96 protein-coding genes and 1 tRNA gene (2 of these 97 cut by a window edge) are annotated in these 115,343 nt (G+C 37.0%); 36 read left to right on the top strand and 61 right to left on the bottom strand.

Annotation, left to right across the window (positions count from 1 at the left end; all coding sequences use genetic code 11):
* Positions 1 to 1,275, bottom strand: partial view of a TonB-dependent siderophore receptor gene (locus AC3FI7_RS12595; protein ID WP_491460241.1) — the 5' portion only. Its footprint begins 918 nt before the window's first position; only the first 1,275 of its 2,193 coding nucleotides appear in the window; it begins with the start codon at positions 1,273 to 1,275; its stop codon lies off the left edge, out of view.
* 181 nt (positions 1,276 to 1,456) lie between these two features.
* Here AC3FI7_RS12595 and AC3FI7_RS12590 point away from each other — a divergent pair, with 181 nt between their 5' ends.
* Positions 1,457 to 2,512, top strand: coding sequence for a Gfo/Idh/MocA family oxidoreductase (locus AC3FI7_RS12590; RefSeq protein WP_491460240.1), 1,056 nt, complete (start codon positions 1,457 to 1,459; stop codon positions 2,510 to 2,512).
* A gap of 166 nt (positions 2,513 to 2,678) precedes the next feature.
* Here the strand turns inward: AC3FI7_RS12590 and AC3FI7_RS12585 are convergent, their stop codons facing one another.
* Positions 2,679 to 4,571, bottom strand: a complete 1,893-nt coding sequence (locus AC3FI7_RS12585; protein ID WP_343659748.1) for an ABC-F family ATP-binding cassette domain-containing protein — start codon at positions 4,569 to 4,571, stop codon at positions 2,679 to 2,681.
* Positions 4,572 to 4,944: 373 nt separating this feature from the next.
* On the opposite strand from AC3FI7_RS12585, the gene AC3FI7_RS12580 reads away from it, so the two are divergent.
* Positions 4,945 to 5,457 (top strand): 5' nucleotidase, NT5C type, encoded by a 513-nt coding sequence (locus AC3FI7_RS12580; protein WP_491460239.1) that lies wholly within the window; start codon positions 4,945 to 4,947, stop codon positions 5,455 to 5,457.
* 142 nt (positions 5,458 to 5,599) lie between these two features.
* On the top strand, positions 5,600 to 7,246 hold the full coding sequence (locus AC3FI7_RS12575) for an alpha/beta fold hydrolase (RefSeq protein WP_491460238.1): 1,647 nt from the start codon (positions 5,600 to 5,602) through the stop codon (positions 7,244 to 7,246).
* Between the two features lie 17 nt (positions 7,247 to 7,263).
* Here the strand turns inward: AC3FI7_RS12575 and AC3FI7_RS12570 are convergent, their stop codons facing one another.
* A complete protein-coding gene (locus AC3FI7_RS12570) occupies positions 7,264 to 8,127 on the bottom strand; it encodes a glycoside hydrolase family 25 protein (protein WP_491460237.1) in 864 nt (287 codons plus the stop codon).
* Between the two features lie 66 nt (positions 8,128 to 8,193).
* On the opposite strand from AC3FI7_RS12570, the gene AC3FI7_RS12565 reads away from it, so the two are divergent.
* The 5 genes from AC3FI7_RS12565 to deoC all read left to right on the top strand — a co-directional run bounded on the left by AC3FI7_RS12565 (position 8,194) and on the right by deoC (position 12,685).
* On the top strand, positions 8,194 to 9,456 hold the full coding sequence (locus AC3FI7_RS12565; RefSeq protein WP_142723875.1) for an NAD(P)/FAD-dependent oxidoreductase: 1,263 nt from the start codon (positions 8,194 to 8,196) through the stop codon (positions 9,454 to 9,456).
* Complete coding sequence (gene trmD, locus AC3FI7_RS12560) at positions 9,453 to 10,124, top strand: tRNA (guanosine(37)-N1)-methyltransferase TrmD (RefSeq protein WP_142723876.1); 672 nt, start codon at positions 9,453 to 9,455, stop codon at positions 10,122 to 10,124. The genes AC3FI7_RS12565 and trmD overlap by 4 nt, the downstream gene beginning before the upstream one ends.
* Positions 10,125 to 10,502: 378 nt before the next feature.
* Complete coding sequence (locus tag AC3FI7_RS12555; protein ID WP_291899625.1) at positions 10,503 to 11,438, top strand: endonuclease/exonuclease/phosphatase family protein; 936 nt, start codon at positions 10,503 to 10,505, stop codon at positions 11,436 to 11,438.
* Positions 11,439 to 11,465: 27 nt separating this feature from the next.
* Positions 11,466 to 11,936 carry an Lrp/AsnC ligand binding domain-containing protein gene (locus AC3FI7_RS12550; protein ID WP_047379047.1) on the top strand — a complete coding sequence of 157 codons (471 nt, stop codon included), beginning with the start codon at positions 11,466 to 11,468 and terminating at the stop codon, positions 11,934 to 11,936.
* Positions 11,937 to 11,941: 5 nt separating this feature from the next.
* Positions 11,942 to 12,685 (top strand): deoxyribose-phosphate aldolase, encoded by a 744-nt coding sequence (deoC, locus tag AC3FI7_RS12545; RefSeq protein ID WP_142723878.1) that lies wholly within the window; start codon positions 11,942 to 11,944, stop codon positions 12,683 to 12,685.
* A gap of 56 nt (positions 12,686 to 12,741) precedes the next feature.
* Here deoC and dusB read toward each other — a convergent pair whose 3' ends face one another.
* Positions 12,742 to 13,737 carry a tRNA dihydrouridine synthase DusB gene (gene dusB / locus AC3FI7_RS12540; protein WP_142723879.1) on the bottom strand — a complete coding sequence of 332 codons (996 nt, stop codon included), beginning with the start codon at positions 13,735 to 13,737 and terminating at the stop codon, positions 12,742 to 12,744.
* Between the two features lie 198 nt (positions 13,738 to 13,935).
* Between dusB and AC3FI7_RS12535 the strand changes: the two genes are divergently transcribed.
* Complete coding sequence (locus AC3FI7_RS12535) at positions 13,936 to 15,906, top strand: T9SS type A sorting domain-containing protein (protein ID WP_491460236.1); 1,971 nt, start codon at positions 13,936 to 13,938, stop codon at positions 15,904 to 15,906.
* 66 nt (positions 15,907 to 15,972) lie between these two features.
* Here the strand turns inward: AC3FI7_RS12535 and AC3FI7_RS12530 are convergent, their stop codons facing one another.
* The gene (locus AC3FI7_RS12530; RefSeq protein WP_343659735.1) at positions 15,973 to 19,200 is read right to left on the bottom strand and encodes a DUF8818 domain-containing protein; all 3,228 of its coding nucleotides are present in this window, start codon (positions 19,198 to 19,200) and stop codon (positions 15,973 to 15,975) included.
* A gap of 443 nt (positions 19,201 to 19,643) precedes the next feature.
* Here AC3FI7_RS12530 and AC3FI7_RS12525 point away from each other — a divergent pair, with 443 nt between their 5' ends.
* Both AC3FI7_RS12525 and AC3FI7_RS12520 read left to right on the top strand, forming a co-directional pair.
* The gene (locus tag AC3FI7_RS12525; RefSeq protein ID WP_142723882.1) at positions 19,644 to 20,480 is read left to right on the top strand and encodes a T9SS type A sorting domain-containing protein; all 837 of its coding nucleotides are present in this window, start codon (positions 19,644 to 19,646) and stop codon (positions 20,478 to 20,480) included.
* Between the two features lie 156 nt (positions 20,481 to 20,636).
* The gene (locus AC3FI7_RS12520) at positions 20,637 to 21,446 is read left to right on the top strand and encodes a lamin tail domain-containing protein (protein WP_491460235.1); all 810 of its coding nucleotides are present in this window, start codon (positions 20,637 to 20,639) and stop codon (positions 21,444 to 21,446) included.
* A gap of 170 nt (positions 21,447 to 21,616) precedes the next feature.
* Here AC3FI7_RS12520 and AC3FI7_RS12515 read toward each other — a convergent pair whose 3' ends face one another.
* From AC3FI7_RS12515 to AC3FI7_RS12480, 8 genes are all read right to left on the bottom strand, one after another.
* Entirely contained in the window at positions 21,617 to 24,439 is a 2,823-nt protein-coding gene (locus AC3FI7_RS12515) for a gluzincin family metallopeptidase (protein WP_491460234.1), read from the bottom strand.
* A gap of 53 nt (positions 24,440 to 24,492) precedes the next feature.
* Positions 24,493 to 25,872, bottom strand: a complete 1,380-nt coding sequence (gene pyrF, locus AC3FI7_RS12510) for an orotidine-5'-phosphate decarboxylase (protein WP_142723884.1) — start codon at positions 25,870 to 25,872, stop codon at positions 24,493 to 24,495.
* A 121-nt stretch (positions 25,873 to 25,993) separates the two neighbouring features.
* Positions 25,994 to 26,335: a YkvA family protein gene (locus AC3FI7_RS12505; RefSeq protein WP_142723885.1), complete on the bottom strand. Its 342-nt coding sequence runs from the start codon at positions 26,333 to 26,335 to the stop codon at positions 25,994 to 25,996.
* A gap of 83 nt (positions 26,336 to 26,418) precedes the next feature.
* Complete coding sequence (locus AC3FI7_RS12500; RefSeq protein ID WP_142723886.1) at positions 26,419 to 26,958, bottom strand: TlpA family protein disulfide reductase; 540 nt, start codon at positions 26,956 to 26,958, stop codon at positions 26,419 to 26,421.
* 9 nt (positions 26,959 to 26,967) lie between these two features.
* The gene (locus tag AC3FI7_RS12495; protein WP_142723887.1) at positions 26,968 to 27,531 is read right to left on the bottom strand and encodes a thioredoxin family protein; all 564 of its coding nucleotides are present in this window, start codon (positions 27,529 to 27,531) and stop codon (positions 26,968 to 26,970) included.
* 17 nt (positions 27,532 to 27,548) lie between these two features.
* Entirely contained in the window at positions 27,549 to 28,619 is a 1,071-nt protein-coding gene (gene aroC / locus AC3FI7_RS12490) for a chorismate synthase (protein WP_491460233.1), read from the bottom strand.
* A gap of 50 nt (positions 28,620 to 28,669) precedes the next feature.
* A complete protein-coding gene (locus tag AC3FI7_RS12485; protein WP_491460232.1) occupies positions 28,670 to 30,304 on the bottom strand; it encodes an LIC_10190 family membrane protein in 1,635 nt (544 codons plus the stop codon).
* A 60-nt stretch (positions 30,305 to 30,364) separates the two neighbouring features.
* On the bottom strand, positions 30,365 to 30,916 hold the full coding sequence (locus AC3FI7_RS12480) for a YMGG-like glycine zipper-containing protein (RefSeq protein WP_343659724.1): 552 nt from the start codon (positions 30,914 to 30,916) through the stop codon (positions 30,365 to 30,367).
* Positions 30,917 to 31,257: 341 nt separating this feature from the next.
* On the opposite strand from AC3FI7_RS12480, the gene AC3FI7_RS12475 reads away from it, so the two are divergent.
* Entirely contained in the window at positions 31,258 to 31,698 is a 441-nt protein-coding gene (locus AC3FI7_RS12475) for a hypothetical protein (RefSeq protein WP_491460231.1), read from the top strand.
* A 630-nt stretch (positions 31,699 to 32,328) separates the two neighbouring features.
* Here the strand turns inward: AC3FI7_RS12475 and AC3FI7_RS12470 are convergent.
* From AC3FI7_RS12470 to thrA, 8 genes are all read right to left on the bottom strand, one after another.
* On the bottom strand, positions 32,329 to 32,556 hold the full coding sequence (locus AC3FI7_RS12470) for a glutathione synthase (protein WP_142723891.1): 228 nt from the start codon (positions 32,554 to 32,556) through the stop codon (positions 32,329 to 32,331).
* A 1,119-nt stretch (positions 32,557 to 33,675) separates the two neighbouring features.
* Positions 33,676 to 33,746: transfer RNA gene (locus tag AC3FI7_RS12465), tRNA-Cys, on the bottom strand.
* A 58-nt stretch (positions 33,747 to 33,804) separates the two neighbouring features.
* Positions 33,805 to 34,314: an RDD family protein gene (locus tag AC3FI7_RS12460; protein WP_491460230.1), complete on the bottom strand. Its 510-nt coding sequence runs from the start codon at positions 34,312 to 34,314 to the stop codon at positions 33,805 to 33,807.
* 31 nt (positions 34,315 to 34,345) lie between these two features.
* Entirely contained in the window at positions 34,346 to 35,710 is a 1,365-nt protein-coding gene (locus AC3FI7_RS12455) for a DUF4403 family protein (protein WP_142723893.1), read from the bottom strand.
* Between the two features lie 34 nt (positions 35,711 to 35,744).
* Positions 35,745 to 36,113, bottom strand: coding sequence for a dihydroneopterin aldolase (gene folB / locus AC3FI7_RS12450; RefSeq protein WP_142723894.1), 369 nt, complete (start codon positions 36,111 to 36,113; stop codon positions 35,745 to 35,747).
* Between the two features lie 4 nt (positions 36,114 to 36,117).
* Entirely contained in the window at positions 36,118 to 37,422 is a 1,305-nt protein-coding gene (gene thrC / locus AC3FI7_RS12445) for a threonine synthase (RefSeq protein WP_491460229.1), read from the bottom strand.
* Between the two features lie 7 nt (positions 37,423 to 37,429).
* Positions 37,430 to 38,365: a homoserine kinase gene (locus AC3FI7_RS12440; RefSeq protein WP_491460228.1), complete on the bottom strand. Its 936-nt coding sequence runs from the start codon at positions 38,363 to 38,365 to the stop codon at positions 37,430 to 37,432.
* Between the two features lie 9 nt (positions 38,366 to 38,374).
* A complete protein-coding gene (thrA, locus tag AC3FI7_RS12435) occupies positions 38,375 to 40,822 on the bottom strand; it encodes a bifunctional aspartate kinase/homoserine dehydrogenase I (protein WP_491460227.1) in 2,448 nt (815 codons plus the stop codon).
* A 331-nt stretch (positions 40,823 to 41,153) separates the two neighbouring features.
* Here thrA and AC3FI7_RS12430 point away from each other — a divergent pair, with 331 nt between their 5' ends.
* The 3 genes from AC3FI7_RS12430 to AC3FI7_RS12420 all read left to right on the top strand — a co-directional run bounded on the left by AC3FI7_RS12430 (position 41,154) and on the right by AC3FI7_RS12420 (position 41,845).
* Positions 41,154 to 41,348: a hypothetical protein gene (locus tag AC3FI7_RS12430; protein ID WP_142723898.1), complete on the top strand. Its 195-nt coding sequence runs from the start codon at positions 41,154 to 41,156 to the stop codon at positions 41,346 to 41,348.
* Positions 41,349 to 41,405: 57 nt separating this feature from the next.
* The gene (locus AC3FI7_RS12425) at positions 41,406 to 41,573 is read left to right on the top strand and encodes a bacteriocin-like protein (RefSeq protein WP_343659717.1); all 168 of its coding nucleotides are present in this window, start codon (positions 41,406 to 41,408) and stop codon (positions 41,571 to 41,573) included.
* A 62-nt stretch (positions 41,574 to 41,635) separates the two neighbouring features.
* Positions 41,636 to 41,845 (top strand): hypothetical protein, encoded by a 210-nt coding sequence (locus tag AC3FI7_RS12420; protein ID WP_142723899.1) that lies wholly within the window; start codon positions 41,636 to 41,638, stop codon positions 41,843 to 41,845.
* Positions 41,846 to 41,904: 59 nt separating this feature from the next.
* Here AC3FI7_RS12420 and AC3FI7_RS12415 read toward each other — a convergent pair whose 3' ends face one another.
* The 4 genes from AC3FI7_RS12415 to AC3FI7_RS12400 form a co-directional block, all read right to left on the bottom strand.
* Positions 41,905 to 42,066 (bottom strand): bacteriocin-like protein, encoded by a 162-nt coding sequence (locus tag AC3FI7_RS12415; protein WP_491460226.1) that lies wholly within the window; start codon positions 42,064 to 42,066, stop codon positions 41,905 to 41,907.
* A gap of 50 nt (positions 42,067 to 42,116) precedes the next feature.
* Positions 42,117 to 43,136 carry a quinolinate synthase NadA gene (gene nadA, locus AC3FI7_RS12410; protein WP_142723900.1) on the bottom strand — a complete coding sequence of 340 codons (1,020 nt, stop codon included), beginning with the start codon at positions 43,134 to 43,136 and terminating at the stop codon, positions 42,117 to 42,119.
* A gap of 110 nt (positions 43,137 to 43,246) precedes the next feature.
* On the bottom strand, positions 43,247 to 43,813 hold the full coding sequence (gene gmk, locus AC3FI7_RS12405; RefSeq protein WP_142723901.1) for a guanylate kinase: 567 nt from the start codon (positions 43,811 to 43,813) through the stop codon (positions 43,247 to 43,249).
* A 93-nt stretch (positions 43,814 to 43,906) separates the two neighbouring features.
* Positions 43,907 to 44,764: a YicC family protein gene (locus AC3FI7_RS12400; protein ID WP_002976716.1), complete on the bottom strand. Its 858-nt coding sequence runs from the start codon at positions 44,762 to 44,764 to the stop codon at positions 43,907 to 43,909.
* A gap of 193 nt (positions 44,765 to 44,957) precedes the next feature.
* On the opposite strand from AC3FI7_RS12400, the gene miaA reads away from it, so the two are divergent.
* Positions 44,958 to 45,878 (top strand): tRNA (adenosine(37)-N6)-dimethylallyltransferase MiaA, encoded by a 921-nt coding sequence (gene miaA / locus AC3FI7_RS12395; protein WP_491460225.1) that lies wholly within the window; start codon positions 44,958 to 44,960, stop codon positions 45,876 to 45,878.
* 183 nt (positions 45,879 to 46,061) lie between these two features.
* Here the strand turns inward: miaA and AC3FI7_RS12390 are convergent, their stop codons facing one another.
* From AC3FI7_RS12390 to AC3FI7_RS12375, 4 genes are all read right to left on the bottom strand, one after another.
* The gene (locus AC3FI7_RS12390) at positions 46,062 to 47,474 is read right to left on the bottom strand and encodes an efflux transporter outer membrane subunit (RefSeq protein ID WP_491460224.1); all 1,413 of its coding nucleotides are present in this window, start codon (positions 47,472 to 47,474) and stop codon (positions 46,062 to 46,064) included.
* A gap of 168 nt (positions 47,475 to 47,642) precedes the next feature.
* Complete coding sequence (locus AC3FI7_RS12385) at positions 47,643 to 50,825, bottom strand: efflux RND transporter permease subunit (RefSeq protein ID WP_343659711.1); 3,183 nt, start codon at positions 50,823 to 50,825, stop codon at positions 47,643 to 47,645.
* Between the two features lie 40 nt (positions 50,826 to 50,865).
* Positions 50,866 to 52,026 (bottom strand): efflux RND transporter periplasmic adaptor subunit, encoded by a 1,161-nt coding sequence (locus AC3FI7_RS12380; RefSeq protein WP_343659709.1) that lies wholly within the window; start codon positions 52,024 to 52,026, stop codon positions 50,866 to 50,868.
* Between the two features lie 361 nt (positions 52,027 to 52,387).
* Positions 52,388 to 52,984, bottom strand: a complete 597-nt coding sequence (locus tag AC3FI7_RS12375; protein ID WP_034694942.1) for a TetR/AcrR family transcriptional regulator — start codon at positions 52,982 to 52,984, stop codon at positions 52,388 to 52,390.
* A gap of 316 nt (positions 52,985 to 53,300) precedes the next feature.
* On the opposite strand from AC3FI7_RS12375, the gene AC3FI7_RS12370 reads away from it, so the two are divergent.
* Complete coding sequence (locus tag AC3FI7_RS12370; protein ID WP_142723906.1) at positions 53,301 to 53,855, top strand: thioredoxin family protein; 555 nt, start codon at positions 53,301 to 53,303, stop codon at positions 53,853 to 53,855.
* Between the two features lie 305 nt (positions 53,856 to 54,160).
* Here AC3FI7_RS12370 and AC3FI7_RS12365 read toward each other — a convergent pair whose 3' ends face one another.
* Positions 54,161 to 55,066, bottom strand: a complete 906-nt coding sequence (locus AC3FI7_RS12365) for an AraC family transcriptional regulator (RefSeq protein ID WP_343659708.1) — start codon at positions 55,064 to 55,066, stop codon at positions 54,161 to 54,163.
* A 123-nt stretch (positions 55,067 to 55,189) separates the two neighbouring features.
* Here AC3FI7_RS12365 and AC3FI7_RS12360 point away from each other — a divergent pair, with 123 nt between their 5' ends.
* From AC3FI7_RS12360 to AC3FI7_RS12350, 3 genes are read left to right on the top strand one after another with little or no spacing between them, the layout of a single operon-like run.
* The gene (locus AC3FI7_RS12360) at positions 55,190 to 56,419 is read left to right on the top strand and encodes an MFS transporter (protein WP_291899511.1); all 1,230 of its coding nucleotides are present in this window, start codon (positions 55,190 to 55,192) and stop codon (positions 56,417 to 56,419) included.
* Between the two features lie 2 nt (positions 56,420 to 56,421).
* The gene (locus AC3FI7_RS12355) at positions 56,422 to 57,903 is read left to right on the top strand and encodes a trehalase family glycosidase (protein ID WP_343659705.1); all 1,482 of its coding nucleotides are present in this window, start codon (positions 56,422 to 56,424) and stop codon (positions 57,901 to 57,903) included.
* Between the two features lie 23 nt (positions 57,904 to 57,926).
* Positions 57,927 to 60,368, top strand: coding sequence for a TonB-dependent receptor (locus AC3FI7_RS12350; protein WP_491460223.1), 2,442 nt, complete (start codon positions 57,927 to 57,929; stop codon positions 60,366 to 60,368).
* 139 nt (positions 60,369 to 60,507) lie between these two features.
* Here the strand turns inward: AC3FI7_RS12350 and AC3FI7_RS12345 are convergent, their stop codons facing one another.
* Positions 60,508 to 61,146, bottom strand: coding sequence for an MBL fold metallo-hydrolase (locus tag AC3FI7_RS12345; RefSeq protein ID WP_142723999.1), 639 nt, complete (start codon positions 61,144 to 61,146; stop codon positions 60,508 to 60,510).
* A 70-nt stretch (positions 61,147 to 61,216) separates the two neighbouring features.
* On the opposite strand from AC3FI7_RS12345, the gene AC3FI7_RS12340 reads away from it, so the two are divergent.
* A complete protein-coding gene (locus AC3FI7_RS12340) occupies positions 61,217 to 62,437 on the top strand; it encodes a type IX secretion system plug protein (RefSeq protein ID WP_142723911.1) in 1,221 nt (406 codons plus the stop codon).
* A 353-nt stretch (positions 62,438 to 62,790) separates the two neighbouring features.
* Positions 62,791 to 64,743: a M4 family metallopeptidase gene (locus AC3FI7_RS12335; RefSeq protein WP_491460222.1), complete on the top strand. Its 1,953-nt coding sequence runs from the start codon at positions 62,791 to 62,793 to the stop codon at positions 64,741 to 64,743.
* 77 nt (positions 64,744 to 64,820) lie between these two features.
* Here the strand turns inward: AC3FI7_RS12335 and hemH are convergent, their stop codons facing one another.
* Genes hemH through AC3FI7_RS12320 form a run of 3 tightly spaced genes read right to left on the bottom strand, consistent with a single transcriptional unit; the run spans position 64,821 to position 67,281 of the window.
* A complete protein-coding gene (gene hemH, locus AC3FI7_RS12330) occupies positions 64,821 to 65,849 on the bottom strand; it encodes a ferrochelatase (protein WP_142723913.1) in 1,029 nt (342 codons plus the stop codon).
* A 15-nt stretch (positions 65,850 to 65,864) separates the two neighbouring features.
* Entirely contained in the window at positions 65,865 to 66,392 is a 528-nt protein-coding gene (locus AC3FI7_RS12325) for an NADPH-dependent FMN reductase (RefSeq protein ID WP_491460221.1), read from the bottom strand.
* 10 nt (positions 66,393 to 66,402) lie between these two features.
* Positions 66,403 to 67,281, bottom strand: a complete 879-nt coding sequence (locus AC3FI7_RS12320) for a NifU family protein (RefSeq protein WP_491460220.1) — start codon at positions 67,279 to 67,281, stop codon at positions 66,403 to 66,405.
* 164 nt (positions 67,282 to 67,445) lie between these two features.
* On the opposite strand from AC3FI7_RS12320, the gene AC3FI7_RS12315 reads away from it, so the two are divergent.
* A complete protein-coding gene (locus tag AC3FI7_RS12315; RefSeq protein ID WP_142723917.1) occupies positions 67,446 to 67,982 on the top strand; it encodes a gamma carbonic anhydrase family protein in 537 nt (178 codons plus the stop codon).
* A gap of 175 nt (positions 67,983 to 68,157) precedes the next feature.
* Here the strand turns inward: AC3FI7_RS12315 and AC3FI7_RS12310 are convergent, their stop codons facing one another.
* Positions 68,158 to 68,619 carry a hypothetical protein gene (locus AC3FI7_RS12310; protein WP_343659701.1) on the bottom strand — a complete coding sequence of 154 codons (462 nt, stop codon included), beginning with the start codon at positions 68,617 to 68,619 and terminating at the stop codon, positions 68,158 to 68,160.
* A gap of 73 nt (positions 68,620 to 68,692) precedes the next feature.
* Between AC3FI7_RS12310 and AC3FI7_RS12305 the strand changes: the two genes are divergently transcribed.
* Positions 68,693 to 70,819, top strand: coding sequence for a helix-turn-helix domain-containing protein (locus tag AC3FI7_RS12305; RefSeq protein WP_343659700.1), 2,127 nt, complete (start codon positions 68,693 to 68,695; stop codon positions 70,817 to 70,819).
* Between the two features lie 41 nt (positions 70,820 to 70,860).
* Here AC3FI7_RS12305 and AC3FI7_RS12300 read toward each other — a convergent pair whose 3' ends face one another.
* A complete protein-coding gene (locus AC3FI7_RS12300) occupies positions 70,861 to 71,709 on the bottom strand; it encodes a M12 family metallopeptidase (protein ID WP_491460219.1) in 849 nt (282 codons plus the stop codon).
* Positions 71,710 to 72,217: 508 nt separating this feature from the next.
* Entirely contained in the window at positions 72,218 to 72,676 is a 459-nt protein-coding gene (locus tag AC3FI7_RS12295; RefSeq protein WP_491460218.1) for a hypothetical protein, read from the bottom strand.
* Between the two features lie 187 nt (positions 72,677 to 72,863).
* On the opposite strand from AC3FI7_RS12295, the gene AC3FI7_RS12290 reads away from it, so the two are divergent.
* The 3 genes from AC3FI7_RS12290 to AC3FI7_RS12280 all read left to right on the top strand — a co-directional run bounded on the left by AC3FI7_RS12290 (position 72,864) and on the right by AC3FI7_RS12280 (position 75,741).
* Entirely contained in the window at positions 72,864 to 73,868 is a 1,005-nt protein-coding gene (locus tag AC3FI7_RS12290) for an LLM class flavin-dependent oxidoreductase (protein ID WP_491460217.1), read from the top strand.
* Positions 73,869 to 73,936: 68 nt separating this feature from the next.
* Positions 73,937 to 75,058 (top strand): 3,4-dihydroxy-2-butanone-4-phosphate synthase, encoded by a 1,122-nt coding sequence (gene ribB / locus AC3FI7_RS12285; RefSeq protein WP_291899468.1) that lies wholly within the window; start codon positions 73,937 to 73,939, stop codon positions 75,056 to 75,058.
* Positions 75,059 to 75,159: 101 nt separating this feature from the next.
* The gene (locus AC3FI7_RS12280) at positions 75,160 to 75,741 is read left to right on the top strand and encodes a Crp/Fnr family transcriptional regulator (RefSeq protein WP_491460216.1); all 582 of its coding nucleotides are present in this window, start codon (positions 75,160 to 75,162) and stop codon (positions 75,739 to 75,741) included.
* 89 nt (positions 75,742 to 75,830) lie between these two features.
* Here the strand turns inward: AC3FI7_RS12280 and fmt are convergent, their stop codons facing one another.
* The 6 genes from fmt to folK form a co-directional block, all read right to left on the bottom strand.
* Entirely contained in the window at positions 75,831 to 76,778 is a 948-nt protein-coding gene (gene fmt, locus AC3FI7_RS12275) for a methionyl-tRNA formyltransferase (protein ID WP_491460215.1), read from the bottom strand.
* Positions 76,779 to 76,906: 128 nt separating this feature from the next.
* Entirely contained in the window at positions 76,907 to 78,814 is a 1,908-nt protein-coding gene (locus AC3FI7_RS12270) for a RecQ family ATP-dependent DNA helicase (protein WP_491460214.1), read from the bottom strand.
* Positions 78,815 to 78,892: 78 nt separating this feature from the next.
* The gene (locus tag AC3FI7_RS12265) at positions 78,893 to 80,332 is read right to left on the bottom strand and encodes an OmpA family protein (protein WP_142723930.1); all 1,440 of its coding nucleotides are present in this window, start codon (positions 80,330 to 80,332) and stop codon (positions 78,893 to 78,895) included.
* Between the two features lie 213 nt (positions 80,333 to 80,545).
* The gene (locus AC3FI7_RS12260; RefSeq protein ID WP_491460213.1) at positions 80,546 to 82,075 is read right to left on the bottom strand and encodes an OmpA family protein; all 1,530 of its coding nucleotides are present in this window, start codon (positions 82,073 to 82,075) and stop codon (positions 80,546 to 80,548) included.
* Between the two features lie 43 nt (positions 82,076 to 82,118).
* Positions 82,119 to 83,234, bottom strand: coding sequence for an OmpA family protein (locus AC3FI7_RS12255; RefSeq protein WP_142723931.1), 1,116 nt, complete (start codon positions 83,232 to 83,234; stop codon positions 82,119 to 82,121).
* Between the two features lie 10 nt (positions 83,235 to 83,244).
* Positions 83,245 to 83,667 carry a 2-amino-4-hydroxy-6-hydroxymethyldihydropteridine diphosphokinase gene (gene folK / locus AC3FI7_RS12250; protein ID WP_491460212.1) on the bottom strand — a complete coding sequence of 141 codons (423 nt, stop codon included), beginning with the start codon at positions 83,665 to 83,667 and terminating at the stop codon, positions 83,245 to 83,247.
* A gap of 20 nt (positions 83,668 to 83,687) precedes the next feature.
* Here folK and sppA point away from each other — a divergent pair, with 20 nt between their 5' ends.
* Entirely contained in the window at positions 83,688 to 85,445 is a 1,758-nt protein-coding gene (sppA, locus tag AC3FI7_RS12245; RefSeq protein WP_491460211.1) for a signal peptide peptidase SppA, read from the top strand.
* Between the two features lie 80 nt (positions 85,446 to 85,525).
* On the opposite strand, the gene AC3FI7_RS12240 is transcribed toward sppA, so the two are convergent.
* The 6 genes from AC3FI7_RS12240 to rpmB form a co-directional block, all read right to left on the bottom strand.
* Positions 85,526 to 85,786 (bottom strand): GlsB/YeaQ/YmgE family stress response membrane protein, encoded by a 261-nt coding sequence (locus AC3FI7_RS12240; RefSeq protein WP_047425902.1) that lies wholly within the window; start codon positions 85,784 to 85,786, stop codon positions 85,526 to 85,528.
* A 72-nt stretch (positions 85,787 to 85,858) separates the two neighbouring features.
* Positions 85,859 to 86,812: a signal recognition particle-docking protein FtsY gene (gene ftsY / locus AC3FI7_RS12235; RefSeq protein WP_002976753.1), complete on the bottom strand. Its 954-nt coding sequence runs from the start codon at positions 86,810 to 86,812 to the stop codon at positions 85,859 to 85,861.
* Positions 86,813 to 86,827: 15 nt separating this feature from the next.
* On the bottom strand, positions 86,828 to 87,295 hold the full coding sequence (locus AC3FI7_RS12230) for a RidA family protein (RefSeq protein ID WP_491460210.1): 468 nt from the start codon (positions 87,293 to 87,295) through the stop codon (positions 86,828 to 86,830).
* A gap of 89 nt (positions 87,296 to 87,384) precedes the next feature.
* Positions 87,385 to 87,537: a DUF4295 domain-containing protein gene (locus AC3FI7_RS12225; protein ID WP_073175385.1), complete on the bottom strand. Its 153-nt coding sequence runs from the start codon at positions 87,535 to 87,537 to the stop codon at positions 87,385 to 87,387.
* Between the two features lie 20 nt (positions 87,538 to 87,557).
* Positions 87,558 to 87,740, bottom strand: a complete 183-nt coding sequence (gene rpmG / locus AC3FI7_RS12220; protein WP_002976756.1) for a 50S ribosomal protein L33 — start codon at positions 87,738 to 87,740, stop codon at positions 87,558 to 87,560.
* A 6-nt stretch (positions 87,741 to 87,746) separates the two neighbouring features.
* On the bottom strand, positions 87,747 to 87,989 hold the full coding sequence (gene rpmB / locus AC3FI7_RS12215) for a 50S ribosomal protein L28 (RefSeq protein ID WP_002976757.1): 243 nt from the start codon (positions 87,987 to 87,989) through the stop codon (positions 87,747 to 87,749).
* Positions 87,990 to 88,232: 243 nt separating this feature from the next.
* Between rpmB and AC3FI7_RS12210 the strand changes: the two genes are divergently transcribed.
* Positions 88,233 to 89,942, top strand: a complete 1,710-nt coding sequence (locus AC3FI7_RS12210) for a T9SS type A sorting domain-containing protein (protein ID WP_491460209.1) — start codon at positions 88,233 to 88,235, stop codon at positions 89,940 to 89,942.
* Positions 89,943 to 90,087: 145 nt separating this feature from the next.
* Here AC3FI7_RS12210 and lnt read toward each other — a convergent pair whose 3' ends face one another.
* Entirely contained in the window at positions 90,088 to 91,722 is a 1,635-nt protein-coding gene (lnt, locus tag AC3FI7_RS12205) for an apolipoprotein N-acyltransferase (RefSeq protein WP_343659680.1), read from the bottom strand.
* 56 nt (positions 91,723 to 91,778) lie between these two features.
* On the opposite strand from lnt, the gene AC3FI7_RS12200 reads away from it, so the two are divergent.
* On the top strand, positions 91,779 to 92,192 hold the full coding sequence (locus AC3FI7_RS12200) for a VanZ family protein (RefSeq protein WP_142723938.1): 414 nt from the start codon (positions 91,779 to 91,781) through the stop codon (positions 92,190 to 92,192).
* On the opposite strand, the gene proC is transcribed toward AC3FI7_RS12200, so the two are convergent.
* From proC to AC3FI7_RS12180, 4 genes are all read right to left on the bottom strand, one after another.
* Positions 92,182 to 92,985 carry a pyrroline-5-carboxylate reductase gene (proC, locus tag AC3FI7_RS12195; RefSeq protein ID WP_142723940.1) on the bottom strand — a complete coding sequence of 268 codons (804 nt, stop codon included), beginning with the start codon at positions 92,983 to 92,985 and terminating at the stop codon, positions 92,182 to 92,184. The genes AC3FI7_RS12200 and proC overlap by 11 nt on opposite strands.
* A 142-nt stretch (positions 92,986 to 93,127) precedes the next feature.
* Positions 93,128 to 94,141, bottom strand: a complete 1,014-nt coding sequence (gene murB / locus AC3FI7_RS12190) for a UDP-N-acetylmuramate dehydrogenase (RefSeq protein ID WP_491460208.1) — start codon at positions 94,139 to 94,141, stop codon at positions 93,128 to 93,130.
* A 3-nt stretch (positions 94,142 to 94,144) separates the two neighbouring features.
* On the bottom strand, positions 94,145 to 94,633 hold the full coding sequence (locus AC3FI7_RS12185; RefSeq protein WP_142723943.1) for a hypothetical protein: 489 nt from the start codon (positions 94,631 to 94,633) through the stop codon (positions 94,145 to 94,147).
* Between the two features lie 11 nt (positions 94,634 to 94,644).
* Complete coding sequence (locus AC3FI7_RS12180; RefSeq protein ID WP_142723945.1) at positions 94,645 to 95,850, bottom strand: pyridoxal phosphate-dependent aminotransferase; 1,206 nt, start codon at positions 95,848 to 95,850, stop codon at positions 94,645 to 94,647.
* 225 nt (positions 95,851 to 96,075) lie between these two features.
* On the opposite strand from AC3FI7_RS12180, the gene AC3FI7_RS12175 reads away from it, so the two are divergent.
* The 4 genes from AC3FI7_RS12175 (at position 96,076) to AC3FI7_RS12160 (ending at position 101,887) form a co-directional block, all read left to right on the top strand.
* On the top strand, positions 96,076 to 98,646 hold the full coding sequence (locus AC3FI7_RS12175) for a fibronectin type III domain-containing protein (protein WP_491460207.1): 2,571 nt from the start codon (positions 96,076 to 96,078) through the stop codon (positions 98,644 to 98,646).
* A gap of 143 nt (positions 98,647 to 98,789) precedes the next feature.
* Positions 98,790 to 99,974 (top strand): hypothetical protein, encoded by a 1,185-nt coding sequence (locus AC3FI7_RS12170; RefSeq protein WP_491460206.1) that lies wholly within the window; start codon positions 98,790 to 98,792, stop codon positions 99,972 to 99,974.
* 11 nt (positions 99,975 to 99,985) lie between these two features.
* Complete coding sequence (locus tag AC3FI7_RS12165) at positions 99,986 to 101,407, top strand: hypothetical protein (RefSeq protein WP_343659671.1); 1,422 nt, start codon at positions 99,986 to 99,988, stop codon at positions 101,405 to 101,407.
* A gap of 24 nt (positions 101,408 to 101,431) precedes the next feature.
* Complete coding sequence (locus tag AC3FI7_RS12160; protein ID WP_142723952.1) at positions 101,432 to 101,887, top strand: DUF1801 domain-containing protein; 456 nt, start codon at positions 101,432 to 101,434, stop codon at positions 101,885 to 101,887.
* Positions 101,888 to 102,193: 306 nt separating this feature from the next.
* On the opposite strand, the gene AC3FI7_RS12155 is transcribed toward AC3FI7_RS12160, so the two are convergent.
* From AC3FI7_RS12155 to AC3FI7_RS12135, 5 genes are all read right to left on the bottom strand, one after another.
* Positions 102,194 to 103,459, bottom strand: a complete 1,266-nt coding sequence (locus tag AC3FI7_RS12155) for a TolC family protein (RefSeq protein ID WP_491460205.1) — start codon at positions 103,457 to 103,459, stop codon at positions 102,194 to 102,196.
* Entirely contained in the window at positions 103,449 to 106,544 is a 3,096-nt protein-coding gene (locus AC3FI7_RS12150; RefSeq protein ID WP_491460204.1) for an efflux RND transporter permease subunit, read from the bottom strand. The genes AC3FI7_RS12155 and AC3FI7_RS12150 overlap by 11 nt, the downstream gene beginning before the upstream one ends.
* Before the next feature lie 15 nt (positions 106,545 to 106,559).
* Positions 106,560 to 107,663: an efflux RND transporter periplasmic adaptor subunit gene (locus AC3FI7_RS12145; protein WP_142723956.1), complete on the bottom strand. Its 1,104-nt coding sequence runs from the start codon at positions 107,661 to 107,663 to the stop codon at positions 106,560 to 106,562.
* Positions 107,664 to 107,729: 66 nt separating this feature from the next.
* Positions 107,730 to 110,402, bottom strand: coding sequence for a magnesium-translocating P-type ATPase (mgtA, locus tag AC3FI7_RS12140; RefSeq protein ID WP_491460203.1), 2,673 nt, complete (start codon positions 110,400 to 110,402; stop codon positions 107,730 to 107,732).
* A gap of 24 nt (positions 110,403 to 110,426) precedes the next feature.
* Positions 110,427 to 111,125, bottom strand: a complete 699-nt coding sequence (locus AC3FI7_RS12135) for an MgtC/SapB family protein (RefSeq protein WP_142723959.1) — start codon at positions 111,123 to 111,125, stop codon at positions 110,427 to 110,429.
* Between the two features lie 395 nt (positions 111,126 to 111,520).
* Here AC3FI7_RS12135 and AC3FI7_RS12130 point away from each other — a divergent pair, with 395 nt between their 5' ends.
* Positions 111,521 to 112,366 (top strand): EamA family transporter, encoded by an 846-nt coding sequence (locus tag AC3FI7_RS12130; RefSeq protein ID WP_491460202.1) that lies wholly within the window; start codon positions 111,521 to 111,523, stop codon positions 112,364 to 112,366.
* 227 nt (positions 112,367 to 112,593) lie between these two features.
* Here AC3FI7_RS12130 and AC3FI7_RS12125 read toward each other — a convergent pair whose 3' ends face one another.
* Complete coding sequence (locus AC3FI7_RS12125; RefSeq protein WP_491460201.1) at positions 112,594 to 113,955, bottom strand: ATP-binding protein; 1,362 nt, start codon at positions 113,953 to 113,955, stop codon at positions 112,594 to 112,596.
* 45 nt (positions 113,956 to 114,000) lie between these two features.
* Entirely contained in the window at positions 114,001 to 114,687 is a 687-nt protein-coding gene (locus AC3FI7_RS12120; RefSeq protein WP_142723964.1) for a response regulator transcription factor, read from the bottom strand.
* Positions 114,688 to 114,786: 99 nt separating this feature from the next.
* Between AC3FI7_RS12120 and AC3FI7_RS12115 the strand changes: the two genes are divergently transcribed.
* Positions 114,787 to 115,343, top strand: partial view of a YiiX/YebB-like N1pC/P60 family cysteine hydrolase gene (locus AC3FI7_RS12115; RefSeq protein ID WP_491460200.1) — the 5' portion only. The gene runs 121 nt beyond the window's last position; only the first 557 of its 678 coding nucleotides appear in the window; its start codon is at positions 114,787 to 114,789; its stop codon lies beyond the right edge, outside the window.

The following is a 115,343-nucleotide window of genomic DNA, read 5'->3' as shown; positions in this document are numbered from 1 at the left end:
TATTCTATTTCTTGACGCTCTGTAGGTTTCTGGCATGGTTCCGTCAGTGGACCAGGTGGATGGGTCATTTAAATATAATGTTCCATAGTTGACACTTGTAGGATTGGTAAAATTGTAAGTGTAAGTGTCTGCCAGGCCATAGTCTCCGTCTGTTCCAAATAAAACTTTATGAATGATATTTCCAGTCTTAAATTCTCCATTTAAGTTAACCTGTAAGGAAGTGTAATTTTGTTCAGTATAATTTCTTCCTAAAGTTCTCCCCCATGAAGGATTAAAGTTTCCTTTTCCAGATTCATATTGCCATTGAACTCTTTCTGTTGAAAAATAATCTTTTGTATAATTCTGATAGGAAGCAACTGCATTTAGACTCCACTTACTGTTCAATTGATGATTTAAAATAACGTCTGTAGTAGCTTGTTGGTTGGTCTGATATTGCCAGTTGGCACCCAAAAAACTTCTGCGGTCAACTTCAGTAGCTAATCTGGATACTCCTGTAGTTTTATCAGTTACACTTCCAATTCCAAAATCTGGAGTGAAATTATGATGTAAATAGTCTCCTTCTACAATTAACTGCGTGTTTTCACTCAAATTAAAAACAAACGACGGATTGAAGTAGTGTTTCTTAGACTCTACCATGTCTCTGAAACTCTCTGCATATTCGTAGGTACCATTCACTCTGAATGCTACTTTTTTGCTTAATGGACCATAAATATCAAACATAGGCTTGTAAGAATTCCAGCTACCGCCACTCAATCCAACTGAACCACCAAATTCGAATCTTGGTTTTTTTGTGATAAGATTCACGATACCACCAGGTCCCACGTTACCATATAACATAGCATTGGCTCCTTTTAAAACTTCAACCCTCTCTAGTCCGCTTACTTCAGGGAAAACACCACTGTTTACTCTTGCACCGTTCTTAAAAATATTATCATTTCCAAAAATAAAACCTCTTCCGCCAAAGCTATCCTGAGATCCTCCTCTTGCAGATGTTAAATAAATACCATTTACATTTTTGATAACATCACTTAGCTGTTTTGCCTGCTGCTGCTCAATGATTTCGTGAGTAACAATGGCAATGGGCTGAGGGTTCTCCATTACCGTCAGATTGGATTTTGTTGATAACGTCCTTGCCTGATTAGGATTTCCTGTTTTGTGGAGATTAATATCCTCGATCGTTTGAGTTCTTATCGTATCTGCCTCAATGTCCTTAAGCTGTGCACTTAAAGAAGTTACAGTCAGTAGAAGCCCTAGAGAAAGTAATTGTCTTTTCATTTTATTTTTATGTAGAACAGTTTTAAATAAGGCGCAAATGTAAGTATTTGTTTAGAATAGATAAAAATAATTTTCTGATTTTTATCATGTTTTTGGAGAATCAAAGATGGATTATTTCTATCCCTCCTTTATACCGGGGAAAAGAGAATTTTTTATGAATATATTTGTTAAAAATTAAAATATGCAATTGGTAAAAGCAGGGCTGTGTGCCTTTGGAATGAGTGGAAAAGTTTTTCATGCTCCCTTTTTAAAAGAGCATCCGGGATTTTTTATTTCTGCTGTCGTAGAAAGGAGTAAGGAAGAATCGAAGGAAAAGTACCCGGAAGCAACAATTTACCGTTCTGTCGAAGAGATGCTTCAGCATGCAGATGTAGAACTGGTGATCATCAATACTCCCGTTCAGACCCATTATGAGTATGCCAAAAAAGCATTGGAGGCTGGGAAAAACATTATTGTGGAAAAACCCTTTACAGTAAATGTTTCTGAAGCAGAAGAGCTCGTACGGCTGGCTGAAGAAAAGGGACTGTTTATAAGTGTATATCAAAACAGAAGATTTGACCGTGATTTTTTACAGGTTCAAAAAATTCTGAATGAAGGCCAATTAGGAAATATAAAAGAGGTTGAGATTCGTTTTGACAGGTTCCGTACCACTCCCAGCGGAAAGCAGCATAAAGAAAGCCCGGATCAGACAGGTTCAGGATCGCTTCATGATCTGGGAGCACATCTTATCGATCAGGCAGTGCAGTACTTTGGATATCCTGAAAGACTTTTTGCAGATGTATTTTCTATGAAAGGAGCTGAATTTGCCAATGATTATTTTGAGATCCTTTTATTCTACAAAAGCGACCTGAGAATAAGACTGAAATCTTCTGTTTTCAGCAAAGAAGGTCATTATGCTTATACCATTCATGGAGATAAGGGAACTTTTCTTCAGGAAAGAACCGATAACCAGGAAAATGAACTGGTAGCAGGTGCTGTTCCCACATATGGAAAAGAATGGACACAGCCTTTGAAAGAGGCGGATGGCATCTTAAACTTCCTGAATGACCGTTCTGAAACAGAAAGAAAGCTGACTTCAAGTGAAGCCGGGAATTATATGGATTATTACCAGAAGATCTATGAACACATTGTGTTTGGATATGCCTTACCATCTCCGGGAAAAGAAGTTATTCAGAATATGAAAATCATTGATGCTTCTCTGGAAAGTGCAAAAGAAGAAAGAATAATCAAATTATAAATGATGAGTTATGAATTATGAATGAATTCAAAATTTCAGGTTCAAGGTTTAATGTTTCAGGTTGATCGTAGTTGTGATTAGAAATTTTCAACTCATTTACACTCAAACCCTAAAACACTCAAACGCTCCGACTCATTCATAATTCATAATTTTTAACTCATAATTATTAAAGTAGCTCCTGAAGCTCCAGCCATCTCATTTCCTGATTCTCCAGTTTTTCTGAAACTGTTTCCAGCTCTGAAGAAAGCTTGGCTATCTTTTCATAATCGGCTTCGTTGTTGAGCTGATCCAGAATTTTGGATCGCTGTTCTTCCAGTTCAGGCATTTCTTTTTCAATCGTTTCAAGCTCTCTCTGCTCTTTGAACGTTAATTTTCGCTTCGTAGTGGAAGATACAGTACTTTCTACTGCGGAAATTGTTTCTTTAACCGGCTCAGGTTTTACTGTTGCGTTTTTTTCTAATGCTTCCTCTCGGCTTCTCGCTTCTCTGTATTCTGAGAAATTTCCTACAAAATCCCTGATCTTTCCATTTCCTTCAAAAGCAAGAACATGATCTACAATTCTGTCCATGAAATATCTGTCGTGAGAAACGATGATCAAAGATCCCTGAAACTGCTGAAGGAAGTTTTCGAGAACCGTTAACGTTGGAAGGTCAAGATCATTCGTTGGCTCATCAAAAATCAGGAAGTTAGGATTCTGATACAAAATATACATCAGGTGAAGCCTTCTCTTTTCGCCTCCTGAAAGTTTAGAAATTGGAGAATATTGAGTCTGATCGTCAAATAAAAACAATCTTAAAAACTGTGAAGCAGATAAGCTTTTTCCATTGGCTAAAGGATAAAACTCTGCAATTTCCTTAATGAAATCAATGACACGTTCGTCCTCTTTATAGGTAAGGCCTTTTTGTGAGAAATAACCGAAAGAAATAGTTTCTCCTGTTTCAATTTCTCCTTTATCCGCTTTTTCATAGCCTTGAATAATATTAAGCAGGGTAGATTTACCGGCACCGTTTTTTCCAACAATTCCAACTTTTTCCCCACGTTGAAACTGATAACTGAAATCTTTTAAAAGAACTTTAGGACCAAAACTCTTATCAATATGTTTGAGTTCAAGAATTTTATTTCCCAGACGTTTCATTTCAAAATCCAGTTCCAATCCATCTTTTCTGGTGTCAGTTTTAGCCACCTTTTCAGTTTCGTAGAATGCATCAATCCTGCTTTTTGATTTTGTGGTTCTGGCTTTTGGCTGTCTTCTCATCCATTCCAGTTCCTTTCGGTAAAGATTATTGGCCTTATCAATAGTAGCATTTAGATTCTCCTCACGGATCATCTTGTTTTCAAGATAAGTGGCATACGAACCGTTATGAACGTAAAGATTCTGATCTTCCATCTCCCAGATAATGTCACAGACACTGTCCAGGAAATACCGATCGTGGGTTACGAGCAATAAGGTGATTTTTGCTTTATTCAGATAATTTTCAAGCCATTCTACCATATCCACATCCAGGTGGTTGGTAGGTTCATCCATGATCAGAAGCGTATGCCTGTGCTCAGCTCTTGTTTCTGTTAAAAGTTTGGCCAAAGCAACCCGTTTGATCTGTCCTCCGGAAAGCGTACCCATTTTGGCATCCAGATCAGTAATTTTCAGCTGGGAAAGGATCTGTTTCATTTCATTTTCCAGATCCCAGGCCTTGTGAACCTCCATATCAGCCAAAGCTTTCTCGATAAAATCATTATCCGTAGAATGCAGGGATTGGTGATAGTTTTTAAGCGCAAGGATAGGCTCAGAATCAAGAGTCATCATAAACTCTTCAATGCTGAGATCAGGATCATAGTCGATTTCCTGGTCAAATAATACCACCTGGATATCTTTGTTGATGATCGCAGTTCCGCTGTCTGCAATTTCTTTACCCATTAATATTTTCAGAAGGGTAGATTTTCCACTTCCGTTTTTGGCAACAATAGCTATTTTATCTCCTTCATTGATGTGAAAAGAAATGTTTTTAAACAAAACCTTGATGCCATAAGATTTGGTAAGATTTTCTACAGAAACGTAATTCATTGGGAATTAAGGGTTGGGTTTTAATTTTGAAATGAACCGCAAAAATACAAAAATGTAATCTAAATTTTCTGTAAACTCTTTTATAAATCAATATTTATAATTTTTTAATAAACTGTATTCATTATCTGAAAAAACTATTCTGTAAATTTGATGGGATACAGTAGTTTATAATAAAGTAGTTTATATTTTACAAAGCCACAGAAAAGTTCATATAAGATGAACATCAAAGATTTTCAGAAAACTTAGATGTACCTATTATGCATAAAGCTTGATTCTAAAAAACTTAAGTGTTTAAAACTTTTGTGCCTTTTGTAGTTAAAAATAATGAATATAAAAGTTTAAACAGTTTCAATATTAAAATCAGAATGAAGTAATGGAAAAAGTAATTGTTGACATGGATGGGGTAATGGCGGATGTATATCATCAGCTGGCACAATTTGAAAAAAGAGATACAGGAAGAGAAATTGAAATCAGTAATTTGGTGGGCAGGCCTGAAATAGAAGCCTTTCCAAATGGGAAAAAACACGTTAATGAAGTGGGCTTTTTCAGAACATTACCTGTAATGAAAGGAAGTCGTGAAGCAATGGAATATCTGAATAACAAATATGATCTTTATATTGTATCAGCCGGAATGGAGTTTCCCAACAGTTTAAGAGAAAAGTACGACTGGTTGGCAGAGCATTTTCCATTCATCACCTGGGAACAGATTGTTCTTTGCGGAAGCAAAAAAGTAGTCTCCGGAGATGTGATGATTGACGATTATCCTAAAAACTTAGATCATTTTTCAGGGCAGAGATTAATCTTTACCCAACCCCATAATGAACTGATCGAAAATGAAACTTACCAAAGAGTTCACTCCTGGGAAGATATTATGAATATTCTTTAATAATGAGAATTTAAATATTTTTAGAATTATGATAGAAATATGGAAATATTTAAAACAATTTTAACTAATGCAAGAATAAATTTAATAAAGAATTATGACATTAGGAAATGGGAAATAAATAAGTTTGCGTCAAACTTTTAACATGAAAATATTTCATACTCTATTTTTTCTTATTTCTGCTGTTACTCTTAAAGCGCAGGTTATTTCCGGGACGGTCATCGCTAAAAACGAAAATCAACCGATTCCTTATGTAAAAATCGGGATAGAGAAAAACTCAACGGGGACCATCTCTGATGAAAAAGGAAACTTTTCGATAGACCTTTCTCAGGTGGATCCACAACAGATAATAAAAATAGAGGTGCCTGGCTATTACCTTTATCAGGAAACAGTTCAGCGTTTTAAACAAAATCATCAGCAAAAAATATTTTTAACAGAGAAAACTAAAAATATTAAAGAGATTACGATTAAGCCTAAAAAGCTGATAGATAAAAACTGGGGAGTCAATACCAAAACAAAAAGTGTTATCTATTCGGTTAACCCGGAATTGGATAAAAAAAATTTTCTTGGAGAAACAGCTTTAGAATTCAATGCTAAGAAAAGATCAAAAATCAAAAATATCAATCTGAATATTGCCAGCTATGTTTCTGCTCAGCCCGTTTTGATGAGATACAGTATTTACAGTGAAAAAAATGGTTTTCCGGATAAGAACATTTTGGAAGAGGAAATTACCGTGGCATTAACTGAAGATATGATTAAAGACGGAACATATACACTGGATGTTAACGACCGTAACATATGGATACAGGGAAAGTTTTTTGTCGGTATACAGTTTTTAAAAGATTTTGAAGGCAGAATTAAAATAAGTGCAGCTTTGTTCAGAACAGGATTTATAAGAGAGTTTTATGGTGACTGGAAGAAAATGACCATTGCTGCACCAGCCATTAATATTGATGTGAAAATGGATAAGAATGCAAGTAATAATCAGAATAAAAATGAATTTTCAGATGCTGAAGATTTTTTAATTCCGGATGTATCCAAGTATGCTGAAGAATCAGAACATACTGACTACGGCAGGAATATATCCACCGGAAATACTTTCAAACTGAAAGATGCTGAACTTTATTATGAAGTGTATGGAGAAGGGGAACCACTGGTCTTACTTCATGGGAATTCAGGAAGTATAAAAGATTTTTACCAGCAGATTCCAGCTCTTTCCAAACAATATAAGGTAATTGCTTTAGATACCAGAGGACAGGGAAAAAGTCTGGATACTTCTAAAAGAGACTATACTTATCAACTGTTTGCCGATGATGTAAAAGCACTGGCAGATCATCTGAAAATGAATAAAATCAATATCGCCGGCTGGAGCGATGGCGGGAATACCGGACTTGAATTTGCTTTGAAATATCCGGACAGCCTGGATAAGCTTATTATAATCGGTGCAAATGCTTTTCCTGAAGGGGTAGAAAAGAAAATTACCGATAATTTCATCAATCAAATGGACCAGCTGAAGCAGCTGAATGTTCCGGAATCATTCAATGAACGCAGGCTTCTGAAAATTATGCTTACAGAGCCCAGAATCAGCCAAAAAGAGCTGAATAAAATAAAAAGTGCTGTACTGGTTATTGCCGGAGACCGTGATGTTATCAAAAAGGAACACACTGAGTTTATGGCAAAACAGATTCCTTTTGCAGAACTGAAAATCTATAAAGATGCAAGTCATATGATCCCTTTTGAGAAGGCGGATCAGCTTAATACAGATATCCTGGGGTTTTTAGAAAACAATTGATAAAGGCGGGAAGCTGATTAATCCAGTGTCAGTCTTTTTAGTGACCAGGAGCTGCCATTGTAAATATCAAGGTCTACCTTTGCATTGATACCATGTACAATCCCGTTTTCTGTAAACTGCCAGAAATCCCATTTGTCATCGGGAGAAGGAGAAGGAACATCATTGTAATTGGCCAGCCATAAAGGATAATCTTCAAACTCTCCTTTCAGAAAGTCTTTATAATAATGATAATAGGTATAGATAATAGGTTTTTCACCATAGGCATCTTCTACAATTTTACACCATACCTTCAGGTCTTCAACCAGTTTTTTGTTGGTCTTACGTTTGGGGATTTTTTCAATATCAAGAATTGGAGGGAGATCTCCGCTTTCAAGTTTTACATTCTCTAAAAAATTGTTTGCCTGGATAACAGGATCCTCATCTGCTCTGTAAAAATGGTAAGCTCCGCGGATCAGGTCATGCTTTTTGGCAATTTCCCAGAACTCATCAAAATGTTTGTCGGCACTTCTGTTTCCCATCGTTGCACGCATCACAACGAACTCTAACGGAATGGTTTTATTTCCAATGCTGAGGCTGTCCCATTTGATATCTTCTCTGTTCTGGTAATGGGAAACATCAAAGCCAAAAGTTTTATCAAGGTTGTCGGCTAATATTCTCTGTATTCTGGCCGCCTCTTTTTCACTGTTATGAAGCTTTTTATGTCTGAATTTATTAAAGTACAGTGCATAATAATAGCTGACCGTCTGTTTTAAATAAAATCCGGTCCCTATTAATGCTATGACCAATATACCCAATATGATCCATCTTCGGAAAAAATACTTCTTCCGGCGGGATTTATGGACTTGTTTGGCAGTTTTTTTGGTGTACTTTCTTGGTGACATAAAGTTTTGCAAAACTAACTTTTTTCACTGCTAAATGCTAAAATAAAATCAGTAAATTTGTGTATTATGGAAACACGCGAAAAAATCATCATTATTGGAGGAGGATTTGCGGGGCTGCAACTTGCAAAAACATTGAATAACAAGAACAAAAAAGTCATTGTTCTGGATCGGATGAACCATCATATGTTTCAGCCGCTTTTTTATCAGGTAGCCTCAGGAAGGATAGAACCGTCCAATATTTCTTTCCCCTTCAGGAAGATTTTTCAGCAGTCCAGAAACACACAGTTCCGTATGACAGAGGTGAAAGAGATAGACCCTGCCAACCACAAGGTGATTACCGACGAAGCAGAGTTTACGTATGATAAACTCATTATTGCAACAGGTTGTAAAACTAATTTTTTCGGTAACAAAGAGCTGGAAGGCAAAGCTTTCGGAATGAAAAATACCCAGGAAGCAATCAGTATCAGAAATCATGTACTGATGACCTTTGAAAAGCTGATTATTGAAAAAAGCCGAAGCGATGACGGAAACTGGAATATCGTTATCGTAGGCAGCGGTCCTACAGGAGTAGAGCTGGCGGGGGCTTTTGCTGAAATGAAAAAAGAAATCCTCCCAAGAGATTATCCTTATATGAATTTTGATCATCTGAAAATTATTCTGGTAAGCTCTACAGAAAAACCACTTGCTGTGATGAGTGGTGAAGCTCAGGATAAATCTGAAAAATACCTAAAAGATCTTGGGGTCACTTTTATGAGTGGAGAGGTAGTGACAGATTATGATGGTGATAAAGTACATCTCAGAAGCGGGAAAGAGATCCCTTCTAATAATGTCATATGGGCGGCCGGAGTTACAGGAAATGTCGTAGGCGGCTTTCCTGAAGAAAAATTAGTGCGAAACAGATATATTGTAGATCGGTATAATAAAATAAAAGGGTACGATAATATTTATGCTATCGGGGATATTGCCTACATGGAAACACCGAAATATCCGCAGGGACATCCTCAGGTGGCCAACGTAGCGATTAATCAGGCAAAAAATCTAGGGAAGAATCTATTAAAGAAAAGTCAGGGTGAGTGGAAAGAATATGAATATGATGACAAAGGGTCATTGGCAACTATTGGAAAGCACAGAGCTGTTGTCGACCTGCCGTTTATTAAATTCCAGGGATTTTTTGCCTGGTATTTCTGGATGTTTCTCCATTTAATGCTAATTTTGAGCGTTAGAAATAAACTGGCCATATTCTTCAACTGGATGTGGAGCTATATCAATAAAGATTCTTCTTTAAGATTAATTATTATACCTACTAAGAAAAACGGAACATTACAATGAGAATTGACATAATAAGCGTGCTTCCTGAATTGATGGAGAGTCCTTTCAAAACGTCTATTTTGAAAAGAGCGATGGATAAAGGACTTGCAGAAGTACATTTTCATCATCTGAGAGATTGGGCAACCAATAAGCACAGACAGATTGATGATGAACCCTACGGAGGGGGAGCGGGAATGGTAATGATGGTTGAGCCGTTGGATAAATGTATTTCAGAGCTTAAATCTCAAAGAAATTATGACGAGGTGATCTACCTGACACCGGATGGCGTTACCTTAAATCAGAAAATTGCCAATTCACTTTCTATCAAGGAAAATCTGATCTTCCTTTGCGGGCATTATAAAGGAATAGACCAAAGAGTAAGAGACCTTCATATTACAAAAGAAATTTCAATCGGAGATTACGTGCTTACAGGGGGGGAACTTGCAGCCTGCGTGCTTGCTGACTCCGTTATCAGATTACTCCCCGGAGTTTTAAATGACGAGCAGAGTGCACTGACAGACAGCTTTCAGGATGATCTTCTTGCACCACCCATTTATACAAGACCTGAAAGCTATAAAGGGCTGGAGGTTCCAAAAATACTATTGAGTGGAAATTTTGGTAAAATTGAAGAATGGCGTCATGATGAAGCGCTAAGAATCACAAAAGAAAAACGTCCCGATTTATTATAGGAAAGAGTTACTGAAACTTATTTAATTCCACGGATTTACCCAATTCCATTTGTTATTGATAAATGGAATAATATTTGTTATATGTTTGTTAAGTGTGAAAAATATTAATATTTCTAATTTTAAATTGAAAATTTATTTCTATTATTCGTGATTTTATATATTGTCTCAATTTTGATTAATATATTAAAACTCTCAAATAGTTGAAAAATTAATTTTATATAGCTGATTTCATTAGTATTTTTTACTATATTTGAATGGTTTTTTATTGGAAATTGATTTGTTATTTTTGTGGCAGATCAATAAAATTTGAAAAATAATAATAATTTTACATCTTAAGAAAAAGAGCATAATAAATTAAAAGTATAGAAATTAGTGTAGATGGAGCTGTTCTCTTTTTATAATGTTGAAAATTTATTTTTACCCGACCCTAAGCCTGTCCATAAATTAGATCCTACCCGGTCAGGATTAAGAAATTGGGATGAAAAGAGATATAGAAATAAACTTTTTAAAATCTCTCATGTATTTCAGCTTATGAAGGAGGATAATGGTGTAATGCCATTTATCATAGGATTATCTGAAGTTTCCGGAAGGAAAGTTTTGGAGGATCTTGTAGAAATGGAACCTTTTGATTCGCAATATGGAATTGTACATTATAATTCTATGGACGAAAGAAAGGTGGATGTAGCCATGTTATATGATAAAAACAAAGTAGAGGTGATAGATTCAGAAACCATTACTTTCTTTTTTGAAATAGTAAATAAAAACACAGAAAATTACGACACAACAAGAGACGTACTTTTTTCAAAAATAAAATATAAAGGAGAAATTATTAATGTCTTTATCGCCCATCTTCCCTCTAAGCGCGAAAAAGATGTCAATAAGCCTAAAAGAGCTTTTATTTTGAATGAGATCCGGGAACGGATTATGAAAATAGTGGATGCAGATAAAGAGCATGTTATATTGTGTGGTGATTTTAATGAAAACCCGGATGATGAAAATTTAGTACAGATTCTCTATGACAATGACCATGAGAAGGTTTTGATGAATCCTTTTCAACAATTGTTTTCTACAAGAAATTATTCTACTTTTCATTATAAATCTGGATTGCTGTATGATCAGATCATGATGTCAAGATCTTTACTTGATAATAAAACGCTGGCTTTTCAGGATGCTCATATATTCAATTCTGAAAAAATCCGCAGCAGAACCAGACATTTTGAAGGACGGCCTTTCCGGACTTATGCCGGTACCCGGTATTTAGGAGGATACAGCGATCACTTTCCGGTTTTTGTAAAATTTAAAAATTTACAGTAAAAAACATAAATAATAAAAAAGTAGAAAATGAAAAATTCGAGCAACACAAGCTATCATTTAGATTCTATTGACAAGGAAATTATTTACATGCTGATGGATAATGCTAAAACTTCATTAGCCCACATTTCAAAAAATGTCGGAATTTCCACCACTGCAGTACATCAAAGAATCAAAAAACTCGAACATGCAGGAGTTATTGAAAATTCAATATCATTCCTTAATCCTAAAAAAATTGGATATAAGGTGATTTCCTACATCGGCGTATTTCTGGATCAGCCAAGTCATTATCCTGAAGTGGTAAAGTCTTTGCATGACATCAACGAAGTAGTGGAGGCCCACTATACTACAGGAAATTATACTATTTTCCTGAAAGTTCTTTGTAAAGATAATGATCACCTGATGCAGATCCTTAACAAACTTCAAAAACTGAAGGGTGTGACAAGAACAGAAACTTTTATATCTTTAGAACAAGGTATTTACAGACAATTGAAAGTATAAACGATATGAACATAGCCCAATATTTGGATTCCACTTACCTGAAAACTCCGGAACAGTCAGGTATTTCTCATGAAAAAACGCTTCAGAAGGATAAAGAACTTGCTCAGGAAGCTATAGATAATGGTATTTTTGCCGTAATGATTCGTCCGGATTATGTGTCTGAAATCAAGAAATATATTCAGGAAAGAAATTCAAATGTTGCAGTAGGGACGGTAATAGGTTTTCATGAAGGTACCTATTCTGTCGATGAAAAACTGGCAGAAGCATCAAAAGCTATTGAAGACGGTGCTGATGAATTGGATTTCGTTATTAATTATACTGCCTATCTGCAGGGAAATACAGAGCTGGTAAAAGAAGAATTTGTAAAATGTACAAGATTATCTCTTGATCATCATAAAGTTGCAAAATGGATTATTGAAATTGCTGCATTAAGTGATGAGCAAATTGCAGATCTTACTAAAAATATTGCTGTATGGGCGGAAGAGAATTTTTCTGATCATGACCTGGCAAACATTTTTGTTAAATCATCTACAGGATTCTATAAAACTGCTGAAGGGAAACCCAACGGGGCAACTTTTGAAGGAATAAGAATTATGCTTGATAATGCCGGGAAGCTTCCGGTAAAAGCTGCAGGTGGCGTAAGAACTCCTGAGGATGCTGGAAAAATGATTAATATGGGAGTAAAAAGAATCGGAACCTCTTCAGCATTGGCATTAATTAAGAATGAATCTTCGACAGAAGGATATTAATTAAATCAAAATTCAGAATAATAAAAAACCATCAGCAACACTGATGGTTTTATTTTTTATAGCTGTGCCTGATATTCTTCGTAGAATTGTTGGGTTTCTTTGATCAAACTATCCATTTCTTCCATTGTGAAAACTTCCAGGAATTTTTTTCTGAATTCCTTGAAATGAGGAATTCCCCGGAAATAGTTGCTGTAATGCTGTCTCATTTCAACAAGTCCTAATCTTTCTCCTTTCCATTCTGTGCTCCATTCCGCATGCTGACGAACAGCAAGCAGTCGGTCTGAAATTGTAGGTTCAGGTAAATGCTCTCCCGTTTTAAAGAAATGCTTGATTTCATTAAATATCCAAGGATATCCAATAGCGGCACGTCCAATCATGATACCGTCACATGCATACTTTTGTTTATATTCTAATGCTTTTTCAGCAGAGTCTATATCACCATTTCCAAAAATCGGGATTTCAATATTGGGATTTTGCTTGATTCTTGAAATATGTTCCCAGTCAGCTTCACCTTTATACATTTGAGCTCGGGTTCTGGCGTGGATTGTAAGTGCTTTGATACCGGTTTCCTGAAGGCGTTCTGCCACTTCATCAATATTAATGCTGGTACTGTCCCATCCTAAGCGGGTCTTTACTGTTACAGGCAGATGAGTAGAGCTTACCACAGCCTTTGTAAGGCGAACCATCAGGTCGATATCTTTCAAAACACCTGCTCCTGCTCCTTTGCAGACAACTTTTTTTACAGGACATCCGAAATTAATATCTACCAGATCAGGATTAACTGTTTCAACAATTCTTGCAGACATAGCCATCGCTTCCTCATCTCCACCAAAAATCTGTATTCCAACCGGCCTTTCATAATCAAAAATATCAAGCTTTTTACGGCTCTTGATAGCGTCACGAATCAACCCTTCGGAGGAAATAAATTCCGAATACATTAAATCTGCGCCGTGCATTTTACACAAACGTCTGAACGGAGGATCGCTTACGTCTTCCATTGGAGCCAGCAAAAGTGGAAATTCCGGCAGTTCTATGTTGCCTATTTTTATCATGGTGCAAATTTACGAAATTCTGAAAAAACAATATTTTATAAATTCAGATGTGGTACTATGTTTTGCTTGTGTTGTGTTATTTAAGGGATTTTATGATACGTTGTTTAGTTTTTGTTTAATATATTTAACTGATTGTCAGTATTTATTGAATTTTATTGATAATTATTTTTTATATTTAGTATAATAAAAATTAATGTCATGAGGAAAATTCTATTTTATTTGATGGCAATTTTAGTTTCATCAAATTTTTATTCACAAATCAATATTTCTGCTACAGCAGGAACAGCTACAGGAACCTATACTACGTTAAAAGGAGCATTTGATGCGATTAACGCAGGAACACATCAGGGAGCCATTACAATCAGTGTTACGGCCAGTACGACAGAAACGGCAACGGCCAGTCTCAATGCCAGTGGGGGAACAGCAAGTTATACTTCCGTAGTCCTAAAGCCTGCGACTGGAGTTACTGCCACTATTTCCGGAGATATTGCCAGTGCACCTTTAGTGAGAATACAGGGGAGTAATATTACCCTGGACGGAAGCAATGCAGCTTCAGGAACTACAAGAGATCTTACCCTTACCAACACTTCTGTTACAGCACCGCAGGTACTTACATTTATAGCAGCCTCAGCTGCTGCTGCCAATACGAATATTACGGTTAAAAACCTGAATATAGTTAATGGTATCAATACCTCTTCTGCTTTTATAATGTATGATGGTGCAACAACTCCTACAGGTGGCTTCTTTAATAATGTGACCATCCAGAATAATTCTGTGAAGAAAGCTTACATAGGAATTTATTTACTTGCTGCAACAGCTGCAGGTAACGGAGGGAATACCCTGGTGACAGGAAACGATCTGAGCACATCAGGAACAGATGCCATCCGTCTCTGTGGAATTTATGCACAGGGAACAGATGGGGTGACAGTAAGTAATAATACGATTGGTAATTTTGAAACAACAAATGCTGAGATCAAAAGAGGGATCTGGTTTGCAACTGCAACCGTTAATTCTTCAATTACTTCCAATACAATTACCAACCTTGGATATACCGGAACTTCTACCGGAGGAGCTTCCGGGATAACAGTAACCTCTGGTAATACAGGAGCCTCTGCAGTCGCCAATATTAATGTAAGCGGAAATACAATTTCCAATTTTACTTCCAGTGGAACGGGGACTCTGTTTGCCGGAATTTATGCGGCAGGTACTTTGACAACCGGAATAACCATCAATAATAATAAAATTAACGGAATTAAAAATACCAATACATCAGGATATGGAGCTCAGGGTATCTATCTTGCAACAACAAGCCTTACTTCCAATACACTGGTTGCCAATAATGTCGTGAGTGGTGTGGCAGGTTATGGATATGCAACAACCGGAGGAGTAAATGACAATGGGAACGGTATTATTATTACTGCAGGAGGCGGATATAAGCTTTATTATAATACTGTTGTGATGAATGTCAGCCAGACAGTTGCAGGGAGACCGTCTGCTTTGAATATTACAAGTGGAGTAACCGGTGCAGGAGGTATCGATGTGAGAAATAATCTTTTTGTCAATACCCAAACGCAGGCGGGAGACAGGTATGCTATTTATGCCGGAGCTGCCAGCAGTGTTTTCTCTACTATCAATTATAACAACTTCTATTCTTCCGGTACGAATCTTGGCTATATTGGCGGCGCCGCAAAAGCAACACTTACCGATATTCAGGCTGGATTCGGAGGAAATGTAAATTCATTGAACGTTTTACCTGTATTTGTATCAGCAACTGATTTCCATTTATCTGCTACAGGAAATGCAGCTCTTGATAACAAGGGAACTCCGGTAGCTGAAGTAACATTGGATGCTGATGGCAACACAAGAAATGCTGTCACACCGGATCTTGGAAGTTTTGAGTTTACAGCAACGGTATTAGCTGCCAATGAAGCTGCGAAAAAGAATACGGTAAGCATATATCCGAATCCGGTTGTGGATTACCTTTATATTAACAATGAAAGCAGAATCAAAGATGTTGAACTGTATAATGCTTCAGGGCAGAGAATTCTTAGTGAGATCATCAATGCAGAAAAAGGATCTGTGGATATGAGACGTGCTCCTGCAGGAGTTTATATTGTAAAAGTGAATGGAGAAAAAGGATCCCAATCACTGAAAGTTATTAAAAAATAACATTCAGATTATATAAAAAAAGGCCCCAATGCAGAGCATTGGGGCCTTTTTTTATCATATAGCATATCAGAAACTGGCTTTTACCTGCATACTTCCGATATGAATGGTACGGTCACCGGAATTTCTTCCTTCGTAGTTAAGATTGAGCTGGATAAATGAATTAATAGCCTGTTGGATAAATACACTCCATACCTGGTTTTTTCCAGGCTTCAGGCCATCCAGCATCTGGTTTCCGACAATGCTGAAATTATTTCCTGTAAAATTGTTGCTGATGAACGAGAAGTTTCCACGGATAGAAGTCTTTCTGCGTTCCCATTGGATGGTACCGGTAACATCAAAAGCTTTAAGAAGCTCTTCACCGTCCAATCTTTGCTTCTGGCGGAATGCCGAAGATAGTTCAGCCTGAATGGCATCTGTAAATTTATATGTTGCTTTAGGCTTGGTTTCAAAATTATTGAGACGATAGTCTCTTGTTGCAAATAACTGTGAAGAATTTTTGATATCATGAACAGAGTTTTCCCAGTCGACTCTGAATTCTTTATTGAACCAATATCCTATATTCAGGAAGTGAGAAGTCTGCTCCCGCTCTTCATTGCTGAAATTGGCATTGATGAGGTTGTCATTGGTAATGAATCTGTAGTTCCCGTTCCATCCTGATTTATCTGTTGGATTAAACTGTACGGAAGCAAGGATATTCTGATTTTTAAGAATTTGATCACTGTTTTTTTCAAAAGGATTCAACACAAGAACCTTATCCTTTTTATAGAATGAGTTCTGAGAATTTAATGAAATATTGAAATTCCAACGCTTTAAAAATCCGTTTTCAGAGTTGAAAATAATTGCAGGGTTTACAAATAAGGCAAGCTGTAATTTATTCTTGTTAGATGGCAGATACCTTACAGAATTGGTATATACACGGATATATTGGGCAAGATCTGAATATTCGGCAATCTCAAATTCGTCCAGCTGCTGAACACCATCTCCGTTATAATCCGTCCATTTGTATACCCCCTGTCCATCTGTTACTTTAATGTACTGAAATTCCCTTTGTGCTTCCTGTCCGTTTCCAAGCTCATAGAAAGCCTGAAGACGCATCCCGTTTCTGAAAAGCTGCTGATTGTATAGGATATTCCCAACCACGAAGTCATTATTTCGGGTTACTTCACCTTCTGCTCCGGAATAAAAGAATTTTCTGTAATGAATTAATGCATTTAAAGTAGTTCTTTCTGTTTTGATGATCTGACTTTCGGCCATGAATCCCAGAATATGGTTCATATTCTGAAGTCTGTTGTCACGCACCGAGTCATTATCTCTCATATATACTTTTGCCAATAGCTTTGTTCTCGTACTGTCACCAATTTTCTTTTGGAGAAAGATCTCTTTCCAGCTGAAACTTGTAACATCCATCAGCTGAGTATCGTTGTATTTCTTCTCGTTGTGTTCCATGCTTCCCCCAATTGCCCAGCTTCCTTTTTTACCTGTAAATTCAGTTGAAACTCCACCACGGATAAACTTCGTATCCTGAAGAGTAGCGTTGGTACTCAGGTAAGATAAATTTCCTTTGGTAAAAAATTTTCCAGTGATCCATCCGAAGTCCAGGTCATTTTTGATCCCTTTATAAGAATCCTGTTCATTCAGATAATTGATGCGGTAATTTAAAGTGGACTTATTATTCCATTTGTTCAGAAAGCTGAAGATAAACCTGTTTTGAGTTTTCTTATTAAATTCCTGTGCAAGGTTGAAATCTCTGGAGAATTCCACATCATTGATACGGTCCAGAATATGAAATTGTCTGTCTATATATTGGTATTCAAAACTTGGAGTTCCTTTCCATGTATTTTTTGTAAAACTTTTATTTCCAAAAATACGCCATGCATAGCCTATGTTCTGATCAGAATCCTTTGATGAAAATAAATTGACATCATAATTACTCAGGGAAATATCAGCTCCTATTTTTCCTTCATTCAGCAAATACTCAGAGTTTAGAGAGTATACCTGAGATTTCTGAGGGGAAGGCAGTTTTCTTACCGCTCTGTAATCTCCTGCATTAGGACCTACATATTGGAAAACACGTCCGTTATTGGTAGTTTGTGCAATTTTGTAATCCCCCAGATTGGCTCCGAAATAAGTAAAGGAAACCTGGTAGAGTGTTAAGCTCGAATCTGTGGAATATTCATAGAAATTTCCGGCAGAATTTAATTTGTATAAAATTTTGTTGACATCATATTCGGTTACTACACCTGAAGGGGCATACATAAGATCAGGATTGTTTCCCGCCTCTGCAAGAATCTGCTCATCTTCCTTGGAAAGATTTAAAGAAAGAGGAGCATTCTTATTATCATTTTCCATGAACCAGTTAAATCCTACCTTAAACTTTTCTCTCTGATGCTCCAGCTTTCCGGTAAAGAGGTATCGTGAATAATTCCTGTTGGCGTAGTTATAAGAAATCGTGATGAAGTTCTGCTGGAAAATAGGACGGAAGCTGGTGAAGGTAACCTCACCGGTATTGTAATTGATAACATAGTCCTGGTTTTCTCCACGTTTCATTAAGATCCCATCAATAAAAACCTGTTCAGAACCGGAAATAAGTGTGATAAACTGCTCACCGTTCTTCCCTGTCAGACGATAAGGTCCCTGGTTACCTTCAACCCCCTGAAAACGTATTCTGTGAAATTCACTTCGGGCAACACCGGCAGAAATATCTACGAATGTTTTGTTTTCCTTTCCGAATTCCGTCTGAAACTGAAGCCCCATACTCCGTCTCTGGTATTTGGCGAAATAATTTTTGGCTTCTATAAGATCAAGGTGTCCGGCCCGGAGGATAGACTTTTCCTTAATATTGAGCTGCATGTAGATTTTGTCGAACTCCTCTAAAGTTTGAGTATAACCATCAGCCTGAATCGGAAGATTATGATCTGAAATACTGGCTAAAATGGTAACATCCTTTGATAGCCGTCCTGAAATCTGAAGATCCATGGAACTTTGCACAGACTGCCCCTGGTTATTACCAAATGTAATCCCACGGATGATAGAACCTTTTGAATTAAGCTCTCCTAAAAATCTTTTTTTATCATTTTTTGCCAGTACAGCTTCATCGATAACGATTTTGTTGTGGGTTTTTATGAAATCCAGGGTGTCTTTTGCGAAAATATCCTGTTCAAGCCTTGCGGCAAGAATACTGTCTCTTTTAATACTGTCTTCAGGAATGTTGGGATTTTTCCATGAAAATACCTGAGCATTTCCTGAAAATATGCCAAAGAAGAATAATACGAATAGAATGATAAAATTCCGCAAGTCCTGAAAAATAATTCGTAAAAATAATTAAAAAATGTTAATACTAAGAGGTTTAACATTATTAACGGGAATTTCTGTGGTTTCAGATGGATGTAATGCTTTATTTATTGGAAATAATTCTAATGAAGTTATCCTCTCTTTAGTTTATATAAACGGGTACAGATGTTCAGGGCTTCAACTATAAAGTATGTTAGAAACTCAAGAATGTGAAAATAAATTGTCATGGCAGATATGGCTTTTAAGAAGCGCAAATGTTTCTTTAAAAGTTTCTGATTGTAAAGAAGGGGGCTTGTAATATACCCAAAATTATAATTGTAAAACTGTTTCAGAGAAAATTACCGAAAAACAGAATGGCTAATTAACTAATTGTTAAATATATATCACTACTCAGTTTGAATAGCGTTTTTTTTGTAGTTTTACGGAGTATTAAAAAAAATTATTTTATGAAAAAGATCTTTACTATTTTAGGATTGGTGTCAGCAACGGCATTAATGAATGCCCAGATTGTGATTAATGAGATTTATGGAGCTGGTGGTGGAAGTAATTCTGCTATTCTATATAAGTACGACTTTGTAGAATTAAAGAATATTGGATCAACAACTGTTACTTTAACAGGAGCCTATTTACAATATGCATCATCTGGAGGGACTTTCAATGGAGGTAATAGTAATCATGCATTGCCAAGCATTACTTTGGCTCCAGGACAAACCTATCTTCTTCAGGAAGGAAGTGCCGGTACAGCAGGAGGCGATTTGCCTACTCCTGATGCTATTGGAACGATCAATTTGTCAGGATCTGCCGGTAAACTTGCTTTAACTTCTGATAATACTGCACCTACTTCTGCTACGAGTGCTAATGTCATTGACTTTTTAGGATACGGTACAGGTGCTAGTTATTTTGAAGGAACCGGACCTGCGCCTGCACCATCAAATACAACTTCAATTGCAAGACTTGCAGGAGATACTAATAATAACTCTGTAGATTTCACAGCAGGAACACCTACTCCTCAGAATTCAAGTAATGCAACTTTATCTGTCATTGACGCTAAAAACGCAAAAGCAACCAATTTTGTAAAGAATTCTTTCGTTAAAAATAATGAGATCGTTTTCGGATCTGATGTAAAAGACGTAAAAGTTTTCAATATGTTTGGACAGCTTGTAAAAGAAACTTCTGTAAAACAGAACGGAACTGTAAGCGTTGCTGAACTGGCAAAAGGGAACTATATCGTGACAGGTACGGTGAATAACCAGCCGGTTTCTCAAAAGGTTCTTAAAGACTAATCTTTTTGGATGAAAATATATAAACAGCCTCTTCATTGAAGGGGCTGTTTTTTATGGGTTATTTCCTCATTCTTAGATTTTTATATTGCTTTATTTCTTAATTTACTGGTATTATTTTTGATATTTTTATTTCAGTCCATTCCTAAAATAATTACCATGAAAAAAATCTTTGCTCTTGTTGGTCTTACCGTATTATTATCCTTTTCTAAGGCCCAGATCGTGATCAATGAGATCTATGGCGGTAATGCTAACTCCGGGGCTGTATTGAAGAATAATTATATTGTCCTTAAAAATACCGGATCCACTTTGGTTTCTTTAACAGGGGCAAGCATACAGTATGCTCCGGCTATTGGTCCTTTTACGGAATATCATACATTGCCGGATCTGACACTGGGACCTGAAGAAACTTATCTTATTCAGGAATCGGTGATTGAAGGAGGAGTTGAAAGTCTGCCTGCACCAGACTTTATTGCAACTACTGTAACGAATTTTGACGGAACTCCCAACAAATCTTCAGGGTTAAAAATCTCAAATGTATCCGGGAAAATCGCTTTAGCAGGAAATATTGTACAGGTTACAGGACCCTCAGCATCCAATGTGCTGGATTTTGTAGGATATGGATCAAATGCAGATCAGTTTAAAGGCGACGGACCAGCTCCTTCTCCGACTGTAACCACTGCTATCAAAAGAACCTTGGTAGGCAGTAATGATAATATGACAGATTTTTCTCTTGAAGGAAGTGTAAAATCCAATTTTGTGCAAAATCCTTTTATTAAGGATAGTAAAGTTATCTTTGGTACTGAAGTGAAAGATGTGAAAGTATATGATACATTCAGGCAGGTAGTGAAAAAATCACCCACAAAATTAGCTTCAAGTCTTGATATTGCAGAGCTTCCAAAAGGAACATATATTGTCACAGGAACCATTAACAATATTCCCATCTCACAGAAAATTATAAAAGATTAGTTTTAATAAAAAGAACAGCAAATATTTATAAGCTGTTCTTTTATTTTAGACGAAGTGTGGTCTTTTGGAAATTTAATCCACAAAGTTTTCCACAATATTTTTTATTATTGAGGTTGTTAAACTTATATTCATTATTTTTTGTAAAGTTTAAATACCTTTATTAATAAAATTTAATACCAGCCTCTTCTTGCTGCATTAATAATGGAGCCGAGATTAAGAATCAATGTATATCTGATACGCTTTCCATAATCCTTGAATGAAGGCTCAAATCCTAAAGAAGACTGTATCGGAAAATAGATTTCCAGAAAATCAGGAATGATTCTTACCTTAACCCCGGTATCCCATATGAATTTGGCAGGAAGATTTTTATTTTTATAAACCCCGGCATCAGCATACACATGGAATATTTTCCATACACTTGAATCTACGTTGGCAGAAGTGATCCATTGGTTAACACTTCCTGGCAGAAAAGATTTGAATCCGCCGTCTGCCAGTATAAACTGTTGTGAAAGAATTCCGCTGCTGGCGCTTTCCCCCAAAAGGGTATAAGAAAATGAATAGTTGGAAACCCTGGAAATTCCATAGTTGAAAAGGTTGGTCCGGGTATTGTTTCTTAAGAAATATCCTGCAAATAAACGTACGCTGAGCTTTTGTTTGGGAGCAAATTCCCATCTGTAGAATCCTTCAGCAGTTATTTTATTGAAATCTTCCATTCCCTGGGTGCTCAGACTGAAGCTTTTTTCATGGATCATCTGGCTGTCGCTATAGCCATATCCGATGCTCCAGAGATTATATTTGCTGTAGTCATTAGTCGCGATCATCTGAGGACTCAGATCTCTCTCGAAATAATTATAAGAAATCCCGATTCCTCTGCTTACTGTACTTCTCGGATTCTTCCTGAAATTAATAGTGGAAGATAGGGAGGTTTTTCTGTACGCAAGATCATAATCATAGTGAAAATAAGAGCCGGAAGCGCCAAAAGTTAAACTTCTGATAATACTTTCAGCCGGAAGAAAAGAGTAGGAGACTGCAGCAGATCCTGTCAGCTTCCCTGTTCCGGTACTGTAGGTAGGAGTCACTGAATACAGGAATTTCTGGTCAAAGAAAGACTGATTTTTTAGATTCACTCCCAAAAGGAATTTATCGTAGGTATTGTTGAAACGTACTCTTGGGCTGATGTAAATTTCATTGTATTCAGGGTTGGGAATATCTTTTATTAATTTAAGTTTAATTTTTTTTGCATTTGAAAACAGTCCCTTTGCATACAGAAAATTGTCCCGGTAATTGGATTCAGGGAAAATATATCCGTTATTTAAAGTGACTTTATAAATATTTTCTGATGCAGGAAGAGATAAGCTGGTAACATGTTCATTTTCCTGAGTGTCTACCCAGTAATCTTTCTTTTCCCCCTCTCTGGTTTCTGTTTGCAGTTTTACAGGAATGGAAATATCCGTATTTTTTACAATTCTTATTTGCAGAGAATCGTTTTCTTTTCTGATGTTTTTCAATTTAAAATCAACTCTGTTTTTTTGTTTGAAAAAATCAGAAAGATAAGCTGCTGATTTATTTTTTTCAGAGAGGGCCGTCAGAAACTCTTCAGGATTGATTTGTTTTCCGGAGTTCTGAGAAATATATTTTTTTACAATTTCATTGAAGCGGTCATATCCCATTTTATCAGCTGAATAGTTGAAAAGACTTCCGGTTTCAAAGCTGCTGATGGCCATATCATTGAAGTTACTCAAAACAGGAAAGTGCTCATCTATTTTCTGATCAAGATTCTGCAGCATGATATACTGATAGGACAGTCCATAACGATCAAGAAGTTTTACTTTGGAAGCATGGAATAATTTTAAAGGTTTGACTCCGAATATTCTGGTTTCAGGAAGAGTCCCCAAAAGTTTTGTGTCAGCGTAGAATTTTTTGAGATACTGAATTTCCAGATAAGATTTTAAACCATTTTTAAACCAATGATCTTTTTCTTTATCTGCAATTACGCTTTCGTCAAGAATTTTCTTGGCAATAATTCCAAAATAATCCAGATCGGTATTTTCTGTATCAGTAAATAAACGGAATCTGAATTTCCAGAAAGTAATATCATTATTTCCGAAAAAATCTTCTTTGGCTCTGAATTTATCTGAAATAAAAATACTTTTTGGAAGTAATCCGATGCGTTCTTTAAGAAATTTTAATTGTAAAGGAAGGTAAAATTCCAGGTTTTGTTTTTCCTCCGGTTTAAGATTATATCCAAACTTGATGTCGATTTCCTCTCCGTCAACATTGGTTTTTATAGAAGGAAAGCTGGTTGTTGAAACCAAAAATTCAGGATCCGAATCAAGATATCCTTTAAATGAATTCATTTGGATTTGCGGAAGATTACCTTCGACAAAACTATTAACAGGAATATCAAAGTTTACAGTCCAGAAAGTATTGAAACTTACAGGTTCTTCAATATCGTGGTAGTTTCTTCTGGAAATATTGTCCGGATCAAAGTGATCCGGAACAATAAAGAAATATTTTAATATGGTATTCTGAGCGGAGGTTCCGTATCCCGTAAAAGCTCTATCAGGAAGCTGCATCCGATATTGTAACTGCAGCTTAACACTTTCTCCGGGCTTCAATACATTCTTAAGAGGAATGAAAAGATTCTCATCTGAGAGTGTATTGATAGAAACAGCCTCATTTTCAGAATTTTTAATATTCAGTTCGAGGAGTTTTCCCAGCTGATCACTTTTTGCAAAATGTAAATCAGTATTTCTGTCTTCCAGTTTTCTGTAGACTAAAGAGGTCCCCCGTTTATTATAGGCAGAAACCCAGTTCAGGAGTTTTATGGTTTGCAGGTCTTTTCCGGAATGATTGTGATAAACAATTTCCTGGCTGACATCAAGGTTCTTTTTGTCAGGAGACAGTTTAGCTTCAATGTATATACTGTCTGTCTGTGCAGAAACCTGTACAGCTCCCCATAACAAAATAAGACAAATGCTGATCTTTTTCAAATATTCGTGATAAAGTCCAAATATAACTTATTTTGTATATACTTTATAGCATTTTAACCCTGAATTGCTTTTTTTTCCAAAGAATTAATATACGCATTCCATCCCTCAGTCTTATAAGTGATCGCAGATGCTTCAGGATCATTGGATTTGTAAATTCCTCTTCCTACAATAATAAAATCGGTGTGCAATGTTTTGAATACGTGTTCCGGCGTGTTGTACTGCTGTCCTTTACCATCTCCCGAATCTGCAAGGTTTACACCGGGAGTGAATAATAAAAGTTCTTCAGGAAGCTTATTTTGAGAAACACCACCTATTACATTAGGATGAGATAATGCTACTTTCAAAGCTTCTTCACGATAGCTTGCTGTTGTTAATGTTCCTTTGGAAGACATACCAACAATAGCTACCACTCCTACATTATTGAAGCAGTCTAGTGATTCAAAGCCTCCGATCACCTGTGAAGTTACGAAATCTGCCCAGTTGGTAATTTTGAAAACCCCGCTTGTAAACTGAAGTTCCTGTGTATTTCCAATGTCAGCAAATTTTCGGTCTTCCATCAGCAAAAACTGATGTTTTGCGGCAATTGCTTTTAAAGGGATGATTGTTTTTTCATATTCGAAATCAGAAATAATATCGATATGGGTTTTTAAAGCAATAATATGTGGACCCACTTTTTCTGCCAATTCTAATAACTCCTGAGTCGTAGTGACATCTGCAGAAGCGATAAGGTTTGATTTTTTTGCTAAAGCTGTTTCCAGTAATTTTTTTGATACTGAATGTTGTGCTGCCTGAAGTTTCTGCTCATAAGAAGATCTGGTTTCTTCTTCAAACTGAATATGATTTCCCTGAAGGAAGTCCTGGATTCTTTTTACTTCTTCATCTGACAATTCACCGGTTTCCTGAAGAATGCCACATACTTCCGAAATATTAAAAAGAGTGTGTACTCTATATCCTTTGCTTTCCAGTAACTGTTTTCCTCCCTGCTCTCTGTCCAGTACCACAACGATATCTGAAACTTTAAGGTCTTCCTGTTCTATTTCAGGTATCGTTTCCAACAATGATTTTCCTGAAGTGATCACATCCTCTACCAAAAGACAGTTTTGTCCTTTCTGGTAAATGCCTTCAATAAGTTTTTTGGTACCGTAGCTTTTCGCTTCTTTTCTTTTAATAATTAATGGAATATAGCTTTCCAGAGACATTGCAGTCGCCATAGGAAGAGCGGCATAAGGAACTCCACAGATTAAATCAAAATTATCTAACGGAAGCATTTCCAATAAATAATTAGCAAGATTTTTTAAAATTTTAGGATCTGAAGCCAAAGGTCTCAGGTCTACATAAAAAGGACTTTCAATACCGCTTTTCAGGGTAAACCTTCCGAATTTGATGATGCCTAGTTTGTAGCACTCTAAGAAGAATTCTTTTTTACTTTCCATTATTTTTTATTAGATGTTGCAAATTTAAGGAATTGAAATAAGGCTTAAAAATTTATCGGTCATTTGTAAATAAAAAACCATCCCGGATGTACCGGGATGGTGTGGAAAATATAATAAACTATTATTTTACGATTTCAGCATCAATAACTTGAGTACCTCTGTATTTTTGTTCAGCTTCCCAGAGTAAAAATTTGTCAACCTCTTTGATAAGTTTAGGAATCGTCAGTGAAAGTACTGCCAGATCGTCCATCACTCCAAGCACCGGTATGGCAAATTCAGGAAGCAGATCAATGGGGGAGATGACATATAAAATACCCAGTAAAGGAAGAATAATGTCTATGGATTTCATTGGATAGATCCCTTTTCTCCACATTTTGACCATTCTGAAAATATCTGGAATCTTTTTTACAAACCCCTTGTGATTGATGGCTTCTTTTGCAAGATTTAATTTTGAATATTTCATTTTGTGTTTGGATTTAATAAATTTTTCAACGGTATAAATTTCACAAATCCTGTACCAACAAATTATAAAATTTAGTTAAAATATTATTTGATAATATTGTCAATGAACTGATGTACAGTCTCTGTGTTCCAGTCTTTTGTAGCATCTTCTTTAATGAGGATTCTTCCGTGCTTGTCCAAAAGGAAAGTGGTAGGGAATACTTTTGGAAGAATCTTCTCAGAAATTGGACTTTGGGCAATATATACAGGAACGGTATAGTTGTTTTCTTTCAAAAATTTCCTTACATCCTCTTCTTTGTCATTCATAGCGATCAATACAAAATCTACATGATCTTTTCTGGAGTCATACAGCTTCTGGATAGAGGGCCATTCTTTTCTGCATGGCGGGCACCATGTTCCCCAAAAGTTAAGGAAAATACCTTTGTCTTTAAAGTTTTTAAGGTTGGTGCTGGGCGCATTGATTCCCTTAAGCTCTATATCGTAATCTTCATCAGTGATGTGGACCGCATTTTCAATGGTGGCAACCGGAAAGAAAGTGTCCTTCAGAAAATTTCTTACTCCCGGTATCAACGCAATACCTGCGATAATGACGATCAATACAAGATAAATGACGTTTTTTTTCATGTTTCTTTTTTATAGAAGATCTAAAATTTCCTGAACTGCGTCTTTACCTCTGTTTTTGGCATAATATATCTGCAGGTCATTATAGAAAGTGTCTTTTGGGTACGCTTCAGGATCCGCTTTATATTTCATTAAAAGCTCATATCCATATTTTGGGCGCGGTCCCCATGAATTTTTTACATTCAGATCTTTATCGAGGATCAGCACTTTAGGAATAGATTCTGTACCATTGGTCAGGAACTGATTGATTAAGCTTTTATCACTGTCTCTAAGGAAAACCCTTACTTCATTGTGGCCTTCAAAAAATCTGAAAACAGCAGGAACTGTTGCACTGGCATCTCCGCACCATGCCTCGGAAATAATTAAAATCTTTCCGTCAAATTTTTTGGCAGCAAGTTCTTTCAGCTGATCTTCATCCGGAACATATTTTTTTACCGTTCTGTCCATTCTCTGAAGACCCAGTTCATAATATTGTTTATAATCAGCTTCCTGTTGATTGGAAGGATTTTCTAATCTTTCTTTTGCAATCTGAAGATATTCTTCAAATGAAATTCCTTTATCCCAGTAATTTTTCATTACCAAAAATATTTATGTTAAAAATTATTGATATTTCTTGTTTTGTTGATCAGAAACAGATCTGCCAGTACAAAAGCAGCAAGGCTTTCTACCACAGGAACCGCCCTTGGAACTACACATGGATCGTGACGTCCTTTTCCTTCTACCACCACAGGATTTCCATCTTTATCAATACTGTCCTGAGGTCTCAAAATAGTTGCCACAGGTTTGAAAGCCACACGGAAATAAATATCCATTCCGTTGGAAATTCCACCCTGAATACCACCTGAAAGGTTCGATTTAGTAGTGAAATCTGTATTGAAAGCATCATTGTGCTCTTTTCCTGTCATTTTAGCTCCGCAGAAACCGCTTCCATATTCAAAACCCTTGCAGGCATTGATATTCAGCATTGCCTTGGCCAGTTCAGCCTGAAGTTTTGAGAATATAGGTTCCCCAATTCCTACAGGAACATTTTTGATGACACATGTAATAGTTCCTCCAATGGTATTTCCTTCTTTTTTGATCTCTTTGATTTTCGCAATCATTTTTTCTGCTGTCTCAGCATCTGGGCAGCGAACATCATTGTTTTCCGTTTGAGAAAAATCTAAAGCCTGATAAGGTTTCTCACAGAAAATATCACCTACAGAAGAAACGTATGCGTTGATCTCAATGTCAGGTAAAAGCTGCTTGGCAAGAGCTCCTGCCACTACCCAGTTCATGGTTTCTCTGGCAGAAGATTTTCCACCACCACGATGATCTCTGAAACCAAATTTCTGATCATAAGTAAAATCAGCATGACTTGGACGATACGCTCCAGCGATATGGTCATAATCTTTTGATTTCTGATTTTCGTTTTCAATGATAAAACCAATTGGGGTACCTGTTGTTTTTCCATCAAAGATTCCTGAAAGAAACTTTACAGTGTCGCTTTCTTTTCTTTGCGTAACGATTGCTGACTGGCCCGGTTTTCTTCGGTTCAGTTCGTACTGAACTTTATCGAGATCTACCGTTAAACCTGCCGGAAAATTATTGATGATACCGCCATAAGCCACTCCGTGACTTTCTCCAAATGTTGTAAGACTAAGAAGATTACCTAATGTGTTGAACATGATACAAAAATACCTATTTTTCTTCAGATAATAAAGTTTCCGGATTTGTTCTATTTATCAGTGCTTTTGATATTATTGATAACATTTTGAGCTTCTTTTTTTTCTTCTGCGGTCATTTTTTTCCAGATAATTCCTTTTTTTATATCATTTTTATCAGAAAGTTGTGGAAAAATGCCTGCTTTTACATCATCAAAAATATAAAAAGGAGTGACAGCTGGAATAGGAGTATCAAAACTGTAGGGATAATTATATGAAACATTAAATTTAAAATTCCCGACTTTAAATGTATTGAACTGGTGGTAGTGGTAAGTGGATGGCCTGTAAAGCTGCTCTTTTTCAAATCCTGTCATAAAACTTCCCATACGGAAGCTTGGAATGGATCTTTGAATGATTTCTGGAAAAGATAAAATTGAAATAAAAAATAGGCTGAGCACCGAAAAAACAACAATGGATTTCTTTTGATTGAAATATTCATGAAACAGAACAAAGAATATTACAAAAAAAACGTCGAGAAAAAATCTGTATTGGGCTGAAAAAATAAGTACCAATATGCTCTTTGTCCATAATGCAATACAAATGAAGGTGATGAGTTTTCTTTTTTTTACTCCGGCAAATATTGTGAAAATAACCAGGCTCAGAATAAAAAGAATATTAATTTTTGATTTAATTCCATCAAGAGATAACCAGTTTAAAATATAACCTGCTGTTGAAAACTTTTGAATTTCTTCATAAGAGTATTGCATGTCATATGTTTTCATTACAGCAAATTGTGATGATGTTTTTAAAACTTCAGGATTGGGTTTCCAGGGCAGTCCCAGATCACCTATTGCAACAGGAAAGACCGGATACCCGAATGTCCAGATATTTTTAATGAAGAATACAAAGAGAATTAAAAATCCTGAAAGCAAATGTTTAAGGCCAGATTTTAAAATAAAAACAGTGTGTAATAGAACGAGGATTGGCAGCCATATCATGGTAGGCTTTACGGCAAAAACAAATACAGCAAAGACAAAAAGGAGAGAGGTGTTTTTATTTCCGGATATCAGTTCATCCAAAATAATCAATGAAAAAATAATAACGGGAAGATCAGGGCTTGGAGATTGTGAAAACAACAGCAATACCGGAAGAAAACAAAGATGTATCCATCTCTTTCTTTCAACAGTATAAAGGATATAGATAATCAGCAATACTGTATTGATCCTTAAAAACGGATCTGAAAAGTTTGAAAACCCAGCCTGGAAAATATGCCAGACAGACATTTGTCCTAATGTAAGATCTATATTTGAGATTCCTTTTACCAGACCATATTCTGTAAGCCATTTAATGGTAGGAACATAATATCCGAAATGATCTAATATATAAGGATAAAACGAACCTGTGAACAGGATAATCAATACAGTGAAGCTGATGAGCAATGTATCTTTTTTTGAAAAGTGATAAAGCTTTTGATAGAGTTTATTTTTTAAAAAAAAGAATAATCCTAGAAGTATAGAAACTGTTTCTGCATAAATATCTAAAGGCATAAAAAAAGAAAAAACAGTCCATATTAAGCTTATTCCAACGATCCCGGACAGAATTTTCCCGGAGATTCCCTGAAATAAAAATCCCGATAGATTTTCCATAATTTCTCCCCATCCGATTAAGACAGGGATGATGAAAAGTGAAGAAAACAGAATCAGTAACATAAAAAAAGATTGCTTAAAAATAAGCAATCTTTATTTTATATTGTACGGTTAAATTATTTATTAACGAGGCTGTACTCTTCCATCTTTTCTGTCCTGTGATCTACCAATAGTATATCCTGTAGCACCTCCTACAACACCACCGATTACAGCACCCAATCCTCTGTTTTTCTTAGCAACCAGGGCTCCTACAGCGGCACCGCCTACAGTACCAATGACAGTTCCCTTGGCAGCCTTACTCCATCCTTTTTTCTGAGTAGTTCCCTGTGAAGTACCACTTCCGTTATTGGCATAGCTTCCGTTACTGCTTCCTCCAGAGGAATTTGAGCTCCTGTCTCTGTATATTGTTCTTGTTTCTCTAATAACTCTTGGTTTTGAATTACTTTCAGCTGCAGCTCTTGCTTTTTTGCTTTCTGATATACTGTCTGCTTTTTTCTGAGCTTCGTATACCATTTTTTCCTTTTCAATAGCCAGTTTCTGCTTTTCTATTTCAAGTTGTCTGGCCTGAAATTCAAGTTTTTGCTCTTCCAGTGACTTTTCGGCTGTTCTGTCATCTTTCTTGCAGGCTGTCATCAAAAATACAGATAAAAAACCTGCTAATATTATCTTTTTCATAATTCAAATTTTATAAACTAAACCAAAGTAACTTTGATTTTAGTTTATTTTCAATTATGAAGCCAAATTTTAGTTAATAAATGTTAAAGTTGAAAATGGAAAAGTGAAATAATTTTGGATTCTATTGAATTTTGCACTGTAGATAAGGAATTTTGAATGATTTAATATATATTTTTATAGTAATAATTTTTTGTTCCCATCAAGTTAAATTTTCCATCAGAATTCATTAGCATTTCAGATCCTTCAATGTTTTTTTAAGTATTTGTAAGTTTTATTTCACTCAAAATTTTTATTGAATTCATATAAGTTGACTATTTTTGAACACCAAATTACTTTTTAACATGAAAAAAACAATTTTTACAGTATCAGCGTTTATTGGATTGCTGACTGTTACCACATCGTTTTCCTTCACGGAAATAAAAAAAAATAACAATAACTGCTCAGAAGTTTCTGACAGAATGCCGGAAACTCAGACTTATAAAATCCGTTATGGGCTTCTTTCAAAAAGCGGAACAAAAATTCTTTCGGGAAATTATGATGTCGGCAGTTTTCTTGCTGAAAATATGGCTACCGGAGAAGTATATGATACGTATTATGGAGGTGGTTTTCAGTCTGTTCCACAGTATTATGACGGTCTTCCTGCCGGAACCTATACGTTTTCTGCGATGCAGGGACAGGGAGGCTGGGTAGGTTATGGAACGGTAGTTGCTACTGTTTCAGATGCTCAGGTAGATTCAGATGGGTATATTACCGTGTATATTCCTATTATTTGGGAGGAATAACCTTGCGGGCAAAGAAATATTTAACTAAATTTACCCATTCCAGAAATGAAGATTTTTTTATTATTAAATAATTTTTTTGGATTTTATTTTATTTAATCAATTTTTTATATTGAATAAAAACTAATAGAACGCCGGGATAGTTTAAATTATTTATATTTTGTAATCTTCAGGATAGTTTGATTCTTATAGAAGTATTCATTCTCTTATTCCATATTATTATATCTTATTTTTCGATCCGAGAAATATTATAATAGGGTTGTATTGAATGATTCTGCAATATTCTGTTTGGATTTTTCTAAATAGATTTTTTTCATCATTTGTGTTTTTTAGGCCTCCGTCAGGAGGCCGTTTCTTTTTCATGAGCTGCGTTTGCTGCTTTTTATTCAGCATTTATAATAAATTGAGAATAACTTTTCGTGCTATTTTATCGATGAACCAAAGAAATACTTATTGAAAAGAAACAATAATTTTATGACTGTACTCATAAAATTAAAAAAAAGACTGATATAACTTTGACGTTAGAATTAATAGATAAAATAATTTTTATCTCTGATATAAAATTTTTTTTCATCATTTGTGTTTTTTGAGGCCTCCATTTTTGGGGGCTTTTTGATATGTTGAGCTGATGTGTCATACATCAAAAAGAATTCTGCCGTCAAAAGGAGTATCCCAGATGATCAAAATTTTATCATTTGATTTTCGTAAAGGAGTCTGAATGATTTCATAGCTTCCCTTTTCAGTCAGTTTTTCTACGATAAGATTAGATCCTACACCTATTTCGCTTATCGTGTATTCCAGCTGATATTCTTTCTCACCGGACTTTTTAAAGTCTTTTTTACTGAAAATTCTTTGCGCCATGATGATTAAATTTTAAGTTATTTGATTTAAATAAAGAATAAATTATGCCAATTTGTTTTTTTGTGATATTTTTGGAGCAGACAATAAAGCATATAAAATTTTTATTGACTGAATATCAATTTTATTTTATTAAAATGTAAATTATTTTATTTTTAATAATTTTGCCCAGATGTTAGATTTATTTGAATTAATTATAAACAATTATAATTGGCTTTTTAAAGCTTCAATTAAATCGGTTTAAAATGCTGAATTGATCAATGTCGTGTCATAATTTTTTTTTCCAATTATTGGCATTCTTGGCACGATTTTTCAATATAGAAATGTAACTCATGTTTAATTTGAGTTTTCATGGTTATTAGTTTTTATCCTCGGAATTTCCGGGGATTTTTTTTTGACCTTATATGACGGTGCTCATAAATAGCATGTTTATACATCCTTATCTTTGGATGAGATAATTTTCTATCTACCATTACTTTTTGCATTATTTATTTAGCTCTTCCAATTACAGAAGAGCTTGTTTTTTTATACATGACAAATAATATAAAGATTAGGGAGGTGACTTATTAAATAAAAAATCACTCAGAAAAGGGAATGGCAGAGTGAAAAAGTGATTTAATAACCGAGCGTTATGATCCATTCTTTATCCAATAAGAATCTGAGGAAGATTATAATGCCGTCAGTACACTTCTTGTTTAAAATTAATTCAATAGAGAGTTATTCTCTTTCTGTTTCTTTGATCCATCTTTTAACAGTGTTTTTTATTAGCTTGTAAAAGCCATAAATGCTAGAGAAGATGATTAACAGTAATACAATTGCTGAAATTATAATATGTGTTGAGGATATTGCTAAAAACATGGTTATTATTATAGAATATGATTTTTCTACAAATATAAAGATATCTATATAGATCAGTGGATTGCTGTTGCGTTTTCATATGAATGTATAATAAGTTATTGGAAATGTTTCCTGTTTATGAAGTAAAAAGTACTACACGAAGAAGTAGTGCTAAGATTAAGTAAGCTACCAAGACACAAAAAATAGGGGATCAGTCTCAAAAGCTGGGGCTTGGCTTCGTTAGCAAAAACAAAAAACCTCTAAGTTAACTTAGAGGTTTTTTTGAGGTACCTAGCGGATTCGAACCGCTGTAGATGGTGTTGCAGACCACTGCCTAGCCGCTCGGCCAAAGTACCATTTTTACCATTTTTGAGGTGTGCAAATATAGTAAAAATTCTTTATGAACAAAAGTTTTTAAGCAATTTCTTTCGTTCCCAGAGCCTCAATTTCGCTTTTTGCTTGAATTTCAGCCTGATAATTTTTGATGTTAATTACCCGTGTTTCGCTCCATTTATCATGCCAGCCGTTTTCACCCAAAAAAGAAAGTACATCAAAAGGAACCAATCTGGAAATATTCCGGATAAAATAATCATTGAAAGTAGGTTGAGTGCCATCTATACAAACGACTTTACTTCCTGTAATATACTTGCCGATAGTCCTTCCTTTGGTAAAGTATTCCATCAGAAGTGCATAAGTGAAATATACTATAGAGGTAATCAGTATATCCCAAAATCTATTTACTTGTGACAGTTTCATAGTGATATTGAGAAAAAGATCACTTCCTGTTACATTAAATATTAGGGCTGAAATTGCTCCAAAAGCAATAAAAATAAGCAGGATAATGATTCTGTCAATAATAAGATTAGCCAATCTTGTCAACTTCTGAGCTCGGTTTCGATCTACAGTTATTAAATATTTTCTCATGGTCGGTTATTAGTTTTGTTTTTTTGAAATTTTAAAATCCGTTAACAAGTAATTTTAATGAAGCGTTTGTGTCAATAACGGCTGTGATTCCTGTATTGCTGAGCAGGATTTTGCTGGGCTTAAGATTGAAAACCTTTCCATTCATTTTTAATCCTTTATAATATTCTTTGTTAAAGGCTTCTTCAATACTTTTTCTTGAAGTTTCTTCCAGTTCCTGAGTTGGAATGCCATATTCTTCCTCAATCATTTTTACAATTTTCCCCTGGAATAAAAGAGATGCCGTTTTCTGTAAAATATTGGTTGTTTTCAGTTTAAACTTAGTTTCTGATAAAACAATTTTTCTTTTCGTTTCATCATACACCGGAATTCCTGAAATAATGGAAGTCCCTTTTATATAACCTTCAGTCTGTGCTTCAATGACCACTCTGTTATCCACACCATAGACTCTGATATCTGTTACTTTCACTTTAGAGTCGCGCACATCAAATTCTTTGTTTAAAAAGGTTTTTCTTGCCATGTTGCTTGCCTCTGTAAAAGGAATATTGGCGGTGGTCTGTAAAATAAATCTGTCTGCAACGGTAGGCGTTGTGTTGAAATTGGCAACGCTGGTTACCGGTGAAGAGGCTGCAGGCTTATTTCCTGTAAACGTTTCGGAAAAAATGTCAACACCAAGCGTGGCATTGATCTGATTTCCGTAAAATTTCAAAGGGGTAATATTGACCCCCACCGGACTTACTTTCAGCCACGTATTGTATTCTTCGGAAATATTGAAGGGCTGCAGAAAAGTATTCCACGCCATTAGGGCATACTGCTGGAAGTTCAGTTGTGTAGCCATCTGCTGATCTATTGTTTTGCAGAATTTTTCCTGTTGCTCCTTGAGGCTTTTTTCAACGATAGAAGTAATCGGGATCTGTATTCTTCCATAATCCAGCACAGGTTTGGTTACCCATCTGAAACCATTAGGCTGGGTATTGGTAATAATAGTCCAGTTGTTTTTAAAAGTAACCGTTGTATTGAATGACATGACGGTTTCAAAAGTGGTATTCTGATAGGTGTAGACCCCCAATGTTCCGATTCCTTTTTCTGCCCATATTTTTAATGGAACTTCAATCAACAGATTCTGGTTTGTTCCACCTACAAGACGGATAGGTCTTGTTTTCCATACTTTTACTTTAAACTGATCATTGTTATTGTCTGTATAGGAATCATCCTGGTAAATGAGATCTTTCACAGAAGCATTGATCATATTGCTTAATTCCGAAAGAGGAATGGTCACAGGCATTGTGATACTGGACTTTATCTTTGGGAAATTATAAGCTGCCAACTGATTATCAGCACCGGTCTGGCCAAAAGCGCTGATTCCGGCTACTAAAAATAATATTTTAACGAATTTCAATTTGTATGTTTTTTAATCAACGAAAATAGGAATTTTAATTTTCCGGTTTAAAGCTTTTTTCCAACTCAATGCTGGCCCCTTTCATTTCTCCCTGCATTGGTGGAGCTGTTTTAGTAATTTTTAATTTGATATAATCGACCTGTGGAAAACTGTTGTGGATCTTTGCGATAATTCTTCCACCCACATGTTCCAGCAATTTGGATTTTATTTTCATTTCGCTGTGAAGGATATCGTTGATGTCTGCATAGCTTATGGTGTCATGCAAATCATCAGATTCAGCAGCTTTCCACAGGTCGGTATGAAGTTCTGTGTTCAGAATATAATACGTTCCGATAATGTTTTCTTCAGGAAGCACACCATGGTATGCATATATTCTTACATCTTCAAGATATATTTTGCTCATTGTTTCAGATTTTATGAAGCAAAAATCGTCTTAATTCTTCAAAATCTGAATGTATTTCTACAGTTTTTTTCTCCTTTTTCATAAGCTCATTCAGTGAGTCCGGAATTTCAATCTGTGTATGGATTGATTTTTCCACTGCATCCGGGAATTTTACCGGGTGAGCAGTACCCAGAATAAATCCTTTTTGCTCTGGATTTTCCTGCAGATATTTTTCCGTTGCAGCAAAAGCAACGGCGCTGTGGGGTTCCAGAATATATCCATATTTCTCATAAACTTCTCTAATGGTACTCATGGTTTGATCATCAGCAATGGAATAAGCAGATATTTTATTTTTTAAAGTTTCAAATTGGTATCCGAAAAGTTCCAGAATTCTCACAAAATTACTTGGATCTCCCACATCCATAGCATTGGATAGAGTAGCAACTGCTTTTTGTGGCTGGTAATTTTGGGTTTTAAAATAATCTGGAATTACATGATTGGCATTACAGGCCGCAACAAAATGACTGGCAGGTAATCCTCTGAAGTAGGCCAGCAGCCCGGCGCAGATATTTCCGAAATTTCCACTTGGAACACCGATTACGGGTTTTTCATTATGATGTTGAATCCACTGTTTCAATGCTATTAAATAATATATCTGTTGAGGAAGCCATCTTGCGACATTGATTGAATTGGCAGACGTCAAAAATAAGTGACTGTTAATTGTTGGGTCGGAAAAAGCCTGCTTAACAAGGTTCTGGCAATCATCAAAACTGCCATTTACTTCCAGTGCAGAAATATTTTCTCCCAATGCTGTCAGCTGTTTCTCCTGAACCGGGCTTACCCTGTTTTTCGGATAAAGAATGACCACATTGATTTGTGGGATTTTATAAAATCCGTGAGCAACAGCTCCTCCTGTATCTCCGGAAGTAGCTACAAGAACAGTGACCTTTTTCTGCTCATCCTTTAGAAAATAAGACAGACAGCGGCTCATAAATCTGGCGCCAATATCTTTAAAGGCAAGGGTAGGACCATGAAACAGCTCCAATATGGAGATCTGGTCATTGATCTTTACTAATGGAATCTCAAAACTGACCGTTTCTGTTACAATTTCTTTGAGTATTTCTGATGGAATCTCATCTCCAACAAAGCCTTTCATGCATTTGAATGCAATTTCTTCATTGGAATATTGGTGGAGATTTTGAATAAATTCTTCATCAAATTGAGGAATGCTTTCGGGAAAAAACAATCCTTTTTCCTTTCCCTGTCCTTTTATTGTTGCTTCTCTGAAATTTATTTTTTCCAGATGATCTTTCAAGTTATAATATTTCATTTCTGCTTTATTTTTCTTCTTTTTCTTCAATGATTTGAATTCCTGCGGGATTTATTTTTGAGACATAAACAAAACTTTCTATTTCAATTTTGTCATAGGCTGATTTCATCATCTGAGCAATTTTCTCTGCTCTTTCTTTTTGCTCTGACAGCATAAAAATAGAAGGTCCGGAACCCGAAATTCCTCCTCCCAAAGCTCCCAGCTGTAAACTCATCTCTTTGATGTCGTCAAATTTCGGGATCAGAATACTGCGGATAGGTTCTATGATGACATCATTGAGACTTCTTCCAATCAATAGGATGTCGTTTTTCTGAATTCCAGCGACCAATCCGGCTATATTTCCCCATTGTTCGACAGCACTTTTTAAACTGATATTTTTCTTTAAAATCTGTCTGGCATCTGAAGTTTTGACTTCCACCTGTGGATGTACAGCGGTTACAAACAGATCAGGGCTGCTTAAGGGAATAATATCAATAGGATTTGTAGATTTTACCAGGGTAATTCCTCCATAGATACAGGGAGCAATATTATCTGCATGTCTTACACCTGAAGCGAGTTCTTCCCCAAACATAGCAAAATGAACCATTTCTTCTTTTGACAGTTTGTTCCCTAGTAACAGATTGGCTCCAAAGGCGGCTCCGGCGGCACTTGCCGCACTGGAGCCGAGCCCGCTTCCAGGTTTTATATGCTTATGGATAATGACTTCAAAACCATTTTTCAGATTGAAATACTCCTGGATTTTTAACAGGACAACTCCTGCAACATTTCCGGAAGGCACCTCAGGGAGTCCGAATGAATCAGTGTGTTTTATGATGATATCCGGAGTATCCAGCCATCGGAATTGCATTTCGTCATAGGGCTCATGTACCGCCATTCCCAGAATATCGAATCCGCAGACCAGATTGGCAACAGTAGCGGGGACTTTTAATTTTATTTTCTTCATATCAATATTTTATATAGAACGGATAATATCTGCAAAAACGCCACTTGCCGTTACATCAGCTCCTGCACCGGCACCTTTTACGACCAAAGGCTGCTCGGAATATCTTAGGGTCTTGAAAATGACAATATTGTCTTTGCCATAAAGATGAAACAGGTCACTGTCGGGAGCAATATGCTGCAGTCCTACTTTGGCTTTTCCATCTTCAAACACAGCCACATATTTTAGTATTTTACCTTTGCTTTTAGCTTGATTCAGTAAATTCTTAAAATGATCTTCATAGGCAGTAAGCTTTTCGTAAAAATTTTCGACACTTCCCTGCATACATTCTTCCGGCAGAAAGCTCTTATTTTCGATTTCTTCAAACTGAAGCGGATACCCTGCCTCTCTTGCCAGAATTAAAATTTTTCTTGCCACATCGGTTCCGGACAGATCGAGTCTTGGGTCCGGTTCTGTATAGCCTTCCTTCTGGGCTTGTCGTACTACTTCAGAAAATGTTTTGCTGCCATCGTATTCATTAAAGACAAAATTTAATGTACCACTTAATACAGCCTTAAGGGATTGTATTTTATCTCCGCTTTTGATAAGGTCGTTGATAGTCCCTATGACCGGAAGCCCGGCCCCTACATTGGTTTCAAAATAAAAATTGCAGCTGTGATTTCTTGCCGTATTTTTTAGGGTTTTGTATTGTTTATAATCTGAGGAAGCAGCAATTTTATTACAGGCGACAATATTCACACTTCTTTTTAACAAACTTTCATAAATTTCCGGAACATCAGGACTTGCGGTTACATCAACGAAAACAGAGTTTCTAAGGTTTCTGCGGATAATTTCATCAGCAAATTCTCTGGAAGAAGCCTCCCCGCTTTGCTGATTCCAGGCAATGTAGTTTTCCTTCGGTATTCCCTGATCCGAAAATAGCATATGACGGCTGTTGGAAATTCCTGCAATTCTCAAATTGATTAAGAAATTTTCTTTTAAATAGTCGTTTTGGTCATAAATCTGCTGAATCAATTTTGTACCCACATTACCTGTTCCGCAGATGTAGAGATGGATCTGTTTAATCTCAGATTCAAAGAATTCTTCGTGAAGTACATTTACTGCCTTTTTGCTGTCTTTTTCTGAAATGACAATGCTGATATTTCTTTCCGAAGAACCCTGTGCAATCGCCCTTATATTGACTCCGTTATTTCCAAGGCAACCGAACATTTTTGCACTTACTCCACTTCTGCTTTTCATGCTTTCTCCTACCAGTGCTACAATAGAAAGTCCGGTTTCAATTTTTACCGGATATACTCTTTTCAAATTGATATCATCAGCAAAAGAAAGATTGATAGCGTGTTCAGCACGTAGTGCCTCTTTTTTTTCAATGGCTATTGTAATAGAATGTTCCGAAGAACCCTGGGTAATAAGGATGACATTTATCTTTTCATGACTTAAACATTGGAATAATTTTGCTGAAACTCCTGGTATGCCTACCATCCCGCTTCCTTCCAGTGTGAGCAGAGCAATACTGTTCATATTGGAAATCCCTACGGCAATCTGCTTTTTATTTTCTGAAGATTTCAACTGATGAGAAATTAAAGTTCCCACTGCATCAGGTTCAAAAGTGTTTTTGATGATCAGGTCTATATTTTTCACCATGACAGGCTGGATGGAAGGCGGATAAAGTACTTTTGCCCCGAAATGAGACAGCTCCATAGCCTCATGATAAGATATTTCCGAAATGGGTTTGGCATTGGAAGCAAGGCGTGGATCGGCAGTCATCATTCCACTTACATCGGTCCAGATCTGAAGTTGTTCAGCAGGAATTGAGGCTGCCATAATAGAAGCTGTGTAATCGGAACCGCCTCTTCCTAATGTTGTTGCATTATTTTTTTTGTCACGGGCTATAAAACCGGGTCCTACGATGATACGGTTCTGGTTTTCAGTCAGAAATCTTATAATATTATCTTGTGTGCAGTTAAAGTCTACTTTTGCATGGGTAAAATTACTGTCTGTTATGATCAGATCTGCAGAGTTCATCCACATGCAGTCCAGTCCTTCATGCTGTAATCTTGCGGCAATGATTTTTGAAGACAGGAATTCTCCATAAGACGCAATCTTATCTTTGATTCTGTCTGTAAGTTCACCGAGAACAGCAATTCCGTTGCAGAGCTCTTCAATATCATTGAAATGTTTTTTTACAAAGCTAAGCCATGAACTTTGTTCTGCGATAGGGAAAAGTTCTTTGACTAAAGTAATATGTTTTTCTTCAAGATCCTGAACAATCTGAATATAGTTTTCATCTTTTACAGAAGCACATTCTGCTGCTTTTATCAATTGATCGGTAACACCATGCAATGCTGATACAATGACTACAACTTTGTTTTGTAAAGATTCCTGCTTTATGATTTTTTCCACCAGTAAGATATTTTGAGAATGGGCGACTGATGTTCCGCCAAATTTTAAAACTTTCATCAATTATTTATTTAAGGTTGGGTAAAAAGAAGTGTTTACTCTTTAAAAAAAGAGTACGGGTACCGGAAATAATATGTGAAAATTTACCCCGTTATGGGGTAGTTGTTGTAGTTGTGAATGTAGAAACAGAAGATATGCCTGAAATAAGTGATTTCAGGGCAGAAATATCAGATATGTTTCTTAATATATTCATTGTAATGGAACAAATGTACAAATTATTTTGAAACAGCCAAGTTTTATTACGATAAAATTTATTTCCTTTTTTAGAGATATATTTGTTGTAATGGGTTAAAAATCTTATATTTAGGATTCTAACCAAAAACAATTAAACATGAAAAAGTTAAAAAAAATGAACCGGAAGAATCTGAAATCAATCAGTGGAGGAGATATAAATGACTGTTTTGAGTACTGTCCTCCGGGGCCATATGGACCGGGTGAGCCAAGATCATGTGCTGATTATCATGCTTTGCCACAATGTTGTAAAGGTAGAGTACTGGTGAGTTTTGAATGCTCTGATCCGTATTGATTTTAAAAAAATTAATAATGAGTTTAAATAACTTTGATAACTTTAAAATTAAATGCTATGAAAACAATTAAAAAATTATCACGCGAACAAAAGAAAAACATCACAGGAGGATTTACCGATATTCAGATTGAAGCTTGTGGTGGTGAGCAGTTTGTATGTTTCCGTAAAGGCGGATGGGGATGCTGGCTGAAGCCGGGAGGAACCTGTTATGCACCGATGCTGTAACAGCATTGTTAATGAGGTTATTAGTGAAAAAATAACAAAACCAGAAATTTATTAAAACTACTATGAAAAATCTAAAAAAATTAAACCGGAAAGAACTTGAAAAATTATACGGAGCAGCTGGCCCGTCAAGATGTGCCGGATGTCCACAGAATGCTACATTTGGTGATGGTCCGGGATACCAGTATTCCTGTGCTGCTTATCAGGGACTTCCCGATTACTGTAAGATGTGTGTTCTGGTAAGCATAGAATGTGTAGATGGAGGAGTATCCTAAACGGATATTTGTATTAATATGATAATAAGAAAGCACTGTGAAAAACAGTGCTTTATTTTTTAACAATTGTCTGGAATGTAAAGTCCTCTTGGTACGCAGATCAATTCTCCATTGCATCCTCTTCCGCAAGTTTCATGTATTTCGCAGTTTAAACTGCATGTGTCACTGCCTCCGTTTACATTTTTAAGACTTCTTCTGTCTAATTTTTTTAAATTTTTCATATTTATTATCAGTTTGGATTCTAAATATAATAAATATTCAATAAAAAAAATTATTTTATGCTTTTAGAAAGATCAAGCATAGCTTCAATAGGTTTCAATGCTTTTAATCTTAATTCCTCGTCGATAAGAATTTCAGGAAGCTCATACTTCATACATAAATACAGTTTTTCCATTGTGTTACGCTTCATGTAGAAACATTCTGAGCAGTTACAGCTTTCATCAAAAACCAGTGCAGGAATCAGTTCCTTATGAGGGGCACGTTTTCTCATTTCATGAAGAATTCCTTCTTCTGTTGCGATAATGAATTTCTGACAGTCGTCTTTTTCCACATAATTCAACAGGGCAGAAGTGGAACCGATGAAGTGAGCCAGCTTTAAAACAGCTTCTTCACTTTCAGGGTGTGCAATCAGTTTTGCATCCGGATTGTCTGCCAATTGCTGGGCAATTCTTTCCATAGAAAATGCTTCGTGTACTACACAGCTTCCATCCCAAAGGATCATATCACGTCCTGTTTTTTTAGATAAATATCTTCCCAGGTTCTTGTCCGGTGCAAAGATGATTGGTCTGTCTTTCGGAAGGGCTTCGATAACTGTTTCCGCATTGGAGCTTGTTACGATAATATCACTTTCTGCTTTGGTTTCCGCATTACAGTTGATGTAAGTAGCAATCAATGCGTTTGGGTGCTGCTCACGCATCTTTCTCAGTCCTTCTCCGGAACAGCCGTCTGCCAGAGAGCATCCTGCCATTGTATCAGGAAGAACTACTTTTTTAGTTGGGTTTAGAATTTTAGCGGCTTCTGCCATGAAATGTACTCCGCAGAATACGATCATATCGGCATTGGTTTCTTTTGCCTGTCTTGCCAGCTGTAAAGAATCTCCAAGGAAATCAGCAATATCCTGAATTTCTCCCGGCTGGTAATAATGGGCAAGAATAACAGCGTTTTTTTCCTCTTTAAGTTGAAGGATAGCTTTCACCAATTCTTCCCCCTGAGGAATAGCAATATCTTTTATATCCAGAAATCCTCTTACAGGAATAGCAGATTTAGCTTTTTCTAATGTTTCGGTACTCATATCAACCTCAATTTTTTCTTTTATAGAAGTGAGAGATCAGAAACTAGAGGTTAGTATGAAATGAGGATAATTTTCCTGACCCTAAAAAACTAACTTCTAATTTCTAATTTCTAATTTCTTTCTATAAAACTTTTTATTAAACTTTCTATTTCTTTTTTAGCTGTATCAAGATCTTCATTGATAACGATCTTGTCAAACTCGCCTGCATAGGTCATTTCTTCTTCAGCCTTTGCTACACGGGTTTTTATAGTTTCTGCATCATCTGTATTTCTGGAGATCAATCTTCGTTCCAATTCTGTAATGGAAGGTGGTTCAATAAAAATAGAAAGGGCTTTTTCACCGAAGTATTTTTTTAATGAAATACCTCCTTTTACATCTACATCAAAAATAACAACCTTTCCCAGATTCCAGATTTTTTCTACTTCAGATTTTAAAGTACCGTAATATTTGTCAGTATATACTTCCTCATATTCTACAAAAGCGTTTTCAGAAATCTTCTGCCTGAATTCATCCGGGGTCAGAAAATGATAGTCCACTGCATGTACTTCACTTCCTCTTGGTTGTCTTGTGGTACATGAAATGGAAAATTCCAGTTCTGGAAATGTTTCCAGTGAATGCTTTACCAATGTAGTTTTTCCGCTTCCTGATGGTGCTGAAAATATAATTACTTTATCCATTTTTTTTGGTTTCGGGTTTCGGGATTGTGAGTTTCAGGTTGATTCCGTAGTATTTGCATCCGGAATTATTACCCACATCTCGAACCTCGCAACTTATAATACGTTTAACGTTTGCTCTTTAATTTTTTCAAGGTCATCTTTCATCATCACTACCAGTTTCTGGATTTCTGCGTGATTGGCTTTAGAACCTAGTGTATTGATTTCTCTTCCGATTTCCTGAGAAATGAAACCCAGTTTTTTTCCATTGAAAGACTCATTGTCCATTACTTCTTTATAATATTTCAAGTGCTGTGCAAGTCTTACCTTTTCTTCAGAAATATCAAGTTTTTCAGTGAAATAAGCCATTTCCTGATAGAAACGCGTTTCGTCAACGTTTTCAAACTCTTTCAAAGATTTCTGATAACGTTCTTTTACGCTTACAATTCTTTCTTCCTCAAAAGGAATCACTTCTCCAAGATACTTGTCGATATTCTGAATATTCCTGTTTAATTCTTCATGTAAAATACCACCTTCCGTTTTCCTGAATTCTTCAAATCTGTCAACGGCATTATTGACAATTTTTGCCAAGGCCTCCCATTCACCTTCTGTAAGCTCATCAGGTCTTGAGGTAATGGCATCAGGAAGTCTTACTGCCATTTTCAGGTATTCAAAATCGGGACCGTCAGAAGCTATGTTTTTAAGTTCGTTGATATAGGAGTCAATCAGGTTTTTATTAATTTTTACATCATTGGACTCTTCAAGGTTCTCAATATTAACGTAGCAGTCTACTTTTCCACGGATAATTCTATCATTAAGAATTTTTCTGATTTCAAATTCTTTTTCTTTATAACGTAAAGGAATTTTAATATTTAAATCAAAGCTCTTGCTGTTTAGAGATTTAATGTCTATAGTAATTTTTTTTCCTTCAAAAACATCTTCGGCTCTACCGAATCCGGTCATTGATAAAATCATAGTTTTTTATTGTTCTACAAAGATAAACATTTAAGTGTATACTATAATACCATGAAATTTTAACGTAGAGTATTTAATTATTTTGTTTTTAAATTTATTTTGAACCATTAAAATCTTAATGGTTCAAATAAACAGCAGCTTTATTTGTATTTAAATAAAAAATCAAATGAGCACATTTTCGTAAATTAGCGCTGTGAAAAAGAAAAATTTGATTTCTGTAGTAGGCCCCACCGGAATTGGTAAAACGAGGTTGGCAATTGATTTAGCCCAACATTTCAATACCGAGATTATTTCCTGTGATTCCCGTCAGTTTTTTAAAGAAATGAAAATAGGAACAGCAGCTCCTTCAGAAGAGGAACTGGCGCAGGCACCTCATCATTTTATAGGAAATCTTTCTGTGGAAGAATATTACTCTATTGGACAGTATGAAGAAGATGCTCTCCAAAAGCTTAATGAACTTTTTGCGACCCATGACACTGTCATCCTTGTCGGTGGAAGCATGATGTATGAAAAAGCGGTGATAGAAGGTTTGCATGATCTTCCGGAAGCTAATACTGAAAACCAGGAAAAACTTCAGGCTATGATGGAGCAGGAGGGAACTGAAAAACTTCAGAAAATTTTACAGGAGCTCGATCCCGAATATTTCAGTGTGGTGGATATTCACAACCATCGCAGGCTTCTGCGTGCCATAGACGTAATCTGGCAAACCAATACAAAATATTCTGAATTGATTGCAGTGTCACAGGATTCCAGAGATTTTAATGTATTCAGAATCGGAATTGAAGCTCCAAGGGAAGAACTTTATGACAGAATTAACCGCAGAGTGGATATTATGATGGAAAACGGATTGCTGGATGAGGTGAAAGGTCTTGAGAAATTCAAAGGATTGACGGCTTTGAATACGGTAGGTTATGCGGAACTGTTCAAATATTTTGACGGAGAGTGGGATCTCGATTTTGCGGTTTCAGAAATTAAAAAGAACAGCCGCAGATATGCGAAACGTCAGCTGACGTGGTACAGGAAAGCAGATGATATCCATTATTTACAGCTGGGATATTCTCAGGAAGACTTTGAGACTCTGCTAAAATGGATTGCTGAGCAATTACAGGAATAAATTAAGCACTCTGTCTGTCATTCTGACGAAGGAAGAAACTCATCAATTATTTTTAAAGATTCTTCATTTCACTTTGTTCCATTCAGAATGACAGTACGGATGATCATTAATTAAGGCATTTTTATATTGAAAAATGCGGTCCTGAAAAGAACCGCATCTTAAAAACAAATATAATTTAATTTACTACTTCCAACCGCCGCCCAGCGCTCTGTATAGATCTACAATGCTGCTTAATCTCTGTCTCTTAATGGAAGCCAGGTTCAACTCTGCCTGTAGGGAATTTCCCTGTGCTGTAATCACTTCCAGGTAATTGGCTGAACCTCCTTTATAAAGAAGCTGTGCACTTTTAATTCCATCTTTCAGTGTAGTGGCCTGCTCTGTAGCTTTCTGTTCCTGAACTTTTAAATTCTCATTGGAAACCAAAGCGTCAGCAACTTCACCCACCGCATTCAATACAGATTGACGGAACGCAAGAACATTTTTCTCTCTTTGAATTTTAGCTACTTCCAGATCTGTTTTTAATTGCCTTTTCTGAAAAATAGGCTGGGTAATTCCTCCTAAAACCGATCCGAATAATGAAGCCGGAATCTGAAACCAGTTATCAAATTTGAAGGAGTTTACTCCTCCGTTAGCGGTTATCTTTAATGCCGGATACATATTGGCCTGAGCAATTCCCACCATCGCATTGGCCTGTAACAAAACCAATTCCTGCTGGCGGACATCCGGTCTTCTGCTTACCATGGCTGCAGGAAGTCCGGCAGTGATATTCTGAGGTAAAGATGTGTCAGACATTTCAATCGTTCTGTTCACTTTATTAGGCAGTTCTCCAACCAGAATACTTAATGCATTTTCCTGGATGGCAATATTCTGTTCCAATTGGGCAATCAGAAGTTCTGTTGCCTGTTTCTGTGCTGCGGCCTGCTGAACTCCTAAAGACGTATTATCACCACTTTCCCACATTTTTTGTGTCATCAGTAAGGTGTTGCTAGTCAGTTCCAGATTGGATTTTGCAATGGCTAATTGTCTGTCAAGCATCAGGAGGTTATAGTATCCCTGGGCAATCGCTGCCACTACCTGAGTTTGTACAGCTTTTGAACCTTCATAAGTCTGAAGGTACTGCATTCTTGAAACTTCCTGCTGGTTTTTGATTTTTCCCCAGATATCTGCTTCCCATGAAAGGTTGAAGGCTGCGTTATAGTCTTCAACATGGCTTGAACCTAAAAATAAATTTAAGCTTTGCCCGTTCATGCTGTTTTTGGAAGGCCTTGAAATCTGTCCGCTTACTCCAAAACCTACATCCGGATATTGCATATATTTTGCCTGTTTCAGTTTTTCCTGTGAAGCAGCAACCTGCTTCAATGCAATCTGAAGGTCATAATTATTTTTGATTCCTTTTTCAATCAATCCCTGTAAAATAGGATCGCTGAAGAACTGCTTCCACTCCAGATTCGCGATGCTGGCAGTGTCGGCAGTTGCAGTATACTGAAACTTTTCCGGAAGTGGCAGTTCAGGCTCCGTGTATGCCAGTTTGGACACACATGATACAGAGCCTATAGCCAGCGCAAAAGTTAGAATAATATTTTTTACTCGTTTCATAGTTTTTAAACATTTAATTGAATACAAAAACTTAGAGAGGTTTCTGTGGATGCAAAATTGTCTTTAGTAGGAGAAAATAGTTAGCTTTTGTAAACCATTAAGAACAGGCAGGTGAATAGTTAATCCTTTGTCTTAAAATTTTCTCTAAGTTTTTGTTATTCATTTTTATTAATGAGCTGAAGCTAAAAGTTCTTCCTCCATTTGTTTTTTCTTCAGTCTTTTCTGTTTTCTGCTTGGCATTTTTTCATGCAGATACTGGAAGATCACATACATTACCGGAATAATAAAAATCCCGAATATTACTCCTGTAAGCATTCCTCCTACAGTACTGTATCCAATAGAGTGGTTACCTTTTGAAGAGGCACCTTGTGTCCATACCAATGGAAGCATCCCCACAATGAAGGCAAAAGAGGTCATTAAGATTGGTCTTAAACGTAATCTTGATGCCTGAAGTGCAGACTCAATCAAAGTTTTTCCTGCTTTTCTTCTCTGTACGGCAAACTCTACAATAAGGATGGCATTTTTCGCCAATAGCCCTACCAACATGATCAATCCTACCTGAACGTAAATGTTGTTATCGATTCCGGCTAACCCTGTGAAGGCAAATACTCCGAAAATCCCTGTTGGAATCGTAAGAATAATAGCAAAAGGAAGGATATAACTTTCATACTGAGCTGCCAGCAGGAAATACACAAACAGAATACTTAAGAAGAAAATAAATGCAGTCTGTCCGCTTGTTTTGATCTCCTCACGGGTAATCCCTGTCCATTCATATCCATATCCTCTAGGAAGTGATTGCTGAGCCACTTCTTCTACCGCTTTAATGGCATCTCCGGTACTGTATCCAGGTTTTGGTGTTCCGTTGATTGTTACTGCGTTGAAAAGGTTATTTCTTGTTACCGTTTCAGGTCCGAAAGATCTTTTTAACGTTACTAATGTTTTTGCAGGAACCATTTCGCCTGATTTATTTTTAACATAAATTCCTTCCAGAGAGTTAACATCAGTACGGTAAGGAATATCTGCCTGTGCCATTACTCTGTAGTATTTTCCGAATCTGTTGAAATCCGATACAAAGCTACTTCCGAAATAAATCTGCATGGTCTGCATCAATTCCGTTATGGAAACTCCCAGCTGGTTGGCTTTATCCGTATCTACATCAATAGTATACTGTGGGTTTCCTGCTGCATAAGTAGTGAAGGCGAAAGCAATTTCAGGACGTTTCATCAATTCACCAATGAATTGCTGAGTGGTTGTTCCTAATTGTTCAAAAGAACCGTTCGTTTTGTCCTGAAGCATGAATTCAAATCCGGAAACATTACCGAAACCTTGTACAGTAGGGAAGTTGAAGAAGAAAGCATTGGCATCTTTCACCTGGCTTACCTTTCCTGTTAAAGTTCCTGCAATTAGATCAGGATCCTTCATTTCGCCACGTTTGTCATAATCTTTAAGCTTAATAAAACCTGCAGAATATGGAGAGGCATTGGCATTACTGATAAAGTTCATTCCGTCTGCTACCCAAAGGTGATTGGTTGCTTTCTCACTGTTGATGATTTTATCAATTTGTGCAGTCGCTCTGTGTGTTCTTTCCAATGAACTTCCCGGAGGCGTATTCACTGCATACAATACAAACCCCTGGTCTTCAGTAGGAATAAATCCTGACGGTGCTTTTTTGATTAGAAAGACACTTGCTGCTGTAATAAGAACAAGACCTCCTATAGCCACCCATTTATTTTTAATTAAAAACTTAAGGCTGTAGATATATTTTCTGGTCATGCTGTTGAAGCTTGCATTAAATGCATTGAAGAATCTTGCTCCAAAACCTGTTTTATGACCATGTTCCCCATGTTCTCCCTGAGGATCATTCAGGAACATTGCACATAATGCCGGACTTAATGTCAATGCGTTTACTGCTGAAATTAAAATCGCAATAGCTAATGTGAAAGCGAACTGTCTGTAGAAAACTCCCGCAGGTCCCTGCATGAAACCAACCGGAATAAACACGGCACACATGACCAGTGTAATGGAAATAATCGCTCCTGAAATTTCGCTCATTGAGTTCATAGTGGCATGTTCTACCGGCATTCCCGTCTGTTCCATTTTAGAATGGACGGCTTCCACCACCACAATCGCATCATCCACTACAATACCAATGGCCAGAACCAGTGCAAACAGCGTTAGCATGTTGATACTGAAGCCAAATAACTGCAGGAAGAAGAATGTTCCGATGATCGCAACCGGTACCGCAATGGCAGGAATTAACGTAGATCTGAAATCCTGAAGGAAGATGTATACCACGATAAATACCAGAATGAAGGCAATTACTAATGTCTCGACCACCTGATGAATAGAAGCATCCAAAAAGTCTTTGGAGTTATACATGATGATGGGTTTTACTCCTTTTGGTAGAGTAGTTTCCATTACTTTCACCTGCTTTTCAATTTCCGTAAGGATTTCGTTGGCATTAGAACCTGCTGTCTGTAGGATAGCAAATCCGGCAACCGGTTTTCCGTCTACTCTGTTGGTAGCAGTGTAGGTGTAAGAACCAAATTCTACTCGTGCTACATCTTTCAATCTTAGGAAAGAACCATCACTGTTTGCTTTGATAGCAATGTTTTCATAGTCTTCATTTTTGTTCAGTTTTCCTTTATATTTAAGAATGTATTCGTAAGTTTCCTTACTTCCCTGTCCAAGACGGCCCGGAGCCGCTTCAAGGTTGTGGTCTTTAATGGCTCCCAAAACTTCCTGAGGCGAAAGATTGTTAGCTGCCAGTCTGTCCGGTTTCAGCCAGATTCTCATGGAATAATCCCTTGTCCCGAATACCTGAGCCTGTGCTACCCCCGGAATACGCTGTATCTGCGGAATAACATTAATCTTCAGATAGTTTTGAAGGAATAATTCATCATATTGTTTAGCATCTTCACTGGTCAACCCCATGAACATGATCATACTGTTCTGTACTTTCTGTGTGGAAATCCCGGCCTGTACCACTTCCTGTGGTAGCTGGCTCATTGCCTTCGATACACGGTTCTGTACGTTTACTGCGGCATTATCTGCATCAGCACCTTGTTTGAAGAAAACGCTCAGGGTCATGGTTCCGTCGTTACTGGAGTTGGAGGTCATATAAGTCATGTTCTCAACTCCGTTTACTGCTTCCTCAATAGGTGTGGCAACCGAACGGGCTACAACCTCAGCATTAGCTCCAGGGTAGAATGCCGTTACCTGAACGCTCGGTGGAGCGATGTCCGGGAAGAGGGCAATCGGTAAATTAAAGAGAGACAAAGCTCCCAATAATAAGAGTATTATGGAGATGACCGTTGAAAGGACCGGTCTTTCTATAAATTGTTTTAACATAAGAAGTTTATTTTTTTAAGTCTTCTGTATTCGGAAAGGATTATAATGGTTTTGCTTTTAATAAGCTGTCAGAAGAAATATTTTTCGGCTTGATAGAAGCACCGTCTTTTAAGTTTCCAATTCCTGTGTAAACTATTTTTTCTCCAGGAGCAAGCCCTTCAGAAATAAAATAATAGCTATCCGTTTTTCCTGATATTTTGATCGGTCTTCCGATTACTTTCTGGTCTTTACCCATTACATAGACATAAGTTTTATCCTGGATTTCGAAAGTAGATTCCTGCGGAATTACGACAGCATTGGAAATCAATTGAGGCATACGTACTCTTCCTGTATTTCCGGTTCTTAAAGTTCCGTTGGCATTAGGAAATACGGCACGAACACTGATGGCTCCTGTAGTTTTGTCAAACTGTCCGTCTACAATGCTGAGTTTTCCTTTTTCAGGATAAGTGCTGTTATCAGCGATCACCAGTTCCACCATTGGCATATTTTTCAGCTTTTCTTCCAAAGTGGCTCCCGGATATTTATTCTGGAAAGCAATAAAGTCAAGTTCACTTAAAGAGAAATAGGCATATATTTCACTGATGTCAGATAGTAATGTCAATGGATTGGCATCTGTTCTGGAGATCAGACTTCCTTTTTTATAAGGGATTCTTCCGATATAACCACTTACAGGAGCTGTAATGGTTGTAAAACCTACATTAATTCTGGCGTTCCCTACAGAGGCTCTGGCTTGTGCAGCGGCAGCAACGGCAGCTTCATAATTGGCTTTTGCAGTTTTAAGCTGTACATCAGAAACCACTTTTGCAGCAACCAGCGGCTGGAGTCTATCTACTTCCACTTTTGCTTTCTGTATATTGGCATTTGCTGCCTGCAGATTAGCCTGTGCCATATTCATCTGTTCACCATAGCTTCGGGAATCTATTTTAAATAATGGCTGTCCGGCTCTTACGTATGAGCCTTCTTCTACATAAATTCTATCAAGGTAACCATCTACCTGAGATCTGATTTCTACGTTGTTTTTTCCTTCCAGAGCGGTTGGGAATTCCTGATATGTAGTAGCTGGCGATGTAATAACGGTATAAACCGGAAGTTCTGGAGCTGGAGGTGCGGCATTGGATCCTTCTGCGGCTTTCGTGCAGCTCTGTAAAAGAATTATACTTGCAATAAGTACAATAAACCTTGTTTTTCCAGGTATTTTCATTTTGGTTTAATTTTTTAATGAAGTGTTAGAGGTAAGTAAAGTGTTTTAAATAAATGCTGTATTTTTTCCTAACGGTGTTAATAATTCGTTCAAAAAAAATTACAGAACTTTTAATGTGCAATTAGGTCAATAATTTCCATAGTTGATTTTTTTTAATGTTGCTTTATATATAAGATGAGGTGTATATATGTTAATTTTTCTAACAGCGTTAATTTGTAAGCAAAAAATGATTAATTTTAACAGCTGAATGTTATGAATTGCTTCATAATAATTTTATTTTTTATATTAGGAATAACAGAATAACTTAGATTAATCCGGTGTTAAATTTCCTAACGGTGTTAATTTTTAATTCAAAAAAAATTTACAAAGACTTAATAAAAGCTGAAACAGTTTCGTCCAAAGTCGTTTTATTCATCGTTGAAGGAATATCAGCAGTACGCATCATCATTATAGAGATCATTCCGTGAACGGCAGAAAACAGAGCGTGAGACATATGGCATGCATTGTCCGGGTTGGATCCATTTTTCTTAATAATCTCATAGGTACACTCATAAATAAGTTCCTGGAATGACGAAAACTCCTTTTTCATCTGCCCTTTTCCGCAGCATTGCATCCCAAGACCAAACATAAGCTGGTAATATTCCTTATTTTTAAAAGCAAAGTTCCAGTATGCATCCACAATGGCAACAAGCTGCTCTTCCGGAGTATCGTGCTTCTGCTGAGCTTTTAATAATTCTATGTGTAACTTATGAAAGCCATCTAAAGAAATTTCGAATAGAATAGCTTCTTTATTTTCAAAGTAATCATATACAACAGGGGCACTATACTCAATAGCATCAGCTATCTTACGCATAGAAAGTGAACCCCAGCCTTCTGTTTTTGCCAAAGTGAAGGCAGCCTGCAAAATATTTGCACGGATGGATTCTTTTTCTCTTTGACGACGTTCATGTAGGCCCATATATTTTTTACTAACAGCGTTAGCAAAACTACAAACTTTTTATTATAACTTCCAAGGGATATTGTGAGTTTTATGGGTTCACCTACTTTTTAAAGAAAATTAATTAAAGGCTGGAAGCTGGAAAAATGGGAGCTGGAGGTTAATTAAATTAAAAAAATACCATTAATAGAATTTAACTATAACTATTTTTGAGGGCTAAAATCTTCCTTCCTCTAGCTTCCAGCTTCCTTGCCTTACAAAAATAAAATGTCTGTTTTCATAACCCAGCACAATTAATAAAAGAAATAATTATCTTTGCCTGTAAAGAAAAAAGGATATGAATACTCCATCAAATATGCTGGCATTAGGAACGAAAGCACCGTTTTTTGAACTTCCTAACCCGTCAAAAACAAATGAACTTCAGTCTTTGGAAGAGCTGAAAGGAGAAAAAGGAACATTGGTGATTTTTATGTGTAACCACTGTCCGTTTGTTCTTCATGTGATCGATAAGATCAATGAATTATATGAAGATTATAATGAACGAGGAATTGAATTCATTGCGATCAATTCGAATGATATTGAAAAATATCCGGCAGACTCTCCGGAAAAAATGATTGAGTTCCAGATTGAAAGAAGGTTCGATTTCCCTTATTTATTCGATGAAAGCCAGGCGGTAGCTAAAGCTTATGATGCTGCCTGTACACCGGATTTTTATTTTTTTGATGATAAGCTGGATTTGATTTACAGAGGCCAGATGGATGATTCAAGACCGGGAAATAATAAAGATGTAACCGGAGAAGATCTGATTATCGCTTTTGAAAATCTTTTAGCCGGAGAGCCACAGGAAGAAATTCAGAGACCAAGTATGGGATGTAACATTAAATGGAAATAATTACTGGTTGCTGGTTTATTTAGCTACTGGTTTTTACTCATTATAATACAGGCTGCTCTTTTTGGAGTGGCTTTTTTGTTTCTTGTTGATTAATAAGTTGGGTTTTTCTCTCACGGATTCAGTTGATAATGCAGAGCTAAACTTCTCCATCCAGTTTGTCACTCCGCAGGAGTCTCGACAAAGCCTGTATTCTTTTATTGTAATCTTATGCAAGAATTCTATAAGTAAATCTGGATTCCTAAGGAATGAACAAACAAAGCGTTTAGAATAGCCACACGAATTGTTGACAAGAACCAAACAAATTATTAAAAACTTACTTTGGCTTTGACCTCCTTTTCAACCTTCATATCTGCATTAACATTATTGTGAGAAAAATTTTTGATAAACTCTGAAGGAGTTTTACCAGTGTATTTTTTAAACATCCTGTTAAAATAGGTCACATTATTAAAACCGCATTGATAGCTGCATTCTGAAATAGACCTGTCCTGTGCCATCAGCAAGCAGGCCTTATTGATTCTATATCTGTTGACAAATTCTGTGAAAGTAATCTGAGTCGCTTTTTTGAAGAAATTACAGAAAGCAGGCAACGTGAGATTAGCGAGTTTTGCTACTTCCTCAATATCAATTTCCTTATCGTAATGATGCTCCACAAATGTGAAGATATTCTCAAGACGGGTTTTATTTTTAGAGATAATGGTATAAGGCATGATTTCTTTGTTCAGTATATCATAATCTTCACACTTTGACAGTTCAAAAAGAATTTCCAGAAGCAGTAAATATCGTTTATAACCTTCCGATTCAAGCATGAGCCTCAGTTTGGGAAGCATCAGTTTTTTTACTCTATGATGAAAATGGATTCCGTATTTTGAAAGTTCCAACAGGTTTTTGATGGATCTGGCTTCTACTTCCTGCTGGGGAAACTGAAGGATCTCTTCCTTAAACTGAAGCACAATTTCTTCATGTGGATCAATAGAATTCAGTCCAAATCCGGAGTGGGGAATATTAGACCCGATCAATACAAGATCACCATTCGTGTAGTTACTTTTATGATAGCCAACATGGCGGGTTCCATTCCCCGAAATGACACATACCAGTTCAATTTCTGGATGGTAATGATATTCCCATTTGAATTCTGAGATAGGAGAGTTGTTATGAATAGTGCGAAATGAGCTCTTTTCATTGGGAATCACTCTTTCAAAAGTAACTTTCATTTAATTAATCATATTTATTTATTAAAAATACGAATTATATTAATATAGTTCAAATATTCATTTACTGTGTTAAATTATCGTTAACACAAATGCTTCTATCTTAGCCAGCAAGAAATAACCTGAATGAAAAATATTAACATCAAGGCCGTTTTATTTTTAAATTATTTTGTCTTCGCGATTCTCCTGAATTCTGTGGGAACAGTCATCCTGCAGGTACAGCAGAATTTTGGGATTTCAAAATCTTCGGCCAGTGTTTTGGAAGGTTTTAAAGATCTTCCGATCGCCATATGTTCATTTGTTCTCGCTTCATTTCTGCCCAGAATAGGAATAAAGAAATCCATGCTGACTGCTTTGTTGCTGGTAAGTTGTATGTGTTTTGTGATGCCGTTTACCAATGCTTTTTGGGTTTTTAAAATATTGTTTGCTACGGTAGGAGTCTCTTTTGCGCTAATCAAAATATCAGTATTTACTTCTATTGGACTGGTGACAGAAACAGATAAGGAGCATTCCAGTTTTATGGGATTTCTGGAAGGGTTTTTCATGATTGGAGTATTGGCTGGAAATGTTCTGTTCAGTTTGTATATTGATGATCACAATCCACGATCTACAGAATGGCTGAATGTGTATTGGGTTCTTGGAGGACTTTCAAGCATGTCTTTTTTATTTCTTTTCTTTTCGAAACTGAATGAGAAGGAAGCTAAAAATGAGAAAACAGATCTGCTGGGAGATCTAAAGAACAGCGCAAGTTTGTTCAGTTACAAAAAAGTGTTATGCTTTTTATTATGTGCTTTCCTTTTTGTGCTGGTAGAACAAAGCTTTCAGACCTGGACTCCCACTTTTTATAAAGAAATTTTAAAAGTACCGACATCCATGAGTATCCAGGCGGGAGCGGTTTTGGCAGGTGCTTTTGCCTTAGGAAGATTCCTGTCAGGATTTTTTTCAAAGAAATTCAGCTGGATCTATGTGGTTTCTTTTTGTGTGATAGGTTTTGCCATTAGCTTACTGTTGGTTTTACCATTGACTCACAATATCCATATTGATACTCAAACAAACTGGCTGAATGCTCCTTTGGTGGTGTATTTATTTCCTTTGATGGGAGGCTTGCTGGCACCTATTTATCCGAGTATTAACTCTGTGATCCTGGCATCAATCCCGAAATATCTGCACAGTGCAATGTCAGGATTAATTGTGGTGTTCTCGGCCATCGGAGGAACTATAGGTTCTATCATTACCGGTTTTGTGTTTCAGGAATTCAGTGGGCAGCAGGCATTTTATCTGTCTTTGATTCCACTTTCATTACTGATCACTTCAGCAATTTTCATGAATAAATTAAAAATTAACCCTAAAAAATAACAATGAGTAATCAGCTTTATATAAATGAAATTCAAAGTCTTTTTGATGATGTACAGCGATCTGAAATTTTTGAAGATCAGAAAATGATGACGGATGCAGTTCCTCTGTTTCCGATTGTGAAGATCAATGAAGAGTATGAAAAGATGAAAGACTCTCCTGATTTTGATCTGAAAGATTTTGTGATGGCCCACTTTGATTTTTTAGGAGCCAGAGTTTCTGTTCAGAGGGAAGATCATCTTCCGATTAAGGAACACATTGAAAAGCTGTGGGATGAATTGACCCGTACAGCCTATGAAGAAAAAGGAACCCTTTTAAAACTGCCAAAACCTTATATTGTTCCAGGCGGCCGTTTTAATGAGTTTTTCTATTGGGACAGTTATTTTATTATGCTTGGATTAAAAGCTTCCGGAAGAGTGGAAATGATGGAAAATATTATCGAGAACTGTTCTTACCTTATTCAGAACGTAGGATTTGTTCCCAATGCGAGCAGAACTCATTTCCTGAGCAGATCGCAGCCTCCTTATTTTTCATTAATGCTGGATCTCCTTTTTGAAACCAATCATGACAAAGGAATCTATTCGCAGTACTATGCAACTTTGGAGAAAGAATATGCATTCTGGATGGATGGTGAAGAATGGCTGGAGAACAATTCAAACGTAAAAAGAGTAGTCAGAACTGCAGAAGGTGATATTCTTAACCGGTATTATGATGCAGAGAATGCGCCACGTCCTGAAAGCTACCTGATCGATATTGAAGATCATGAAAAAACTACAGGAGATGAATTTTACAGAAATATAAGAAGTGCCTGTGAGTCAGGCTGGGATTTTTCCAGCAGATGGTTTGCAGACGGAGAACATATACAGACGATAGAAACGCTGAATCTTGCACAGGTTGATCTGAACTGCCTTTTATGGCATCTGGAAATGACATTGGCAAAATCTTCATCGCTTCAGGGTCTGACAGAAAAAGAAAATTATTTTACTGAAAGAGCAGCAAGCCGAAGACAGATGATCAATAAATATTTCTGGGATGGAAATACTAACAATTATAAAGATTATCACACTAAAAAAAACACAAAAACACCGTCTGAACATATTGCTGCTCTTTACCCCTTATTCCTTGGGATTGCAGACCAGGAACAGGCAGAAGCTGTTGCTAAAACTATTACAGAAAAGTTCTTATATCAGGGAGGACTTGTGACGACCACTAAAAACTCAGGCCAGCAGTGGGACCTTCCCAATGCATGGGCTCCCTATCAGTGGCTGGGCTTCAAAGCAATGAAAAATTATGGCTTTGATGAACTGGCTGAGAAGATAAAAAACAACTGGTGTTCCAATGTAGAAAGGGTTTACAAAAACACCGGAAAACTGATGGAAAAATACAATGCATTAGACACAGAAACAATAGCAGGCGGCGGGGAATACCCCAATCAGGATGGATTCGGCTGGACGAATGGCGTGTATTTACAATTACAACAAAACTGAAACTAACTATAAAAGATAAGGCTATGAAAAAAAAATCAATATTTTTAATCGCCGCAACAGCTACGTTATATTTTAATAATGCTTATGCCCAGGAAACACCGCAGGATTCTGCAAAAGTTTCTTCCATCGATCAGATTGTTATCACAGGAAACTCAAATCCAAAGAAAAAAATAGAGTCCAGTACAGCAATTTCGACATTCAGTGCCAAAGAGATTCAGAAGCAGAACCCGATCAGTGCGGCTGCTTTATTGCAGAGAGTCCCGGGATTTGCCGTGGAAACTTCGGGAGGTGAAGTAGGAAATAACCTTTTTGCAAGAGGGATTCCTTCGGCAGGAGCCTATGAATTTGTACAGGTGCAGGAAGATGGTCTTCCGGTTTTTGAAGACGGAGCCCTTCAGTTTGCCAATGCAGATAATTTTTTCAGGGTAGATAATTCGGTAAGCCGTCTGGAAGCTTTGAGAGGAGGCTCAGGTTCTATTTATGCCAATAATTCTCCCGGTGGTCTGATCAACTTTATTACAAAAGAAGGTTCCAATGATTTTAAAGGAACTGCAAAACTGGAAACCAGTACCTACGGATTAATGCGTACAGATGTCAATCTGGGAGGAGCATTGGTTCAGGATAAATTGTTTTTCAATGTAGGAGGTTTTTACAGAACAGATGACGGGATAAGAAAAACAGGTTTCAAAGCCAATAATGGAGGGCAGATCAGAATGAATCTGAAATACGTCTTTGATAAAGGCTACGTAAAAGTATATTACAAAAAACTGGATGACAGGAATACATTCTATTTACCGATCCCTTTGGTACAGGATGGAAATAAACTGAAAGGATTCCAGGATTTTGATCCTAATTACGGAACTTACAGTTACAGAGGAATCAGTCAGCTGAACATTCCGCAGGCTGGCGGAGGTTTTTTCAGCAGAGATCTGGAAAATGGAATTCATCCGAAGGTAGATGTATTGGGAGCTGAGTTTAAATACGATCTTGGACACAATTTCAGTGTTTTAAATAAAACCAGGTATACCAACATCAATATGAACTATACGGGGATTTTCCCGGCAGGAGCTCCGTACACAGCAGCAGATTTTGCTAAAAAAAGCGGGATTTCAGGAAGTAATTATCAATATTCATTAGTAAGCGGCGGTGGGACTGTTAATCCTCAATTTGTACAGGAGCTGGGATTCTGGGCTATTGATAAACAGATGAATAATTTTGTGAATGATTTGCAGTTCAATTATAAATTTAATAAAGGAAATGTAACCGCAGGTTTTTATAAATCAAACTGGAAATCTCATCAGTACTGGAACTGGAGTAATATTTTAACAACAGCTACAGACAGACCTCAGTTATTAAATCTTGTAGATACTTCTCTGTCTCCGGCTGATACCGGATACTCAAAAACCTATAACGGAGTGACAAGCATGTCTTTTCTGATCAGGGATTCACAAATTCAGGGTAGCCTTAATGATGTGTATATGAATCTGGATTATAATATTACTGATGCATGGAGCTTCAACGGAGGAATCCGTTACAGCCGTGATTATTATAAAGGATATGGAGTCAATACCACAACAGCCAATCTTAATAATTCAGGATTAACGGTGGATGGTACCCATGGCTTTGCCACTACGACAGCTGATGATAAAATGTCTGTATTAGGCAATAAATATACCTATTGGTATTATGACATCAACAAAGTTTCTTTTACGTTGGCAACAAACTATAAAATCAATCGTGAGAATGCAGTATATGCCCGTTTTTCCAATGGATTCAGATCTCCGAATGAAGAAGCATATTACAATAATATGGCAGATCTGAGCCAGATCAAGCCTGTATTGACGAATCAGCTGGAAATAGGATATAAATATTATTCCAGAACGTTTGATGTTGCAGTGATTCCATTTTATTCAACTCTTAAGAATATTTCATTTACAGATGTTTTCTCTGATGGAACTTCCGAGAATAAATTTGCCAATACGACCAACCTTGGGGTGGAGATTGAAGGATATACAAGATTATTCAATAATATCCTGGAAGTTACTTTTAACGGAACCATTCAGAACCCGAAATATAAAGACTTCAGAGGAAGAAATGCAGATGGCTCTACGTTTGATTATGACGGGAATGTGGTAAGACGAATGCCGAAGTTTTATTTCAATATCTCTCCGGCTGTCAACATTACAAAAGAATGGAGAGCTTATGTAAGTATGAACTATTATGGCAAACGTTTCCAGAATGAAGGGAATACTGAAGATAATATTCTTCCGTCATTTACTGAATTTGGGGCAGGTATGTCTTATCAGCTGGGAAAAATACGCTTTGCTGTGGACGGAACCAATATATTTAATACAATAGGAATCACAGAGGGAGACCCGAGATCATCATCTGTTGTAGGAAATATCAGAATGGCCAGACCTATTATGGGAGCTGCTGCCAGAGCTTCAATTACATTGGACTTCTAAATTCTGTTTCTTTATAAAATAAACCGTCAGAAATTTTCTGACGGTTTTGTGTTTTTATGTTCTCTTATATTTAGTGTCAGACCCAAGTTGGATTCCATACATTTACAGAACTTACAATCCCTCTGACTCTCAATCTCTCTTACTTAAAAAATGGATTGTACTGTTTTTCAAACCCAATTGAAGTAGGATTCCCATGTCCTGAAAAAACCTGTGTGTCATCATGTAAAATGAAAAGTTTGGATTTGATTCCCTCAATCAGCTGATCATAATTGCCCTTATATAAATCTGTTCTTCCGATGCTGCCTTCAAAAAGTACATCACCTGAAATCATGAATTTCTGGTTTTCATTGTGATAAACAACACTTCCCGGAGAATGTCCCGGAACATGATAAATTTTAAACTTTTCACCATCCAGATCAAGCTCGTCACCTTCCTTTACATATTCGATATCTACTTTTACAGGATCTATCTGCATCCCGAATCTCACACCACTCGCCTGAAGCATATCCAGTACTTCCTGATCTTCCTGATGCATATAAACCGGTACTTTGAAGATATCAAAAGCCCATTGAAGCCCAATTACATGATCAATGTGAGCATGTGTCAAAAGGATTTTCTGAATCTTCAGCCCTTTTTCTGTAATAAAATTATGAATAACCTGAGTCTCCTGGGCATTCATATTTCCCGGATCAATTAACCAGGCATGTTTATTTTCGTTATAGATAATGTAAGTATTTTCGCTGGCAAAGTTGAATACGAAACCTTGAATCTGAAGCATATCTGAATATTTTTTATCCAAAAATACGATATTATTAAGAAAATGGCTATTTTTCGTTATCTTCGTCATAATGAAAACTTTGCGAATACTCTTACTTTCTTTGAGCGGACTGGTTTTTGGACAAAATATCCAAAGTGTTCAGCTGTTCAATCCTCAGACCAATGACGAAACCCCGGTAATTAGGATAGGTGAACAGTTGGTGCTGGGCTTTGATGATCTTACCAACGGCAGTCAGATCTATAGATACACATTCAAACATTATGACAGAAACTGGAATGAAGATAATCTGTTTTTTACAGAATTTGCTACCGGAAGTATGAATGCTCTTCTGGATCAGTTTCAGTATTCTTTCAATACATTACAGGCGTATACCCACTATAAACTGGTTTTTCCGAATGATAAAATTCAGCTTAAGGTTTCAGGAAATTATGAGCTGATTGTTTATAAAGATTCTGCAGACCAGCCACTTTTCAAAAAAAGATTTTATCTGGTAGAAGATGTGACATCTGTTGGTTTAAATATTTCGAGATTTGCGGATGCAAAAAATCCCAGTCTTAATCAGAGGGTGGAAGTGAATGTTTCTCCAAAAGGAGGAGATATTTCTTCCAATGTTAATTCAATCACCCTGAATGTGATGCAGAACAATAATCCGAATATGGTGCTTTCCAACCTTAAGCCTAGCAGTGTTTTAGGAAATCAGGTGCTTTTTCAGCAGATGAATCTTACTTTTCCCGGAGATAATGAGTTTTATTATTTTGATAATAAAAATATGAATATGGCAGCGGATATGGTACGTGCTACTGAGATAAAAGATGATGTCAACCAGACATATCTGCATCCTGTATGGGCGTTTCCTTTAAATTATCAATATCAGCCGGATGTCAACGGAGCATGGTATTACAGAAGAAATGATTTGGGAAGAGAGAGAGATGCGGAAAGAGAGGCTGATTATTCCTGGGTACATTTCTATCTGGATTCAGATCCTGTGGATAAAGAGATTTATGTTTTGGGTGGGTTTAATAATTTTAAACCAGGTAAAGAAAACCAGATGCAATACGATCCGGCTACAAAGCAATATGTAGCTAAAATATTTCTGAAACAAGGGTTCTATAATTATCTTTTGGCTACAAAAGAGGGAAACGGACCTCTTAATTTTGGTGAGATCAACGGAAACTTCTGGCAGACAGAAAACCTGTATCAGGCATTCCTGTATTATGCGCCTTTCGGAAGGAACTATGATGGCCTGATGGGATATGGGGAATTCAGAACCCCAATTGCGAATAAACGCTAATAATCAGTAATTATTAATTGCCACATAAAATTTTATATATAAAACTGTCTTTTGAGGCAGTTCTTTTTTTTACATACTAAAAGAATATTTTCCCAACCAAATTGACCCTATTTCTTCAATTATAATGCACAACATAGTGAAAAAAAATAATTCACAAAATTTTGATTTTAATTAAATATTTTAACATAAAATTCGCATTGCTGAAAAATTATATTTAAATAATTTTCTTTGTTTTAAAATCGTCATTGTGTTTTCTTTATTGATTTATAATATCAATTGAATTTTTATTATATTTTATATCGTTTTATTGTGAAAAGTTTATAAATTCGTCAACACAATCAACCAATATTAATATGAAAACGAAATTTATCTTAGTGGCAAGCGTTGCTGCCTGCTCTTTTGTCTTTGGACAAAACACACCATCAAAATTAGTTCCGGGTAAAAGCGGATTACATGCAGAGTTTATGAGATTCGAAAAAAATGAACCTGCATTCCAGGGTAGCCCTGTTTTATTTGACGAAGCATCACAAAGACTTACTCAAGGCCAGGGACGTAAGCTGGGATTAGAAAAAGATGCATTAGGATTCGAAACCCATAGATTTCAGCAGACCATCAATGATATTCCTGTAGAATATGGAATGATGGCTGTACAGACAAAAGACGGCAAAATTGTAGGGCAAACCGGTAAATGGGTTCTGCAGGCTCCAAAACAAATGAGCAGAAAGGCCAATATTTCTGAAAATACAGCTTTGCAGAGTGCTTTATCTTTTGTAGGTGCACAGGTATACAAGTGGCAAAATAAAGAAGAGGAGGATTTCCTAAAAAAAGAATCTGCCGATCCCCATGCAAGTTTTGAACCCAAAGGTGAATTAGTATATTATTCCGATCCTGACGATGATAGACTGAATGATTTAAGGCTGGCGTATAAATTTGATATTTATGCTGAAAAGCCTTTAAGCAGACAATATGTGTTTGTAGATGCTAAAAATGGACAGGTGTTAGGGGTAGATGCTATTATCCACGAAGTAAACAGTCCGGGAACGGCTGTTACAGCATACAGCGGAACCCGTAATATAACAGCAGATTCCTATAATGGAAGCTACCGTCTAAGAGAAACAGGAAGAAATGGAGGAACAGCTGTGGAAACTTATAATCTTAAAAAAGGAACCAGCTATGCTTCTGCTGTAGATTTTACAGATACAGATAATAACTGGAATAATGTCAATACCAATAAAGATCAATATGCTACTGATGCTCATTGGGGAGCTGAAATGACAGTAGATTATTTTTATACAAAATATGGACGTAAGAGTATTGATAATAATAATTTCGCTATTAAATCTTATGTTCATTATTCTACCAATTACTTTAATGCATTTTGGGATGGTTCCAGAATGACTTATGGAGATGGCAGCTCTACAACAAACGGAGGAAAACCTTTAACAGCAATAGATGTTTGCGGTCATGAAATCACACACGGTCTAACTTCTAAAACGGCTAATCTTGCTTATCAGAGAGAATCCGGAGCTTTAAATGAAGGGTTCTCAGATATCTTCGGAAATACGATTGAGCGTTGGGCAAGACCTACACAGGCAAGCTGGACTCTTGGAGAAGATTTCAACTATGTGATCAGAAATATGGCTAACCCAAATGATTACAGCCAGCCTGATACTTATATGGGAACCTATTGGAAAACCACTACCACCTCAGGATGTTCTACTCCAAGCCAGTCTAATGATTATTGTGGGGTACATACCAACTCAGGAGTACTTAATTTCTGGTATTATTTGTTAGTAACCGGAGGGTCTGGTACAAATGATAAAGGATTTGCTTATAATGTTTCCGGAATCGGACTGGATAAAGCAGGAGCTATCGCTTACAGAACATTAACGACTTATCTGACCTCTTCATCCAATTATGCCAATGCAAGAACCTACTCTCTTCAGGCAGCCGCAGATCTGTATGGTGCCGGCAGTAATGAAGTAACTCAGGTTACCAATGCATGGAATGCAGTAGGTGTAGGAGGGGGAACATCAGCTGCAGGAAAAGTGGCAGCTGCAGATACTCCGCTTTATACTATAAGCCCAAATCCTGCAACCGACAGATTCACCATAAACTTTGAAGGTAAAGCCGGAAAAGGAATTGTAGAACTGGTAAGCCTGACAGGTAAAAAAGAGATATCTGAAAAAGTTGAAATTACTGATGGAGTAAATAAACTTAATATTCAGCTTCCTTCCAATATTCTTCCGGGAGTATACATTGTTATGGTAAACGGACAGAAAGCAGGAAACCTTATTAAAAAGTAGCACCAAATTTTTTAATATATTCACAAAAAGGCCACAAGTTAATCTTGTGGCCTTTTGTATATTTTGAGTAAAGTAAATTACACCAGATAAAAATCATTCAGTTTTTCTTCACAAAGAATTTTTACCACTTCAATCCAACGGTCTTCATCATTAAGACATGGAATGTAGTGAAAATTTTCTCCACCTCCATGGAGGAACTGTTCTTTTCCTTCCACAGAAATTTCTTCAAGCGTCTCCAGGCAGTCAGAAACGAAAGCAGGGCAGACAATGGCCAGGTTTTTCACTCCTTTTTTGCCAATACCTTCAAGCGTTTCATCAGTATAAGGTTCAATCCATTTGTCTTTTCCTAATCTTGACTGGAAAGAAACAATAGTTTTTTCCTTAGGTAAATTCAGTTTATCAATCACAAGCTGTGTCGTTTTATAACATTGATGCCGATAGCAGAACTGATGACTCGGATTATCTTCTCTGGAACAGCAGTCATTAAGATTACAGGTCTTGGTAGGATCTGTCTTATAAATATGTCTTTCCGGAACTCCATGATACGAAAACTGCAGGGCATCGAAATTTTCAGGAAGCTTCTCCTTAATACTCTCTGCAAGACAGTTGATATAAATATCTCTGTTATAGAAAGGCTGAATATAATTGATCTTCACCTGTGGAAACTTCTTTTTTCTGACTTCTTCTGCCTTTTCAATCACCGTTTCCGTTGTGCTCATCGCATATTGAGGATATAGAGGAAAAAGAACAATTTCCGTAATTCCCTGATCTACCAGTTTCTGAATGCCGGTTTCAATACTAGGTTCTGCATATCTCATTCCTATTTCCACCGGAACATCTACTACTTTCTGAAGCTTTTTCTGAATCTGTTCTGTGATAACAATCAGTGGAGAGCCTTTATCTGTCCAAACAGTTTTATAGGCTTCGGCAGATTTTGCAGGTCTGGTTTTCAGGATAATTCCCTGTACAAGAAGAGCACGGAAAATCCAGCGATAATCTATCACTCTTTCATCCATCAAAAATTCGTCAAGATATTCCTTTACGTCGTTTACAGAGGTAGATCTCGGCGATCCGAGATTGACCAGTAAAATTCCTTTCTTATTCAATATTCTAATTTTTAATTATGAAACAGATATTGTAAAATCTGTCACTAATTTTGCTATTTTAGCAAAGGTATCACTTTCCAGTAAGCCATTGCTGTCAAATTTTCCTTTTATCCCTTTTATTAATACCTGATGTTGGTCATCTGCTACAGCACCCAGAGTCTTTAAAATGAATAATAACTCATCATGTCCCTTTTCTCCACTGGCAGAAGCCGTGATTACAGCTACCGGTTTCTCAGAAAAAACCGTAGTGGAAACACACCATTCCAAAAGATTTTTTAATCTGCCCGGAATACTGAAAATATATTCCGGCGTAGAAAATATAATCCCTGCTGCATTGTTAATATCCTCTCTGATCTTAAGTACTTTTTCAGGAGTATTATGATCCGTTAACGCAGTATTAAAATGCGGAAGAACAGAAAGATCATCATACATCTGGAAATCTGCATCATCCATTTTTTCCAGTACCTGTTGCATCAGTTGCTGATTGCTGGAATTTTCAGAAGCACTTCCAATAATGACTATAATTTTCTTTCCGGGAGGCATAGCCACTGTTTTATCCGTTTACAGCTTCTACTTTTTCTACTAAATCCGGAACGAATTGCTTTAAAATATTTTCGATACCGTTTTTCAGGGTAGCTGTAGAACTTGGGCAGCCGGAACATGCTCCCTGCAGAAGCATTTTTGCCGTTTTATTTTCCTGATCATATTCCATCAGAGAAATCTTTCCTCCATCGTTTTCTACGGCAGGAGCTACATATTCATTCAAAATATCTGAAATTTTCTGCTCATCTTCAGTATAATCTCTGTTGATGATCTTTTCAACAGGATTTTCATGTTTCTGAGGTTCAATTTTTGAAATTTCACCTCCGTTTTGAAGATACTCAGCAATAAGAGCACGAACAGTCATCATCACCTGGTGCCACTCAACAGAGTTGTCTCTTGTAACTGCTACAAAGTTGTCAGAAATGAAAACTTCCGTTGCAAAATCAAATTCTTTAAAAATAGCCTGAGCCAAAGGGACTTCTTCAACCGCTTCTTTCGATTTTACTTCCACAAAACCATCCATCAGCAGCTTGTTTGATACAAACTTCATGACATTGGGATTTGGAGTCATTTCAGCATAAATCTGATACATTTCTTTTTTCTTCTGAAGATAAATTCTCGGGTTAGCCAATAATTCATCCTCAATTACGTTTTTCAGACTTTCAGCAACATGTTCCCATTCTATGGTATCCTGTTTTGCCACAGCTACAAAATTAGCCGTAATGAAAACTCTTTCTACAAACGGATAATTGAAAAGTTCCTGTGCCAGTGGAATTTCTGATATATCTGAATTTCTGTCCAGTTCCAAAGACCCTGGTATGAGATTGTAATCAGCTACAAATTTCATCACTTTCGGGTTTTCGGTTGGTTCTATAAGTACGGTACGCATTTTTTCGTTAAATTTGAGATACAAAAATACGCATTAGAAGTTAGAAGCTGAAAATTGAGAGTTAGATTTTTGCTATCGCTGTAATTTAGAAGTTAGATACCTGAAATTATATCGCACATATCACATTCTCAAATTGGCTCATTTCAAATTTTCAAATTAATATTATGGCACTTATAAAAAAACTTTTAGGAAAAGCACCACAGATCGGAGAGAATACTTTTTTAGCAGAAACGGCAACCATTATTGGTGATGTTACCATGGGAAAAGACTGCAGTGTCTGGTATAATGCAGTGATACGCGGAGATGTTAATTATATCAGAATGGGCGACAAAGTGAATGTTCAGGATAATGCAATGCTGCACTGTACTTATCAGAAATATCCTTTGAATATTGGTAACAATGTTTCTATCGGGCATAACGCAATTGTTCATGGATGCACCATTAAAGATAATGTATTGATTGGGATGGGAGCTATTGTGATGGATGATTGTCTGGTGGAAGAAAATTCTATTGTAGGAGCCGGTTCTGTAGTGACTCAGGGAACTCATATTAAATCAGGAGAAGTCTGGGGAGGAGTTCCTGCAAAAAAAATCAAAGATATCAATGCGCAGTTGCTGGAAGGAGAAGTAAACAGAATTGCGGATAACTATGTGAAATATTCTTCCTGGTACAAGGAGAATGTGAAAGATCATCAATTATAACCTGTCAAGTGAATAGTGAATAGTCAATTCGCTGCACTTATCAATTATTTTTGGTGTCAAAAATTCACTATTCACTTGCGAAGCAAAATTTACCATTGATCTATTTAAAATAAATATAAAAGCTCTGTTTCAAAACAGAGCTTTTTCGATTTGATATAGAACCTTTGCTTTATTGTTAATTATTATCCGGTGTAATAAGCCTGATCTTGCCATTGATACATTTGAGCGATGTAGGTGGCTCGATCATCATACAGTCGGACGTAATATTATATTTTTCATTAAAAGCCTTCACTTTATCAGTATATTCATTCACTCTTTGTAAAAAAGAAGCTTCTATTTTCTTGGGATAAGCAATGTATTGCTGAGGTCCGCCACAAGGTTTTGATCCCATTGGAGTAAAAGCCCATTCACTGGCATCCGTACATTTTTCCCCAGAAACTTCAGATTCTATAGAAGCTTTTAACTTATCGAGCTGTGCCTGTTCATATTTCTGGCTGTCTTCATCAGCAGGTCGGTTTGCAATATCAACAGGAAGATTGATGTTGGCATTATTTGAGGTATTACAGGAAACAAGAGTTAATGTAGTACATAATACTATTGCTGGGATATGAAAGAATATTTTTTTCACAATAAACATTTTTCTTTTTAAGAATTTTCAAAACTTATGCCAAGGTAAGAAAATCAAATTCATTTCCGTATTTTTGAAAACGATGAATAATCATTTTTTTGACTTAATAGAGTATACCAATAGAAGTGTTTTTCTGACCGGGAAAGCGGGAACAGGGAAGACAACGTTTCTTAATGATTTTGTAAGACGAACGAAGAAAAAGCATATTGTGGTAGCTCCTACGGGAATTGCTGCTATTAATGCTGGCGGAGTAACGATCCATTCTATGTTCGGATTACCATTGAGAACCTTTCTGCCGACAACAGAAAGGATAGATACCAGCTTGGCAAATAATATTGCTGACCTGATGCCTCATTTCAAATATCGTAAAGATAAACTTAAGCTTTTAAGAGAAGTTGAAATTATCATTATAGATGAGGTTTCGATGTTGAGAGCTGATGTACTGGATATGATGGATTTTTCTTTACGGTTTATCCGAAGAAATAACCAGAGGTTTGGTGGTGTGCAGATGCTGTTCATCGGCGATTTGTATCAGCTTCCTCCGGTAGTGAGGGATGAGCATATCCTCAAAATGTATTACAACTCTCCTTTCTTTTTCGACAGTCATGCCATTAAGGAAATCCCAATTGTTACCATTGAGCTGACAAAAGTATACAGACAGTCTGATCAGGAGTTTCTCGAAATCCTGAATGCTATCCGGGACGGTGATGTTGACAATATTGATTTTGAGCATCTGAATGAAAGATATGATCCTGACTTCGACATGGGGAAAGAATCTTACGTATATCTTTGTTCTCACAACAAAATGGCAGATGAAATCAACCAGGAGAAGTTAGCGGAAATCAAGTCGGATCCTCAGGTTTATGAAGCTAAACTTGTGGGTGACTTTAAAGAAAACCAGTTTCCGAATGAGCAGTTTTTAGAATTAAAAATTGGGGCTCAGATTATGTTTATCCGTAATGATGTTTCCGGTGAAAAGAAATATTTTAACGGAAAGCTGGGAGAGATCATAGGATTGGATGAAAATGAAATCCGGGTGGTACTGGATGAGAGTGAAAATGAAATTGTGGTAAAAAGAGAAACCTGGGAACAGAAGAAGTATTTTCTTGATACAGATAAAAATATTCAGGAAGAAGTCCTTGGAAGTTTTGAACAGTTTCCGATAAAGCTGGCCTGGGCTGTTACGATACATAAAAGTCAGGGATTAACGTTTGATAAGGTCATCATTGATGCCGGTAAAAGTTTTACTGCCGGTCAGGTTTATGTGGCTTTATCCCGTTGCAGAACACTGGAAGGAATTGTTTTAAAATCAAAAATTACTCCTGAAGTTATTTTTAAAGACAACAGGATTTTGCACTTCCATACGGATACTATTGCCAATGATCATGTTGAAGCCATTCTGAATCAGGAAAAATATGACTACAGCATCAGAAAAGTATTGCGTACGTTAGACTGCACATGGTTTTTAAAAGAAGTGGAAGAATGGAATAACCTTTCGATTGTGACTAAGAATATTGACCATGTTAAAACCAAACAGCTTTATCTGCAGCTCAAACATGAAGCGGTCAATCTGGGGAAAATTTTTGAAAAACTGGAACGAATCATTTTCCAGAAAGTCAGTAATTTTATTGAACAAAAAGAAGAATGGGCCGAAATTGAAAGCAAATCAAAAGGGGCTGTTAATTTCTTTTTTACAGAGACCAGGAATAAGATTTTTGATCCCTTAAAAGAGTTTTATGCTGAAATAAAAGGTGCAAAAGGCTTAAAACAATATAATGAAGAATTTAAAAGCTGGCTTGAAGACATTGAAGAGTATCTGAACAGTTTACGGGATATTTATCTTCTTGAAACGAAACTTTTAGATGAAAAGAATGATAAGGAAATTAATCTGAAAATCGCTAAAGTGCCCTCTCAGGTTTTAACCTTCCAGTTATTTGAACAGGGAAAAACGATCGGAGAAATTGCATTGGAAAGAGGTTTGGTGAAAGAAACCGTGATTGGCCATCTCGCTAAGTTTGCAGAACAGGGATTGCTTGATATTACAAGGGTAATTACTTCAGATAAGATTAAGGCTTTTGAAGAAGAGTTCTACAAAAACCCGCACGAAACTCTTACAGAATGGAAGAATGCACTGCCAAGCCATTTTGAATTTAATGAAATCAGAATTTTGATCAATCATTATAATTATAAAAAAGAAAAGAACTCTTAAGGGTTCTTTTCTTTTTATGTGAAAATTTTTCAATATTAAAATTAAGGATACATCGCGTTGATGGTATTGATGTCTCCTGCCGTAAACCCCGTTCTGTTATAGGTAAAGCTTGAGTTATCAGCCCTTGTAATAGTGGGTAACCCGTTTTTAGAATAAGAGGTCGGCCAATACATCATTACTGAATTGATATTGAATGGTCCTATATCTGTTCCAGAATTATAGATATTAAAATTATAAGACTGCCCGCTTTGGATATTGTTCCATAGTATTTTTACATACTGGTCCCTGTCTTTACGGGTATGTTCATGATAAAGTCCCACTGTATGTCCCATTTCATGAATGACCGATCCTACAGAAATATATTGATCCAGAGAGACTGTCTGTTTTCCTCCCTGATATCCGATATGAGCCCAGCCATCTGATCCTGATGAACTTCCGAAAATAAATTCTACATAATTAGACTGATTGGTCCGGTAAATCCATTGAGTATTGGTTTTGGCATTGTATTCATTAATCGCAGTATTGATTTTATTTATGTTGATAGAGCCCATATTGCTGGCAATGGTATAGTAAATTTTGCCATTGGGCCACCTTGAATAACTGGCACCGCCTTTATTCAGTCCGCTGCCTTCTGACAATTGTTTGTCGGTAAGAACAATATCTCCCTGGAAAAAGTTCATTCCGTTTTTCCTTTCATAGGTAATTTCCTGGCCATTCAATTGTCCCCTTTTTACATTTTCAGCACTGGAAGCACTGGCTTGTACTTCGGATGTAATTTCTTCATTATTTTTACTGCAGGATACTAATGTTGCAGCGATAATAAGAGTTATCAGCACACTTTTTCCTGTCCATAATTTTGGATAGATCAGGGAATTGGATTTTTGGTTCATATTAAAGTTTTTAAAGATTTGGTATACGAATATACTTAATAATTCTCTTTTTAATGAATTATTTTTGTTGAAATATATCTTTTATTGCTATTCGTTTTGATAGATAAAATCATAAAAAATAAAAAAGGTCTGAAAAATATTCAAAACCCTTTTTATTTCTATTCGTTTAGCAAATCCTGATTGACTCTGTAACCGACAATTTTTATATCTCCATTCTTATTCTATTCTAAAGTAAAAGATCTTCTGTTTTTATACTCTTTTTACATTTTGCATAAAGAAATATTGACTTCAGGCATTGCTTCCCTTTACTACCATTATTTCCCATTTTGCAAGATTGTATTCTTCAACAGGACCAATCTCATTGACTGTATTCATAAGTTTTACAAGTTTTTCTTTATCAGTCACCTCAAAAAACTTCTCACCAAATAATTTATAAATATCATCAGGATCGGAGTTCCTGATAAAATTTTATTGGAATTTTTCACCATCAGTTTTGTCAGATTCTCTGTTATTTAATTTTAGTATCTAAGATTAATTTTCTCCGATTATTGTCGTAAAAAGTAGCATAATAACTTTCGTTTCTGAACTCAGTTTCTGTATTTTCTATTGTATTAAATCTGCTTTTATCTGTTTTGGTGAATTCAACAATTTCAAAATGCTTTTCATCAATAGTTGTAAATCTTACCAGTTTCAGGTATTCATCAATTGAATTTTTATCAATCATAATTTTTCCACCCCCAAGCTGATGTCTGTCCTGTCCATTTTTCTTTACACTCGAAATCCAATACTCTTCTCCGGTTTCTATATCAAAATGATTGGCATAGATTCCTGGGTTTTTGAGCTTTTTGATGGCTTTGTTATTGAAATAAACTGTTTGTCCGGATTTTGAAAATTCTACAAAACCAATCCAAGCCGGCCCGTGATGCCCGAAGGATTTGTTTTCGATATACATTATTTTTGGTTTCATGCTTTTTTATACATGGACAATTTACTTAAAATTCTATAAATAAAATCAGATAAAATAAAATTGAATTCCAATAGTTTTTCCCTGAAGTGATTGATCGGTTTTATTAATTACAAAAAGTAACTAATGCAGTTTTTATGTTTTAAATTTGTTTGGTTTTTTGAGACCAAAGAAAAATGAACCTCTCACTATGAAAAATTTTGAAATTTCTGTTTTAGATCTTGCTCCAGTAAAGCAGGAGAAAAGCATTCACGATACATTTCAGGACAGCTTATCATTAGCAAAATATACTGAAAATTTAAATTATAAAAGATTCTGGCTGGCAGAGCATCACAATATGGAGAGTATTGCAAGCTCAGCAACCTCCGTTTTGATAGGTTTCATTGCCAATGGAACGAAAAGGATCAGAGTAGGCTCTGGTGGAATTATGCTTCCCAACCACAGTTCTCTGATCATTGCAGAACAATTCGGTACTTTAGAATCTCTTTTCCCGGGAAGAATCGATCTGGGATTGGGAAGAGCTCCGGGAACAGATGGTTTAACGGCACAAGCATTAGGAAGAAATCCGGCGATTATCAACGAGCAGTTTCCCAGACAGATTCTTGAGCTTCAAAGATATTTTTCCAAAGAAAATTCAGATGCAATGGTTCGTGCGATTCCCGGAGAAGGATTGGATATTCCTCTGTATATTCTGGGATCCAGTACAGACAGTGCATGGCTTGCTGCAGAACTTGGTCTGCCTTATGCATTCGCAGGACATTTCGCCCCGGAACAGATGGAAATGGCATTTAAAATATACAGAGAACATTTCGAGCCGTCAAAATATTTAGATACACCTTATATCATTGCCTGCGTAAACGGTGTGGCTGCGGAGACTTCGGAAGAAGCCCATAAAATTTCCACTACTTTATTCCAGGCCTTCATCAATATTGTAAGAAACGACAGAAAACCTTTCGCGCCTCCGGTAGATGATATGGATGAAATCTGGTCGCCCATGGAAAAATCTATGGTTTTACAGAAACTGAGATATACTTTTATTGGTGATCAGGCAGAAATTCAGGAAAAGCTTAAAAATTTCCAGGAAAGATTTCAGGTAGACGAGCTAATGATCAATTCCCATATTTATGACCATCAGAAAAGATTAAGATCTTATGAGATTTTCAGAGAGGCAGCAGACTCTCTATCCAAAGCGTAATAAACCATCCATAATTAATTGGCAGATGCTTATTTTTATGAGTATCTTTGCACAAATAAAAAGTAAAAATGTCCGATATTAAATTAAATACTATTCCAGAGGCTATTGAAGACCTTAGAAATGGTAAAATAATCATAGTAGTAGATGATGAAGACAGAGAAAATGAAGGTGATTTTCTTTGCGCAGCAGAACTGACAACGCCGGAAATTATCAATTTTATGGCTCTTCACGGAAGAGGGCTGATCTGTATGCCGCTGCCTGAAAAAAGATGTGATGAGCTTGGGCTTGAAGTAATGGTAAGCAGAAGCAGCGATCCTAAGGAAACGGCTTTCACCGTATCTGTGGACCTTTTAGGAAACGGAACATCTACAGGAATTTCTGCAGGAGACAGAGCAAAAACAATTTTAGCGCTGATGGATGAAAAATCCAAACCTACAGATTTTATGAGACCCGGTCATATTTTCCCGCTTCGAGCAAGAAAAGGAGGAGTATTGAAAAGAGCAGGACATACGGAAGCAGCTATTGATCTTACCAGCCTGGCAGGTTTAAAAGAAGGAGGAGTAATCTGTGAGATTATGAACGAAGATGGTTCGATGTCACGTCTGCCTGAACTTCATGCTTTTGCTCAAAAGCATGACATGAAGATCGTTTCTATCGAAGACCTCATCCATTATCAGCTTAAAAAAGGTAATCTGGTTGAAAGAATTGAAGAAAGAAAAGTAAAAACACATTATGGAGATTTTGATTTCTATGCTTTCAGGGAAACATCCAATGAACAGATCCATTTCGCTTTAACAAAAGGAGCCTGGACTGTTGATGAGCCTGTTCTGGTAAGAGTACAGTCTTCAGATTCTTATTTCGATGTATTGACAAGATTGAACAATGGTGAGAAACCCTTACTGGAAAAAGTAACCAATATCGTAAATGAAGCTGGAAAAGGAGCAATTATTTTTATTAACAATGTTTCCAATTCTGAAAATACTTTGAGAAAACTTCAGCAGTTCCTGAACTATCAGGACGGGCAGGAGCAGCACCCTACGTTAGCTTATAATTACAGAGATTACGGAATCGGGACGCAAATCTTAAAGAATTTGGGGATCAATAAGTTTAAAGTAATCACTCAAAACCCAAATATCAAACCTCAGGTTGGAGGATATGATGTAGAGGTTACTGAGATGGTACAGCTATAGTAAATGAACAGCCAATAGAAAATTTATTTTATAATAAATGGTAGTTGGCAACACAAAAAATAAGGTTTAGGATTTTTCTAAACCTTTTTTATTTTTAGCCTATGACTGAACTTTTAAAAAAACACATCCGGGGATATATTGATATTTCAGATGAAAAGCTGGAGAAATACTGCAGCGCCTTTAATCTTAGGAAAATAAAGAAAAAAGAATTCCTTTTAAAAGAAGGAGAGATCTGTGAATTTGAAGGATTCGTTCTCAGTGGCTGTTTTAAAGTTTTTCACACCCATCATAATGCTGCAGAACAAATACTGTATTTTGGAATTGAAAGCTGGTGGATCTCAGATATTGACAGTTTTGTGAACTGTATTCCTTCAAAGCTCAATATCCAGGCACTTGAAGATAGTGAGATCCTTATGATTCCCAAAAAGGAAAAAGAAAAACTGTATGCTGAAATGCCAGAGATTGAAAGACTGATGAGGCTTAAATTTCAGAAATCCATTATAGCGTTGCAACGTAGAATTATTGATAATCTTAGTAAACCTTCAGATGAACGTTATGTTGAATTTTTAAAGGATTATCCACAAACAGCTCACCGGCTTACGAATATTCAGATTGCTGCCTATCTTGGAGTAACTCCTGAATTTATAAGCAGGATCAGGAAGAAAATTGTCAGTAACCGATAATCGGTTTTTACTCGCTACTAATTAAAAATCCCAGAAGCTGTAAATACTTCTGGGACTTTATATTTGATTATCTGATAAGATATCATTCTTTAATTTAAGGTGATTCCGTCAAAGTTTCGGAAACCATTCAGGAAATCTTTTACCATCATTCTTTTTTTTCCTTCCAACTGAAGTTCTATCGGATAGTAAATTCCATCCTCGGTATAGATTTTAAACTCATTCTTTGAAATATCCAGTGTTCCAGCTGGCTTTCCGTGGTCAGCAAGTTCAAACTTTCCTCCGAATATCTTTAATCCCTTTTCTTCATTTTCTATCTTTAACGTAGTAAAAGCAGCAGGATAAGGAGACATTCCGAGGATAAACTGATGAATAGCCTTTGAAGACTGGTTCCAATTAATCCGGGTATCTTCTTTGAAAATTTTATAGGCATTTTTAGGATGTTCTACCTGTGGCTGAGGTTTTTCTTCAATAGCATTTTCAGCCAGGCCATCTAATGTTCTTACGACGAGTCCTGCACCCATTTCCATCAGTCTGTCATGAAGACTTCCTGCGTTTTCATCGGGTAAAATTTCCAATTCCTGCTGAAGGAGAATATTTCCTTCGTCAATTTTTTCATTGATAAAGAACGTTGTTGCTCCTGTTTTCTCTTCTCCATTGATGACCGCATAGTTAATAGGAGCAGCACCCCTGTAGTCAGGAAGCAATGAAGCATGAAGATTAAAAGTCCCCATTTTAGGCATTTCAAAAAGAACTTTGGGCATCATTCTGAATGCAACCACTACAAAAACATCAGCCTCCAGTTTTCTTAGTTCTTCTAAAAATTCCGGATTTCTTAATTTTTCCGGCTGGAAAACAGGAATATTATTTTCTTCTGCATAGATTTTTACCGGTGATTGGTGAATTTTTTGTCCGCGTCCGCTGGCTTTATCAGCAACGGTTACAACTCCTGCCACCTGATGGTGAGACTGATGGATCGCCTCCAAAGAAGTTTTTGCAAACTCAGGAGTTCCTAAAAAAACGACTTTCAATGATTTCATACCGCAAAGATAAGTTTTTGATCTGAGAGATGGAAGGTATTAGTGTTTGAGGATAGGGAGTTGTAGAGTATGAGAGTGGGAGAGTTTTAAAGATAGGATGGAATTATGACTACTTCATATTCTGCCCATTACTCATGATTCAGTGCATAGGTTCTGAAATTCAGCATTCTTATCTTTCCTGAATCTAAGAGGTAGATCAGATTTTCCAATATATTCTCCTTAGGATGATAGCTTAGCTGTATAGACAATTCTTCAATAGTAGCAGATTTTTTTGCTAATAAATTAATGATCTGCTGGGAAATGTTTTTCCCAAAAATAGACTGTTTATTTTTCTCACAGACTGAACACTGACCACAGTTTTTTGAATTTTTCTCACCGAAATAAGCAAGAATGAGCTTCATTTTACAGTAATCATTATTTTCTGCATAAAATTTCATTTCTTCCCATTTCTGGATTTTATTCCTCTGAATATGTTCAAATAATTTCCAGTAAGTACTGTTCACAGCCCTTTCATCACGGGGTCTTAGAAACTTTATGCTGGAAAGTGCTCCATCAATATATTCAAGATAATTTTTCTGCTGCATTTCTTTCAGCCTTTCTTTGATTAAAGGAACGCTCACATTAATTTTGTTGCTTACCTGCTGTTCACTGAACATGACTTTATGGGTCGTAATTCCCGATATAGTACGGAAAAGAAGTTCTATAAAATGAGCATCCTTTTGTGGCAACTGATCAATCTCATCAGCTTTGATAAAAAGCTCGATCGAAGACAGACTTTTATTATCATTATAGTAGACAATCTCCTGGTTATGCAGAAAATTAAGTACATTGCTGATCTTCGCTTTCGAAAGCTTTGTAAAATTCTGTATACTGAGGCTATTCAATTGAAATGTTTTTTCAGGAAGTTCAAATTCTGCTACCTGAAAAATTGAGTAGAGATAACTTACAATCTTCAGAAATTCAGCCTTATTTGGGGTCTGGTTTTTTAAAACCTGATCGAAATTCAATAGTTCCTGTTTGTTCCAGAGCATGAAGGCAAAACTGTCTTTTCCATCTCTTCCTGCCCTTCCAATTTCCTGATAATAGTTTTCCAGGGATGCGGCAGGGGAGTAGTGAATAACAAAACGGACATTGTCTTTATCAATACCCATTCCAAAGGCATTGGTAGAAATCAGCACATGATTGTCACTGTTGTTCCAGAGATTCTGTTTTGCATTTTTTTCTTTAGTGGTTAATCCTGCATGAAAATAATCCACATTTTTCAGTTGATTTTTTTTCAGGAATTCTGCCAGCAGCTCAGCTTCTTTTCTGGTTCTTACATAGACAATTCCTGAATCGTTGCTGTATTTTAAAATATCAAAAACCCGCTGAAATTTATCAGATACTTCATCTGTGAAAATTTTAATATTCTCTCTTTTGAAACTTTTTTGAAAAACAAAAGGATTTTTTAATTCCAATTTATTTTTAATCTCTTCCAGTACTTTTGGCGTAGCAGTTGCAGTGAGAGCAAGACAAGGTATTTCAGGGTTATTATTTCTGAATCCTTTAATATTTTGATAGCTTGGTCTGAAATCCTGTCCCCATTCCGAAATACAGTGGGCTTCATCCACAGCTATGAAGGATAACTGAATTTCCTCCATATTTTGAATAAATTGTGTATTGGTAAGTCTTTCGGGAGAGACATAGAGTAATTTTGTAAGTCCTTCCTTGCAGCGGTCATAAATTGTTTCAGCATCATATTCATCCAGTTCGGAAGAAAGATATTCTGCTTCTATACCCCGGGATTTAAGCTGGTTGACCTGGTCTTTCATCAGTGCCAGCAAAGGAGAAACTACAAGGCAGGTTCCTTCTTTTAATAAGGCTGGTAATTGATAACATAAGGATTTTCCTGCTCCGGTAGGTAACAGAACCAGAGTGTCTTTTTCGTTGATTACTGCATTGATAATTTCTTCCTGAGAATCCCTGAAGCCGGTATAACCCCAGAAATACTTAAGAGTATCATATTTTAGCTTTTGAAAATCCTGCGGAGAAATCATGATGTAAAAATAAGCAAAGAATTGGGACAAAAAAAGTCACGCCAGGCGTGACTTTCATATAATATATCAATAAGTTTATTATTTAGCTTCGAAATATACTCTTCTGTTGGCTCTGTTTTTCCATTCAGGACACTTCGTTGCCGGCTCACACTCAGGATATTTAAGGTCTTTTTCACCTTTTCCTATTGCCTGTAGTTTACCTGTCTGAACACCGTTTTTGATCAGATAATTTTTAACGTTGTTTGCTCTTCTTTCAGATAGTTTTTGGTTGTAAGCATCAGTACCTCTAGTATCAGTAGCTCCGATTACATTGTAAGAACCATTTGAAGAATTAATATAGTTTACTGCATTATTTAAGATTGGAGTATTTGAAGGTAAAATTCTGTCAGAATTTAAGTCAAACTCAATTCCTTCCAGTTTAGTTTCTGTCTCCACTACTGGTCCTGTTGTTGCTACAGGACAACCATTGTTTTCAACAGGTCCCGGAACTGTAACACACTTATCGTAAAGGTCAATTACACCATCCAGGTCGGTATCAAGAGCAACTCCGGCTCCGTCCACTCTTGCTCCTGCAGGAGTATCAAGCTGTCTGTCCCAATCATCACATACCCCGTCGTTATCAGCATCTCCTTTTTTACATACTTCGATATCCTGGTTTTTATTTGCCAATACATCAAGTTTGTAATAGATTTCCTGAAGCGGATCATGCCACATCAAGTGAGACTCGTGTTTTCCAAGCTTTAAAGAAACCCCTAAAGTAGCATTGAAGAAGTTATCAGAAACCTGCTCAGAACGCTTGTTGATAGCGCTGTATGCATCACCGCCACCGTCAAATTCGTCATCACCGGTTACGACATACATTAATCTGCCTTCAATATCAATTCTTCTGTTCACTTTGAATTTCAGACCTGTACCTGCCTGGAAGAACATAGAACCTAACTGGAAAGGTTTAACCTCAGTCATTAATGTCTGTCTATTAGTACCATCTTTCTGATATGCTCTGTAAGCAATAGTACCTACACCTGCATATCCATGAAGTGCCCATCTGTAAGGAGAATGATTATCAACTCTTCTTAATAGGTTGGAAAAGTTAATATCTCCTAAGATAGAAATGGCGTCATACTGGGTTCTGGCTCCTACAGCTGATGCGTCTGGTGCCGAATCTTTAGTATTGAACCATCCTTGTCTGGTTTCTCCTCTGTCATATTGCAGATTGATCCCGAAAGCATGGGTAATTGCTTTATCAATACTCACATACGCTGAATATCCAAAAAGGTTTTTACCGTTACCATTTTTAATAGAGGTCAAATCTGCTGACTGAAGAAGCGGAACTCCCACCCCGGCAGAAATAGACCAATCGTTGAATCTTTTGGATTGATTGGTGAATGGGGAAACATTAGCAGATCCCGAAGAAAATGTATTAGGATATTCTCCTTTTGAAACTGCCGTTGAGTCTTGTGCATAAGTGGCAGAAGGAATTGCCAAAGCGAATGCAACAATTGCTAAACTTAATTTCATAGTGTTATTTTTTTAAGTTAAGTTATTTTAAATGATTTTTTACGCTAAAAAGTGATTTTGTATTATTATTTTTCAAAATAAACTTGCTGATTTCTAATGCGTTTCAGGCCAGTTACCCTAAAAATAATGATAAAGGTATGTAAAAAAATTCGTAGTAGAAAAAAAATAAACCGAAAAGAACAATTCTTTTCGGTTTATGGTGTATTATGAGAATTATTTCTTCTTTTTCTTAGGCTGAACTTTTTTTACTGATTTTTTTACAGGAGCATCTTCATAGTCTTTCTTTTTAATAGAATCCCATTCTGAACTTTCTATAAATCTTACAGTAACTTTTCTGTCTGCCATCCTTTCAGCATCTGAAGCAGACGCTGGGATAGTTGCTTCTGCAGAACCTACACCTCTTGATTTTAATACATTTTCGTTGATTCCTCTGCTTTCTAAAGCTCCTACTACAGCAGCAGCTCTTTCTTTAGAGAGTCTCAGGTTGTAAGCAGCATTTCCTTTAATATCTGTATGACCTGTTAACAGGTAATTACCTCCGTTTTCTTTAATAATTGAAGCTGCCAGATCCAGTTTCTCATTAGATTCAGGTCTGATGGTCGCTTTGTTGAAATTAAAGTAAATGTCTTTAAGGGTTTTTTCTACTTCTACAGCAGTTTCTTTGTTATCTTTTTTAACGATTGGGCAACCATTGTTTTCAACAGGTCCCGGAACTGTAACACACTTATCGTAAAGGTCAATTACGCCATCCAGGTCGGTATCAAGGGCAACTCCGGCTCCGTCCACTCTTGCTCCTGCAGGAGTATCAAGCTGTCTGTCCCAATCATCACATACCCCGTCGTTATCAGCATCTCCTTTTTTACATACTTCGATATCCTGGTTTTTATTTGCCAATACATCAAGTTTGTAATAGATTTCCTGAAGCGGATCATGCCACATCAAGTGAGACTCGTGTTTTCCAAGCTTGAAAGAAAGACCTAAAGTAGCGTTGAAGAAATTGTCAGAAACCTGTTCAGAACGCTTGTTGATAGCGCTGTATGCATCACCGCCACCGTCAAATTCGTCATCACCGGTTACGACATACATTAATCTGCCTTCAATATCAATTCTTCTGTTCACTTTGAATTTCAGACCTGTACCTGCCTGGAAGAACATAGAACCTAACTGGAAAGGTTTAACCTCAGTCATTAATGTCTGTCTATTAGTACCATCTTTCTGATATGCTCTGTAAGCAATAGTACCTACACCTGCATATCCATGAAGTGCCCATCTGTAAGGAGAATGATTATCAACTCTTCTTAATAGGTTGGAAAAGTTAATGTCTCCTAAGATTGAAATGGCGTCATACTGGGTTCTGGCTCCTACAGCTGATGCGTCTGGTGCCGAATCTTTAGTATTGAACCATCCTTGTCTGGTTTCCCCTCTGTCATATTGCAGATTGATCCCGAAAGCATGGGTAATTGCTTTATCAATACTCACATACGCTGAATATCCAAAAAGGTTTTTACCGTTACCATTTTTAATAGAGGTCAAATCTGCTGACTGAAGAAGCGGAACTCCAGCTCCTACTGAAACAGACCAATCGTTGAATCTTTTGGACTGATTGGTGAATGGGGAAACATTTGCAGACCCTGAAGAAAATGTATTAGGATATTTTCCGCCTGAATCTGCCGTTGAGTCTTGTGCATAACTGGCCATAGGAATGGCTAAAGCAAATGCAACAATTGCTAAACTTAATTTCATCGTGTATTATTATTTGATTTCTTCTGGAAAAAGAATTTTTTAATTATTTAATTGGGCATCCGTTATTTTCAACAGGTCCTGGCACAGTTACACACTTATCATAAAGGTCAATAACTCCGTCTAGGTCCATATCCAAAGCAACTCCGGCACCATCTACTCTTGCTCCTGCAGGAGTGTCAAGCTGTCTGTCCCAATCGTCACATACTCCATCATTATCGGCATCTCCTTTTTCACAAACAACAAGATCAGTAGAGGCATTTTCAAGAACGCTCGTTCTGTAATAAGCTTCCTGAAGTGGATCATGCCATGCCAGGTGAGATAATTGCTTTCCTAATTTGAAAGAGACTCCTAAACTTACTGTCCAGGCATTATCAGATCTTCTAGGGTTTAGCATGTTATATTTTGAACCTGGAGTAGAAGGATCATAGTCATTAGGACCTGCCCATCCTCCACCATCGAACTCATCATCACCACTGATGATGTACATGGTTCTTGCTTCAACGTCAATAAGTTTCGAAACATTATATTTGATTCCCAGTCCTCCCTGATAGAAGATAGAGTTGATATCAATATCCTGTTTGATAAATAAAGGAGTTCTTCTTGGAGTAGTGCTCCATCTGAATTCATCATTGTCATGTAAAGACGTTCTGAATCCCTGAACCCCAATTCCCATATATCCATGGAATGCCCATCTGTAAGGGGAGTGGTTATCTACTCTTCTGAATAGATTTGAAAAGTTAATGTCTCCTAATAAAGAGATATTGTCAAACTGTGTTGTTGCTGTTGCTACACCGGATTTTACACCTGCAGCACCAGGAAGCTGTGCTGTCTGTTTCGTTTCTCCTCTCATATACATTACGCTTAAGGCAAATGTATGTGTGATTTGTTTGTCTACGCTTACATAGGCATTGTAACCCCAATTGGTTTTATCCTTACGGATAGATTTTAAATCGGAATGTACCATAAATGCAGCCCCTCCTCCAACAGAAATAGACCAGTCTCTGAAGCGTCTGGCTTTATTGTCAAAAGGTTGTACATTAGCGGATCCTGAGGAGAATGTATTAGGGTACTCTGTGGAAGAGTTTACTGTAGTGCTGCTGTTCTGAGCGAAAGCTGCAATTGGCAGTGATGTAGCCAATAATAATAAACCTAATTTCATACTATATGTTTTATGTTTTAATAAAATCCTTTAATAATACTCTGGAAAAATCCCTTTCAAAAAGATGTTTTTTATGAGGGATTTCTAATCTTTCTGATTTAAAATTCAATTCATTATATTTAATGATATCAATGTCTATGATCCTGTCAGTATAACCTCCGGATATCTTTGAATCATTAATTCTTCCCATTCTAACTTCTATATTCTTAATACAATCAAGCAGTTGAATTGGTGAAAGATGTGTGAATATTATTGCTGCAATATTACAAAAAATATTGGAACTGGCAAATTCTACGGGATCAGACATTAAATATTCGCTGGTTTGTGAAATGTGATTTCCGGCAGCTTCTATTTCTCTTAGTGCAAGCTCTACATTTTTTTTTTGCTCTCCCAGGTTACTTCCTAGTAACAAAATGACCTTATGTTGCGACATATTGGAAAATTGATTGATTTATGAGAAGTTTCTTCAAAAATGTTTTGGCAAATATAGTAGCAATTATCATACTTTGCGCTGTATTTTTCATCTTTTTCATCATGATGCTTGTATTCAGTGCAATGGGGAATGACAAGTCGGTAGCGGTGAAAAAGAACTCGGTTCTTACGATTAATTTAAAGACAAATATCATTGACAGTCCTACTGAAGAAGAGATGGGGTTGTTCGGCATCGGTGCCCAAAATAAAAGTGTTCTTTTATATGATGCACTGGAAGCTATTAATAAAGCAAAGACTGATGATAATATTAAAGGGATCAGCATTGAAGCCGATGATTTATATGCAGGACTTACCCAGATTGATGATCTCAGAAATGCCATTGAAGATTTTAAGAAAAGCGGAAAGTTTGTATATGCTTATGGAAACGGAGTATCACAGTCCGCTTACTATCTGGGATCTGTGGCAGATAAGTACTATCTGCATCCGGCGGGGGGGATTGAATTGAAAGGTCTTTCTACGGAGGTTACATTCTTTAAAGCTTTTGCTGATAAATATGGAATCGGGATTGAGGTGATCCGCCACGGTAAATTCAAATCTGCTGTAGAACCTTTTTTAAGAAATGATATTTCTCCTGAAAATAAAGAGCAGCTAAGTACTCTTCTCAATGACCTTTGGAAAAATACTTCAGGTAAAATGGCTGCTTCCAGAAAAATTGATACCGCTCAGTTCAGAACCATTACAGACAGTTTATACGGAATGATTCCTGAACAAAGCTTAAAATACAGGCTTGCAGATAAACTGATCCAGAAATCAGAATACGAAGATCTCCTTAAAGCAAAGCTCAACGTAAAAGATAAAGAGAAGCTGAATAAGATTTCTCTGACGAGCTATATCAATTCTTATTCGGATGAAGATAAATCCGGTGAAAAGGTAGCGGTATTGTATGCTTCAGGATCTATCAATAATGGGGACGAATATAGTGATATCCACTCAGAAAAATATGTGAAGTATATTAAAAAACTTCAGGATGATGATAAAGTGAAAGCGGTTGTTTTCAGGATCAATTCTCCAGGAGGAAGTGCGAATGCTTCTGATGAGATCTTATTTGAATTACAGCAGTTGAAGAAGAAAAAACCTCTCATAGTTTCTTTCGGGGATTATGCAGCGTCTGGAGGATATTATGTAGCGATGGCAGCAGATAAAATCTATTCTGAGGCCAATACACTTACAGGATCCATCGGAGTTTTCGGTGTGATGCCTTATTATAAAGATATTGCGGCTAAAAACGGAATCCGTGGGGATATTGTTTCTACCAATGCGAATTCTATGTATTATTCAGGATTAAACGGAGTGACTCCTTACGGTGTTAATATGATGACGAGAAGTGTAGAAGGAACATATAAGAGATTTGTACATTTTGTGACTCAGAACAGAAAGAAAACTTTTGAGCAGATTGATAATGTAGGAGGAGGTAGAGTATGGAGCGGTGTCCGTGCTAAACAAATAGGATTAGTGGATGAACTAGGTACTTTGAATGACGCCGTGAAATTCGCCGCACAGAAGGCAGGACTGAAATCTTATCATGTAGAAGCCTTTCCTAAGAGAATGTCACCGTTTGAGCAAATTTTCAAAGATCTGAACGAAGAAGATGTATCTGCAAGAATTATCAAAAACAAAATAGGGAAATCCAACTATGAGATTTTACAGCAGATCACAGACAAAAAATTACAGTCTGAGGTAAAAATGGAAATGCCATATCAGATTAGAATCAACAACTAACTAAATTTATATTGTATACAAAAATCCCGGACCTGAAATTTCAGATCCGGGATTTTATTTTTTATTAGTGTTACTTACTATCAGCTTTTCTTTGTGGCCATTCCGTAAATCCAGAGAATGATCAAAGCTCCTCCGATTGAAAGAATCCAGCTTCTCGGATTCCAGAATGAAGTGACATCTCCCCAATGCAGAATGTAAACTCCTATAGCTCCTCCTACAAATGCTCCCAGAATTCCCAGGATAATAGTGATTAGCCATCCTCCTCCCTGAGTCCCAGGCATGATCATTTTAGCGATGGCACCTGCAATAAGACCGAATAAGATCCATGTTAGTATTCCCATAGTTGCAAATTTTTTTAGTGTTAATATTTAAAAATGATTTGTTTACTAAGATAAGGGAAAACATGATATAAATCATCTTTTCTTGAAGAATGAGTCTACAAATTCCGTACCATTAAAAAGCTGCAGGTCCTGCATTTTTTCACCTACACCAATATATTTAACCGGGATCTGAAACTGATCAGAAATACCGATTACAACACCTCCTTTTGCTGTTCCGTCAAGTTTCGTTACGGCTAAAGCATTTACTTCTGTTGCGGCGGTAAACTGTTTAGCCTGTTCGAACGCATTCTGTCCTGTAGAACCGTCAAGCACCAGCAGAATTTCATGAGGTGCATCAGGAATTACCTTCTGCATTACTCTTTTGATCTTGGAAAGCTCATTCATCAGGTTGATTTTGTTGTGAAGTCTTCCTGCAGTATCAATGATTACAACGTCTGCGTTTTGTGCTACAGCACTTTGCACCGTATCAAACGCTACAGAAGCAGGATCAGAACCCATTCCTTGTTTTACGATAGGAACGTCCACTCTTTCACTCCAGATTGTAAGCTGGTCAACAGCAGCAGCTCTAAAGGTGTCTGCAGCTCCCAGAACTACTTTCTTACCCTCCGATTTGAACTGGTGTGCAAGTTTACCGATAGTCGTTGTTTTTCCCACTCCGTTTACTCCTACTACCATGATAACATATGGCTTTTTGGAAGTATCGATATTTCCTGTACCTGCATGAGGGTTTTCCAGTAATAGTCCTGAAATTTCCTCGCGGAGGATTTTATCCAGCTCGTTTACGCCTACGTATTTATCTCTGGCAACACGCTCTTCAATTCTTTCAATGATTTTAATAGTGGTAGATGCGCCTACATCGGAAGCAATCAGTACTTCTTCCAGATCATCCAGAACTTCATCATCTACTTTGCTTTTACCGACAACGGCTTTCGTCATTTTTTCAAAGAATCCCTGACTGGATTTTTCCAACCCTTTATCTAAGGTTTCTTTTTCTTCTTTTTTGAAAATATTTTTAAACCAACTCATAGTTTTAGTTTATTCTTATTTATTTTTAATCACTGCTGTGGCTTCTACCTCTATATGTATGTCATCTCTGAAAAGCCTGTTCACTTCCACGAGACTGCTTACAGGGGGTGTCTGAAGACTGACAAACAAATCCCGTACTTTTCTGAAATCAGGTGTTTTTGTAACGTCTGTGGTATAGATTACCAGTTTGATAATATCTTTTCCTGTACCTCCATATTCTTTCAGGATGTTTTCAATATTTCTGAAAACCTGCTTTGTCTGCTCTTCAATAGTATTTCCCACAAGGTTCCCGTCAGAATCCAGAGGTACCTGCCCGGATAATAAAATCATTTTAGAACCTCCGCAGTCAATACTTACTGACTGTGAGAGTCCTCTTATGCTGAAGACTTTCGGCGAACTTTTATATTCTACAGGATTCATTGTTTTCTGACTGAATGAAAATAAAAAAGTTACTGTGCAGGCCAGAACAAGTATCTTTCTCATACTTTACTGATTAATAATCTGGTGCACAAAGATAACAAAAAAACTACCCAAAATATGAGTAGTTTTTTATATTGTAAATAAAGTACTGACTATTTTTTCAAATAACCATCTACTTCATCAGCATTCATTACTTTTTCTTCGAAAACGTAAGCTCCTGATTTAGAAGACTTAATCATTTTCACCACTTTAGTCATTTTTTTAGACTGACCGCTTTGTAGGGTTGCTACTACTTTCTTTGCCATGGTAAGTTATTATTTATAAATTACTTAATTTCTTTGTGAATGGTAGATCTCTTAAGAACAGGATTGTATTTTTTCAATTCCAATCTTTCTGTAGTGTTCTTTTTATTTTTTGTAGAAATGTATCTGGACATTCCTGGCATACCACTTTCTTTGTGCTCTGTGCATTCAAGGATTACTTGAACTCTATTTCCTTTTTTTGCCATGATTTATTAATTCTTTTTAATCAATCCGTTTCTAGTAGCTCTTTCAATAGCTTCCTCGATTCCAATCTTGTTAATCACTCTCAATCCATGAGCTGATACTTTCAGTGTAACGTGCTTATCTTGCTCCGGAAGGTAAAACTTCTTCTCTAATAAGTTAATTTCAAAACGACGCTTCGTTTTGTTATTAGCGTGAGAAACGTTGTTACCAACCATTGCACGCTTTCCTGTTATTTGGCAAATTCTTGACATATCTCGATGTTCTTATTTGTATAATATTTGAGAGTGCAAAATAACGAAGAATTTTTTAGATAGGCAAATCTTTTGAAAAATATTTATAAATAAGTGGCTGATTAATAATATTGATTTTTTTAAAATAGTAGAATCCTTGGGATACAGCAGATAATCAATGATGATATATTTCATGCGGGCTTTTTTTCCGATAAGTTATTTAATATTTTATCTTTGTTTTTAATTAATCTAAATAAAAATAGGATGAAAAAGATTTATATTTTATGCTGTATGCTACCGCTCAGTCTGATGGCCCAGGATTTTACAGAGGTACAGACTGGCATGAAAAATTTTTATTATTCTGCAGCTGATGTCGCAGATATAGACCATAACGGAACATTGGATATTGTGATTAATGGAGCAATAGATTCTGATGGAGACGGAAATGTAGACAGTACCTATAATGAAGTATATCAGAATAACGGAACGACATTATTGCCATTTGCCGGGTTGGGAGCGGATGTAACCCATCTTGGAGATATTAGGTTCATTGATTATAATAATGACGGTCTGATGGATATTATCTCTACCGGACTTAGTTATATGGATGTTGTTAATTATAAACAATACCGATTCAAAAATACCGGAACAGGATTTATAAAAGAAGAAGAACTGCCTGGTAAAATTTATGGTTCTCTGGATGTTTTTGATTTTAATCATGATGGAAAACCGGATTATGCACTTAATGGAACACAATATGCCCATGGTGGCGGTTTCAGAAACAGTCTTGATTATTATAAAAATACAGGTGCCGGTTTTGTTATGACTGAAAACTGGGTGGATGGAACTCAGAATGGAAGTTTTAAGTTGGTAGACCTTAATAATGACCGCCTTCTTGATCTTGTAATTATAGGGTCAGATATCAACGGCAATCCTGTATCAAAGGTATATATGAATCAGGCTGGAACTCTGACTCCTGCCCAGGATCTTCCTCCCATAGCAGCAGGGAAAATAGATTTTGCAGATTTTAATGCAGATGGTTTTCAGGATATAGTCATAATCGGAAGGGATGGAAATGATGAAGGGTATTTGGCTGTTCTGATGAATGACGGCACCGGGGCATTGATTCCTCAGGTAATTCCGGGAAATGACGTTTCAGATATGTCATTAAGTGTAGGGGATTTAAATAATGACGGTTATTACGATTTTATCATTTCAGGAAATGAAAATTACAATGCTGTTGTAAAAACATATCTATATGATGTTTCCAATCACAAGTTTAATGAAGGAGCTGCCTCCGGAATTACTGAACTGGGAGGGCCGGGACTGGTACAGCTTTTTGATTTTAATAATGATCATCATCCGGATATTTTATTAGGCGGATTCGACTGGTCTGTTTCCGACCTGCCTTCGCAAACCAAGTTGTTTAAAAATAATTCTACGGCAGCAAACGCAAAGCCCACAGCGCCCACTCAGCTGAATCTGACCAGAAACGGCAGTAGATTCAATTTTACATGGAGCGGAGCCTCGGATGATAAAACCCCGGTGAATGCATTGCGCTATGAAATTATGGTAGGATCTTTGCCGGGAGCTTATGATATTGCCCGATATGTTGTAACGACACCATCATGGTTTCTGGAACTGGATCCGGCCATTCAGAATGTATACTGGAGTGTGAAATCTATTGATGCATCAAAAGTATATTCTGAGGCTTCCGCGCAAAGCGTCCTGGGAACAACGGAAATAAAATCTGAAAAACAGCCTGTTATCTATCCGAACCCTGCATCAGACAGAGTGTACATCAAAGGAGAAAAAATTTCAGAAACTGAAATGTATTCAATGGATGGAAAAAAGATAAATATAACTCTGAACAGGGATCAATCTATTGATGTGTCTCATTTACCTAAAGGAATGTATCTATTAAAACTGAAGATAAAAAACGAAATAACCACAAAGAAACTTACGGTTAAGTAATTGAATCAATTCTATCTTCTATCAATGAGAAAAGCCAGACGTCCAGCTGGCTTTTTCTTTTTTTGTGGAATAAGACCTGCGAAAAAATTAATGGATTATGCAGGTTGGAATTATTTGTGCAAAGATTTGTGCAGTTCGTGTTTAATTACACTTTCTTTGTTTTCTTTTTGAACCATTCAATCAGATAGTAAAACAATAAAAATCCTAGTGCAAATATGGAAAACCTTGAAAGAAGGTCTCCTGCCCGGGTATAAAATGTCATGGTGTCATACAGGTTCACTTTTGCAAACAGAGCGGTTTGATCACCATAGAACGTATCAGCGGTTACTTCTCCTTTAGCATTGATATGCGCTGAAATGCCACTGTTGGCAGCACGGGCAATTTCTCTTCTGGTTTCAATAGCCCTTAATTTAGCATAGGATAAAAGCTGTTTGTGTCCCTCTGTAACACCCCACCAGGAATCATTGGTCATAATACCTAAGAAATTAGCTCCTTTTTTTACATAGTCTGTTACAAACTCTCCATAAATACTCTCATAGCAAATAATAGGAGCCAGCTTTCCTTTGTTATAAGGATTTGAAAAAGCAACTCTGTCCTTATCAGTTCCTAAAGAGGCTACAGTGCCACCCAGGTTCAGCATGGCATCTCCTAACAGTGGTTTTAAAACATTCATATATGGAAATATTTCAACTCCCGGAACCAGTTTCCCTTTATGGTAAGCCTGTACTTTCTGACCGGGAACCAGTTGAATGGCTGTATTATAACTGCTTACCCAGACACCACTGTTGATCTGATATGCTTCTTTAGGCAAGTCTGCAGGATTATAATAAAAACGGTGTGACGAAATTCCTGTTGCAAAAACAGATCCCGGATGATTGGATAGAAACCCTTTGATGTTGTTCAGCAGTACACTCTTTTCAAAAGCTGTTTCAGAAATAGACCCTCTTCCCGGAAGAGCTGTTTCCGGTGCGATATAATAATCAATTTTACCGGTTGAGTTTTTTTCAGCAAGTGCTAATAAATCCTGTTCTATTGTTAAACTGTCTTTCGAATATTTTTCCGCATAAGGATCCAGGTCAGGCTGCAGCATCAGAACATTGACCTGGCCGGTTGGCTTGTCGTCAAAAGTATTGTATTTAACGACTGAGATAATCATTGGCAGAACAATTAAAGCTCCAACAATAGCTGAGTTTTTAATCAGTTCTTTTCTCTTTCTTCCGGCCTCCCAGGTTCTTACCGTATAAAAAATCAGCACATTAATCAGCAGTATCCAGAAACTGCCACCGGTTGCTCCTAAAGTATCATACCACTGGATCAGCTTTGGATAATCTGCAAATACATTTCCCAGATTCAGCCATGGCCACGTTAATTCCCATCCTAAATGAAATTTTTCAAAACTCATCCAGAGGGCAATCAGAAATCCTAATCCCCAATATGTTCCCTGTGCATTTTTGTACCAGTGATAACATTGAAACACCAAAGAATATAAAAGAGAATTTACCAGTACCGGAAATAAAACTGCCATCAGGGAGTGGCTTCCATCAGGGTTCTTTGAACCATATAGCCATCCTGTAGTGACAATATTCCAGATCACGAAACATAAGTAAGATAATCCGAAGACCGCCCAGCTTTTTCTTTTATAATCTGAAAATTTTGAAATTCCGTGCTCCATCATCAAAAGAGGAACAAGCGCAAAAAATATAAAAAACGGGACTCCGTAAGTTGGCCATGAAACCGACAGCAGCATTGCTGAAATAAGAGTAAGCAGAACGTATTTCATTAAATTATTTTAATACACAAATTTAATGTTTTTGAAAAGAATATATTAGCAGTTCAATGTTAAAGAAAATATATAAAATTATTATTATCCCATATACTCTGTTTTTGCTCTATCTGATGTTTTTAGGGATGGGCAGATTTCAGTATGAGGATAATCTTATTACTGTAGAACCTGTTTTCTCAACGATAAAATTTATCCGGGGACCGAATAAGACCATAGATATTATCAAGATTGTTTTGGGCAATATTATCATGTTTATCCCTTTTGGATTTCTGGGCTGGATCATTCCCGGACTGAAAAAACTGAAACCCCTGATTTTTGGTTTTATCTCATGTATTGTTATTGTTGAAGCACTTCAATATTTTACAAGAATGGGTATATTTGAGGTAGACGATATCATTCTGAATACTTTTGGGGTGTATCTGGGATGGGTATTGTTCAGAATGATTGAAAGAAGATTTAACGGTTAAGTTCTTTCGCGCGTTTTTCAGCATTTAGAATTCCCTGTTTCAGAATTTCTTTAAAACTGTTTTCTTCAAATGTTTTTAAGGCAGCTTCCGTAGTTCCGCCCTTAGATGCGACATCTTTAATCAGTTCCTCAAGATTCTTTTCTGAATTATTGATCAGGTGATAAGCGCCCAGCATTGTCTGCTTTACAAAAAGTTTAGAAAGATTTTCTTCGATTCCCATTTCAATACCTGCCTTAATCATTGCATCAATAATGTAATAAAAATAAGCCGGGCCACTTCCTGAAAGTGCTGTTACACCATCAAGGAGCTCTTCCTCTTCCAGGTAAACCGATCTTCCGGTACTGTTCAGCAATCTTTCAATATTGATTAACTGGCTGAAAGAAATTCCGTTGGCTGCAGTATATCCGGTGATTCCCATTCCCAGAAGGGTAGGAGAATTGGGCATTGCTCTTACGACAAGCGGATGATTCAGTAATTTTTGAATTTTTTCAATATTGATTCCGGCCATGATGGATAAAACCATCTGGTTTTCTTTTAAAGTAAATTGGATGTTTTGAGCTACTGTTTGAAAATCCTGAGGTTTTACAGCAATGATGATCAAATCTGCATCAATGTCTTTCACTTCTTCAAAAGTGGAGATTTTAGATTTGGGGAATTCTTCAGCTATTTTGGTGATTTTCTCCTGATTTCTGATAATCAGATGAAGGTGTTCAGGCTTGATCAGTTCATATTTCAAAAATGATTTTGAAAAAGAAAGTCCCATATTTCCGGCTCCAAGAATAGCTATTTTCATTACGGATTGTAAATTTTTTTAGCTAAAATAATGATTTTTCAGAGACTGGGTATGAATTTGATTTTGAATTAAGCTTAGCGTTTATCCAACAGGTTATAAAAAAGACTGTATTCATATGAATCAGTCTTTGTATATTTTTAGATTAAATAATATTTACTTCCCGTTCAAGCTCTATCCCGAATTTTTCTTTCACAGAATTAATGATCTCTGTGGAAAAATCAAAAATCTCTTTTCCTGTTGCATTTCCTGTTGCATTGATGATCACCAGAGACTGCAATTTGTGTGAAGCAACATTTCCGATTTGTTTTCCTTTCCATCCACATTGCTCAATCAGCCATCCGGCAGGAACTTTTACCATATTTCCGTTTGGATAACCCTGAATATTTTCAAATTTTTGTTTCAGTGCTTCAAACTGAGCCAGAGGAATGGTTGGGTTTTTGAAAAAACTTCCGGCATTCCCGATTTCTTTAGGATCCGGCAGTTTGCTTTGTCTGATATTGATGACTGCTTGAGAAACATCCTGAATCGTTGGATTTTCAATGCCAAGATTTTCCAGTTCGGATTTGATGGCACCATATTCCGTTTTGATATGGTGATCTTTTGAAGTCAGTTTAAAAGTTACTTCAAGAATAACATACCTGCCTTTTCCTTCCTGCTTGAAAATAGAATCCCTGTAACCAAATCTACACTGTTCAAGATTGAAAGTTTTCAGTTCAAGATCTTCTAAATCCAATACCTCACAGCTGACAAAAATATCTTTAATCTCCGTTCCGTAAGCTCCGATATTCTGCATTGGAGAAGTTCCTACATTTCCGGGAATTAAAGAAAGGTTTTCGAGTCCGCCATAATTTTTCTGTAAACAGCACATCACAAATTCATGCCAGTTTTCACCTGCTTTTGCGGTTACCCATACTTCATTTTCATTAATATACTCTTCAGAGATCCCTTTTAAATTAAGTCTGATAGCAATGCCATCAAAATTTTTGGTAAGAAGGATATTACTACCTCCCCCCAGAAACAGAAGCTGAAGAGATTGGGTCTTGGCAAAAATGAGGGCCTCTTTTAATTCATCAATAGTATTGATTTCAGTAAAGTATCGGGCCTTGGCTTCAACACCGAACGTGTTATAAGGTTTTAATGAAAAATTTTCCTGCATGTTTTATTGGTATTCTTTGGGAAGAATCTTGTCTAATTGTTCTTTAAATTGTTCTAGCTGTTTATAATGTAAAGTATCTGTATAGGCATTCACATAAATATGTGATTTTTTTGGAGTCCGGATCTGGAAGGTTTCATCAATTCCGTCTACGGACTGTTGGCTGGGAGAACTTTTGATATGATCAAGATCTGTAATATTGACTGATGATATCAGTTTTTTCCAGGTTTCGGAATTGATGGCGGATGCCCATTCTTTATGGGTTTTACCGGCTGTCATTCCTTTTTCTGCAAAAACAGAATCTTTTGTGGCCTTGATGATCCTGTAGCTTCCAAGACGGCCTCCGATTTCAGATACGCTGACAAATGTAATCTCGTACGGATTATTATGGGAAACAGATGACTCATGTGTTTTTTTGGAGTCACAGGAAAACAATGCCGACAGCAAAAGAATCGAAAACAGGATTTTCAGATAGAGTTTTTTTGTTGTCGGCATAGAGTATGTTTTTACAGGCTGAATTCTTCTCTGTACTTCTTTAAAGCTTCCTTAAGAATTTCAGCACTTCTTTTTAAATCCTCTTCTTTCAGAACGTAGGCAATTCTTACCTGCTTTTTACCTAATTCAGGATTGCTGTAGAATCCTCCTGCAGGCGCAACCATGATGGTTTCGTTATTAAGAGAATATTTTTCAAGCAGCCACTGGGCAAATTTTTCAGTATCATCTACCGGAAGTTCTGCAACACAGTAGAAGGCTCCTTTTGGCTTAGGACAGATCACGCCAGGAATAGCATTTAAAAGATCTACCAGTATATTTCTTCTGTGAGTATATTCTTCTCTTACTGCTCTGATATAAGGACCGTCATTCTGGTGTGCTGCTGTTGCAGCAATCTGTCCCAAAAGAACAGGGCTTAGTCTTGCCTGGGCAAAAAGCATAGCCGCATTACGGATCTTATTGGAACGGGTAACCATACATCCGATTCTTACCCCACACATAGAGTAACGCTTGGATTCTGAGTCAATGATGATACAGTTTTCAGCAAGTTCAGGGAAATCAAGCATTGAAATCTGCTGTTTCCCGTCATATACATATTCCCTGTATACTTCATCAGAGATGATAACGATGTCATATTTCAAAGCAATTTCTGCAAGTTTCTGTAGTTCCTCACGGGTATAAAGATATCCGGTAGGGTTTCCAGGGTTACAGATAATGATCGCTCTTGTTTTTTCTGTGATTTTTTTCTCGAACTCTTCAACAGGAGGTAAGGCAAAACCTGTGTCAATGGTAGATGGTACAGCGACTACATTCACATCAAATGTACTGGTAAATCCATTGTAGTTGGCATAGTAAGGTTCAGGAATAATCACTTCATCACCTTCGTCACATAAAGTGGAAATCGCAAAGTTAAGAGCTTCAGAACCTCCGTTAGTAACAATGAAGTTATCGGGAGTAAGATCTGAGAAGCCTAATGAATGATAATATTCAGTAAGGGCTTTTCTGTATTCGATATTACCTTCAGAAAGCGCATATTCCAATACTTTTAAATCGATATTCTTTAAAGCATTTAAAGCTGTTTCCGGAGTTTCAATATCAGGCTGTCCGATATTAAGGTGATATACTTTTATTCCTTTCTGTTTTGCTTGTAAAGCAAAGGGAACCAGTTTTCTTACCGGCGATGGCGGCATATGCAGTGCTCTGTTTGAAATATTCGGCATTGTTCAAAAAATTTGTATGACAAAAATAGGATTTAATTTCTCAATAATAAAATTATGAGCCAATAAGAAAGATGTTTAATGAACTTTACATTCTCTTTAAAATTCACCTATTTAAGGGGTTTTAATATTGATTTTTCATGTATTTAAAATAAATGTTATGATTTTGTTAAAAATAATATTTTTGTATTGTTATTTTTCCTTAATTTCGCCATAAATGTGATTAAAATGGTAATAAATTTATTTTCTAGAGTGATACCTGCTATTGCTCTATTTTCTGCCTCTGCAATGATGGCTCAGAATTTTCAAACAATGCCGGTTTCCTCAGGCTATACCGCAGATGTAATTGCAAACGGAGTAGGCTCCTCGTCAGTTTCTACAAATAATGATGTAGATGGAGTTTCTTATGCTTTTGTTTCAAAAGATTTTCAATTAACTTCCACGAGCACACCGCTTTCCTATGGTTTGCCGGTAGATGGAATTATTAATTCTGTCGTTGCGGGAACTCCGGGGCTTAGCTATGTCTTAGGAAACTACAGTGGAAATAACTCTTTAAGGCTGGCCGCTGCAAATGACAGTGGAACTCTTACTTTTACAACACCTAAACCTGCTTTTACTCTGTATATGCTTTCCACCAGCGGAAGTGGAACCTCTGCAGTAAATGTAACGGTTAATTTTTCTGATGGAAGCACACAGGCATTTTCCAATATAAGCCTTAATGACTGGTATGGAGGTGCCAATTTTGCCATACAGGGAATCGGAAGAATTAAAATAACAACAGACGGCCTGGAACCCAACACCACGGATCCGAGACTTTATCAGACAGCATTAACAATAGATGCTGCCAATCAGACAAAGTTTGTACAAAGTGTAACGGTAACCAAAGCAAGCGGTTCAGGAATACCGAACATTTTTGCTTTTTCAGCAGATGTTTATTCGGATTGTGCGCCTCCTGTATTACAGGCGGTTTCCGGAATAACTGCCAATTCCGCTTTAGTTTCATGGACAGGTAATGCTGCCAGTTATGATGTATACCACAGTACTTCAAACACAACACCTGCAAGCTCAGTAACACCTACTTATCCGGGGGTAACAGGAACAAGTACAACAATAGGAGGGCTTAATTCCAATACTACCTATTATTATTGGGTAAGATCCAACTGTAACACTGCAACAGGTCAAAGTGTATGGTCTTTTGCAGGAACATTTAAGACAGCCTGCTCTACTTTCACTGTTCCTTATACAGAAAACTTTGATACCACAAGTACAGGTTCCAGCTCAAATACCAATGCTCCAAGCTGCTGGGCATATCTGGAAAGTGCATCATTTGCAGGGTATGGCTACGTAACTACGTCAAATAGTTATTCGGCACCCAATGCCTATTATATGACTAATTCAACGGCTACCACGGGCAGTCAGATGTTGGTTGCGCCTCCAACAGTGAACCTTTCAGACGGCACCAAACGTGTAAGATTCTATGCAAGAGGAGGAGGAAGTAATTATACATTATTGGTAGGTACATTATCGAATCCTGCGGACCCTGCGTCTTTTACACAAATTGGTTCTCCTATTGCTTTAACAACTACCCATACACAATATACAGTGAATATTCCTGCAGGATCGGATCTGCAGTTGGCATTTAAGCATGGTTTAGGGGGTACATCCCGTTCTATCTATATCGATAACATTACTGTTCAGAATATTCCTTCTTGCTTTGAGCCCACTGCAATTACATCGTCAAATGCAAGTGTGAATTCAGCAACGATTGGATGGACAGCACCTTCGTCAGTTCCTGCAAGCGGGTACGAAGTATATTACAGTACAAGCAATACTGCACCTGATGCTTCTACTGTTTTAACAGCTTCAAACTCTGCAACTTCTACCACTACTTCCGCACCGTTAAGCGGACTGCAGCCTGCTACAACATATTATGCATGGGTGAGATCTAACTGCAGTGCAACTGATAAGAGTATCTGGAGTGCTACTTCCACATCATTTACAACCCTGTGTGTTCCGGTAACTACACTGCCTTGGAGCGAAAATTTTGATGCAATGACAACTATTGGTTCTGCGATCATTCCGAATTGCTGGAAACAAACTCCGGGAGGAAGTTCATCTTCATATAATTTTACGTCAGCAAATGCTTCCCAGCAGACCTACAATGATCCTAAATCTGCACCAAACTATTTGACAATTTATTATCCATATAGCAATGCTGCATATTTATGGACACCTACATTTACATTAACTGCAGGAACATCATATGATTTCTCATTCTACTGGGTAGGAGATGGATATGCAGGCTGGCAAAATGAAGTATTGGTCAACAATGCACAAACGGCGACCGGAGCAACCAGTTTAACAACATTTATCACACCTGATCAAACAGCCGCCGGAGGAGGTAATAGTACCAATTATACTAAAGTTACCGTTACATATATTCCTTCATCTACTGGTGATTATTCATTTGGAATTAAAGCTTTCAATACAACAACGGATCCATACTATATGGGATTTGATGATTTTTCGCTTACACAGTCTAACTTAAGTACTGCTGAAACATCTGTGAAGAAAAAAGAGGTCAATGTGTACCCTAATCCTTTCAAAGATGTCCTTCACGTTGCGGACATCAAGAACGTTAAATCTGTAACTGTTACAGATGTAGCAGGAAGAGTGGTGAAAATTATTGATAATCCAACTACAGAACTTCAGTTAGGAGAACTGAATGCCGGTTTATATTTAGTGACAATGAACTTTAAAGATGGTTCAAGATCAACAGTAAAAGCCATTAAAAAATAAAATTTTTTGAGTTAATAATTTCTGTAGGCAGTTGCATTCGTGTGGCTGCCTTTTTTGTGATGAATTTAAATAATAACTGGAAAAAAAATATCAAAAATTGTTGATAAAATTATTATACATTTGTGCCGAAAACTATAACGTACATGAATACATTTAAACTACTTTTTTTACTGCCCTTATTGTGTTCCGGATTTTCACAGGCACAGAGAATTGATAAAGAAATAATAAGCTTCCAGCTTTTGAAAGAACCGGTATTTCCTACAGAACTTTCCAATAGAAATTATACGATTACGGTAAAATCACCCTATAATATCACGAAAGATGATGCTGTAAGATTATCAAAAGAAGATTATCAGAGAAAGGTGGACAATTACCAGACGAATGTTGAAAATGCCAAGTACGAGCATCAGGAAAGATTAAAAGACTACGATGCTGAGGTAAAGAAACTGCAGGAAAAGTACAAACTGGAATCTGCAGAATACAATAAATTATCTGCGGTTGAAAAAATTGCAGCAACCAACGGAGCTCCTGTGCTGAGATTACCTTCAAGACCTATTCTTAATATTCCTCCAATGCCTATTTATCAGCAGCCTGATCTTAGAGATGCCCTGATTGTGGATAATAAGATTCTGGCTTCCCAAATAGATGTATCAGGATTTTCAAAAGGGGGAAACTATCTTGACATTGTTATTGAAATGGAGAGAACCAACTTTCAGGACAATCAGGGAAAAACTTTTGCCAATCAGCCTACGAGAATAATAGCAAAACAAGGTGGAGCTGTAAAACTTGATAAGACCTATTTTTCGGATTTTACTGAAGTGGCAAGTGTTCCAACGAATGAAATCAACCTGAATGCTCAGGAAAAAAGATATCTGCAGAGAATGATGGACCGCACAAGGAACATTATCAATGAAAACTTCGGTTACCAGACGATCAATTCTACGGTGACACTGTCCACTGTAAAGAATAAAGGAGAATATGATGATCTGGAGAAAGCCTATATCTATGTAACAACCAATCTGAAAAAACTTCAGGCAAAATCGGATTATGCACCGAATAAAGTCGCCATGGAAAATATGCAGAAAGGAATTGATCTTTGGAAAGCAGTCCTTACAAAAGTGAATTACAATGATAAAAAGGCTGTTTACAACCAGAAAATAGGAGAATATCTTTATTTTAACCTGATCAGATTAAACATTGCTTTAGGCAATTATCAGGAAGCCGAGAAATATTTAAATGAACTGCAGGAACATCTTGTAGATATCAAACTATCCTACGATGCTAATCTTGAGCTGAAAAGATTAGAAGAAAAAATTTATAATAACTAAAGAAAAACAATATGATTAAACAGATTATTGCTTCGGCATTAATTACTGCTTCTGTGTGCGCTTATGCGCAGACAAAAGTGACTGAAGGAACAAAATTTACTGTGGATGCCAATCTTGAAACTGATGATAAACTGGTATTGGCAGATGATTACAATTCTTATATGTTCAGTGCCATCAATATTGACGGCCTTATGAGAAATGTTTTCCCTCATAAGAAATTACTGATGAGAAAACTGGATCAGAACGGAAGTCTTGTGGACACCTATGTAAAAGATTACGCGAATAAAACAAACGGCGTGCTTCACAATTATCTGGGATCACAGCAGATCGATGATGATAAATTTATAGCATTTACGGAAGAGTATTTCGGTAAAGAAAACAGGAAGGAAGTTTTTCAGCATGTTTTCAGTAAAAAAGAAGGTACTTTTACCACAAAAAGCATTGCAAAATACAGCATTGAATCTACCAATAAATCAGGAACAACGTATGTTCTTTTCTCAGAAAACGGAAAATATGCTGCGATCTTCAATGACAGATATGCCAACAAAAAGACCGATAATGTGAATGATGTGCTGGTCCTGGATCTGAGAACCCTTTCTCCGGTCTGGAACAAAGAAATCACATTAAGCAATGATTATGTTGAAAAGTCTTTGACACTGACGAACTCAGCGAAAATTGTCGTATTGCGTAAGGCTGCAGGATGGAAAGAATCTTATAAGCTGGAACTTGTTTCTAACACAGAGGACAAGGATCTTCCGTTTGATGACAAATATATTCCTGAGAAATTATATGCATTCAGTAAAAATGACAGCGATTATCTGGTAACCTTTGGAAGAAAAAATGCAGCAGTTACCATTGGTGCAAGTACTTTCGGCACAGTAATGTTTTATGATATGAAGTCAGGAAAAGCAGTGATCAGCAATACTAATTTAGCAGGGAGCAAAGATATGAGCGATGTAAAGGTCATCAAAACAATTGTAAAGGGTGATGAGACTTTAATGGCTGTTCAGCAGGAAACGGTGACAAGACCTATGCCTACGGCAATGAATCGCTTCCCTGATCCTGTGTATTCATTGGATGCCGGAATGCTGATCAAGTTCAATAAAGAAGGAGAAGTAAAGCAATTCGTTGCTGCAGGAGCTTCTACAGGAAAAAGAATTCATATCGTTGAAGCTGGAGAAAAGCTTTATATTTCAGCTTTCTATCCTAAAGGAGCCTTTGGAAACACAGGATTTTCTATGAAAGTTTTTGATTTTGCGAATCTGAAACCTCTGGAAGTAAGTCTTGATTATAAAGGAAGAAATTTCTTCCAAAATTATGGTTTTGCAGACGGAAATATGATTCAGTATGTTCCGAATGTGAATAAAATGATGTTCCTTCAAAAGAGCAGCAAAGATGTTCAGATGTTCAGTGTATATAATTTTATAAAATAATCGTATTTTAGAAAAAAATACAATATGCAGATTCAGTCAGTTTCCATAGAAGATTATATCTCAAAAATTCCTGAGGAAAGACAGGAAGCTTTCAAAAAACTTTATGATACGGTGAATGACAATCTCCCGAACGGTTTTGAAGAAGCTACCAATTATGGCATGGTTGGATGGGTCGTTCCTTTGGCAACATTTCCTGCGGGATATCACTGTGCTCCCGGTACACCGCTGCCATTCATCAATCTGGCTTCCCAGAAGAATTTTATAGCCCTTTATCACATGGGGCTGTATTCAAGACCTGAACTTCTGGACTGGTTCGTAGCAGAATACCCTAAACATTCCAAAAAGAAACTGGACATGGGAAAATCCTGTATCCGTTTTAAAAAAGTGGACGATATTCCTTTTGAACTGATCGCTGAACTCAGTAAGAAAATGACTCCTGATGACTGGATCAGAATTTATGAATCGCAGTATAAGAGATAAAAAAGCTCCGAAATCAGATAGATTTCGGAGCTTTTTTATGCTGGGAAATGGAGGCTGGAAGTAATATTTGTGTTAGAATTATTGATTGCCATTTGATGGTAATTTTTTGAGTTTTTTAAAAATTATTGATATTTATATCCAATTTTATATTAATCCTGCTATCTAACGTAGTGAAATGAAGAATCTAAACTTTACATGGGATTCTTTCTTCGTCAGAATGACAATGGTGTAAAATTGTATATAGTTGTCAAATTAATAAAGTGATTTTCATCTATCCATTGGCTTCCATAAACCTCCTTCTTCCAGCTAAAAATGAATATCCCAGATTCCTGCTTTTCTTTCAAGTTCAATTAAAGCCGCTGCATTATCGGCAAGAGCCTGATAATAGTCTTTTCTCACATTGTTATAGGTTCTTTGGGCATTTAACACCTCAAGGATAGAACTTTCTCCTCTTTTATAGCTGTAAATAATGCCTTCCAGAATAGTTTTGGCCTCTGTAAGCATTCCGTTGTGGAATTGTCTTACCTGTTTCTGAGTTGCTGTGTACTGCTGATATGCCTGTATTACCTCAGCTTTGATCATCTGTTCGATCTGTTTGTATTCAACTTCGGCCTGAGAATGGGCTATTTCTGCGATTTTTAATCCTGCATTTCTTCTGTTGGAAAATTTCAGGGGAATGCTGATTCCCATTTTTACAGCATTTACAGTAGGGGAAGGGGCAATCTCGTTGACCGCTTCAGTGTGTCGTTCAGCTCCGGCGCTGATGCCTAAATCAATAACACGATTGGCTTTTTCAAGGCTGATCTGGCTTTTGGTAACCTCCGTATTTTGCCTGGCGGCCAATAGATCTGCTCTTTCATTCAATGCCTGAAGAACAAGATCATCTATACTGAAATCTCTGTTGAAGGCATTGAAATCCCCGGCAGCTTCTCTGTCTGTTATTTTGCTGTCTCCCAAAAATATGGACAGACCGGTTAGAGCTTGCTGTTCTGCGCTTTCAGCCTGATAGACTTCGTTGAGAAGGGAAGAGGCTTCAAGCTTGCTCTGTTTGGATGTAACTAATGATATGGTTCCCAAACGATACCGTATACTATCGGATTTTGCCAGCTGCAGCATATTTTTATAAGAATCCTGCTGAACTTCAAGTAAAGCTTTGGATTTTAATGCATCAATATATCCTAAACTGGCATCAGCACGAAGATTCCTGAAAAAATCCTGTAACTGTATTTTACTCAGCTCAGACTGGTTTCTGGCTAGATTTACCCTTGCTTTTCTTTTACCGCCAAGCTCTAATGTCCAGCCGATTGATGCTCCATATACGTATCCCATATTCTGATTCACACCGTTATTGGTAGTTTCCATTTCCAGTTGAGGATCAGGAAACATATTGGCGGTCTGAATAGCTGCTTCAGCCATACTGACATTATATTTCTGAGACGCATATCCAAGATTTTTATTTCCGACAAGACTCAGGTATTCCTCAAATTGTAAAAGCTCTTTTTCCTGTGCCTTTATTCCTGTAATGCTAAATAATACTACAGTTAATATGATAACATGAACTTTAATTTTCATCTGATTCCAAATTTTGATTTTCCTTGCGGTGCTCAGCCATAAAATAAATAGCCGGCAGCACGAATAGTGTTAAAATAGTAGAGAACATCAGTCCGTAAACAATTACTGTTGCCAAAGGACGCTGTACATCAGAACCGATTCCTGTGGCCAATGATGCCGGGAATAATCCGATTACAGCCACTGTTGCCGTCATCAGTACCGGTCTGAAACGGTCTCCGGCTCCTTTAACGGCTGCCCGTTTCAGATCATATCCTTTTTGGCGGAGATCATTAATGTGAGAAATCATAATCACACCGTTCTGAATGGCAACCCCAAATAATGCAATGAATCCTACTGCTGAAGAAACATTCAGGGACATTCCCCGTAGGTTGAGTGCCAGCATTCCGCCAAATAAAGCTAACGGGACAATGGACATCAGAACCAAAGCCTGTCTGAAATCTCCAAATGCACCATATAATAACAGAAACATAATGGCTAACGCCAATGGAACAATAAATGCAAGTCTTGAATAAGCCCTGTTTTGATTTTCAAACTGTCCGCCCCATTTGATCTGGTATTTCTCATGATCGTATCGGATATCTTTTTCAATTTTATCCTGGGCTTTTTTCAGGAACGAAGAAAGATCAGTACCTCTTAAATTAAGCTTTACCGTAAGATGTCTTTTGTTCATTTCTCTAGTAATAGTGCTTTCACCGGTGCTTAATTTCACTTCTGCTACCTGTGATAGTGGGATTTTCGCCCCGGAAGCTGAAGTCAGCATAAGGTTTCCGATTTTGTCCGGAGTATCGCGGCTGTCTTCGGTATAACGGCATGAAATATCATACACTTTATTGCCGATAAAGATCTGGGAAATAGCTTTTCCTCCTAACGCCACTTCAATAAGGTCAGCAACATCCGCTACATTTAATCCATACTGAGCGATCTTATCTCTATTAGCAATGATCTGCAGCTGAGGTAACGGTGGTTCCTGATCGATAGCAAGATCTGCTGATCCCGGAATTTTATTTAAAGTAGACAACACATTTTCTGCAATACGTCTGGTTTCTTTAAAGTCTTCTCCATATACTTTTACAACCAGCTCACTGTGAGCTCCGGAGATTTTATCCATTACTCCGTCAATCATAGGTTGCGAAAAACCTACCGTGAATCCAGGCATGTCTTTATAATCTGCCGCAAGTTCTTTGATGAGATCTGCTTTTGTTTTCCCGGAAGGCCATTCGCTATAAGGCTTTATTCCAACAGATACTTCAAAGTGAGAAGCGGTCCATGGATCTGTACCATCATCATTACGCCCTGCCTGCACCATCATATAAGTTATTTCGGAATGCTTTAGAGTACGGGCACGAAGAGTATCACTCATTTCTTTTGATTGGGCTAAGGATATTCCCGGAGGCAGCTGTACCTGCAGCCATATAGAACCTTCGTCCAGCTCCGGAAGGAAATCTTTTCCTACGGTGTAAGACAGAATTCCGGAGGATATCAATACAATGATGATCGGAACAACAACTCTTTTGGGAGTCTGCATTATTTTTTCTATTCTTTTTCCATAGGCTGCAGCGAGTTTTTCCAGCCATCTATTGTGATAGATCTTTTGTGGTTTGTGGTAGATAACATACGCCAGTCCCGGGATCAGAAGTAATGCCACAGCGAGTGCGCCCAATAAGGCATATCCTACAGTAAAAGCCATGGGGGTAAACAGTTTTTTCTCTACTCTCTCAAAAGCGAATAACGGCAGATAAGCAGTAATGATAATGATTGTTGAAAAGAAAATGGGCTTGGCTACTTCAATCACCCTTTGGGTAATTGTTTTTTCTTCCAGTGCTTCTTCAGGATTCTCTTCCCTTTTCTTCAGAATGGTTTCCAGCATTACAATAGCTCCATCCACAATGATTCCGAAATCAATTGCTCCGAGTGAAAGAAGATTGGCCGGAATGTTGGTAAAATGCATTAATATGAAAGCAAACAGTAAAGAGAGCGGAATAGTGATAGCCACCAGCAATGCACCTCTCCAGCTTCCGAGAAATACGATCAGTACTATGATAACCAATACAATTCCTTCAGTAAGGGTATGAGAAACAGTCGTAAGGGTTGTTTTTACGAGGTCCGTTCTATCCAGAAAAGCATGAATTTGTACCCCTGGGGGAAGCGTTTCATTATTGAGTTCTTCAATGGCTTCATGAACTCCATCCAGTACCTGGGAGGGATTTTGTCCTCTTAATAAAAGCACGATCCCTTCCACACTTTCAGAATAATTACGTTTTCTGTCGGTGTAACCCAGAATTCCCTTTCTTTCCAGATTTCCGTATTTTAATGTTCCTACATCATTCAGAAATACCGGAACTCCGTTTTGGGTTTTTACTACAATTTTTCCGAGATCGTTTAGATCTTTTACCAAACCAATTCCCCGGATAACATAGGCAATGTTTCCGCGGGGAAGCATACTTCCTCCGGCACTGACATTGTTTTTGGATATTGTTTCGGTAACTTCAGACAAAGACAGGCCATATTGCTCAAGTTTATGAGGATCCAGCTCAATCTGAAACTGGGTGGTAATTCCTCCGAAATTGGTGACATCGGCAATTCCCGAAACCTGTTTGATACGGGGAATGATGACAAATTTTTGTAAATCTGTCAGTTCCCGAAGACTATGGTTGTTGCTTTCAATGATATACCGGTATACTTCGCCGATGGGAGAGGTAAGGGGGTCTAACCCGGGTTGTGCACCATAAGGAAGCTCTACATCTGTCAGTCTTTCCTGAATACGCTGTCGGGCCCAATAATCATCTGTACCATCATCGAAGACCATGGTAATGATGGAAAGTCCGAAGGTACTTTTGCTTCTCATCACATGCATTCCCGGAAGTCCATTCAGTGATCTTTCCAAAGGAATGGTGATCTGCTGTTCCACTTCTTCAGCGGCCAGACCCGGAACCTGTGTTACCACCTGGGAAGTTACGTCTGCAATATCGGGGTAGGCTTCTATGGATAGTCTGGTCCAAGAGTAATATCCAAAGAATCCCAGTAAAAGAAAGAGAGCGAGAATAAGCCATCTCTTCTGTATGGAGAGTGTAAGTAATTTCTTCATAGTTTTTCATTTACATTATTTAGCATCCAGCAAATAAATTCCTCCTTCGGTCATAATGGTTTCTCCGGGTTTTATACCAGATGTTATTCTTACTGTTTTCTGGTCGGTTTCTCCTGTTGTTACAGTACGTTTGGTAAACTGATTTTTGCCGGTTTTTATCCATACATACTGAAAGTTATCCTGCTGCATCAGGGCAGTTACGGGAATCATGACTGTTTTTTCGGGTGTTGTTGAAAAGTTAACAGTGGCATACATGCCCGGTTTTAATTTTCTGTCCGGATTGTCACATTCAATAAGGACTTTGATGCTGCGGGTATCTTCATCTACGATTTCATTGATGTGGTATACTTTTCCGGTAATATTTTTGTCGGGGTAGGCACTTACTTTTACAGAAACCCGATCTCCTGTATTGACAAACCTGATATCTTTTTCTTTTACATCTCCGGAAATCCAGACTTTGGATAATTCTGCAATAATTATTACAGGATCGGCATCTCCTTTCAGATATTGCCCGTTTACAATTTTGTTGGAAATAATTTCTCCGTTGATGGGAGCTCTTACAACCATTGGACTTCCTATACTTCCGCCTTTACTGTTATAGACTTTCAGCGCAGAAGAGGCATTGGAGAGGGATGTTTTTTTATTTTTAAAATCGGTTTCCGCTTCATCCAGTTCTTTCTGAATACCCACTCCATGTTTGACAAGATCCTGCTGACGTCTGTAATTTTTTTCGGCAAGCTGTACGTCATTCAGAGCATCCGTATAGTCCTTTTGAACTGAAAAATAATCAGAAGAAAGGATTTCAAAAAGTGCACTTCCGGCAGAAACACGTTGCCCAAGCTGGATAAATGACTGGGTAATTCTTCCGGAAAAAGGACTGGCAATTTCCGCATAATGATTCGGGATTGCCTGAATTGTTCCTGCTGAAACAACGCCGTCACTGTGCTCCTGTTCGATAACGGGTTGTGTTTTGATTTTTTTGAAAACAGGATTGTTTTCCGGAACGGTCACCCGATCATTTTTTATACGGAGATCATGATCCTGTAAGGTTTCACTTTTTGGGTTTTTACAAGAGGTAACAAATGTCAAAAGTAGCATTGTTAAGACTGTTTTTCTCATATAAGTTATTTATAACCATTGTTTTATTTAATTTATTTTACAGATCTTCGGTTATGACTTTTATTGCTAAAGCCATTGTCCGAATTTTCTGATAAACCATTGTTTAACAAGCTGCGTTAATACACAGTATCCTGTAAGAATTCCTATTAAATAAGGAAAATAGTTCAGGGGCAGTGGCTGCATTTTCAGGTATCCTGCCATGGGACTGAAAGGAATAAGAATTCCGATCAGCATAATTAAACTCGTTAAAGCAACTACTGGTGTGGCCGCCCAGCTTTGGACAAATGGGATCTTTTTTGTTCTGATGATATGAACAATTAAGGTTTGGGATAATAAACCTTCCACAAACCAACCTGTCTGAAACAAACTTTGATGTTCCGGGGTATTGGCTTTGAAAATGAAAAACATTATCGCAAAGGTCACATAGTCAAAAATGGAACTTAAAGGACCGATATAAAGCATGAACTTTTTAATGCTTCCAGCCTCCCATTTTTTCGGTTTCTCCAGAAAATCTTTATCCATTGTATCCCATGGAATGGAGGATTGTGATACATCATACAGTAAATTTTGGGTTAAAATCTGTAATGGAAGCATGGGCAGAAAAGGCAACAGTGCACTGGCTCCGATCATACTGAACATATTCCCGAAATTGCTGCTGGCCGTCATTTTTATATACTTGACAATATTCCCGAAAGTTCTTCTTCCGTAGATTACTCCACTTCTGAGGACCATAAGGTCTTTTTCCAGGAGGATGATGTCTGCGCTTTCTTTGGCAATGTCTGCTCCTGTGTCCACAGAGATTCCTACATCTGCTTCTTTTATAGCTGCTGCATCATTGATTCCGTCACCCATAAAACCAACGGTGTGACCTTTCGATTTTAATATTTTTACAATACGTTGTTTCTGTAGCGGGCTTACTTTGGCAAAAACAGAATAAAGATCCATATCCTTTCGAAGTTCATCATCACTGATGCTGTCCAGCTCATCACCGAGCATAATGGTGTTGATAGGAATTCCTACATCATGACATATTTTTTTAGCCACAATATCGTTGTCTCCTGTCACCACTTTTACTTCAACTCCCAGTTTGTGCAAAGCCTTGATACTTGGTTCAGCAGAAGGCTTTGCCGGATCGAGAAATCCCATGAATCCTGTAAGGGTAAGGTGATTTTCGTCTGCTACGGAATAATTCAGTGGATGGCCGCCATCAAATTCCCGGATAGCAATCAATAAAACCCGCAGTCCTTCGGCATTCAGTTTTTCAGACATTCTTATAATCTGCTGCTTCATGTGAAGATCCAGTGGAACAGTGTTGTCATTCTCAATATGCAGACTGTGATCTTCTCCGGGATCCAGAGCATATTGACATAGTGGGAGCATTTCTTCCACTGCACCTTTGCAGATCATCAGGTGCCTTCCTTTGGAGGTATTAAGAATTACAGACATTCTTCTTCTTTCAAAATCAAAGGGAATTTCATCTACTTTCTGGTAAAGTTCATCTGCTTTCATCAGGTTATGGACTTCAGCATGATCCAGCACAGCCTGATCCAAAAGATTTTTGAGGCCTGTCTGATGAAAACTGTTGAGGTAGCCCCACTTCAATACTTCATCATCTTCAATACCACGAACGTTAAGGTGGGTTTCCAATACAATTTTGTCCAGGGTAAGTGTTCCTGTTTTATCTGTACAGAGAATGTCCATCGCTCCGATATTCTGGATGGCATTTAGCCTTTTAACAATGACTTTCTTTTTGCTCATGTTGACGGCTCCTTTGGCAAGATTGGCGGTAACAATCATAGGGAGCATTTCGGGAGTTAATCCTACAGCAACGGCAATGGCAAACAGTAAAGCCTGCATCCAGTCTCCTTTTACCCATCCGTTGATGATAAAAATAACGGGAGTCATAACCAGCATAAACCGGATCAGCAGATAGCTTACTTTGTTGACACCAATATCAAACGCCGTTTCGGGTCTTTTGGAGACCAGGCTTCGGCTGATGCTTCCGAAATAAGTGAAAATACCTGTATTGGCAACTACCACTGTTGCTGAGCCGCTTACTACATTAGTTCCCATAAAGCATATGTTTTGAAGACTAAGAGGACTGCGCTCTTTAGCATCTTTGACAGGGAGTGCATTTTTTTCCACAGGAAGTGCTTCTCCTGTCAGAATGGATTCGCTGATGAAAAGATCTTTGCTTTTAAGGATTCTGCAGTCTGCAGGAACCATATCACCGGCGGATAAAATAACGATATCACCGGGGACAATTTCAGTAATTTCTATTTCTTCACTTTCATGAAATTTTCTTTTGGTAAGGCAGCTTGTTTTTACCATTTTCTTTAATGCTTCTGCGGCTTTGTTGCTTCGGAATTCCTGAATAAATCTCAGAATTGTACTGAACAGAAGCATGACTGAAATAATGATACTGGTGCTGAAATCTTTCTCGCCCTCAGGAGCAAGAATGGCATCAATGAATAAAGAAATTACCGCTATGCAGGCCAGAATATAATTAAACGGATTAAAAAAAGAATGAGCAAACTGCTTCAGCCATGAAGGGGCTTTCTGTGTGGCAATTTCATTCCTGCCATAAATTTTCAGACGATCTTTTACGGTATTATCGCTGAGCCCCTCCTCCGAGGTTTCCAGCATGGCGTAAATCATTTTTTCGTTCTCAGCAGCAGCTTCTTTTAATTTGACAAGAGCTGCTGAATTGAGATTTTTGTTTGAAGATTTTTTTAACATTGCTTCAATGGTTGTTTTTAAATGTTATAAATCGTTTTCGGTGCCTATAATTTCCCAGCTCACTTTGATGACTTTATCTTCGATAGTAAGTCTGCTGGCTGTTTTTTCCATGAAACTGTCCTGTGGTGTTGAAGCGTGAACTTCCGCTGTAATGATGGCATTTTCAGGCAGGCCGTTGTCATCGCTGGTCAACGATTTCAGTAATACTTTATCATTCCCACTCAGTGACTGCATCAGCTGTACCCGGATATGATTTTCCACTTCACTTTTGCACTTGATGCTGAGAAGGTATTCAGTATAATGGCTTCTGTTATTGATATTGTTTCCCAGCTTTACTCCCAAAGGACGGAGAATGACATGGGTGAGAATTATAAATCCGCTGGTAATGGATGCTTCCAAAGGAAATCCCATAGCGCTGAGTGCCCCTACGGATGCCGAACACCATATTGTAGCGGCTGTATTGAGTCCCCTTACGGTAAGACCGTCTTTCATGATGACACCCCCTCCCAAAAAACCAATGCCACTTACAATATAAGAGGCTATTCTGCCGGTTGCATCCCCACCGATTCTTATGGAGAGAAGAACAAATGCTGCGGAGCCCAGACATACAAGAGTGTTGGTACGAAGACCTGCGCTTTTCTGGCGCCACTGTCTTTCAAAACCAATGCTGGCACCAAGGGCAAATGCGGTAAGGAGACGAAGGGTAAATTCTAATGTGTTCATTACTTTTCTGTTTATGGCATGCCGCCGTTATACAGAAAAAGTATCGGCAGAATGCTTAGTTATGGTATTGTAAAGGGTCGGTGTCCATAGGGGTTTTTCTTTGCTGCAAAGGTATTCCACCTTTTAGAGACAGATGGTTAGAAAAGCTTTAGAATATGATTAGAAAATCATTAGGAAAATATCTTTCCGTTCCGGAAACATTCATCCGGAAAGTAAAAAATAATAATACCGTTAAGTCTTATTAATATATGAAAACTGTACCCATTGTAAAAGATAAAAAATCAATACATTTGAGGCGGGTTATTTTATATAATGAATTTCATGATTCGTGCTATAAAACCCTTTTTAATTCCGGAAATTTCTTCCCATAATCTTTTGAATTGTATATGGTAGACATGAAAAAATCAAACATAGCAATACCGGCTACGCTTTTAGCGATTATCTGTGTGCAGGGAGGTGCTTCCATCGCAAAACAGCTTTTTCCTGCTATCGGAGCTATTGGAACGGTTACTTTAAGGATTGTACTTTCAGCTGTTTTGCTTACTTTGATCAACCGTCCGAAATTTTCAACGTTCAACCGGCAGAAATGGAAATACTGTGCTATGTATGGAGTCGGATTGGCAGCAATGAATCTCATTTTCTACATGGCTATTCAAAGAATTCCTCTGGGACTGGCGGTTACGGTGGAATTTGCAGGACCTTTGTTTCTGGCATTGGCCCTGTCCCGCAAATTGCTGGATGTCGTGTGGGCGTTGCTGGCTTGTGCAGGAATTTTGCTGATTGTTCCCTGGAAGAATGATCACGTAGATCTGATAGGACTTGGGCTTGCCTTTCTGGCAGGGATGTTCTGGGCTGTTTATATCGTTATGGGAGGCAAGGTTTCTAAAATAATGGATGGAAAAGATGCGGTAACTACAGGAATGATATTTGCAAGTTTGGTAATTATTCCTTTCACAATATGGGATGGAGCTGTTTTCAGTCTTACTCCGACTATTTTTGTAAAAGGACTAGGGGTGGCTATTCTTTCGAGTGCTTTGCCGTTTTCACTGGAAATTATGGCTTTGAAAAGACTTCCTGCCAAAACGTTCAGCATACTGATGAGTCTGGAGCCTGCATTTGCAGCACTTTCAGGTTTGATTTTCCTTGCTGAAAAATTATCTTTTTTACAATGGATTTCTATTGCCTGTGTGATTGCGGCCAGTATAGGAACAACCATTTTCAGCAGAGTTTCCAATCATTAAGAGTACTTTTATATTATGATAAGGATACATTGGAAAATACAGTTTATTCTGCTGTTGATTTCACTTTTTTTTGTTGGATTGGGTATAAAAAGTATAGTAGAAGAAAAAAGCTCTGGAACGTTTTTGTTAAGACCTTTTTTTCAGATGATTCCTTTTGTAATCAGCAGTATGGTCTTTACGATCAATATTTGCTGGCAATACAAAAAAAGAAAATAAAAAGCTGTCTTTTAGATAATATCAAATATGACAGTGAAAGCGGTTTCATTTTGATCTGATGCCACAGTGATTTTTGCATGGTGAAGGGTAATAATTTTTTCAGTAAGAAAAAGTCCTATTCCATGCCCTTTTTCCTGTCTGGAAGTTTCGCTTCTGTAAAATGGTTCGAAAATATGCTGTAAATCTTCATCATTAATGTTGTTCCCTGTATTGATAAAACTTATTTTAAGAATTTTGGAATTGGATTTTACATCAATTAAACAGGTGTGTTTGGGCGAATATTTACAGGCATTGTCAATGAGATTGTTAAAAGCAACCTGAAGAAGATATTCATTTCCCTGGACAATAAGCTGGTGTTCTTCTACTGAATCTTCTATATTGAGCGAAACTTTATATTCTGAATTTTCTTTTGTGATTTTGGTGTAAGATTCCAGAAGAACTTCATCAAGACGGACTTCCGTAAAACTGATCTCATTGGGGTCATAGCTTGCTTTAGCCAGATCCATCAGACTGTTGGAAAGTTTTACCATATTGCGGGCATCTTCCAGGGCGTATCGGATTGTTTCCTGGTATTCTTCTTTGGTTTTTTCCTTTTCGGAAGCCAGTTCCAGTTCGGTAATAATAGCGGATAAAGGCGTTCTCAGTTCGTGTGAAATATTGGATACAAAATGCTTCTGTGAGTCAAAAGAATTTTCAAGGCGTTCCAGCATTCCATTGAAATTTTGAGCCAGTTCATTCAATTCGTCTTTTTCTTTCGTTGTTTTCAGCCGCAATTGCAGTTTTCCGGCGGTAATCTTTTTAATCTGTGTAACCATTTCACTGAGCGGACTCAATGTTTTTTTGGAAAGGAATATCCCTGCCAGGTAAATCAATATTAAAATACTGAAGAATGAAATAATGCTGATGGTAAAAAGATGAGTAAGATAATCGTAACCGTATTTGTCATAAGCTGCAGCTGTTACCGCATACGTTTTTCCCTCATAATGGTACACCATTCCAACGACCTGCAGATCATTGAGAAAGAAATTGATTTTCTTCTTTTGAAATATCTGTGAAAGCATTTCGGGAGTTTCCTTGACATAATCTACTTTGGCATCATCATGATAAATCAGTTGTTTATCGGAATTGTAAATAGCAACCTGAACTTCATTCAGGGTTCTGGTATTATTTTTATAAAGCTTGTGCATTTCCTGCTCGGGGAGTGAGCTTCGGAAAAACAGATCAGCCTTGGCAATCGCTTCGTTCTGAAGTTCGCTGAAAAAAGATTTCTCCCTGGCTTCCTTGGATGAATAATAGATCGAGATACTGTAAATACTTAAAAGCATTGCAGTGATTAGGGTAAAAAGCAATGTAAGCCGGGTTCTTATTTTCATCCTGATAATTTTTAATTCATCTCAATGATCACTCTGCAGACCTGATCAGTAGTCTTTTTTCAGAATAAATCCCATGCCTGCTTTGGTGTGGATAAGTTTCGTGTCAAAGTCTTTATCTATTTTCTTTCGGAGATAATTAATATAAACATCAATAAAATTGGTGCCTGTATCAAAATGAGTCTCCCATACTTTCTCAGCAATTTCACTTCGGGAAAGTACCTTTTCTGAGTTTTCCAGCATGAATTTTAAGAGATTAAATTCTTTTGGGGTCAGTTTTATCGGAGTATGATCACGGCTTACGGTTTTCTGTTCCAGATTCATTTCAATGCCTTCATATTTAAGAATAAAAACTTTTTGCTGCCGCTGTTGTGAAAAACGTTTCAGAAGTACTTTGATTCTGGCCACCAGCTCCCGCATTTCAAAAGGTTTTGTGAGATAGTCATCCGCTCCGGCATCAAATCCCTCAAGCTTATCATCGGTGGTTCCTAATGCGGTTAGCATAATGATCGGAAGGTTGGGTTTTAATACTTTGATTTCGTTACAAAATTCAAGTCCGTTTTTTTTAGGAAGAACAATATCTGTCACAACAATATCAAACTGAGTCTGTAAAGCCAGCTTCAAACCTGTGGCACCGTCATAAGCTACAGTAACCTCAAATTCAGCTTCCTGGAATCCTTTTGCAATCAATTTCGAAAGCCTGTCATCGTCCTCAACTAATAAAATATGTGGCATGAAATTTTGAAAATATTTGGTTAATATGAAGTGTAGGTCAATATACCAGCAAATGTAATGAATTCTATTTTGTAATTTTGGCCCTGAAAGTATAATCAGATGTCAGAATTTGCAGTGTTTTTCAGAAGAAAAAAAGAAATCATTGTTACCGGGCTTTTGTCCTGCTTAGCAATATTGATGGTTCAATGTAGTTATAGTAATGCCAATTCCGGCAAGATACGGCTAGAAAATGGGGATCTTCTTTTTGTAACAGCGAAAGAATCAGGACTTTCCGGAGCGATCAATAATGTGACTCAAAAAGAAAAGATTGCTTCGTTTGATCATATGGGAATTCTTGAAAAGGAAGATAACCGTTTTTTTGTCCTGCACGCATCTCCTAAAGGCGGTTCTCAGAAACAGATCTTACAAGATTTTATAAAAGATCAGAGAGAAGATGGACAGGAGGTAATTGTTTACCGTTTAAAACCAGAATACAGGAAATCTGTTCCTGACGCTATACAAAAAGCTCATTCCATGCTTGGGAAACCTTATAATTTCAATTATATTCTGGATGAGAATTCATATTACTGTTCAGATTTTGTAGAAAGAGCTTTTCGGGAAAATCATATTTTTAAATTAGAACCTATGACATTTATTGATCCCAAAACAGGAAAAAC

It is taken from the genome of Chryseobacterium sp. TQ-BC-N36 (assembly GCF_058382295.1).
The sequence above is the reverse complement of the archived record's forward strand: the minus strand, read 5'-3'. Positions and strand labels throughout refer to the sequence as shown.

Bases quoted from the DNA above. Each gene is read 5' to 3' on its own strand.
- AC3FI7_RS12590 (WP_491460240.1), top strand. From the start codon at position 1,457: ATGCAATTGGTAAAAGCAGGGCTGTGTGCCTTTGGAATGAGTGGAAAA.
- AC3FI7_RS12585 (WP_343659748.1), bottom strand. From the start codon at position 4,571: ATGAATTACGTTTCTGTAGAAAATCTTACCAAATCTTATGGCATCAAG.
- AC3FI7_RS12580 (WP_491460239.1), top strand. From the start codon at position 4,945: ATGGAAAAAGTAATTGTTGACATGGATGGGGTAATGGCGGATGTATAT.
- AC3FI7_RS12575 (WP_491460238.1), top strand. From the start codon at position 5,600: ATGAAAATATTTCATACTCTATTTTTTCTTATTTCTGCTGTTACTCTT.
- AC3FI7_RS12570 (WP_491460237.1), bottom strand. From the start codon at position 8,127: ATGTCACCAAGAAAGTACACCAAAAAAACTGCCAAACAAGTCCATAAA.
- AC3FI7_RS12565 (WP_142723875.1), top strand. From the start codon at position 8,194: ATGGAAACACGCGAAAAAATCATCATTATTGGAGGAGGATTTGCGGGG.
- trmD (WP_142723876.1), top strand. From the start codon at position 9,453: ATGAGAATTGACATAATAAGCGTGCTTCCTGAATTGATGGAGAGTCCT.
- AC3FI7_RS12555 (WP_291899625.1), top strand. From the start codon at position 10,503: ATGGAGCTGTTCTCTTTTTATAATGTTGAAAATTTATTTTTACCCGAC.
- AC3FI7_RS12550 (WP_047379047.1), top strand. From the start codon at position 11,466: ATGAAAAATTCGAGCAACACAAGCTATCATTTAGATTCTATTGACAAG.
- deoC (WP_142723878.1), top strand. From the start codon at position 11,942: ATGAACATAGCCCAATATTTGGATTCCACTTACCTGAAAACTCCGGAA.
- dusB (WP_142723879.1), bottom strand. From the start codon at position 13,737: ATGATAAAAATAGGCAACATAGAACTGCCGGAATTTCCACTTTTGCTG.
- AC3FI7_RS12535 (WP_491460236.1), top strand. From the start codon at position 13,936: ATGAGGAAAATTCTATTTTATTTGATGGCAATTTTAGTTTCATCAAAT.
- AC3FI7_RS12525 (WP_142723882.1), top strand. From the start codon at position 19,644: ATGAAAAAGATCTTTACTATTTTAGGATTGGTGTCAGCAACGGCATTA.
- AC3FI7_RS12520 (WP_491460235.1), top strand. From the start codon at position 20,637: ATGAAAAAAATCTTTGCTCTTGTTGGTCTTACCGTATTATTATCCTTT.
- pyrF (WP_142723884.1), bottom strand. From the start codon at position 25,872: ATGGAAAGTAAAAAAGAATTCTTCTTAGAGTGCTACAAACTAGGCATC.
- AC3FI7_RS12505 (WP_142723885.1), bottom strand. From the start codon at position 26,335: ATGAAATATTCAAAATTAAATCTTGCAAAAGAAGCCATCAATCACAAG.
- AC3FI7_RS12500 (WP_142723886.1), bottom strand. From the start codon at position 26,958: ATGAAAAAAAACGTCATTTATCTTGTATTGATCGTCATTATCGCAGGT.
- AC3FI7_RS12495 (WP_142723887.1), bottom strand. From the start codon at position 27,531: ATGAAAAATTACTGGGATAAAGGAATTTCATTTGAAGAATATCTTCAG.
- aroC (WP_491460233.1), bottom strand. From the start codon at position 28,619: ATGTTCAACACATTAGGTAATCTTCTTAGTCTTACAACATTTGGAGAA.
- AC3FI7_RS12485 (WP_491460232.1), bottom strand. From the start codon at position 30,304: ATGTTACTGATTCTGTTTTCTTCACTTTTCATCATCCCTGTCTTAATC.
- AC3FI7_RS12480 (WP_343659724.1), bottom strand. From the start codon at position 30,916: ATGAAAAAGATAATATTAGCAGGTTTTTTATCTGTATTTTTGATGACA.
- AC3FI7_RS12475 (WP_491460231.1), top strand. From the start codon at position 31,258: ATGAAAAAAACAATTTTTACAGTATCAGCGTTTATTGGATTGCTGACT.
- AC3FI7_RS12470 (WP_142723891.1), bottom strand. From the start codon at position 32,556: ATGGCGCAAAGAATTTTCAGTAAAAAAGACTTTAAAAAGTCCGGTGAG.
- AC3FI7_RS12460 (WP_491460230.1), bottom strand. From the start codon at position 34,314: ATGAGAAAATATTTAATAACTGTAGATCGAAACCGAGCTCAGAAGTTG.
- folB (WP_142723894.1), bottom strand. From the start codon at position 36,113: ATGAGCAAAATATATCTTGAAGATGTAAGAATATATGCATACCATGGT.
- thrC (WP_491460229.1), bottom strand. From the start codon at position 37,422: ATGAAATATTATAACTTGAAAGATCATCTGGAAAAAATAAATTTCAGA.
- AC3FI7_RS12440 (WP_491460228.1), bottom strand. From the start codon at position 38,365: ATGAAGAAAATAAAATTAAAAGTCCCCGCTACTGTTGCCAATCTGGTC.
- thrA (WP_491460227.1), bottom strand. From the start codon at position 40,822: ATGAAAGTTTTAAAATTTGGCGGAACATCAGTCGCCCATTCTCAAAAT.
- AC3FI7_RS12430 (WP_142723898.1), top strand. From the start codon at position 41,154: ATGAAAAAGTTAAAAAAAATGAACCGGAAGAATCTGAAATCAATCAGT.
- AC3FI7_RS12425 (WP_343659717.1), top strand. From the start codon at position 41,406: ATGAAAACAATTAAAAAATTATCACGCGAACAAAAGAAAAACATCACA.
- AC3FI7_RS12420 (WP_142723899.1), top strand. From the start codon at position 41,636: ATGAAAAATCTAAAAAAATTAAACCGGAAAGAACTTGAAAAATTATAC.
- AC3FI7_RS12415 (WP_491460226.1), bottom strand. From the start codon at position 42,066: ATGAAAAATTTAAAAAAATTAGACAGAAGAAGTCTTAAAAATGTAAAC.
- nadA (WP_142723900.1), bottom strand. From the start codon at position 43,136: ATGAGTACCGAAACATTAGAAAAAGCTAAATCTGCTATTCCTGTAAGA.
- gmk (WP_142723901.1), bottom strand. From the start codon at position 43,813: ATGGATAAAGTAATTATATTTTCAGCACCATCAGGAAGCGGAAAAACT.
- AC3FI7_RS12400 (WP_002976716.1), bottom strand. From the start codon at position 44,764: ATGATTTTATCAATGACCGGATTCGGTAGAGCCGAAGATGTTTTTGAA.
- AC3FI7_RS12390 (WP_491460224.1), bottom strand. From the start codon at position 47,474: ATGAAACGAGTAAAAAATATTATTCTAACTTTTGCGCTGGCTATAGGC.
- AC3FI7_RS12385 (WP_343659711.1), bottom strand. From the start codon at position 50,825: ATGTTAAAACAATTTATAGAAAGACCGGTCCTTTCAACGGTCATCTCC.
- AC3FI7_RS12380 (WP_343659709.1), bottom strand. From the start codon at position 52,026: ATGAAAATACCTGGAAAAACAAGGTTTATTGTACTTATTGCAAGTATA.
- AC3FI7_RS12375 (WP_034694942.1), bottom strand. From the start codon at position 52,984: ATGGGCCTACATGAACGTCGTCAAAGAGAAAAAGAATCCATCCGTGCA.
- AC3FI7_RS12370 (WP_142723906.1), top strand. From the start codon at position 53,301: ATGAATACTCCATCAAATATGCTGGCATTAGGAACGAAAGCACCGTTT.
- AC3FI7_RS12365 (WP_343659708.1), bottom strand. From the start codon at position 55,066: ATGAAAGTTACTTTTGAAAGAGTGATTCCCAATGAAAAGAGCTCATTT.
- AC3FI7_RS12360 (WP_291899511.1), top strand. From the start codon at position 55,190: ATGAAAAATATTAACATCAAGGCCGTTTTATTTTTAAATTATTTTGTC.
- AC3FI7_RS12355 (WP_343659705.1), top strand. From the start codon at position 56,422: ATGAGTAATCAGCTTTATATAAATGAAATTCAAAGTCTTTTTGATGAT.
- AC3FI7_RS12350 (WP_491460223.1), top strand. From the start codon at position 57,927: ATGAAAAAAAAATCAATATTTTTAATCGCCGCAACAGCTACGTTATAT.
- AC3FI7_RS12345 (WP_142723999.1), bottom strand. From the start codon at position 61,146: ATGCTTCAGATTCAAGGTTTCGTATTCAACTTTGCCAGCGAAAATACT.
- AC3FI7_RS12340 (WP_142723911.1), top strand. From the start codon at position 61,217: ATGAAAACTTTGCGAATACTCTTACTTTCTTTGAGCGGACTGGTTTTT.
- AC3FI7_RS12335 (WP_491460222.1), top strand. From the start codon at position 62,791: ATGAAAACGAAATTTATCTTAGTGGCAAGCGTTGCTGCCTGCTCTTTT.
- AC3FI7_RS12325 (WP_491460221.1), bottom strand. From the start codon at position 66,392: ATGCCTCCCGGAAAGAAAATTATAGTCATTATTGGAAGTGCTTCTGAA.
- AC3FI7_RS12320 (WP_491460220.1), bottom strand. From the start codon at position 67,281: ATGCGTACCGTACTTATAGAACCAACCGAAAACCCGAAAGTGATGAAA.
- AC3FI7_RS12315 (WP_142723917.1), top strand. From the start codon at position 67,446: ATGGCACTTATAAAAAAACTTTTAGGAAAAGCACCACAGATCGGAGAG.
- AC3FI7_RS12310 (WP_343659701.1), bottom strand. From the start codon at position 68,619: ATGTTTATTGTGAAAAAAATATTCTTTCATATCCCAGCAATAGTATTA.
- AC3FI7_RS12305 (WP_343659700.1), top strand. From the start codon at position 68,693: ATGAATAATCATTTTTTTGACTTAATAGAGTATACCAATAGAAGTGTT.
- AC3FI7_RS12300 (WP_491460219.1), bottom strand. From the start codon at position 71,709: ATGAACCAAAAATCCAATTCCCTGATCTATCCAAAATTATGGACAGGA.
- AC3FI7_RS12295 (WP_491460218.1), bottom strand. From the start codon at position 72,676: ATGAAACCAAAAATAATGTATATCGAAAACAAATCCTTCGGGCATCAC.
- AC3FI7_RS12290 (WP_491460217.1), top strand. From the start codon at position 72,864: ATGAAAAATTTTGAAATTTCTGTTTTAGATCTTGCTCCAGTAAAGCAG.
- ribB (WP_291899468.1), top strand. From the start codon at position 73,937: ATGTCCGATATTAAATTAAATACTATTCCAGAGGCTATTGAAGACCTT.
- AC3FI7_RS12280 (WP_491460216.1), top strand. From the start codon at position 75,160: ATGACTGAACTTTTAAAAAAACACATCCGGGGATATATTGATATTTCA.
- fmt (WP_491460215.1), bottom strand. From the start codon at position 76,778: ATGAAATCATTGAAAGTCGTTTTTTTAGGAACTCCTGAGTTTGCAAAA.
- AC3FI7_RS12270 (WP_491460214.1), bottom strand. From the start codon at position 78,814: ATGATTTCTCCGCAGGATTTTCAAAAGCTAAAATATGATACTCTTAAG.
- AC3FI7_RS12265 (WP_142723930.1), bottom strand. From the start codon at position 80,332: ATGAAATTAAGTTTAGCAATTGTTGCATTCGCTTTGGCAATTCCTTCT.
- AC3FI7_RS12260 (WP_491460213.1), bottom strand. From the start codon at position 82,075: ATGAAATTAAGTTTAGCAATTGTTGCATTTGCTTTAGCCATTCCTATG.
- AC3FI7_RS12255 (WP_142723931.1), bottom strand. From the start codon at position 83,234: ATGAAATTAGGTTTATTATTATTGGCTACATCACTGCCAATTGCAGCT.
- folK (WP_491460212.1), bottom strand. From the start codon at position 83,667: ATGTCGCAACATAAGGTCATTTTGTTACTAGGAAGTAACCTGGGAGAG.
- sppA (WP_491460211.1), top strand. From the start codon at position 83,688: ATGAGAAGTTTCTTCAAAAATGTTTTGGCAAATATAGTAGCAATTATC.
- AC3FI7_RS12240 (WP_047425902.1), bottom strand. From the start codon at position 85,786: ATGGGAATACTAACATGGATCTTATTCGGTCTTATTGCAGGTGCCATC.
- ftsY (WP_002976753.1), bottom strand. From the start codon at position 86,812: ATGAGTTGGTTTAAAAATATTTTCAAAAAAGAAGAAAAAGAAACCTTA.
- AC3FI7_RS12230 (WP_491460210.1), bottom strand. From the start codon at position 87,295: ATGAGAAAGATACTTGTTCTGGCCTGCACAGTAACTTTTTTATTTTCA.
- AC3FI7_RS12225 (WP_073175385.1), bottom strand. From the start codon at position 87,537: ATGGCAAAGAAAGTAGTAGCAACCCTACAAAGCGGTCAGTCTAAAAAA.
- rpmG (WP_002976756.1), bottom strand. From the start codon at position 87,740: ATGGCAAAAAAAGGAAATAGAGTTCAAGTAATCCTTGAATGCACAGAG.
- rpmB (WP_002976757.1), bottom strand. From the start codon at position 87,989: ATGTCAAGAATTTGCCAAATAACAGGAAAGCGTGCAATGGTTGGTAAC.
- AC3FI7_RS12210 (WP_491460209.1), top strand. From the start codon at position 88,233: ATGAAAAAGATTTATATTTTATGCTGTATGCTACCGCTCAGTCTGATG.
- lnt (WP_343659680.1), bottom strand. From the start codon at position 91,722: ATGAAATACGTTCTGCTTACTCTTATTTCAGCAATGCTGCTGTCGGTT.
- AC3FI7_RS12200 (WP_142723938.1), top strand. From the start codon at position 91,779: ATGTTAAAGAAAATATATAAAATTATTATTATCCCATATACTCTGTTT.
- proC (WP_142723940.1), bottom strand. From the start codon at position 92,985: ATGAAAATAGCTATTCTTGGAGCCGGAAATATGGGACTTTCTTTTTCA.
- murB (WP_491460208.1), bottom strand. From the start codon at position 94,141: ATGCAGGAAAATTTTTCATTAAAACCTTATAACACGTTCGGTGTTGAA.
- AC3FI7_RS12185 (WP_142723943.1), bottom strand. From the start codon at position 94,633: ATGCCGACAACAAAAAAACTCTATCTGAAAATCCTGTTTTCGATTCTT.
- AC3FI7_RS12180 (WP_142723945.1), bottom strand. From the start codon at position 95,850: ATGCCGAATATTTCAAACAGAGCACTGCATATGCCGCCATCGCCGGTA.
- AC3FI7_RS12175 (WP_491460207.1), top strand. From the start codon at position 96,076: ATGGTAATAAATTTATTTTCTAGAGTGATACCTGCTATTGCTCTATTT.
- AC3FI7_RS12170 (WP_491460206.1), top strand. From the start codon at position 98,790: ATGAATACATTTAAACTACTTTTTTTACTGCCCTTATTGTGTTCCGGA.
- AC3FI7_RS12165 (WP_343659671.1), top strand. From the start codon at position 99,986: ATGATTAAACAGATTATTGCTTCGGCATTAATTACTGCTTCTGTGTGC.
- AC3FI7_RS12160 (WP_142723952.1), top strand. From the start codon at position 101,432: ATGCAGATTCAGTCAGTTTCCATAGAAGATTATATCTCAAAAATTCCT.
- AC3FI7_RS12155 (WP_491460205.1), bottom strand. From the start codon at position 103,459: ATGAAAATTAAAGTTCATGTTATCATATTAACTGTAGTATTATTTAGC.
- AC3FI7_RS12150 (WP_491460204.1), bottom strand. From the start codon at position 106,544: ATGAAGAAATTACTTACACTCTCCATACAGAAGAGATGGCTTATTCTC.
- AC3FI7_RS12145 (WP_142723956.1), bottom strand. From the start codon at position 107,663: ATGAGAAAAACAGTCTTAACAATGCTACTTTTGACATTTGTTACCTCT.
- mgtA (WP_491460203.1), bottom strand. From the start codon at position 110,402: ATGTTAAAAAAATCTTCAAACAAAAATCTCAATTCAGCAGCTCTTGTC.
- AC3FI7_RS12135 (WP_142723959.1), bottom strand. From the start codon at position 111,125: ATGAACACATTAGAATTTACCCTTCGTCTCCTTACCGCATTTGCCCTT.
- AC3FI7_RS12130 (WP_491460202.1), top strand. From the start codon at position 111,521: ATGAAAAAATCAAACATAGCAATACCGGCTACGCTTTTAGCGATTATC.
- AC3FI7_RS12125 (WP_491460201.1), bottom strand. From the start codon at position 113,955: ATGAAAATAAGAACCCGGCTTACATTGCTTTTTACCCTAATCACTGCA.
- AC3FI7_RS12120 (WP_142723964.1), bottom strand. From the start codon at position 114,687: ATGCCACATATTTTATTAGTTGAGGACGATGACAGGCTTTCGAAATTG.